Source organism: Mucilaginibacter galii (genome assembly GCF_014635825.1).
GTDB lineage: Bacteria > Bacteroidota > Bacteroidia > Sphingobacteriales > Sphingobacteriaceae > Mucilaginibacter > Mucilaginibacter galii.
This window is the reverse complement of the sequence record NZ_BMDO01000005.1, coordinates 57,672-173,014: the sequence shown is the minus strand read 5'-3', so window position 1 is coordinate 173,014 and position 115,343 is coordinate 57,672. Positions and strand designations below refer to the sequence as shown.

Here is a 115,343-nt window from a genome sequence, read left to right as displayed (position 1 = left end):
GCCTAAAAATTTATCAGTCGAAGACTCATAAAAGTAAGAAAGCTTGGTTATACATCAGTGTGATAATTAACTTAAGCTTTTTAGCCACTTTCAAATATTTCAATTTTTTTGCATTGTCTTTAGAGACGGCGCTCTCCTCAGCCGGTGTACATATAAATGCATGGACGCTAGAGATTGTGTTACCAGTTGGTATTTCCTTTTATACTTTTCACGGTCTTTCTTATGTGTTTGATATTTATCACCAAAGGGCACGGCCAACATCTAACTTTATCAATTATTCTTTATTCGTTAGTTTCTTCCCGCTCTTAGTTGCCGGACCTATTGAGCGGGCCACACATTTGTTACCACAAATTGAAGTGGGACGTAAATTCGATTATCGTAAAGTAACTGATGGCCTGCGACAGATTTTGTGGGGCCTATTCAAGAAAGTAGTTATTGCTGATCAATGTGCGTCAATCGTTAATACAATATTCAACAATCCTGCTGGATACCACGGAAGCACCTTACTATTTGGCGCTATTCTTTTCAGTTTCCAAATATATTGTGATTTCTCGGGATATTCCGATATTGCTTTGGGAACTGCCCGGTTATTCGGCATCGAACTTGTTCGTAATTTCTCTTATCCATACTTTTCAAGAAGTATTGCCGAATTTTGGAGGCGCTGGCATATATCATTATCTAGTTGGTTTCGCGATTATGTTTATATACCTATGGGAGGTAGCCGTGGAAGCAAATGGCAAAAGGTTCGTAATACGTTGGCAATGTTTCTTATAAGTGGTTTTTGGCATGGTGCTAATTGGACATTTTTGGCATGGGGACTTTTCAACGGAATACTATTTCTTCCATTGTTACTTACTGGCCAAAACAGGAAGCATACAACTATAGTTGCCGAAGGTAGCAGATTGCCTTCTTTGACAGAAGGTGCGCAAATGATCGGAACTTTCTTGCTCATAACGATCGGATGGATCTTCTTTAGAGCTAACAGCATTGCACAAGCTATAACTTATATTACACGTATATTTTCGGTATCTCTATTTACTCAGCCGGAACTTTTTAGCAACATGCTGTTCAAATTTATTGTACTGCTGATATTCATAGAATGGATACAGCGACGTAAACTACACGGACTGGCTATAGACAGATTGAGATTTCAAGTGGTGAGGTGGGCTATCTACATATTATTAATTTACTTTATATGTTACTTTGCCGGAGCAAAGCAAGGTTTTATTTATTTTCAATTTTAGTTTAAAGTATGTCTTTAAATCACTTTCTAAAACGGTTGCTGATCTTTAGCCTGATCGCATTTCCACTGGTATCGGCACAAAGCCTTCTTTCTTATTATACCCATGGATATGAAAAAGAGGTTAACGGCCGAGAAGTATATGTTTCTCTAAAGAAAAGTAAGATTAGAAAAAAAGTGAGGGTTTTGATAATTGGCGATAGTGTAGGCAAACAGCTTTATGACAATGACACTTATAACGATGACATTTTTTCTTTGACTACTAACCAAGCGATCTCAATGGCTGGTCAATATATTCTGGTAAAAAATTTCATAGAACGCAATATTGATCAGTTACCAAAGACTATCATCTTAATAATCACGCCAGGGTCTTTTGGTAATAATCTTGATCAGGTTTTCACATTCCAATATTTTTTAAAACCTTTTTATAAGAAGAACTATATAATTAATTACAATCAAGCCACTTTATCGCAAATTCATAAGGTGCCTTTCTACTACCTTAGCCAGCTTCCATGTATTTTAAACACCAACTGGTCACCGGAATATCCGAAAAATAATGGTCAACATGCTTATAAATTACTGTCACCAATCTCAAATGATTATCTTTTTAAAATCAAAGAATTATGTGCTCGATATTCTATAGTATTGGATATCAAATGCCCTCCCATAAAAAAAGCTAACACAAAAGAGATACAGAATTACAAACGGGCATTGTTTGAATTTAGGAAAGTAGGACTTGAAGCTCAAATGAAAATATATTTTAACGGTATCGTTTTCAAGCCCGATAGTTTATATCAGGACCCTATTCACTTTAAAAAACAATTTATACCTAAAGATTACTTAAACTTGTTATGATGGATGGTTTCATGTCAATATGCAACTTATAAGAATACAAGTTAGAATTTATACACACTCATTTCATCCAAAACTTATATCTCTCCCTATAAAGGGGAAGTCTTAACTTTCTTGGATGTCCTAAGTTTACCTGTCCAATAATTGAACGAAGTTTGTACTATTCTATATAAAACAGCAATCAAAGACCTTTTTGGAATTTGGATGTTAGATTAAATTAGAATAGGAGGAAACTGCATTGCTACGAATTCAGTTTAAATTTGCATTACAGTTCATTAAATTATTAACAAAGTTGCTCTGTTTGCATATAGTCTGCACAGACATCTATATTTAACTTAAAAGGTTTATAGTTGAGTCCATTCGAAAGAATGACTTACAGCTTATACAATCGGTAATCATCGTGAAAGTACGCCTGAATATATTTAACGATAGAATACTAACCGCGCTATTTATTAATATATGCAGATAAAATGTTATCCCGGCTACTCGCATAACCGGGATAACATTTGCTATTACAAGTCTATACAGCAAACATTCCTTAAAATACTATTGAACGCTTAGTTTTTTAATGGACTAACCCGATACAATCCACCGCCGTGCTGAGCTATTTCGCGGCTGAACCTTCCATTGAAGGTGCCTAAATCTTTACTTGTCCACAGGTCGCGCACCTTGGCTTTGCCTTTTATGCCAATGGCACTCAGGTCAACGCTCACCTCTGCTTTATCGGCGAGCTGAATAACGCCCTTATCTACAAGCACACCAAAAACCACAGAACCCTTGGCTTGGGTTACCATGCCGGTGGTAGAAAAAGTGTCGTAACCTTCGGGCAAATCATAAATTATCGTAGACTCGGCGTAAGTGCCAATACCGTCAGCCTGTTTACCGTCTATTAAAAGCGGACGGTTATCACTGGTTTTGTTAACCCTGACTTCGCCCCGGCCGGCATTGGCTGTAATCCATTTCATTTCCGTTAGCTTCAGGGTTCCTTTTGGGCCCTTTATTTCGGGGTTTAGCCAAGCAGCCTGATCTCCGTTAATACCATTACCTCCATCTTTTACAAATAAGATGAGCCGTTTTGCATTTTTTATAGATACCTCCACTTTCTGCGAGCTGCCTTCACCTGCAATTACCGGGCTTATGTAATCGGCATTGCTAAAATCAATGTTGTCTCCTTTACTTTGTGCATTGAATAATGCTACATATTTATCCTTACTTCCGGGTACATCTGCCGTCCACACAACCAGGTTTTTATCACGGTATACCTGCCTGTTATTCGTGCTTAGCTGGTTAACTTTCAGTACTTCGGCATTAGTTAACATAGCTTTGGTAAAGGCATCGAGCTTGGTCATGTCACCTCCGAAAATGAGAGGTGAACGGCCAATAGACCACAAGCTCATCAGCGTGTATTGCTCATCTTTAGTAAACTTGGTAGCCTGATTAAAATTGATGATCCCTATGGGCAGCATATCAGCATCAGGAAAATGTCCGTTCCCACGGTAAGGTGTCCAGGCATTCAATCGTTCAAACATTGCCTGTAGCAAGCCCCATCTGTCCCAAAAATCATCGGTAATGCGCCACATATTTGCATGCCAGCTTACATGCTGACCTGCCGAAACCGGTGTAGCCCCCGGCGATAAGCTTAAAACTATAGAACGGCCGGTTTTATCAATAGCCTGACGGATAGCCTCAATTTCTGCCTGCTGTATCTTATCATAAGGACGCGAAATATCATCTACTTTGATAAAGTCTACACCCCAGTCGGCATACATTTTTATAATTGATTGGTAGTAAGCGGCACCATCTGGTTTAGTGGCATCCACCCCATACATATCAGGGTTCCATGGGCATTTTGAATTGACAAGGGCCACATCTTGTGCTTTAGATTGTGTGCCATAAACCGGAAGGTTCTTTTGAACAGCCTGGCGTGGAATTCCGCGCATAATGTGAATACCAAATTTAAGGCCCTTAGCATGTACATAATCTGCAAGTGGCTTAAACCCCTTGCCGTTGGCGGCAGAAGGAAACTTTTTAAGCCCCGGTGTTAAACGACCGTATTCATCCATCGTAAGCACTGCGTTGGGGTCATATGAGTGCCCTTTAGACTCGGGCTCATACCACTGAATGTCAACCGTCAGGTATTTGTAGCCGCTCGGCAGTAAGTTAACCGCCATAGCATCGGCTTGTTCTTTAATTTGCTGTTCGGTTACTGTGGTACCAAATACGTCCCAACTGTTCCAGCCTAAAACCGGCTTAGAGGCAAGTTTCCAATAACCAGGCTCAGTTTGTGCTTTCACCTGGCCAGCACCTAACACGATAGCAACAACTAAAAAAGTAAGTTTTTTGAAGTTCAATTTCATTTGCATCAATTATATATTCAAATCTGGTTTTTATAGGTTTCTAGGTAGTTAACCTGGATGTTGCAAGTTTACGTTATATACCTTAAGTATTACTATCACCTTAGCTTTGCACCAGGCACTTTATCTAATAAGATGTTTATAACCACAAAACTATCTTTCTCTAAAAAATTATCACTGCTATTAGAAACGCCGAATGCCTAAAGAACGACAATATACCGATCTGTTTATTTGAACACCAGGAATCTACCGATAGCCAACACATCCATTTCTGTATTATTAAAACAGCGAATAGCATCCTGTGGAGAGCAAACCACGGGTTCATTCATCACGTTGAAAGAGGTATTGATAAGCACGGGGCGCCCTGTAAGATCATAAAAAGCTTTAATTACCCGGTAAAAATCGGGATGCTGCTCCTCGTTGACCGTTTGTACCCGGGCAGATCCATCTACGTGAATAACCGCAGGCAACAACGCGTTTACTTTTTCTTTTGCCTGAAATGTAAACAGCATGTAAGGGCTTACTGCCGCATCTTCAAAATAATCGTCCGCAAACTCCTGTAGTATTGCCGGTGCAAATGGGCGAAAGCTTTCCCGCAGCTTTATTTTTTGATTTAATACGGTTTGCATTTCCCCAATGCGCGGATCGGCCAAAATACTGCGGCTGCCTAAGGCCCGGGGGCCAAATTCGGCCCTACCATTAAAGTAGCCTACCACTTTACCATTAGCCAGGCACTGTGCTAATTGTCTATAGAAATCATCAGCCGTTAGTGAATCACAAGAATATCCTTCGTTGGCCAAAGCATGCTGTATTTGCTGTGTACCATAGCACGGACCTAATAACGACTGCTGCATCTTATCTTTACCCGGCACAATTGACCTTTCTTGAGCCAAATATTCGTAATACACACTAAAAGCTGCACCAAGCGCACCACCGGCATCGCCGGCTGCGGGCTGAACCCAAACGTTTTTAAAGCCCGATTGCTTGCGTATAGCTGCGTTACAGACACAATTTAAAGCCACACCACCGGCCAGGCATAAACTATCTATACCATATTCCTGGTGAAGATGCCTGGTGATTTTCACCATCACCTCCTCTATAACCTGCTGAATGGAACTGGCTATGTTTTGATGAAAAGCCTCTACTTCTTCTTGGGGCAACCGGGGCTTTGCGCCAAATAGCTTACTGAACCGATGATTGGTCATGGTTAAGCCCGTACCGTAATTGAAGTAGTCCATATTCAGCCAGAAAGATCCATCGGGCTGCACTTTTAGCAAATGCTCGTAAATGAGATTGACATATAAGGGCTTACCGTATGGCGCAAGCCCCATTACCTTATACTCGTCAGAATTTACTTTGAAGCCAAGGTAATAGGTAAAAGCCGAATATAACAGACCTAAAGAATGCGGGAACCTAATTTCCTTTTCAAGCTTTATGTGATTTTCTTTGCCTGTAGAAACGGTTGTTGTTGCCCACTCACCTACACCGTCTACAGTTAATATGACAGCTTCGTTAAACGGTGATGGAAAAAATGCAGACACTGCATGTGCATGATGATGGTCGGTAAATAGAATTGGATTCGAACGCTTCCATTCGGGGTCTATACCATTTAGCTTTTTACTTATTTTGCTTTTAAGAAAGAGCTTGTCTTTTAACCACAAGGGCATTGCTTTTAAAAACGACCCCATGCCACGGGGTACAAAGCTGATATAGGTTTCCAGTAAGCGTTCAAATTTGAGGAACGGCTTTTCGTAAAACACCACGTACTGTACATCGGTCAATTTTATTTGGGCGTGCTGCAGGCAAAACTTAACGGCTTGTTCGGGGAACGAATCATCGTTTTTTTTGCGGGTAAAACGCTCTTCCTGTGCGGCGGCAATCAGCTCATCGTTCAAGAGCAGGCAGGCAGCGCTATCATGATAAAAAGCCGAGATCCCTAATATATACATAACCTTATGTAAGCTATTTAGAACAGGCTGTAAATGAAGGGAGCCAGTGCCGAGCCCTGAGCCAGTACCATGAGTAAGCTAAGCGCTATGAGGATAATAAACAGCGGCCACAGCCAATATTTTTTACGCTGCTTTAGAAACAAAAAAAATTCAAGTAGTGTACTCATGGTTTAGTATTTAAAATTGCCGCTCCATTGAACTATTTGTTTCTACCGGTGCCTGCTCCCAGTAAGACGATTGTGGCTTTTGAGGCTTTAGTTTAAGGGCGTCTTTGCCAAGCAAACGCATTATTAACCCAATGGGGGTAATAATTAAAAAGTAGATCAAAAAAAGCAGTATATAAGTGTTAACAGTCCCTAGTACCAACCCAACATTATCCCAAAACCATTTTACGGGGGCCAAAGCTTTTGGGTGCACCAGCGTTAGGGCAAGCAAGATCACCGCTACTGCACCTAATTCAGGTACAAGCCTGTGCCTGTATGCTGTATAAACAGTTATCAATAAGAAAGCAAAGCCCAGTATAAAACCGAACTTGCGAAGTTCGCTTACTTTACTTTCCATTGTTATCTGATGTATGCTGATAGATTGATGCGGCTTCATCGGCATTTAACCGGTGATAATAAGCGGCGATCTGTTGATTCAAGCTGGAATTTAAAGGCTCGTTCTTGAGTTGCTGCTTCAGGTTAATAAGCTGATTAATTTGTGCTTCAATTTCATCCAGTTGTGCAGCGGGGATGTCGTAACTGCGCATTAATGCTAAATAAGTCAGTGCCTTTTCGGGTTCATCTACCTTTAAACACAGCAAATAATTGTTTTGCGCATTTTTTAGGGATGGTTGGAGTTGATAGGCTTTTGCGAAATACAGGAATGCTTCCGGCTTATTACCCAGTTCAAAATTGAGTCGACCGGCATAAATGTAATAATTAACGTTATCAGGATTTTCGAGCAACATGGCTTCAGTGGCTTTGAGGGCACCAGTTTTGTTGTTGCTTTTCAGATCATATTTAAACAACTGATCCACGGCATCGGCCCAGGTAATACGATCTACTGATAGTGCGCCTGCTATTTTTTCTTCTTCGGTGTCTCCCCGTTTAAAGTTATTAGGTATAGGTGTGTTAAAAGGCCAGCCAACTTTAAGCATCATAATTTGGTATGCACCATAAAGGGAGTCTACGCGGGTAACAGGCATTTGCTTTAGAAGTAGTTTGAACGACATTTCATTTTCAGGCTTTGGCCTGATAATCTTGCTGCTATGCATGGCCTGATAAAATGCCTCGCTCATAAGCGCGTACCCGTAAATATTAGGGTGTACATGCTCCAATAAGGTTTCGCTACCTAAAATGCCGTGAGGCGAATGCTCCTCAAAAATCTTGCGAGTATTGGCTATGTAAACACCCGGATATTGACGGCCTAATTGTTCAATAATAGCATTGAGTTTGCCTGGCGCTCTAAACCGTAACAGGTCATAATCGCTTGCTTTTTTGAATGATGTTTTTGCTAACGGATAGTTGCCAGTGCCGTAAACATTGCTTGCGGCTTGGTAAGCCGTATTAGCCGACAATTGTCCTGCACCGCTGATAAAAGGCTTTAAATCCTTTTCGTTACTCACCAGGTTGCTGATCAAAAGCGGTATTTTCTTGTCTGAATACAACTGACATAGCTCATCCATATTTTGCCTGAACTGATCGATACCCTTATGGTATTCTACAGATCCATACTTGATTTCCTGGGTGGCCGCCATGCGTTTCATAAGATTCTCCCGCGTATCGGTAGGTTTATTCCCCAGCTGCTGAATGTTATAAATTAGCCTGGTTAATGCCTGCACCAGTTTTAATTCGCGTAGTTTCAATACGGTTTGTACCCAAAACCGGCTGCCACTAATTCCGCTGGTAGAACCTATGCCCAATGCACCATAATATTCGTTGTGACCTGTATATACCAGTACAGCATCAGGTTTAAAGTTAATGACCTGCTTTCCAAAATCGAGCACGGTATAAGAATTTACAGCCGTTAACGAAACGTTGATGATCTCAAACTTTCGTTCAGGAAAAGTATGCATCAACCGGTATTGTAACCAGCGGTGAAATGAACCGTTGTGCATATAAGGGTAACCGGCCGTTGTTGATTCGCCCAAAACAAACACCCTGAAAGTATTCGGCTCTTTTTGAATCTTAAATCTTTCGTGATTACCCTTGGTCGCATTTATTGGATTGGAAAAAAACTTGGCTGAGGCATCGGGGTTCATTACCCAGCTGGTTTGGTCGTCGGGGTCTTTTACAAACAACGCCGTATTGTAGCCATAGTTACACAGCCTCAATACCGCTTCTATAACAAGCAGCAGCACAACAGGCAAAGCCATTGCTATGAATTTGAATGCTGTTTGCCTGCGCTTGTTCAAGGTTGTTATATGTCGTTAATATATGCTATTGGCCACTACCTGTCTTCACCTCAGGAAACCAAACCATCATTTCGCCTTTGCCGCGGTTTGCCCACGAGTAGTATGGAATAAACGTTGCGTTGCCTGTTTTTATGGCTGCGCTGGCACTGTCTTTTTTCAAGGCGGCACCATTTAAAACCATTACGCCATGAAGTAAATCGGGCTTGTATGCCGGGACCCATGCAGTTTTTGATGACAGTTCAATATTGCTTACCCGGCCATTATTGTCGGCCCATTCGGCACAATACACAATGGGCCCACGTTGCAGTGCTACTTTGCCTTTGTCATCTTTTAATTTTTGACTGGCTGCTATTTGCTGCACTTCCATGGGCAGGTTCAACGTTACCTCATCTTGAGGCAACCAGCTACGAGTAATAACCGCATACCCATTTCTTAGCGTGTATTTTACAGGCTTACCATTTAGAGTTATCCTATAAGAAGGCGCTTTTGTATTAGCAAAATGATACAGATCGGATGGTATGGCTTGATCCTGTGCCCATCCCGGGATGCGGAACCTTAGCGTAAACTGTTGTTTGCTTTTTGGCTGGATGTTAAATTTGAGTGCACCGTTCCATGGATAGCTATTTTGCTGAACAATGGTTACCGGTTTACCATCAATCGTTAAAGCGGCGCTGCCATTGATGTATAAATTAATATAAGTATCGGTACCACGCTGTGCATATACATAACCCGGCAACGAGGGTAAGAACCGCGCCATATTGGTGGGGCAGCAAGAGCACTCAAACCACCCCGAGCGCTGGGGCTCTAATTCTTTATGGGTAAAGCCATTGGTTATCTGCAAGGCATTGGTGTAAAAGAAGGACTTACCATCCAAACCCACCCCAGATATTAACCCGTTGTACAATACCTTCTCTAACAAGTCAATATATTTTGACTCGCCATGTAGCAGGAACATGCGCTGGTTCCAGTAAACGTTGCCAATGGCCGCGCAGGTTTCGTTATAGGCTGTGGCATTTGGCAAGTCATAATTGTCGCCAAAGCGTTCGCCGTTAGGGATGGCACCAATACCGCCTTGCACATATATCTTTTTGCTTACCATATTGCTCCATATCTGGTCAATGGCGGCCAGGTACTCCTTGTCGCCGGTAAGTGCGGCAACATCGGCCATGCCCGAGTACAGGTACATTGCGCGTACGGCATGTCCTTCGGCTTCGTCCTGGGCTGTAACAGGTATGTCGTCCTGCCAGTACTTGCCATTTTTCCATACGTCGGTGCTGGCTTTATCGTATTTGCGCTTGCCGCGTTCGTCAATAAAAAACTTAGCCAGTTGCAGATAATCCTGTTTGCCCGTAATGCGGTAAAGGCGCACCAACCCCATCTCCACAATTTCGTGACCGGGCGCCACACCACGTTTACCGGGGCCAAAGGTGGCAAGCAGCAAGTTGGCATTTTTAAGAGCAATGTTTAAAAAATTACGTTTGCCAGTAGCCTGAAAATGCGCTGCTGCCGCCTCAAACATATGCCCCGAATTGTAAAGTTCATGGCTCAGTTCATTTTCTTTAACCCAACGTTCTGGTCCGGCCCATGCCTGCGGGTGCAGCGGATCAATAGTGCGCGCAGTGTACAAGTAACCATCGGGTTCCTGTGCGTTTCCTACAATGTTTATCATTGAGTCTACATATTTGTCCAGCTTGGCATCATTACTTAGCGCCAGTGAGTAAGAGGCCCCTTCAATGGTCTTATAAATATCGGTGTCATCGAATGGGAAGGTGGTGCAAAACTTACCGCTTCGGGCTGCCGCCATTTGAAAGTTTTTTACCCTCCCGGTATTTTCGCAACGCGAAAACGATGCTGGTATGGTTACCGTAGCATTGGTTCGTATTCGTGGTAGCCAAAATTTATCGGTAAGCTTTACACTCGTGAATGATACCGGCTTAATAGGGTAATCTTTTTGCTGGGCAAAGCTTAACGTAGCGCTGCACAACAAAACTACCATTATGCAATTACCCCATGAACGATGAGTTGGTTTTTTCAGGATCATAGTTTTACAACTTGTTGTTTGCCCTTGTAAGTAATTACTTTAGCGGCCTTGCTTAATTGGTTACCCGCACCGTTTTTAGTTTTCACCAATACGAGGTTGAATTTACGGCCTCCTATCATACCTTTAAAGCTACCTTTTTTATCCAATATAGTTAAACTGCGTTGAGCATCATCCCACTTAAAGGTAGTTTCGGTGTAAGCGCCTTTTTCGTAATTGTAATTATCGCCTTCATCTTCGTAAAGGGTAAATTCGCCATTTGCACCTGCATAAATGCGTATTTCCAAGTTATCCCATTTCTTTTCGGCAGCATACTGCACCTCAGGACCCCATGGAATTATAGATCCTGCTTTTACATACAATGGTACAATTTCTATAGGCGTTTCCTGATTGATGCTTTTACCACCCTCATATTTTTCACCCGTCCAGAAATTAAACCAGGTAGCGCCGGCCGGCAAATAAACCGATTGGGTTTTGGATCCTTTTTCTGTTACCGGCGAAACCAGGAACGATGGGCCAAACATAAATTCGGTGTTGTTTTCATATCCTTGCTTATCGGCGCCAAATGAAGAATACAACGAGCGGATGATAGAACCAGCATTATGAGTTACATTCCATGCTGTTGAATACAGGTAAGGCAGCAAATGGTAACGCATATTAATAAACTTTTCCTGTACATCAAATGCCCAATCGCCGCGGGTACCGAACTGGTAGATCTCACGTGGAATATCGGTACCGTGTGAGCGCATCATTGGAGTAAAGGTTGCAAACTGCATCCAGCGTACGTATAGCTCCTGAAAGTCGGGATTTTTAGCGCCGCCGCCCTTAACAAAGCTGCCTGCAAAAAATCCGCCTATATCGGCATTCCAATAAGGCAAGCCGGTAAGCGAAAAGTTAACCGCCGCAGGTATTTGCCTCTTAAAGGTAGGCCAGTTAGAAGATACATCGCCGCTCCAGGTATTAGCGCTGTAGCGCTGCTGACCGGCAAATGCCGAACGGGTGAGTAAAATAACACGCTTGGCCGAAGAAGTAGCACGTTGATGGTCATACACACCCTTGGTATGCATTAGCGGGAAGGCATTATGTACGCTGCGATAAGTGCCTAAAAAGGTAGGCTGGTCATAATCTCTTTCCTTGATATTAATATGATCGGGCTCAGTTGAATCGAGCCACCAGGCATCAATGCCTAAAGAAAATACACCTTTGTTTAAATAGCTCCAGTAAATATCCCTGGCTTGCGGGTTATAAACATCATACGGCTTTGTGTTGGCATTAGGTGGCCAGGTATCAAAGTTAATAAGCATGTTTTTGCTTTTAAACTCCTGGTATTGCTTGGTTTGAGGTGCAAAACCAGGCCATGACACAATAAACAAGTGGGCCTTTAAATTATGCACACTATCTACCATGTTTTGAGGCCTTGGAAAAGTGGTTGAGTCGAAACTCATGGCGTTCCAGTTATTATCCTTTCCCCAATATTGCCAGTCTTGTACAATACCATCAAGCGGTATTTTAAGCGCCCTGTACTTTTTAACCACATCCATTAACTCAAACTGGGTTTTGTAACGCTCGCGCGACTGGCTGAAACCATATACCCACATCGGCATCATAGGTGCCTGGCCGGTAAGATCGCGCATTTGCGCAACTACCCCATCGGCACTTCCACCATACATGAAGTAATAATCGAGACAGGTGCCTACTTCCGAATCAAAAGATGTTTCCTGTACATTATCGCTAAATGTAGTGGGTGAGTAATTATCCCAAAAAATACCGTATCCTTTAACCGACTGAAAGAAAGGAATACATACGCGGGTGTTTTCCTGCTTTAGGTATACTTTTTGGCCACGCTGGTTAAGCTTGCCGTTTTGTTGTTGCCCCAAGCCGTATATCACTTCATCCTTATTGAGCAAAAATGCTTGCCTTACTGCATAAGTTGCGTTATCGGCATCTTTAATCGGGGTAAACTGCGCCCCGTAATCCTTTTCGGTAAATAGCGGTGATGCGCTTAGATCTGCAAAGGCAACTTTTCCTGTAGAAAGGTTTAACTGCACCACCGATAATTCACTTTTTAAGGTAACTATGTTATTTTGCTCGCTAACGGTCAATGGTACTTGCTGCGGCAATTTAATTACCGATAAGCTTTCCCTTTTTACAGCAACCCCTTCCGGTGATTTTAATACCCGTACAATACGAGGCGAATAAAACTGCACCTCCACGTTCATAGATTGAATAGTGGCCTTTACACCTAAAGATGTACGCTGGTATGATTGAGCAAACGCCTGCAGGCTGAATAAGAAGAAGGTGCCTAACAATAGGCGATGCTTTAGATACATATGTATATTATTTAAATCAACCGGTAAACTACTTTACCGGTTGATTGATGGTTAGATGTTCAGCTATATTTAATAACCTGTATTCTGTTTTATATTAGGGTTTTTGGCAATTTCGGCCCGCGGTATAGCTAACAGCGTACGGTAATCGCCGTTAGGGCTGTGCGACAACCAAGATTTTTTGGTAAACACCCCAAACCTGATCATATCTTGCCGACGGCGGCCCTCAGTATTGAACTCCCAACCCAGTTCATCCAAAAAGCGACCATACTGAATATCGGCTCCGCCTTCGGTTGTAGAGGTGAGGTGGTTGCGTAAACCATAATTGTAAACACTGCCTTGCTGTAATTGGGCGCCGGTAACCGTGGCCTTAGCCGGATTGTTGGCAAACGACCGCTGCCTTACTTGCGTAACGATAGTTGCTGCGCCGGTGGCATCACCTGTACGCAATAAGCATTCGGCCTTCATCATCAGTATATCGGCGTAGCGTAGCATCGGAAAATCGTTGCTCATGCCTACCAATGCACCGGTTTGAAACTCATACTTACCCAAGCGGTAACCATGCACCTCGTCGGATTGATCGACACCTGGAAGCTCGTTGATGTAAATCAGTGGCTTGCCGTTGCTTGCACCTATGGTACCCACCAATATACCACCGGCGGCAGTATATTGTTGCCCCTGAACATAGTTTTCTTTCAGGCGGGTATCTTCCGTATCAAACGTACTGATGAATTGCGGTATGGCACAAATACCTCCCCATGGCGAATTTTTAAAGTTATAAGTGGCCTGATTTTCGGGCTGCAGGGTTTCCATGTGCAGGGTGAAAGCATCGGCATCATTGGGTGTAAACTTATCGTCGAAAGGTATTGCAAATATGATTTCTTTCGATCCTTCATTATTGGCTAAGAACACGCTTTTTTGGTTAGCCTCTAAACTGTATAAATTGCTGTTTATAATTTCATTACAAACCGTTATACATTGTGTATAAGCTGCGTTACCGGTGTAAACCTGTGCATTTAAATACATTTTTGCAAGTAATGCTGAGGCTGCCCAGTAGTTAAACTTTCCATAGGTTGCCACACTTTTATCTTTACTTAAATTGGGCAGGCTTTCGGTAAGCTCTTTTACTATAAAAGCATATACCTGTGCGCGGGTGCTTTGAGCCGGCAAGAAACCAGCCGGGACATCAAATTTGTCAACAATAGGTACACTTCCAAAAATATCGCAAAGCTCGTAGTAATAAGAGGCACGCAATGCTCTAAGTTCAGCTACAACAGCATCTTTACCTGTGGTTATCGGTATTAATCCCGATTGTATTTGATATAAAACCCGGTTACACGAGGTTATACCACCATATGCGTTGTTCCAGATCTGGTAAGAATTATCTTCGTCCGAAGTCCATTTATGTTCGTGCATGCGACGGTAAATACCATTATCTACCCAACCATTAGGGCGGGCCGGTATAACGGCTTCATCGCTCGATATTTCATTGGTACGAAATACAGAGTTATTGCTGCGGCCCAGCATTAAAGGCCGCCAGTAAATGTACCCAGCACCTACCAGTGCCGCCACATCTGACGTGGTTGGCGTAAACTGGCTTTGAATGAATGCAGTATAATTTTTATCATCTAACTTAGTACAGGAAGCTATTATTGTCATAAAGACAATAATTAAAAAGCTACCGGATAAAATATGTTTTGTTCTCATAACTAAATCAATTAAAGATTTACAGAAAAGCCTACGGTAAATGTGCGGGCAGTTGGATATTTATCGCGGCTGTCGTTACCAGGCGCCAAGCCACTCCAGTTCACTTCAGGGTCTATACCTTTATAGCCTGTTATGGTAAATGTGTTAAGTGTGGAAACAAATAAACGGGCACCTTTAAAATATTTGCTTTTCAAATGATCGAAGGTGTAGCCTAAAACGATATTGTCTATTTTCCAGAAAGTGCCATTCTCTACATAGTAGCTATTGAACTCTACCGGCATGTTGGCGTTAAGCACAGCTGTACCAAACACCGGATCGTAAGCCGATTTTAAGCGGTTATAATTCTGGATGCCTGTGTTTTCATAATACATGCGCTGAAAGTTGAGTATCTGGTAATCAAAAGCACCTCGCATGGTTACCGCTAAGTCTATAGCCTTGTAGCGGAAGTTATTATTCCAGCCACCGGTCATTTTAGGTATACCATTGCCCAAAACCTTTTTATCTTCAAAAGCATGGTTAAACTGGTCATATTGAACAGCCTCGCCATTACGGCCTTCATAGATCCAACGGCCGTCGGCGGTTACGCCTGTAACTTTAAAACCGTAAAAGTTACCAATATTTTCGCCTACACGTACAATGTTGGTAAATGTGGTGGCCGGCGGCCCGGTGTTGCCTGTTGTAAAATAATTGCTGGTTGCCTTGTAGAGGTCATTTGAAAGGCTTATCAATTTATTGGTATTGGTAGAAAAGTTGAAGCTGGTGGTCCACTCAAAGTTTTTGGTTTTTACAGGAACAACATTGACTAATACCTCTAAGCCCTTATTTTCCATGGTACCGACATTGGCACGCGTACTCGGGAACAAGTTGGGCGGACTTGGCACCTGGTAATCATATAACAAGCCGTTATAGCTACGTTTGTACACATCAACCGTACCGCTAACTACCCCTTTAAACATACTGAAATCTAAACCCAGGTTAGTTTCACGCTTTTCTTCCCAACGCAATGCAGGGTTAGGGTTTTGTGTAGGAATTAGTGTTTGTATCCAATTTCCGTTCGAGTAAACATTGGCACCATAACCCAGTAAGGCAACCGCCCTAAAACCGCCATTTGGCTGGTTACCGGTAACACCATATCCGGCACGTAATTTCAGATCATCAAACAAGGTCTGGTTCTTCATGAAATCTTCCTTGGTAATGCGCCATCCTACCGATACGGAAGGAAAATTACCGTAGGGTCTTTTTGCACCATATAGCTGACTGGCGCCCTCGCGTACAATACTGGCTAATAACAGGTATTTATCTTTATAATTATAAGTTAAGCGGCTAAATAAGCCAATAAGGTTATTTTCACTGTAACCACTGCTTAGTAAGTCAGCGAGTGCACGACCAGCGCCACGACCCTGCTGAATTTGGTAATAACTAAACTGATCCGTAGGAAAATCATAATTACGTTCAGAAAAACTGAATGAGTTATTATCCTGGTAACGGTAACCGCCTAATAATGTAAAGCTATGATCGCCCAACTTTTTAGAATACTGTGCAGTTAGTTCAACCAGGCGGTCAATATTTTGCAAGCTTCCTACGGCTGCATAGCCGTTTAGCTTATCACGGATGTTGGAGATATGATACTTAGATTCTGCATACCCGCCGTTAGAGGTGAATTTAGTGTAGGATGCCAGCGCATTCAAACGTAAATCGGGAATTGGATTATACGTGATAGATCCGTTAAGCCTTTGCGTAGTATTTTGGTTTAAGCCGCTACTTTCATATAAACGTCCTACGGGGTTATCATATTCAAAGTTGTTGGGTTCTTCAAAATAATGACCGTTGGCATCATACAAAGGCGAAGTTGGATTACGGATTAGCGCCTGGCGGTAAACATACCCGTTGTAACTAATACCATCGCCGGTTTGGGTGTACCGGTTGTTCTGCTGTAAAATGCCAATATTTACCTTCACCTTGTCATCAAACATCATGTGATTGATGTCGGCCCGGGCGGTAAGCGTTGAGTTATTAGACTTTTGGAAGATACCATTCAAGTACCTGTAGTTTACTGTTGCCAGGTAATTGGTTTTGCTGCTACCTCCTCTAAAGGTGAGGTTATGTACATTGGTAATAGGGAACTTGTTAGAAATCTCTTTGAGCCAATCTGTATTTGCTCCCAAATCATAAGATGCCAGGCGGGTACCGGCGGCTATTTGATCGCGGTAATCTTGTGCGGTTAGTATATCCAGTTTACGGGCAATAGCCTGTGTGCTTACCGATCCGCTATATTCAACTACATTAGTAACGCGGCCCGATGCACGTTTGGTGGTTATAATAATTACACCGTTAGTACCCCTAACGCCGTAAATGGCGGCGGCCGAACCGTCTTTTAAAACATCTATAGATTCAATATCTTCGGGAGCTACTAATTTTAAACTGCTGGGTACACCGTCAATAATAACCAAAGGGTCGGCATTGGCACCAAATAGGGTATTATTGCCGCGCAGCCTGATCTGGCTACCCGATGTTGGGTCGCCACTGGGCGTAGCTACCGTTAAACCTGCAACCTTACCCTGTATAAGCTGACCGGCATCTAACACAGGCGCCTTTACAAAGTTTTCGGCTTTAACGCTGGCTACCGAACTGGTTACGTCGCCTTTGCGCTGTTGTCCGTAGCCTATAACTACTACATCGCTTAATGACTTCAGTTCGGCTTTCATTTGCACGTTAACCTGCGTGCGGTCGGCAACTACTACTTCGAGAGTAACGTAACCTAAAGATGAAAACACCAGGGTTTGATTACCGTTAGGTATTTTGAGCGAATAACGCCCGTCTACCGATGTTTGCGTCCCCCCTTCGGCTCCTTTAATCTTAACGCTTACAGCAGGCAGCGGCTGGTTGGTTTCGTCGGTCACCAGGCCGGTTACTGTTATATCCTGCAGCACAGGTGCGTTCACATTTGCAGCGAGCACTTTACGTTGTATGATGATGATCTTTTCGTCTATTTTAAAAGTAATAGGCTGATCCTTGATACAAAGTTCTAATACATCTTTAAGCGGCATATTATTCAATACCACGTCTACCGGGTGGGTGTCTTCCAGCATTTGCCGGGTATATAAAAACTGGTAGCCAGACTGGCGCTCAATCTCCTTAAATACTTTTTCTATAGGAGCTTTCTTCATTTTCATGGTCACATTTTGGCCATTGCTTGCTAAAGAAAACTGAAGCAGCGCCGTTACCAAAAAGAGAACAATGAGTTTCATAACCAGCAGAGGTTTATAAATATACGCGCGAAGCCTATACCCGTTTAGAGCATAAAAATTCATATCTTTGAAAGTTTGGTTTATAAATTGGTTTATAATAATCAGTAGGTCAATTGCAGCCAAATTAAGGTCAGGGTGTTCTCAGCACTCTGGCTTTTTCTTTAGGTGATGGCGCAACTTTTTGGTAAAGTTTATCGCATTACAATCACCCTCCTCTCTTTAACTTTAAAGTGTAATAAGCCTGTTAGTTCTAGTTTGTGCAGAACTTCGCCCAGGTTTTTTGAACGTGGTATGGTGCCCACAAAATCTTCCTGCGTTATATTACCCTGGTAGTCGATATCGATATCGTACCAACGGGCAATTTTATTCATTACGGTATTTATTTTTTCGTGAGCAAAAGTAAAGTTCCCATTTTTCCACCCAACCACTTGTGTAGTATCAACATAAGCAACTTTTATATTTTCGCCTACCGCAGCCTGCTGGCCCGGTACAATAGTTTGGCTATTTTTACCTTTAGTTATATTAACCGAACCTTCCAGCAGGGTGGTATGCGTTTGCGCCTCATCGTTATAGCTCATCACGTTAAAATGAGTACCCAGCACTCTAACTTCGGTATTATTAAAGCTTACAATAAATGGCTTTAATTTATTTTTGGCCACTTCAAAATACGCTTCGCCGTTTAACATCACACGTCTTTGCTTACCGGCAAATGTGGCTTGGTATTTAAGACTTGAGGCTGCGTTAAGCCAAACCCGTGTACCATCGGGAAGAGTTATTTGATATTGCCCACCGCGTGGCGTGGTAATGGTATTAAAGCCCTCCTGCATAACTTTCTTTTCGTTTGAGGCAAGTGGTTTGTAAGCTAACTGGCCTTCTTTCAGCTTAACGATGCTATAATTATTTTGTACAGCCAGCCTTCCGTTGGCAGCACTGTTAAGCTCTATGGCTTGCCCGTTTGCCAGCGTTAATACCGCCTTATTCGTTCCGGGTACAATAGGTTTTCTTTTGACTACGACTTTTGGCGCCTGGCGCAATTCCGGACTATTCATGTTGAAATATACAGCCAGCCCAGCTGCAATAAGCAATACAGCGGCTGCCGATATGGTACGGAGCTTACGCGCCCACATGGTGTGGTAGTTTGAGCTATTCTTATCCTCTTCAATGCTATCAAGCTCTGATTCAATTCTGTTGAAAACAGCGTTATAATCAGCCGGATCATTTTCATGGCTGTTTTGGAAATGACGCCCGGCCTTAGCCAAAGCTTCTTTCACCTCATCTTCAGGTGCCGTATTTAACCAGTTAACAAACTGCTGGTGTTCCTGCTCTGTGAGCTGGTTAGCGGAATATTTAGCTAATAATTGGTTAAGGGCCTGATCGTCCATATGCATTAAGACGAACAAGAGAGGCTAAGGAACCCCTCAACGATAAAATATTATTTTTAATATTTTATCGGCTATAAAAGTGCAGTAAAATAAGCAAAAGAACCAGTTCGTCGAAGTGGTGAATATAGTTGCGCACGAAAGACATGCCGGCATATAACTGCTTCTTGACTACTGATTTAGAGATCCGCAACCGTTCAGCTATCTCATCTAACGATAAACCATCTTCTGTGCGGAGCTCTACGATTATTTTACGTTTTGCGGGTAGATGGTTTATGGCCTGACGGGTTAACTGTATAAAGTCGTTGCAAATGATGGCACTATCAGAGGGTAATGCACTTTCTGTTTCGGCGGTTAGCATACGTTCCATGGCCTTATGTTCCAGCTTTACACGACGTAAATGATCGGTTAACTGATTTTGGGCAGAACGATACAGATATGATTTAAAGAATTGAATATTGGGTAAATTGGAACGGTTAACCCATAATTTGACAAAAATTTCTTGAACAACCTCCTCGGTTACCGGGGTTGACTTACAAACGAAATATACATAGCGATACAGGTTATGCATGTAATGCTTGTAAAGTTCGTTGAAGGCTCTACGGTCATCATTTGCAATGCTTACTAATAAATTCCTTTCATTTAAAACTTTATCCATATGTATTGAACAAGAATTAATAAGCAATTAAAAAAATAACTTGCAACAGTTAACCGCCGGAAAATTAGTTACACAAATTTACCACGAAGGTTATTGCACCCGAAAAAAAACCCGGTTAATTTTAGGACGTTATTAAATAATTGGTGGGCTAATGTACCTACACTTTTATAAATAACAACAAATATTTTACAATATAACTTGCCTATGTGATTCCCCATCGCACAAATAAGCCCTGTTAAATATTGCTTAATGCAGGTAAATGAGGTCTTTATTATTTGAGTTATTGAAGCTTCTTATGTTCGACCACCTTTAGTAAGCAATTCTATTTAGGTATTAAAATGTTTTTGCTCCAATCCGTAGTTCAAATACGGATTTCTTTACCTGCTCAAACGTTCACAAGAAAGCCCAAAGTTTAGCAGTATCTCGATTTGAGCACTTCAATACGTTTATAAGGTGCCTCTATTGAGCTTTAGCTGGGCGCTTGATGATAGCAGACAATTCACTAATTGCTATATTTTGTGACGGTTTAAAATCGGTTTTTGCAGCGTAATACATTAAGCTATTTTTGAGCTGCCTGGCTGAAGGGCGGACATTGAGATCATGTTGGATATCCATTGTACAAAGGATAAGCTTTCCGGTTCCAACTTTAAACTCCATTAAAACGCCGAGGTTCCTGTTCTTAAAAAAGTTATCAATCACCCGTATGATTGGTGTTCTTGGGTTATTAAATCCATCTAACTGCACCGACCGGGAACGGGTAACCAAGTCCCACCATTGCCAATCGCTATAGGCGCTGGTGGGAAAATCTGCTAATGCCGGGTGCTTATTATCAATTAACAGCCCCATACTACCCGGCTGATCCGGGAAATGAACAGGACTCCAAAAAACGGGTGCAAATCTGCCGTCAATGCCTTTAACCTCGGAAGTATCCGGATTAAAAACAACAGTGTTACCTGCATTTAAGTAGCGTATAGTACTATCAATGGCGGTTGTAAAATGTACGCCCGGTATGGTAGTTTCCGGCTCGTTAGGATATACCCATACTTTCCATTGATTTGTATAATTGCTTTTTGCCAAGCTGAGAGAAATGGTAAGCTGCTGTGCTTTTGTAAAGCCAGTTAAGGGGACAGAAAGTTTACCCAGCACTTCTGCATTACCTATCGGTATCCTTTGTTTTCCTAAACTACCTTTGAACAGAATTTTGTTATCTGTAGAAGAAACCGTCCATAGCAACTCATCATTGATAGTTTTATCCGAATAATTGGCAATCTCGGCAGTCGCTTCAAATGTTTCTTTATTTACGTAAGCGGCCTTTTCAAAGCGCAATAACGGAACCACCGGGCCACAGAAACGGCGGAAGGCTTCGGGTTCAATGATTCCTTTACTATCCCAAAAAGCATTTAATATACCCACCAACGCCGTGCCTTGCCCCGGAAAATCGTGCAGATCGAGCAATTGAAATCCTCCAACACCACGGGTTTTGAGTGCCCGCTCAATTTCTTCCTTGTATAAGATGGCAGAAAGCATACCACTGGCTTTGAGGTATGGAGAAGCAAGGCCCAGCATTCCTTTTTTCTTTAGATCATTGCGTACTGCAGAAAAATTACTTGGCGTAAGCACCCCTGTATATTTAGCTATTTCAGTAAGATCAGGGTACACCGAATATTGGCCAACCTCATGAATAATGAGGGGCACGGTGGTGCCTTTTACCGCCTTGCTGTAATCTGTTTTAAAATCAGGCGTATTGGTGTTAAAAACCCCCTGGCCACGCACCCAGCCTTTATTGGTATATTGGGTAATAAAGTAATCATCGGCAGGCTCGGGTACTTTACCATGACCTTTTTGAAAACTAAATGTGGTAGTGGTATAAAGGTGTCGGTTATCTTGCTTCTTTAACTTTCTTACCAGGTTCTCCAACCAGGCAAAGTCACCTTCCAACTCATTCCCCATACTCCAGAAACAGAAGGATGGATGGTTGCCATAATTGCTTATAATTTGCTGCGCCTCGTTTTCCAGGTAACCTAGCGTTTTATGGTCTTTGCCTACGGTAAGTGCCCAAAGAGGCAGTTCTACATGCAAATAAAACCCTAACGAATCTGCTACCCTGAAAGCGGCTTCGGGCGGACACCAGGAATGAAACCGTAAATGGTTAAGCCCGTATTGCTTGGCCGTGGCAAATACCTTTAGCCATCCGGAAGTACCCATTGGCGGATGTCCTTCTAACGGGAAAATATTACACTCAAGTGTACCCCTCAAAAACAACGGACGTCCGTTGATCTGTAAACTATTGCCTTGTGCGGTAAGGCTTCTGAACCCAAAGTGCTCAATCCTGCTGGCAAGTATCTTTCCATTTGTATCGGTAAGATCAAACTCCCAACCGTATACATTTGGATGGAACTCATCCCAAGGTTTAGCTTGCGGTAGAAATACTTTAGCCTGCTGTGCAGAACCTGTTTGTAACAGCACTCTTTTTGTTTGCTTAATAAGCTTACCGTCCAGCAAAATACGGGTTTGGAGGTAGACTTTACCTTGCTCTTGCGGCTCAAGAAGGATATTTGCAACAGCTTCTTTTTTGATAAGTGATGGACTAATGAAAACCTGGGCAAAGGCAGCAACTGAATGATCATTGATTTCCATACGGCCAATAACACCGTTCCAAATAATTTGGGTTCCGTCGGTGTAAGCATGCGCAAAATCGTTGACGCTAATTTCGTAAAGCTTCCTATTGTCGATACGAAGGGTTATTGTATGATTGCCGGGCTTAATTTTACCTAAAGAAAAAGTTTGAGGGGCTATAAGACTTTCCTGCGATCCAACCATCCGTCCGTCTATCCAACAATCTGTTTTCCAAAGAACACGCTCCAGCAACAACTGCGCATCACCCATTTCGTTATTGACCTTAATGGTTTTCTGATACCAAACCGGCCCAACGTACTTAACCCGGCGTGCAAGATGCAGCATCACATTTTTCGACAGCACAGAGGTGTCTTCATGTACCGGCGATCCTATTCCGGCATCATCCAGTGTGCCCGGAAGTTTAATGGTTTGTTCGAAACGCTGGTTATACCACTTGCCGGCAACTCCACGGTCGGCAGAGTCAAGCTTCATATGCCATGTACCCGCCAGCGAAATTGGACTTCGCTGGGCAACAGCATAAAAAGCGATAGCCATAAACGCACCAAAAAGAAAGATTCTCTTCATCATAAAAATTATTGATGCAATGTGAGTGTTCAATATTCCTTAACTAGATCAGCTCTAAAGCAATTTAAGAAACGCTCTGTCCTTCATTTTTAAAAATCAGTTTCAGGAGTGTATCTTGTTCAATCAATCTCAGGTGCGTGGTGGCGCCCAAATGTGCAGCGTCAGCCTTTAAAACTTCACGCAGGTAAAAAGCACTTTCAACACGGTTATTTAACCCAATGTTACCCAAGCCCATTAAATACAGGCAATGGATCCTGTTCTTTTCATTAAGGTTGATATCAAACACCATCAAATCCGGAAGAGATACTGCAAAATAGTCAAGCTTAATATCATCGTTCATATGCTGCTGACCATAAGCTATCAGTTTATTAAAAATGCCGGCGGCACGTTGCCCATCGCCGTTTTGAAGAAAGCAAAGCCCTTGGTAAAAAATCTTGTCGGGTGGCGAATCATTGTAAAACACGGCAGCACTTGGCTCTTCATTACCTATGGCACCAATATTCCAGGCTTCTGTTGCCTCTTGCTCGTTGCCTGAGCCTGCATAGGCGCGACCCAGCCAAAAATAAATGTCATTATCTCTTGTTCCCGGTAATTTGCCTTCACCAAGGCTTTCGGGGTAACTAAGGCTTTGCTTCAGTAATTGAATAGCTGATGAGAAATCTCGTGCAACAATGAGCTTTTTAGCCATTTCTACTAAACAACTGATATATTGAGCAGAAACTTTCCCTTCCCCACCTTCCCAGGGATGAAACTTACGTTCCGATATTAACTTGTACGCTTGCTCGATATTGCCTGATAAATTATGCAGCGTAATCATCTCAAGGTATAGGTCATCTCTTTGAATGGCCGTTTGATGGTTTTCACTCAAAAAATTTAGCCGAAACTCAGGGGTGCGATTAATTACTTTATATAACTGATCAAGTTCCAGCAGCACCCGGGCATCAGATTTATTCAGAGAAAAAGCTTTTTCGAAATGAACCAGCGCAGCCTCTGGATTTCCGGCTTTATTAAACAAGGCGATACCCAAGTTTCGGTTAACGGTCGCAAAACTATCATCCAACGAATAAGATTTAGACCAATGCTCCAAAGCCTCAGTATACTGACGCTTGTCATAATAAAGATTACCTAAATAATAGTGAGCTTTAGCGTCCTCATGGTTACGGTCAAGGGCATGGTTAAGTATGATGATGTCATGCAGCCGGTTTGGGAAACAGTAATCCGGCGAAGACTCCCTGGCATTCATCAGGTACTTATCGCTTAACTCCATGTCATGCATTTGGTTAAAGATGTAAGCCAGGTAGTAATTAATGAGTGGTTCATTTAGCGCTTGTTTGTTGGCCAGTTCAAGAATGGCAGCGGCATCTGCATAAGCATGCATGTCAAGGTAGTCTATTGCACTTTCAATCAAATTATGGCTTGTTTCACGGCTGCGCTCCGTTAGTATGGCCATCGTATTGGCAGCCTTTTCTACATCGCCCAGCTTTTTTAAGTTAGTAGCAAGTGCGTACAGTGCGCCATAATTAAAGCGATCCCTTTGTATAGCCTGCTCTGCAGTAGCTATTGCATCTTTAAATTGGCCCAATAAATACTGCGCCTGAACTTTTATGATATAAGCCTTGCCGTTACGGGCATTACGGTCTATTGACCAGTTAATGTGCTCTAATGCCTTGAGGTAATCGCCTCGTTGCATATCTATTTTAGCCACATAATAGTATGCCGCATCCTGCCAGGCGCTGTTCCAGGTTGCTTTAAAAAATGCATCGTAAGCTTTATGCATCTTGTTTTGAAAGAAGTAACTTAATCCCAGGTTGAAGTAAGGTTCTCCATCATACGGGTTAGGATTTCTGGCAGTTAAAGACTCTACCGCTTTAAGAAAATAGGCTTCGCTTTTTGCAAACCTGCCCCTGCGCAGATACCATGCACCTAAAGCGTTGTTATTCCTGATATCATTAGGGTCCAGTTCCAATGCTCTTTCATAATACGGTACCGGGCTAAAAGTGGCATGCCTGTATTGTTCTAAATGCTGTCCTGTTAAAAACAGTTGTTCGGGCGTATAAATTTCTTCTGGCAATAGTGCTGGGGCTGCAGCTTTTGGAATTTCTTTTTCTTCTTGTTTAAAATAATGGCTTAGAATTTCCTTACCGCTTTTATCCGCTATAATTACGTTAATATCTTCGTTATCAATCTCTTCTTCTAACGACCACACGTGCTTATAAACTTCGCTTGCATCAATAGCAACAATAACCTCAAAAAGAGCGGTAGTTCCGTTATTGACGGTTACTTTTAAATGAGGCAAAGCAGTAGTCGCGAAAAGCTTGATCTCAAGTTCCTGCTTCTGTACCTCCACCCGAAGCAACAAGTCTTTATTGGCATTGCTAATTAGCCCCAACTCGCGGTAAGGCAAAAAGTATTGTGTAAAGGTTTTTTCTTCAAAGGGCATTATCCAGGTAAAATCGGGCTGATTATCTGTGTAAACCCCGGTCATTAACTCAATGTAAGGCCCGTCTTCATCGGTGAGGTTGCGGTCCCATGCTATACCGAAGTCTCCGTTGCCCCAAGTCCATTGCTTTTTACCCGGAGAAACGTGATGGTCGGCAACATGCAGCATTCCCGCTTGGGCATCATGCTCATACCCCCCCACAAAGTCGAACGACGAATTTACTGCCATATACGAGGTAGGAACAGGAATGTTCTTGTACATGGAGATATCGGTACCTGGGCTGTAATCTACTTTGTAATAAGTGCCGGTAGCGATAGGAAAAGAAGATACATCCCTCTTGCCATGATCAAATACAGCATGAACATCTGGCGGAAACACAGACTGGTAATAATCATTAACCTTAACCGCCGGGTTTGCCCACCACAAAAACGTTTGTGGCAAGGCCGTTGCGTTATATAATTTGGCCTTTATTTCCAGATATGCATAGTTGGGGTGCAGGGTAAAACCAGCCATCCCTTTGGTATGAAACATTTTCTCCAACTCACTTACCCAAACGGTAATGCTGCCATCCTCATTCTCTTCAATATCAAAATCAACCGGATCAAAAGTACTTGGACGATGGTGCTGCGGCCAGTTAAATTCTATCCCTCCCGATATCCATGGTCCGCAAAGTCCTACCAAGGCCGGCTTGATCACCTGGTTATAATAAATAAAGTGCCTCTCTCTCACCTTATCGTAAGCCATTTGCACGCGGCCGCCAATTTCGGGCAGTATCATGATCTTTAGGTAAGCATTTTCAAGGTATACGGCCGTGTATTCGCGGTCTTCTTTATCATCAAAAATTTTCTCAATTACCGGGTTAGGGTATACTACGCCGCTACTACCCTGATAAACTCTTTTTTCGAAGAACATCGGGTTTTTATCGGGCGTACCTACAGCGTAGGTTGGGATAGTTACTTTTTCTGTCCAAGCTTTAACTTGCATATATAAACTTATTAATGTGCTGAAAAATTTGATTCCAGTTGTTCAAGACTTTGTCCTTTAGTTTCTTTTACATTGTAGCGAATGAACAGAAACCCAAGAAGGCAAATACCCGAATACAGATAGAATGGACCATACGTCCCTAATGATTTAGCTAATAGCGGAAAAGTAAAAACCAGTATAAAATAGGCACCCCATAAACACAGGATGGCAAAGGCAGATGCCTTACCCCGGATATGATTAGGAAATATTTCGGATATAATTACCCAGGTAACCGGTGCTAATGAAGTTGCATAAACGGCAATGGCTAACAATACAAAAACCGATATCCATGCCGCCGGGGCCTGGTTGCGCAACAATACAGCTAATATCAGGTAACTAACACTCAACACAATTGAGCCGTACATAATAAGCGGTTTACGTCCCAGTTTATCAACCTGCCACATGGCAAGTAAGGTAAATAGTGTATTTACTATCCCTATAATTACGGTTTCCCATAGCTGGCGATCGAGCGTTGCGCCTACCGAACTAAAAATGGTAGATGTATAGTTGAATACCACATTGATACCGCAAAGTTGTTGAAACACAGCAAGCGTAACACCTATGAGCAAGGCAGGGCGTACAGCTTTAGAGAATAAACCATTGTTACCCGATTGATTAATTTGTTGCGGATGATGGTCAACTCCTGCTATCAGCTTCATGGCAGTTTCCTTGCCACCAATCTTATTAAAAGTTTTCATGGCGTTATCCAGCTGCCCCTTGCTCATCTGCCATCGTGGGCTTTCGGGTAAAAAGAACACGCCTAATAAAAACAGCGCCGATGGAACAACGCCTAAACCAAACATCCAACGCCAGGCATCCGGACCATTATCTGCCAGCGAATAATTCACAAGGTTTGTGATTAGGATCCCCAAAACTACCGTTAGTTGATTAATGGCCACATTTCTACCGCGAACAGCGGCCGGTGAGATCTCTGAAATGTACAACGGACTCAACATTGATGACATGCCTACGCCAATACCCGCAGCAAAACGAAAGACAATGAATATAGTAAGGTTGCCAGAAAGCGCCATAGCTATGGATGACATGGCAAAAATTGCGGCAGCAATGAGTAATGCTGGTTTTCGGCCGTATTGGTCTGCCAACCTGCCTGCAACAACGCTTCCGGCCATACATCCCAGCGCTAATGATCCTGTAAGAAAGCCTTCACCGAGTGCCGTTAACTCAAATTGTGTTTTGAGAAACGGCAAAGCACCAGATATAACGGCAAAATCGAACCCGAAAAGGTAGCCACCAAGTGCAGAGATAAAGGAAATGAAAATGATGTATTTATGATTATATTTTTCAGAGACGATCTGCATATTCTTTTTTTATAAGTGATGATTGTAAGAAATTAAGCAAATATTCTATTTAAAAATATCGAATACCGGCGACGAAGCCCTTGAAATGAAACGCGGTATGGAAAAAATCTTTCTGTGAAAACATCAAAAATGTCATAATTATAGCTTTGGAGGTTAATAATGGTTTTGTAATATTCGTGTATTCTGGCTATCCAGCAAATGGAGAAAATTCGCTTTTATATGGATTATTTTATTATTTTTCAGCGTTAGCTTATTTGAACTTAATTACCTCATCAATTTCTATTTAACAGGTAAAACGAGATGCATTTTAAAAAAGATGGATTTGACGGCCAACGTGCAATCGTAATTCCGCGCATTATACTTAACAAACTTTGCAGCAATGATGAGGGTATTGGAAATGCCTATTTAACCGATATAGGTTATTACCCCAAGGCGAAACTACATAAGCGTAAAAGAGCGCAGGGAGCTGAACAAAATATACTGATCTATTGTGTGGAGGGGAAGGGCTCGGCAACCATTAATGGCGTTAAGTTAAAAGTGTCAGCAGGCGATTTTCTTACGATACCCCATGGCGTTACTCATTCTTATGAAGCAAGCAAAGAAAGTCCATGGACTATTTACTGGTGCCATTTTAAAGGAAAACAGACGGATGCTTTATTGAAATTACTCCTTTTAAGAACTGATAGTTATAAATCCAGCGTTAAACTGTTACCTGAGCGGATTGAACTCTTTGACCGCTTATATTATTCATTGGAGCAAGGGTATAGTGTTGAAAATCTTACCTACATCAATCTGTTGTTGTTGCAGTATTTGGGTTCTTTTATTTTTAGCGAACGCTTAACCACTGGCATGCCCGACAAGTATGGAGATCTGTTTGAAAAGTCTATTGCCTATATGCAAGATAACGTTGACCAGGGCTTAACTCTGGCAGAACTTGCAGGCTCTGTAAATCTATCTGTCAGCCACTATTCGGCGGTTTTCAAGAAAAAAACCGGCTTTTCGCCTATCGAATATTTTAATCATCTTAAAATACAAAAAGCATGTCAATACCTGCAATTTACCCAAATGCGCATAGCCGAAATTGCCCTCACCGTTGGCATTGAAGACCAATTTTATTTTTCACGTTTATTTACTAAAACCATGGGTTATGGCCCAAGAGAATACCGCGAGAACCGTTACTCTTTAGACAAACCCACCCAGTAGTGCCGGTTAGCTATTATTAGATGAAATAGCCAAAAAACTACATATTTTTACGTTTTTATAGGTATTACTTGCATTCAGCTACTTCCCCGAACTTTTTCCTTAATTTAACATAGGTTTTCCTGATAAACCTCCCCGACTTCAATTATTATATTTATGTGTTAACTTAGTTGAAAATCTAGAGTTAATGGCAAGTATTCTTTTGGTAGAAGATGAAGAAAAGGTATCATCCTTTATAAAGAAAGGGCTTAACGAGCACCAGTACCAGGTGCAAGTGGCAAAAGATGGCATTAGCGGTTTAACCAATGTAATCCAAAACAATTATGACTTAATTATTTTGGATGTTATGTTGCCTTTGATTAATGGTATTGATCTTTGCGGACAAATACGTCAGAAGCAGCCTCAAGTACCTATTCTCATGCTGAGTGCCCTTGGCACCATTGATGATAAAGTGAAAGGACTGCATGCCGGTGCCGATGATTACCTGCTCAAACCCTTTCATTTTAACGAGTTGCTGGCCCGCATTGAGGCTTTATTACGCCGGAATAAAAGTGCTGAAGCAATTAGCCATGTGTTGACTTTTAGTGATCTTAAACTGGATACCTGGGATAAAACCGCCGAACGCGCCGGCACTAAAATAGCGCTTACAGCCAAAGAGTATGTATTACTTGAGCTCTTCATTAAAAACCCTAACAAGCTGCTTTCGCGCGAATACATTATGGAAAAGGTTTGGGGTCTTAATTTTGATACGGGCACCAATATGGTTGATGTGTATGTGAACTATCTGCGCAACAAAGTACAAAAGGGATTTGATACCAAACTTATTCATACCGTAATTGGCATGGGGTATATTATGAAAGAACAGCGGTAAGGTTTGGTATGAAAATAAAAACCAGGCTATCATTATATTTTACGCTAATAAGCTCAGGCGCCTTATTGCTGGTATTACTTTGCGTGTATATCACCGTTTTTACTTTTTCGAAAGATGATTTCACCAACCGGCTTTATGACCGCGTTAGGGTAGCCTCCAAGCTATATTTAAAGGCCGATGAAATTGGAGAAGACTCACTTTTGCAGGTGCAGCAGCAATACCTTGAAAAATTGCCCGATGAGGTGATCAGGGTGTATGACGAGTCGAACAGAACGGCATTTAACGCTACCAATGGCATTTACTGGCGCGATACCATTATTGAGCAGGTACGCAAAGAAGGGCATATAGAGTATGAGGAAGGAAAGAGGCAGGTAGTAGGCCGTTATTATAAAGACAACCAGGGAAACTTTGTAATTATGGCTTCGGCGGTCGACCGTAACTTTAGCAAGCGTATTATCAGGCTGGGCAAATTTGCCATCTTAATATTTATCATTTTTAGCGCCATACTGTTTTTTGCAGGCCAGTGGCTGGCAAAAAACACGCTGGCGCCCATACAGCGTATTATTAGCCAAATGAAGCAAATACGCTCGAGCAACTTACACTTACGCATAGGCGATGTAAAAAACAAGGATGAAATAGCCGAACTCATCAGCAATTTTAACAGCCTGCTGGTAAGGCTCGAAAATGCGTTTGAGCTACAGCAAAGTTTTGTAAGTAATGCCTCGCACGAGTTGCGCACACCTTTAACCAGTATTTTGGGCGAGGCAGATGTAGCCTTGAAAAAGCAGCGTACGGTTGAGGAGTATGAACGAGTACTGCAGTCTATATCGAGCGATGCTATGCATTTGCAGGAAACTATTACCAGCTTAATGGAACTGGCCCAGGTTGATTTTAACTACACCCAGGCCGTACTAACTCCCGTGCGTATGGATGAGCTGATGTGGGAGCTGCAGGACTACTGGCTTAACCGCAAAGGCCCCGGCATGGTTAACCTCACGTTTGCCGATTTCCCGGAAGATGAAAATGCGCTCATCATAAGCGCTAACAAGCCCTTGCTTAATATTGCCATCAACAACATTATTGATAACGCTTTCAAATACTCGGCGGGCCAGCCGGTGAGCATTCATTTTAATGCACAACATGAAAGCATACAGGTTACCGTAACCGATAAAGGCCCCGGCATTAAATTGGCCGATATTGATAATATCTTTAAATCTTTTTACCGGGCCGATAGTACCCGTAATATTCCGGGGAGTGGTGTAGGCTTATACATAGCTGGTAAAATTATCCACTTATGCAACGGAACTATCAAAGTAGAATCTGACGGTGTTTCAGGTAGTTCGTTCGTTATTAATTTCATGAAGCTGGCTTAGTTAAATTTAGCCTGATCAACGGTTCTAAATAGCCCTTAGCCCCCTTTTCCTACTTCCCCTTAATTCTAATCTCATTCTAATGTAGGTTTAATGCCGGTCTAATTTGGTGGTAATAGCTTTGAATATAATAATTCAAAGCACATGGCTCCTATAAAAAGAGGGTTTCAAATACTCGTTATACTCATAATTACCACAGCCGCATCCAAAGCTTTCAGCCAAACTGATACTCTTCGGTTGAACTTTAAGGATGCCGAAAAGTTATTCCTGGAGAATAACCTTAACCTACTTGCTCAAAAATATAATGTAAATGCCACCCAGGCTTTAGAGCAGCAAGCCGGCCTTTGGGATAACCCCGTATTGTCCACCGATCAAAACATAACCGATGCCAGCCATCAATATTTTCAGCACAGTGCTACTACAGGCCAGGTGTTTGTTCAGCTAAGTCAGCTTATTCGTACGGCCGGCAAACGGGGCAAGCAAATACGTGTAGCCGAAGACGGTACTCAAATACAACAAGCTGCATTTAACGATTTATTGCGCAACCTGCGTTATAACTTGCAGCTCGATTTTGCACAGGCCGCTAACCTTATAGCGCAGCGCCAGGTTTATGCCACCGAAATTCAATCGGCCACCAGCCTGGTTAACGCCACCGATAAAGCTTACCAAGCGGGCAACACCTCATTAAAAGATCTGGTTCGTTTAAAAGCATTGCTGTTTAACCTGCAAAATGAACTGGTTGAGAACGAGCGCCAGCTGAACGATTTACAAACCGAACTCAAAACCTTACTGGTGGTAAAAGAAACACAATTTGTAATACCACAGATTTCGGCGCCAATAACTGAAACGGTTTTAGACCCTGCTGCACTGGCCCAACAAGCCAAAAACTCACGGGCCGATTACTTAGTAAACCAGTATACCCTTGCCCAAAATAATGATAACCTGATTTTGCAAAAAGCCTTGGCCAAACCCGATGTTACCGTTGGAGCCAGCTATGACCAAAACAGCAGTTATGCACGGCACTATGTAGGCTTGCAAATAAGCGTACCGTTGCCATTTTTTAACCGCAACCAGGGTAATATCAAATCGGCACAACTCTTAGCCCAAAGCCAGGAGTTCGTATTACAGAACAACGAGCTGCAGGTTAAAAACGATGTGTATACAGCCGTACAGCAATACCGCTTAAGCCAGCAGCTGCTCAGTAAAAATGAAACTGATTTTTACGAACGGTACGACCAGATTTTTAATGCCATGCTCAAAAGCTTTCAGCAAAGGCAAATTAGCCTGCCCGAGTTTATCGACTTTTTTGACTCTTACAAGGAAACCAAAATTAAGATACTCCAGCTGCAGCTTAACCTGCAAAAATCCATTGCCGACTTAAATTATGCAGTAGGCACCAATGTAATTGCTGTACAATAACTCAAACAAACACATCTCAATATACAACAATGAAAACAAGCAAATTATATATAGTTATTGCCGCCGCTTTGGCCGGCTTAACCTCGTGCGAAGAAAAGAAAACCGGCACAATGGAAACCAAGCAGCAAGTTTGCGTAAGCGACTCGCTGGCCAAAATGATAACCATAGATACAGCCAGAGAGTCATCCATGAAAAATGAATTAAAGCTTACCGGCGAGGTATCATTCGATGAAAACAAAGTAGTTAAGGTATTTCCGTTTGCCAGCGGTCAGGTAATGAAAGTTAATGTATCACTTGGTGATAAAGTTACCCAGGGACAGGTGCTGGCCGTAATACGCAGCGCCGATGTAGCCGGTAACTATTCCGACCTTACCTCTGCCAAGGCCGATTTGGCCATCAGCAAACGTCAGCTGGAGCAAGCCGAATACTTGTTTAAGAACGGTATTTCGAGCGAACGCGATTATACCGAGGCTAAAGAAAATTACAATAAAGCCGTTGCCGCCGATAGCAAAGTTCGCGAGCAAATATCCATTAACGGCGGTGGTAATACCAATGCAGCCGGTACCTTAATTGTAAAAGCACCACGCAGTGGTTTTATTGTGGAACAAAACATTACATCAGGCAACTTTATTCGCCCCGATAACAGCAGCAGCTTGTTTACCATCTCCGACATGAAAGATGTATGGATAAAAGCTAACGTGTTTGAAACCGATATTTCCAAAGTAAAAGTGGGTTACGCCGCTAAAATAACTACGCTGGCCTACCCCGATAAGGTATTTACCGGCAAGGTAAACAACGTAGGCTCCGTGCTCGACCCTGATAGCAAAGTGATGACGGTGCGCATATCCTTAGCTAACCCCGATATGCTTTTAAAACCCGAAATGTTTACCAACGTAACCATCAGCAACAGCGAGGCAGCCCAGGCCGTGGCCATACCTGCGGCAGCCGTAGTATTCGACAGCGGAAAGAACTATGTAGTGATTTACAAAAGCAAGTGCAATTTGCAGGTTCGCGAGGTAAACGTTATTAAATCGGTAGAAGACACTACTTACTTGTCGTCTGGCGTAAAACCGGGAGATAAACTGGTATCTAAAAACCAGTTGCTCCTCTACAATGCCTTGGTTCAGGACTAACACCAATTGCACACTCTATTATTCACAACACAGGAAAACATTCCTGTAACTACAACATGCAATGAACAAGCTCATTAAAAATATAATATACTTCTCGCTGCGCAACAGGGCCATGGTGTTTTTCATGACCGCAGTGCTGGCTGTTTTAGGTGTGTGGAGCTATTTAAATACGCCCATAGAAACCTTTCCTGATGTTACCAACACCCAGATCATCATTATTGCGCAGTGGCAGGGCCACAGTGCCGAAGAAATGGAGAAACTGGTGACCATCCCTATGGAAACTGTGCTTAATTCAGTTCAAAAAAAGGCCAACCTGCGTACAACTTCTTCTTTTGGCCTATCTTACATCCGCATTATTTTTGATGATGATGTAGATGATGCTTTTGCACGCCAACAGGTAATGAGCCGCATTATAAATGCTGAGCTCCCCGATGGTGTAAAGCCCGAAATTGAGCCACCTTACGGCCCTACAGGAGAAATTTTCAGATACACCCTGAAAAGCAATACCAAATCTATCCACGAATTAACGGCTATACAGGACTGGGTTTTAGACCGCCAGTTTAAAGCTATACCCGGCGTAGCCGATGTAAACAGCTTTGGCGGCGAAGAAAAAACCTTCGAGGTAAGCGTTAACCCGGCGCTATTGCAAAAGTATGGCTTAACCTCTTTAGATGTTTATAATGCCATTAACCGCAGTAACGTAAACGTAGGCGGCGATGTAATTGAGAAGAACGACCAAGCCTTTGTTGTGCGTGGTATAGGCCTCATCAATAACATAAACGAGATAGAGAACATCATTATTAAAAACGTAAACAATGTGCCTATACTGGCCCGTAACGTTGCCGAAGTTAAAGAAAGCGGCATGCCGCGCCTGGGCCAGGTAGGCCGCGATAAACACAATGACGTAATTGAGGGTATTGTGGTAATGCGCAAGGGCGAAAATCCTGCCGATGTATTGCAAAAAATACGCGCCAAGGTAACCGACCTTAACGAAAACGTATTACCCAAAGATGTAAAGATCTCCACCTTTTACGACCGTACCAACCTTATTGATTTTTGTACCGAAACAGTAATTCACAACTTGGTTGAAGGTATTATACTGGTAACCGTTATTGTGTTCTTGTTTATGGCCGATTGGCGTACAACGCTTACCGTTGCCATTATTATTCCGCTGGCCTTACTGTTTGCCTTTATATGCTTGCGCCTTAAAGGCATGAGCGCCAACTTGCTTTCTATGGGCGCGGTAGATTTTGGTATCATTATAGACGGGGCCGTGGTGATGGTAGAGGGGATCTTTGTTGCCCTCGACCATAAGGCAAAAGAGGTTGGCATGGAGCGCTTTAATAAGCTGGCCAAACTGGGCTTGTTTAAAAACGTAGGTGCCGAAATGGGCAAGGCTATCTTCTTTTCCAAGCTTATTATCTTAACCTGCTTAATTCCAATTTTTGCTTTTCAAAAGGTAGAAGGTAAAATGTTTTCGCCGCTGGCTTATACCTTGGGGTTTGCCTTGCTGGGTGCCTTATTGTTCACCTTAACACTGGTTCCGGCCTTATCAAGCATATTGCTGCGCAAAAACGTTAAAGAAAAACACAACCCGGTAGTTATATTCTTCGAAAATGGCATACGCCGTATGTTTAGCTTTACCTATCGCAACCAAAAGCTAAGCCTTATAGTATCGGTAGCATTTATGTCGCTCACATTTATATCGGCCAAGTTTTTAGGCACCGAGTTTTTACCGCAGTTGAACGAGGGCGCCTTATGGGTTACCGCGCAATTGCCTATGAGTACCTCGTTAGAAAGCTCGGTTAATGTAACCAATAAAATGCGCGATATTTTGCTCACCTTCCCCGAAGTAAAACAAACGCTGTCGCAAGTGGGCCGTACTAATGATGGTACCGACCCTAAAGGTTTCTTTAACGTACAAATACAGGTTGATTTGCTGCCTAAAAAACAATGGAAACGCCACATTACCCAAGAAGAGCTAATTGCCCAGATGGATAAAAAGCTGAGCCAGTTCCCAGGTATTATTTACAATTATTCGCAGCCTATTATTGATAACGTGGCCGAAGCGGTTGCCGGTGTACCTGCCTCCATGGCCGTAAAAATATTTGGTTCCGATTTTGAAGTGCTCGACCACAAGGCCGATGCCGTAATGGGTGTACTGAAACATATTCAAGGTGTGGAAGATTTAGGCGTACTGCGCAACTTAGGTCAGCCCGAGTTCAGAATTGAGCTCGATCAGCAAAAAATGGCCCGCTATGGCGTAGCTACTGCCGATGCCAATGCTGTAATTGAAATGGCCATAGGCGGTAAGGCAGCCTCAGAGTTGTATGAAGGAGAGCGCAAGTTCGATATCAGGATACGCTATCAAAAACCATTCAGGGATACCCAGGAAAAAATCGAGAACCTGATGGTGCCTACTTTAAACGGATCAAAGATATCCATCAAAGAAATATCGACCATAAGAGAAACCACCGGTCCTGCATTTATCTTCAGGGATAATAACACCCGCTATATTGCCGTAAAATTCTCGGTACGTGGCCGCGATTTGGGCAGCACCATAGCCGAAGCTCAGCAAAAGGTAGATAAAGCTGTAAAGCTCGACCATGGCTACACCTTTACCTGGAACGGTGAGTTTGAGAACCAGATCCGTGCCTCTAATACTTTAGCGCATGTGGTACCCATTTGTCTGGTGGTTATCTTCCTTATCTTGTTTGTAACCTTCGGGAATGCTAAAGATGCCATCCTGGTTTTAATGAATGTGCCTTTCGCTTTAATTGGTGGCATATTAGCCTTGCACATAACCCATACCAACTTCAGTATATCGGCAGGTATCGGTTTTATTGCTTTGTTTGGCGTGTGTATACAGAACGGGGTTATCCTCATCTCGGTATTTCGTAAAAACATTGAGGCCGGCATGCATTTAGACGAAGCCCTGCTTGGCGGTGTGGTATCGCGCGTTCGCCCGGTTGTTATGACCGCCCTAATGGCTGCCATTGGGTTAATGCCTGCCGCCATATCAACCGGTATAGGTTCCGAAACCCAAAAACCACTGGCCATTGTAGTTATAGGCGGTTTGGTAACTTCTACCATATTAACCTTGCTTATACTGCCGGTAATATATGCCATAGTTTACAGATTGATCCATCGCCGCGAAAACAGGAAGCTGTTGAAAAAGCTCGGCGCTATACGTTCTTAGCCATGAAAGTGGTTAGTTTAGTTGAGTGTGTTTGTTTATGCGTAGTTCCTGTAAAAAGGGACTGCGCTATTTTTCCTTAAGCTTTCTCCGGTACTACAAAACATAAAAAAACCGTTACATAAAACCAGCAACACACAGCAATGAATTTTAAATGCAACAATGACTTCATATTACTTATGCTACTATACAACAAGAATTGCCCGGTTTTGTACTTCAGCGGTAACAACGAGGCTGCCCGGTTTTTTACGTATAAACAAAATATACTATCTTAGTGATAAGTTTGCTTTTTACTGATAATGCTCGATCCTACTATTACCATAAGCGATGAACTGCTTCTCCAAGTGCTGGCACAATCTAAGGATGCCACAGCTATATACGACTCTGAAAATTTAAACATAAGGTTTGCAAACGATGCTATGCTTTCACTTTGGGGTAAAAACCGCAGCGTAGTTGGAAAAACCATCGAAGAGGCTATACCTGAAATTAAAGATCAATCTTTTATCGGGCTGCTTAAAAACGTTTGGCACACGGGCAAAACTTATACTGCAATAGATACCCCGGCCAGCCTTATAATCAATGGCTTACTCACAACTTCCTATTTTGATTTTGAGTATCGTGCCATAACCGATGCCAGCGGAAATACCTATTGCCTGTTGCACACCGCTGCCGATGTAACCCAGCGGTTTAAAGATCAGGAAGAAATTACGGAAAGAAGCGCTAAAGAGCAGCAGTTAATTGAGGAATTGGCAGCAGGCAATGAAGAGCTTACTGCCCTTAACGAGGAGTATTTAAGCACAAACGAAGAACTCTCTATTATAAGCGCCGAAAACCGTAAAGCGCTTGAACAACTGGCTATGGCCAAGCAGGCTGCGGGCATAGGTGTATTTGACTTAGATGTAGTAAACGATTGTTTGGTATGGGATGAACGGTGTAAACAACTCTTTGGCGTATCTGCCCAAAAAGAGGTAACCTATACGTCCGATTTTGTGGAAGGTCTGCACCCTGATGATCGCGAGCTCACATTAAAGGCCGTTGCCAATGCATACAACAAAGCCCTTACAGCTGGCCGCTACAATGTAAAGTACCGTACCGTTGGCACCGATGATAAGCAAATTCGTTGGGTACACGCCGTGGGCCAGGTTCATTTTAATGAGCAAGACAAGCCTCAGCGCTTCATCGGTACCGTAATGGATATTACTACTGAAGTTGATGCACGTTTAAAACTTGAACAAAGTGAAAGCCAGTTACAGGATGCCAATGAAGAACTTTTTGCCATAAATGAAGAGCAATCTTCTATTAACGAAGAATTGCGCGCCACCAACGAAGAACTGGCCGATACCCAAACAGAATTATTATTAGCGAATATTAAATTACTTGAAAGCCAAACCCGCTTGCGCGATGTGTTGGAGCAAGCGCCCATAGGCATGTGTGTTTTGCGTGGTCCTGAGCACGTTATTGAAATAGCCAACAATGCTATCCTGAACATTTGGGGCAGAACACGCGCCGAAGTTATGGATAAACCACATCGCAATGCTCGTCCGGAGTTGGAGGGGCAGCCTGTATTTGATTGGATCGATAATGTTTACCGCACTGGTAAAAGGCAGGTAAACCAAGAGTTTAAGGTAATGTTGCGTAATGGTGATGGCCTGCGAGAAGCCATTGTTAACTCTATTTATGAGCCTTTAAGAGATTCGGAAGGAAATATAAACGGCGTATTGATTGTACTGGAAGACATTACCGCGGCCGTTAAAGAACGCCGTGAAGCAGCGCATATTCAGGAAATGTTTAACCTGGCTATCGAGGCTGGCGAGTTAGGTGCATTCTATTACGACCCCACGTCCAACTTGTTTAAAGGTAATGAAACGCTGAAGAGGTGGTTTGGGTTGGGCAAAGATGAATACCTGGATCTGCAATTAGCCATTGAGGTTATTGCCGATGAAGACCGCAGTCGTGTGGCAGAGGCTATTACCTTCGCGCTCGACACAGCATCAGGGGGCAACTATGATGTAGAATACACTATCCTGAATCCGCAAACCAATACAACGCGTATAGTTAAAGCAAAAGGCAAAACTCAATTTGATACCTATGGCTTAGCTATGAGCCTTAACGGAATGCTTTTGGACATAACCGAGCGCAAGAAAGACGAGCAACGTAAAAACGACTTTATAGCCATGGTTAGCCATGAACTTAAAACGCCTTTAACATCCATTAAAGGTTTTACGCAAATGCTGCAAAGCAAAGCCGTTAAGCGTGAAGATGATTTTAGCCTTAAAGCGCTGGACAAGACGAATATCCAAATCAATAAAATGACCACATTGATCAATGGGTTCCTCAATGTATCGCGGCTTGAATCGGGCAAGATCCATATCAACAGTCAGGTGTTTGATATGGCAGAACTGGTTAAAGAAACCGAAGAAGAATCAACGGCTATAATATCCAGCCACAATGTTGTTTTTGCACCGGTAGTAAAAACCATGGTAAATGCCGACCGCGATAAAATAGGCCAGGTTATTAACAACTTTATAAGTAATGCAGTAAAATACTCGCCCGGTGGCAGTACCATTTACATAACTTGTGTAATTAGCAACGGCATGGCTTTGATCAGCGTTAAAGACGAAGGCATGGGCATTGCAGCCAAGGATATTGACCGGCTGTTTGAACGCTACTATCGTGTGGAAAGCAAAAGTATGGGCACTATATCGGGCTTTGGCATAGGTTTATACCTGTGCTCAGAAATTATACAGCGGCACAATGGTAATATTGGTGTCGAGAGTGTTTTAGGAGAAGGCAGTACGTTTTGGTTTACGTTACCGGTTTGCCCGGCATAGCATCTGGTAGGATATCAGACACGCCTTGTTGTAAACTATTTTTTTTAACATTTAGTGTAGTAGCCAGTAAATACCGCCCGCAATAAGCACAAAAACAAACAGTCCGAATGTAATGATCAAGCTCCAAAGGGAGCTTTTCACGCGAACACCTTCCAACTGTTCGGCAGGTACTGAACCGTTGGATCCGCTAAAATCTTGCGGAGATTCGATGTTCTCCATTGGTGTTTTATCGTTAGTGTCCATTGTAAATATTTGTGCTTTAAGCGCCAATCTCATCATGCAGAGTTATTTCCATCCGGGCTTCCACTCCAAAACCGATACCATTTGTGCAGGCACATCCTTGGTGGTTTCGGCATCGCCTTGCTCTACCTTTTGTACAAACAATTGCAAAACACCTTTACTGCTCCATAAATTAGTATCATAAGCGGGCTCCCACAGGCCAACGCTGGTAGTGGTTATATTTTGGGTGGTCCATTTGCCTTGCTGCACATTGTTACATAAAGCAATGCTCACTTTATCACCCTGTTCAATATCACGATAGATCATGGCAGCTTTAATAATGCCTTTACTTGAATGGATTACCAGTTGCGGACGCGAAATAGGTATGCGCTTAGTACCACCGCCAGATAAAGTAAAAGGAGTTTTACGGTTAGTTATTTGCTGGGTTATCCACTCTCCGTTCTTTTTATAAACCAAACGGTATTGCGGCACTTCGCTACCTGCTGCACGCCAGTAAGTTACCGTGTATGGCCTCCCCTCGTCATCTGCGGCAATAGCAGTGGTATTAATAAGTTCGCTTTTTTGAGGAATACGAGCCGCATATTCGGCCGATGCCTGTGTAATAGGCAAGCTGTATTTTTCGCCGGTACTTTTTTCCCAAGTTTGCCCACCATCTTTAGAGCAGGCATATGCCATATCATGATTGCTGGCCACATCGGGCGATTCGCGCCATACCCATGAAATATGAATCGTTCCTTTTTTATCTACTACCATTTGCCAGTACGGGCTGCGCTGCCCTTCGCCGTTTATCCATCCATTTTGCAATTGCTCCCATTTTTTCTGCTTAACGTTATAACAGTTCAGTACCATACTGCCATTACCCGATGCTCCATCGCGGTACACAAAAAGCAGATTGCCATTGGGCAGGCTGTAAAATTCGGGGTAAGTAACTTTTTGTTCCTGCAGGCCGGTCATGGGTATTTCGGCGGTTAGCAGTAACGAACCGGGTTTAACATTCTTGCAATAACGCAGCTTATTGCCATGATGGTCCCATGATACATGCAGATAACCCTCTCCGTCAACAGCTATACTTATAGTACGGTGAGCATCTGTAGCATTGCCTTTATACGGGGTAACCACTACCTCCCATTGGCTGCTGTTGAGCATGCGTTTAGCTACAATAAGGTTCTGATCGTTATCGTAATACGCAGTATATTGCACGTTTTGATAGCTGGCCAGTGCACTATGCCGTAATATGTTGGCATTCACCGAATTTTTAGCCCAGCCCGGGCCTACATTCACCATATGCTGTGCGCGGCAATTGATAGTTAAAAAACATATAGCAACTATCAGGAGATGTTTGGTCATAAATTTAATATTGGTAAAAAGATGATTGGCCCATCTGTAAGGCCTGCATAAATAGCTTTAAACAGGCTAATTCAAACTTACATAATCTTTTTATAAAACAATGTTGCAAGCTTGTTTAATGGATAATTTTGCAACTCCTACTTTAATTTCAAGGCAAAATAATTGTATAATTGTATAATAAGATTGATCAGAAATAGTGTTAGAAATTCAGTCAGACGTTGAAGCTATAAATAACATTTCTATCGTACCCAAGTTGTTAGAAGTTATTTGCCGTACCACAGGTATGGGCTTTGCTGCTGTTGCCCGTGTAACCGATGAAAAGTGGATTGCCTGTAGCGTTAGAGATGAAATAGCGTTTGGCCTGGAACCCGGCGGTGAACTACAGCTCGAAACCACCATTTGCAACGAGATCAGGCAAAACGGTAATGCAGTCATTATAGATCATGTTACTGAGGATGAACGCTTTGCCTGCCACCATACCCCGGCTATGTATGGCTTTCAAAGCTATATTTCCATGCCTATTGTCCGTAAAGACGGCACCTTTTTCGGTACCCTTTGTGCCATTGACCCTAAACCGGCCAAGCTTAACACGCCTGAAGTCATCGGCATGTTTACCCTCTTTGCCGATTTAATTTCCTTCCATTTACAGGCCGTAAGCTCCTTATCTGAAACCAAAACCAAGCTATATGCAGAACGCGAAACGGTAAACCGGCAGGGTCAGTCAAATTATGAACTTACGAAGGTAAATAACCAACTGGCCGATACGCAGCTTGATCTGGAGAATACCATAAACAAACTTACCGAAAGCGAGGCTAAGCTGCGACAGGCTATTGAAACCGGCAAAATGGGTACCTGGAGCATTAATTTGGTTGCCATGAAGCTAACCATGTCCGACTTTGTTAAAGACCTGTTTGGCTTTAGCAAAAATCGAGAAGTTTCACTTGATGAAGTTATGGCAGTGGTTGATGACGATTACCGGCATATGGTGCAAACTACTTTAAACGATAATATTCAAAATCGTAAACCGAGTGATATGGAGTACTCCATTACTAACCCCATTACTCACGAGCAAAAATGGGTGCGTGCCACCGGCAGGATATTTTTGAATGCCGATGGGGAGCCTGCTGAATATTCGGGCATGCTGATGGATATTACCGAACGCAAACTCGACGATATACGCAAGAACGACTTTATAGGCATGGTAAGTCACGAACTTAAAACCCCGCTTACCACACTTACTGCTTACATGCAAATATTGCATGCAAAAGCGGTTAAAGGTACCGATAGCTTTTTAACCTCCTCATTAGAAAAGGCCAATACGCAAATTAAAAAAATGAGCAGCATGATCAACGGCTTTCTAAACGTTTCGCGCTTAGAATCGGGGAAGATACTGTTGCACAAGCAACCTTTTAATTTGAATGAACTACTGAAAAACATGGTTGCTGAAATGGCACCGCTTGTTCCGGGATATAGTATAATACTGGAAAGCCATGACCCTATTTTCGTTAACGCCGATAGCGATAAGGTAGCCAATGTGGTAACTAACCTGTTAAGCAACGCCATAAAATACTCGCCTAAAGGCAAACTGGTTATTGTAAAAAGCTCCGTTGTAAACAATACGGTAGAAGTAAGTGTAAAAGATGAAGGTATGGGTATTAAAGAAAAAGACATTGACCGGCTTTTCGATCGCTTTTACCGGGTAGATAATAAACATACCGAATACATATCGGGCTTTGGTATAGGGTTGTACCTAAGCGCCGAAATTGTAAAGAGCCATGGCGGTAAAATATGGGCCGAGAGTCAATCGGGCGTAGGATCCACTTTCTATTTTACCTTACCGCTGGAGTAATTACTTGTTTAACTACTCCTGTTCCATTTGCTAAGTATCACTTTTAGCAGCCATTTAAACTATCGGTAAGCTCCTGTATCATAATTCATTAATCCACTTATAACACCTTTACCATTTTTTGTGTTATAGTATACAGATGAAAGTATTATTAGCCGGAGCTAACGGATATATAGGCACACGCTTAATTCCCGTTTTACTTGAAAAAGGCCATACTGTAGTATGCCTCGTACGCGATAAACGCCGGTTTCGCGAGAACAGCGATTTTAGTAACCGGGTAACCGTAATTACAGGCGATCTGCTGCAGCCGGAGAGCATCCAGGAAATGCCGCATGATATTGATGCGGCCTACTATCTGGTGCATTCTATGGCGCAATCAAGCAGCTTTGCTGATATGGAAGAAACATCGGCACGCAACTTCAGCAACGCATTAAAAAACACACTATGCAGGCAAATCATTTACCTTAGTGGCATCAGTAACGATAGCCAGCTATCTGAGCACTTAACATCACGAAGGCGCGTAGAAGATGTTTTAACTGAAGGTAACGCCGCTTTAACCGTTTTAAGGGCTGCTATTATTATTGGCTCGGGTAGTGCATCATTTGAAATAATCAGGGACTTGACCGAAAAGCTGCCTGTCATGACCGTACCCCGCTGGGTTAATACCCGCAGCCAGCCCATTGCTATCAGAGATGTTCTTTTCTATCTTGAGGCTGTTTTGCTCAACGAAAAATCTTACGATCAAACTTTTGATATTGGCGGGCCAAATATTCTTTCGTTCAAGCAAATGATGCTCACTTATGCCAAGGTGCGAAAGCTTAATCGGTATATCATTACCATCCCCTTTTTGTCGCCCAAAATATCATCTTACTGGCTATACTTTGTTACCTCTACCAGTTATTCGCTGGCGCAAAGCTTGGTGAACAGTATGAAGAACGAAACGGTATGCCAGGACGATAAAATAAACCAGCTCATTCCGCATGAGTGCCTAAGCTACCGGGAGGCTCTGGAGCTGGCCTTTAGTAAAATAGACCAAAACTCTATTGTATCCAGCTGGAAAGATGCTTTAAATACCGGCTACCTGCATACCGGGTTTATGGATCAAATTAAAGTGCCACAAAACGGCACCAGTGAGTACAAGGTTAAAATGCCTATTACCACCAATAGCGACATGGTATTTAACAACATTTGGGCCATTGGCGGCAACCGGGGCTGGTATTATTGGGACTGGATATGGCACATGCGCGGTTTTATTGACAAGCTTTTTGGCGGCGTAGGCCTGCGCCGTGGCCGCACCAGCAGCAACCGAATTTCTGCCGGCGATGTAATAGATTTTTGGCGGGTATTACTGGCCGATAAAGCCAACAAGCGTCTGCTGCTCTACGCCGAAATGAAATTGCCCGGTGAGGCCTGGCTCGAATTTAAGATCGTGGAACGTGGAAATGAAAAGTTCTTGAGCCAGGTAGCCACTTTCAGGCCTAATGGCTTGCTTGGCAGATTATATTGGGCCTCCATGTTCCCTTTCCACATTTTTATATTTAAAGGGATGGCCAAAAAGCTGGTTAACTATAATTCTGAGGCAATATGATAAACACAAAGAACCGGCACTATGGCCGGCTTTTGTGTTTATCATATTATTTATAAAATGCTTCGGGTACCTAAGTGCTGGCCAAAACGGTAGCTCAGGGTTACCTCGTGCGTAGCATTGCTTAAACGGCCGCCCAAATTGTTAGCTGCGGTACCAAACTGATAGCTATAACCTAACTTCAAAATATCTGACGTAATAGAAATGATGCCCGACATCTCGTTATTGCTGCGGTAGTTTGCACCTATACCTAATAATTCTTTAAAATATATGGTTGTCGAAAAATCCATAATGAATCGAACGCCCTTGGTATAAGTGGCCAGCGCAGCCGGCTTTGCCCTTACATCGTCACCTTCTTTACCAAAAAGGTAAGCACCTGCAAAATTAAAGTGGTTACGGAAATAGTTATTGTTTTGTGCCGAGGCATTACCCAAATCCCGAATGCTTAATTCAGGCACCGATACGCCTAAATAGTGATGATCGGAATAATAAAGAATGCCAAACCCAATATTAGGCTTGTTTTCGCGTACATCATTCCTGAACTGCGGATCGGTTGAGCTTAATGATGAATAGTTAGCCACATAGCGGCGTATACCCGCGTTTATTGATACGCCCAAGAACTGGTTTTGACTCAACTGAATACCTTTCGCAAAAAAACCGTTGATCTCGGTTAAGTGCTCTACAAAAAACTGGTCGTTCATTACTGTTATACCTGCGGCTCCATTTATAGATTCAATAGGTAAATTTCCGTTGAATATAAAGGTGGACGGTGCATTCTCAATACCGGTCCACTGTTTGCGTACCAAGGCATTGAGCGAGCCATTCTTATCCAAAAGCGAGTAAGCCGAATTCAGGGGCGTTAAGTTGTTCATGTATTGGCTGTAGCTAAAAAACTGCTGCGCTTTAGCATAATTGCTGCTCATTATTAACAGCAACATTACCGTCAACTTATATAGGTGCTTTATCATGTATCTAAGTAATAGGTTGTGATTAATATTTGATTACAAAGGCTCCGGTAAGTCGCTTGCCTTCGCCATTTACATGGTATTGAATTAGGTAGAAATATGTGCCGGGTTGCTGTAAGGCCCCGGTAATGTTAGAGTGGCCGTCAAATACTTTAGAGGTGTTATCGTAGCCTTTGATCTCATAAATTTTTACCCCATTACGGTTTACCACAGTTACCTGGTTATCCGGATGATCTTTGATGCCTTCAATAACGAACACATCATTTTCACCATCACCGTTGGGCGACAAGGCGAGGTGCACCTGAAGATCGGCTTTACCGGCATTGTTTATAACCTGTATGGTTTGCACCACGGTAGTGGCTGCATTATAATTGTCGTTGCCCGGTTGAAAAGCCCTGATGGTTGTGGTACCTACCTGCAAGCCGTTAATCACTAATCCGCGTACCGATGCAACGGTGGCGTCTTTCACCTCCAAAATTACCGGCAAGCCTGAGCTTGAAGTAGCAGCTGGTATGGTGTAGCTCTCGCCGCGGGTAATTGCCGGTATAGCGTTAAACGTAATTACCTGCGATGCTTTGTTCACTACAAATAACTGGCTAACCGGCGCATTTTGGTTGTAGTTACTGCCTGCCGGGAAGGCCGCGGTAATTACGGTTGTGCCTGCACCCACGATGTGTATATTTCCATTTACAATGGTGGCAACGGCCTGGTTGCTTGATGTATACGCCAGGGGTTCGTTTACACTGTTGGTAGCTCCCGGTGCAAAGTCGGCATCGCCAACGGTTTTAGCCGGTAGCAGGGCAAAGTTGATGGTAGCGGTGGTTGATGTAACAGTAAGCGTACCATTAACATAAGTAAAGCTATAGTTTGCCGAAACTCCGCCCCCAGGCACAATAGGATACGTTCCTGCCGGAGATGCCGTGGTAGCGGTGGTAGAAGCACTTGGCTGCGTGGTTAAATTTGCGGCACCATCACCGTTTACAAATCCAACATAAGTTAACGTGAATGCCGGGTTAGCCTGACCAAATGTCCTGGTTTGATTGTTGGCTGTAATGGTCAATACGGCCGGTGTCACGGTTAAGGTTGCCGGTGTATAGCTTAACGCATAATTGGCAGCAGTAGCACCTGCAAAATTGATAGGATATGTACCAACCCCCGAATTTGTTGTTGCGCTGGTTGTTCCTACCGGCGGTGTTGTTATAACGGTCGCATTATCGCCATTTACAAATCCATTTATTGTATAGCTCAACGCCGGGTTGGTTGTGCCGTAAACTTTCGTTTTATTTTCGGCAATAACATTAAGCTGTGCTCTACTAACAGAGAGCACCCCATTGGCATAAATAAAGTTATAATTTGACGCCGCCGCACCCGCGGGCACAATAGCATAAGTGCCCACCCCACTTGCTGCGTTAGCCGAGGTAGTAGCTGTAGCCGCCGTACTCAATACAGCAGGCATTTCGCCGTTTACAAAGCCATTGTACCTCACAGTTAAAGATGGATTGACGGCACCGTATATTTTACTTTGATTATCGGCAGTAACGGTTAACTGTGCTTTATCAACAGTAAGAGTTCCGTTATTATATACGATAGTATAGTTATTACTAACCGCCCCCGAAGGTATAATGGCGTAATTGCCAACAGCACTGGTTGTGGTAGCAGGGGTAGTTGCGGCAGGTGCCGTAGTTAAATTAGCCTGACTATCGCCCGCTGCGAAGCCGCTGTAAGTAAATTCGAACACAGGATTTGCTGCACCGTACATGCGAGTTTTATTGTTTGCAGTAATTGTTAATGTGCCCCGGGTTATGGTTAAGGTTGCCGGCGTATAGCTAATGTTATAATTAGCAGCAGTGGCACCCGAAAAATTGACGGGATAACTACCCACAGAAGAATTGGTAGTTGCCGTGGTATTTGCCACCGGCTGAGCAATTAGTACAACTGAAGTTTCACTGTTCACAAAGCCTGTATATACTGGTGCAAACACAGGGTTTGCTGCGCCGTATACGCGCGATGCGTTTTGTGCAGCTATATTTAATGGCGCTTTAGTAATAGTTAAAGTACCTGTTTGATATACGAGATCATAACTATTATTTAAGGTACTACCACCGGATGGTGTAATGGTATAGTTACCTGCACCCGAACCCGCATTGGCATTAACATTGGCTACCGGGGCCGTGGTAATAACCGATTGGTTGTCGCCATTTAAAAAGCCTGAATAGCTTAACGTTAATGCAGGATTAGCATCGCCATAGGTTTTTGTTTTGTCGTCGGCCTTAACAAAAAGTTGTGCTTTGGTTATAGTAAGTGTGCCTGGCACGTAAGTAAGCGTGTAATTACTGCTTACTGCACCCGATGCTGTTACTGGATAAGTACCTTGCTGTGATGTGATGGTTGCCGAAGTTGTAATGGTTGGTGCTGTAGTAAAAGCGGTGCTTGCATCATCACCGTTTACCAATCCGTTGTAGGCTAAGCTAAACGGAGGATTAGCCACGCCGTAGCCTCGTGTAGCATCATTAACTGTTATGTTAAGACTGGCCCGGGTAATAGTCAGCGTAGAATTTACAATACGGAAAGTGTAATTGTTGGCTACGCCACCGGTTCCAGTAATAGCGTAAGTACCTACAGGCGAATTAGCATCAACCGTGGTAAATGTTGGTTCGGTAGTTATACTTGCCGGAGCATCACCATTTACGAAGCCTGTATACGTTGCGGTTAAGGCCGGGTTTGGCTGTCCGTATACCTTTGTTTTAGCATTTATGTTAGCCGTTAGCGTAACCTTGTTTATGGTAAGTCGGCCGGCAATGTACTGGAAAGTATAATTATCCGCTGTACCCCCGGTTACAGTTATAGGATAAAAGCCAGCCGGCGATGATGCATTGGCGGTGGTTACCGGTGTTTCAGGCTCATTGGTAAGGGCTGAAGCATTATCTCCGTTCACAAAGCCACTATACGTATAAGTAAATGCCGGGTTGGGCTGACCGTAGGCCTTATTTTTACTGACTGCCGTAACACGCAATATGGCTTTTTGTACAGCAATCTCGCCATTGACATATACAATAGCATAATTATCGGCAGTTACGTTACCGCTTACTTCAATGGCATAAGTTCCGGGTAGTGAAGCCGTGGAGGCCTGGGTGGTTACATCAGGCGTTCCGGTTAAAATAGCCGGAGCACGGTCGCCGTTAACTAAGCCCGAATAGGTCAAAGTAAATGCAGGGTTTGCAGCACCATAGGTTTTTGTTTTATTAACTGCAGTAACGGTTAACGTACGCTTCTCAATGGTGAGCGTACCGGTTTGATATATGATGTTATAATTTGGACTTGCTGCACCTGATGGTGTAATGGTATATGTACCCGCTTCAGAACGTGCAGTTACACTGGCAGAGGCTGTTGGTTTGCGCTGTAAATTTGCCTCTGTTTCGTTATTAACAAAACCGGTATAAGTAAAACTGAAAGCAGGGATGGTAGTACCGTAAGACCTGGTAATATCATTAGCTTTGATGATCAAGTCTGCTTTAGCAACGGTTAGGGCACTGTTTACATAGGTTATTGTGTAATTGGTAGCGGTAGCACTTTTTACGGTGATAGGATAAACACCCGGAAGTGAAGTGGTGGTGGCGGTAGTGGCAATTATCGGCGCGGTTGTCAGGCTGCTTTCTGTATCGTTGTTAACAAAACCATCATAAGTATATGTAAGCGCCGGATTTGCAGATTTATAGGTTTTTGTTTTTGCATCGGCTATAATGCGCAGCGGCGCCTTGTTAATGGTTAACCTGCCAGCTATATATATAATGGTATAATTGTTTGAGCTTGCGCCGTTAATGGTAATGGGATAATTTCCTACAGGAGAATTGGTCTGAGCCGTTGTAGTTATTACCGGAGGTGCCGTTAAATCTGCCTCGGTGTCATTTAACACAAATCCTGTATAAGTGTAGGTAAGTGCCGAATTAGCTTCACCGTAAAGTTTACTCATGCTGGCTGCTGCTATTTTGAGCTGGGCCTTATTGATATTTAAGGCGCCTGGTACGTAAATAATGTTGTAATTATCAGCGCTTCCTCCGGTGGCATCAATAGGATAGGTCCCTACCGGCGATGCTGCTGTAGCCGTTGTAGAAATAGTAACCGGACTGGTAAACACACTGCTGGTTTGCCCTAACACATAACCGGTAACTGTATATGTCAATTCCGGCGAACCCGCACCGTAAACCTTGGTTTTAGTGGCTGCGGCTACTCTTAATGTACCCCGGCTAACGGTGAATACACCATCAATAAAGCTAATGCTATAGTTGCTTGCTGTGGCACCACTTACACTAATGGCATAGGTTCCGGGTGCTGTATTTACATCCACAGGTGTACTTAAAGTAGCCTGTGTAGTTAATACCGCAGCTGTTTCATTATTTTTAAAGCCGCTATAAGTAAGTGTTAAAGCCGGATTAGCAGCACCATAAGCTTTGATTTTATTGCCTGCCGTTATAGTAAGCGGGGCAGGTGTTACTGTAACGGTACCTGCGTCGTAAATAAAATTATAGAAATTTGATGAAGCTGCTGATATAGTAATAGGATAAGTACCCACATCTGAACGGACATTAGCAGTTGTGCTGACCGTAGGCCTTACCGTAAGTTTTGTTTGAGTATCATTGTTTTTGAAACCACTGTAAATTATGGTAAAAGCAATATTATTTACCCCATAAGAGCGGGTTTGGCTATTTACATTAACGGTAAGATCGGCTTTATTAATGGTAACCAGCTGGCTTACACGGTTGGCTGCATTATAATTAGCATCACCAGGCTGCGATGCCGTAATGGCAAATGTTCCGGTGGAGATGATGTGTACAAGACCGGTGTTGGTATTAACGGTAGCAATGGCCATATTGCTGCTTCGGTATTCTACAGGCAGGCCAGAAGAAGCAGTTGCCGTTACGGTGAAATCTGCATCGCCATAAGTATGGGGTGCTACCGGATTAAATGTAATGGTTTGATCGGCAGCGTAAACGCTGCTCCGCGCTGTTTTATCTATATGTTTTGCGGCGCTTACATGAGTTGCCGTAGCCAGCAATGCAACAATTATAGATATCGTACAACAATAGAAAAACAAATGCGTAAAAGCTTTTTTCATATATAAATTATGATAAGATTGCTGTACTTTTAAAGCACAGGCGTTAAACTAAATCGATTGTATAACTGGCAATTTTTGAATTAATATTTGGCGGGATATGCCTAATTAATTTTTAGTATAATTATTGGTAACATTTCACTTTAATTATTTAATAGCTGGTTGCTACTGTATCTCAAATAATTATATAAAATTAGTACAGATAATAACGTTGATCTGAGTCGTAAACACCCATCTTCAACCGTTAAAACACGGTATTTAACCCAACAGCAAATACTAAAGCAAAGCGCTGTATTCTTGAGAAAGTTATGCACGCTGTAACGCATTGTACTTAAAGCACTTACAAGAGTCTAATAAGAGGTTATACTTCTATATAAAGTATTAAAAAGATAAGCTCAAATCTTATTTAACTATCTATAATTGGTCGGGATGGCAGGATTTGAACCTACGACCTCCAGCACCCCATGCTGGCGCGATACCGGGCTACGCTACATCCCGAAATTAAGCTTTTAAGACTTCATCTCTTTTTGCTTAATGACTTATTAATTACTTAATAATTAGAAATTAGGCAGCAAATATAAATAATTGGTTTAAAAGTTAAAATATTGACACACTAGTTAAGTACGCATACTCCTCTGGGTTGTAATTATTATTGTATATTTAATAAATTATCATTAAAGTTTCCTCTCATGTAAAAATCTCATGAGTGAAAGTATTCGACCTGGTAAATTTTCGTTTAAATTATATTAGCTACATTAGTGTTCAGGAATGCAGGCATCAGACAATTATACAGTACTGATTGACAGGGTAAATGCTTTTATTAGAAAGTATTACCTTAACAATTTATTACGTGGTCTTATTTTTTTAGGGGCCGGTTTATTTTCTGCCTACATCACTATAGCGCTTTTAGAGTACTTTGGTAACTTTAATACCCTGCTGCGTACGCTGCTGTTTTATGGCTTCATCTTGCTTAATTTCACCTTATTAGTATGGCTGGTTATTCCATCGTTATTTGCTTATTTTAATTTAGGCAAAACGTTAACGCATGATGAGGCTGCCGAAATTATTGGCCAGCACTTTGGCGAGGTAAGAGACAAGCTGTTAAACACATTACAACTTAAAAAGCAGGCTCAGCAAAACGAACGGCATAGGCAATTAATTGAGGCCAGCATTAATCAAAAGATAGATACATTAAATCCGGTCAGCTTTCCTTCAGCTATTAATTTAAAGCATAATAAACGTTATTTGAAGTGGGTGGCAGTACCGGTTGCATTAATCTTAATTATTGCTTTTGCAGCGCCCGGTGTTCTAACTGAAAGCACTAAACGGCTTATTCATCACAACCAACATTTTGCCCCGGTGGCACCATTTAAGTTTATAGTGCTTAACCCCGTTTTAGCTGCCGTACAGGGTAACGATTTAAAGTTAGAGCTAAAGATTGAAGGCAACAACCTGCCAGCTGATGTATACATCGAAACCGGCAGCAATATCTTTAAGCTCGATAAGGAAAATCTGTCGCGCTTTCACTATCTGTTTACTAACTTACAGCAAAATACGGCGTTTCGTTTCACGGCTAATGGTTACACTTCACCCTTGTATCAGATCAAGGTTAACTTAAAACCATCGTTACTGCACTTTGATGTTGAACTGGTTTACCCCACCTACCTGCATAAGCCAGCCGAAAAGCTGAACAATGCCGGAGACTTAACCGTTCCGGCCGGAACCACCGTAAAGTGGCTATTGCAAACTCAAAATGCCAGCAAGCTGCAATTCTCTATAGATCAGCGGACTCAGGAACTAACGTTGGCACAAAGCGGTTTATTTACACACAGCGAAAAAGTATATAAAAACACGCTATATAGTTTACTGCCTTTAACCAGTAATACTCAACCGGGCGAAGCGGCCAGCTATCATATCAACATTATTGCCGATGAAATGCCTGCCATTAACGTGCAGGAAAAACAGGATTCGGTAAGCAGTAAAGCGCTGTATTTTACCGGCGATGTTAAAGATGATCATGGCTTTTCATCGTTAACATTCCATTACAGCACCAACAAATCGGGTGCAGGTCCTAAAGCTGTAACAAAGGCTGTTAAAGCTGATCTTGCTAATACACAGGCTTCATTCTTTTATTATTGGGATTTGAAAGATCTGGGTATTAAGCCGGGCGACCAAGTAAGCTATTACTTCGAAGTAGCTGATAATGACGCCGTAACGGGGCCTAAAAGGGTTAGGTCTGCCGAGCGTACACTACAAATGCCAACCGAAAAAGAATTAAACGAGCAGCTTAATGCCAACACTCAGGCCGTAAAACAAAAAATGCTATCGGCCATAAAGCTGGCTGCACAGGTGGAACGCGATGCCCAAAAGCTTAACCAGTTGTTGTTGAACAAGAATAACTTAAGCTTCGAAGAAAAGAAACAGGTAGAAGACCTGCTGCGCAAAAAAGCAGAGTTAAACGAATTAGTTAAAGAGGTGCAGGCCCAAAACAAAAAGGACCAGTTTGAGCGCAAGGAAAACCAGCCTCAAACGCCCGAGTTACAGGAAAAACAGAAAGAAATGGAAAATCTGTTTAACCAAGTTCTTGACGAAAAAACCCAGGAAATGCTCAAAAAACTTCAGGAAATGCTCGAAAAACAGCAAAAAGATGGAGCACAAAACGAACTGTCTAAAATGCAGAACGATAACAAGTCCTTAAAAAAGGAACTTGACCGTATGCTCGAATTATACAAGCAATTAGATTTCGAACAAAAATTAAATCAGAATATTAATCAGCTTAATAAACTGGCCCAGCAGCAGCAAAAACTGGCCGAACAAACCAAGCAGCCCGGTGCAGATAAACTGCAATTGCAAAAAGAGCAGCAACAACTAAAGCAGGACTTTCAGGAGGTAAAAAAAACAATGCAGGAGTTGGATAAAACCAACCAGCAATTAGAGCAAAAAAACAATTTTACCAAGCAAGAAAAAGAAACCCAGGCTGTAGAACAGCAAATGGAGAACAGCAGCCAGCAGTTGCAAAAGAACGATAGAGCAAAGGCCTCACAAGCGCAAGATCAGGCGGCCAAAGCCATGCAACAAATGGCACAAAAAATGCAGCAAGATGAACAGGAGGGCGAGCAGGAGGAGAACATGGTAAATGCGCAACAGTTACGAGAGTTACTGAAGGTACTGGTAACCAGTTCATTTGAGCAGGAAAAAGTGATGCAGGCATTTAGGGGAATGAGTGGCAATGATCCGGCTTATGTGGCAACCGCGCAAAAGCAGAAGGATATTAAGGATAATTTAAAAACAGCAGAAGATACCCTGTATGCGCTCAGCCGCCGCATTCCGCAAATACAGGCTACCGTAAACCAGGAAGTAGCCAGCATTAACGATCATATTGATAAGGCGCTTGAAAACCTGGGCGACCGCCGCACTCCCGAGGCTAACCGCAACCAGCAATACGCCATGACCTCTATGAATAATCTGGCGTTAATGTTGAACGAGGCTTTAGACCATTTGCAGGATGCCATGAATAAAGGCAGCGGTAAAGGTGGAAAAAAACAGCAGCAATCGGTATCGCAGTTAAGCCAGATGCAGCAGCAACTGAATAAAAACATGCAAAAAATGCGTGAGCAGATGCAGCAGGGCAACCAGGGCCAAAGTGCTAAAAAGCCGGGAGGCGAGCAAAGCGGCCAGGGTAATAGTATAAGTGAGCAAATGGCCCGGATGGCCCGCCAACAGCAGGCTATACGGCAACAATTGCAGCAATTAAGCCGCCAGCAAAACAAAGATGGCACCGGTAAGTTGGGTAATCTCGATAAAATATCTAAAGAAATGGAACAAACCGAGACTGATCTCGTAAACAAGAAAATCACGGAGGAATCGTTAAAGAGACAGCAGCAAATACAAACCCGGTTATTGGAGGCAGAGAAAGCAGAGCAGGAACGGGAACAGGATAAGCAGCGGGAGAGCCAGGCAGGGAAAAACAAGCCGCCGGGGTATATTAAAGCTTTGCAAAATTTTGAGCAGTTAAAGGCAAAGCAGGTTGAACAGATACATACAGTACCATCTGCTCTCAATTTATACTATAAACAAAAAATTAAACGTTACTTTGACCAACTTAATGCAAAATAATATCCAACCCAACAGTGTTTCAACAGGGGAACTGTATACACTGCAACTTCCGTCAACGTATGAGAGCATTACCTTGCTTGAGAACTTGATTGAAGATATTGCTGACAAGTTTAAGATAAGCGATGATACTTTTGCCAATATGATGACCTGCCTTAACGAGGCTGCAATAAACGCTATTGTGCATGGCAATAAGCTTGATGCTAACAAAAAGGTAATTGTTAATGCGGATGTTGATCCTAAACGTTCTATCTGGACAATAACCGACGAAGGCGAAGGATTTGATTATAACCAACTCCCCGACCCTACTGCAGAAGAAAACCTGGAAAAACTGACAGGCCGCGGCGTTTTTATTTTAAAGCACCTGGCCGACCAGTGTATTTTTAATACCCGTGGCAATGAGGTAGAATTGCACTTTAAATTTTAAATGGCAGCTATTCATTTTTTTACCGAAGATACCGGCTACAAACTCAAAAACAAACTACAGCTTAAGCGCTGGATCAAAGACACTATTACCGCCGAAGGCTATCGCCTTAGTGAGCTTAATTATATTTTATGCTCCGATGCTTATTTGCTGCAAATTAACCAGCAATACCTTAACCACGATACCTATACCGATATTGTAACTTTCGATAATTCGGAAAAGCCGGGCTTCATAACCGGCGATATTTTTATTTCGGTAGACCGCACGCAGGAGAACGCGCAAAAATTTAATGTTGATGCCGATACCGAACTGCACCGGGTTATAATTCATGGTGCATTGCATCTGCTTGGCTATAAAGACAAGAAACCTGCTGATAAAAAGCTGATGACCCAAAAGGAAAATGAATACCTGGCTATAAAAAGTTTCTGATTAGTAAACCATTAGCTACCTTTACTTCGTAATCATTTAAAAACATTTAATTATGAAAATATTAGCGCTCATGTTAACACTGCTGTTTACTACACCCAGTACAGTTTATGATTTTAAAGTAAAGGATATTGACGGTAAAAACTTTAATCTGTCTAAATACAAAGGCAAAAAATTGCTAATTGTAAACACGGCCTCAAAATGCGGTTATACCAAGCAATATGCCGAATTACAAAAGCTGGCCGATCAGTATAAAGATAAGGTTGTGGTAGTAGGCTTTCCGGCTAATAACTTTAACGGACAGGAGCCGGGCTCAAATACTGAGATCAAAGAGTTTTGCTCTAAAAACTTTGGCGTAACTTTTCCACTAAGCGAGAAAGTTAGTGTTAAAGGTTTAGACATTGCCCCTATCTTCCAGTATTTAACCACCCAGGAAAACCCTGATTTTACAGGCGAAATTAAATGGAACTTTGAGAAATTTCTGATCGATGAAAATGGTAAATTAATACACCGTTACCGTTCGGCCGTTACCCCATTATCTCCGGAGATCACCAGTAAATTATAATTAAGACATTATACTTAAAAAGGGTGCTGCAGATAATGTGCAGCGCCCTTTTTCTATTACTTTATATTACTGTTTCTCAGCGTCTTCTTTTGCTTTTTTAGCTGCTTTATCCTGTGCCTTCTTAAGCTTTTCCTGATCTTCCTTGATCTTCTCCTGCGCCTTACGGGCCGAATCTATTTTCTTTTGTTTAGCTTTCTCTTTGCCCTTAAAAAAACCTCTCAGTAGGAAATTGCTTTGCGCTGCCTTGAGATCTTCGTTCAGGGTTACGGTTGTTTTATTGGCGTTACCAATGGTTGTTTTAGCTGAGGATACCGTGGTAGCCAGATCATTGGCAATCTTATCATTCTTCAACAATTTACCCAACGAACCTTTCCCATGGTTAATATCGCGCACTATAGCTGTTAAATTACTGGTAAGCTCTTCGGCATTATCTGCTACCTTGGTCAGTTTATTAATTATTTTATCTACATCCAGTGGGTTTACGGCAGTTAGTTTATCACCACCCTCCACCTCTTCACGACTGGTAGAGCCGCCCGAACTTATGACCACCAGTTTATCGCCCATTAAGCCATCGCTGCCTATGCTTACTTTGGCATCCTTTTTTATAAACTTTCTGACGTTCTCGTTCAACGTAAGGTCTACACGCACCGAGCTGTCAGACACAATATTGATGCCCTCTACCACACCAACGTTAATACCGGCAAACCTTACATTATTACCAACCATAAGGCCGTTAACGTTCTTAAAAACGCCATGTACGCTAAACGTAGAATTGAACATGCTTTTTTGGCTGCCAATTAAGAATATACCTAAAAATATGACTACCAATCCCACTAAAACAAATACGCCTATTTTTATTTTTTGTCCTGATGTTGTTTTCATAACGTATCTAAAAAGAATGATTTTACAAATTCGTCTTCTGAGTGCTGCAGTTCCTCAAAAGTTCCTTGTGCTATGTACTCACCGTCGTTCATAATTAATACCCGGTCTCCTGTAATGCGTGCGCATTCCATATCATGGGTAATAATGATAGAAGAGGTTTTGTATTTCTTCTGCATTTTCAATATCAGCTCGCTTATTTCTCTTGAGGTGATAGGATCTAAGCCGGTAGTAGGCTCATCATAAAGCATAATTTCGGGCTTTACAATCAATGTACGCGCCAGCCCTACCCTTTTACGCATCCCGCCCGACAGATCTGATGGCATTTTATCAATTGCTTCGGGTAAACCAATGCCTTCCAGTACCTCTTTTACCCGCTGGTCAAGTTCCTGCTGATCTTTTATTTTCAAAACACGGGTAAGTGCAAACTCCAGGTTTTCCTTTACGGTCATGGAGTCGTACAGGGCTCCGCTTTGAAATAAGAAACCCACCCTGGTGCGCAATTCTTTTAGCTCATCATTGCTAAGTTCTGCTACTTCTTGCCCAAACACTTTAACCGAGCCTTTATCGGGTGTTAAAAGCCCTACAATACATTGTATAGTAACTGATTTACCCTGTCCCGATCGCCCCAACACAATGAGGTTCTCGCCTTTGTGTAAGGTTAAATTAATATCCTTTAATACTTCTTTACTGCCAAAGCACTTTCTTAGGTGCTCAATTTTAACCATTACCTCATCTGTTTTGGCAGAGGGCTGTTCGGCACCTTCTTTATGCTGGTTTACCTCGTCCATATTAATAAAATAACAGGTTAGTAATTTGAACAGCAAGCATATCTATAAAGAAAACCCATAATGAAGCAGTTACAACTGCCGAGTTAGCGGCTAAACCAACACTTTCGGTCCCTTTGTTAGAGTTAAAGCCTTTATAGCAACCTACAAAGCCAATAGCAAAACCAAAGAATACAGTTTTTACCAGTGCCGGTAAATAGTCGGTAAAATCGAGCGATGCAAAACACTTGGTAAAATACAGCGTAAAGCTTACATCATCTGTAAAGTTGAGGGCGAAATAACCGCCGAATAGAGAAATAACATCGCCTATCATGGTAAGCAACGGAATCATTAAGGTGGTGGCCAATATACGGGTAACAACCAGGTATTGTACAGGGTTAGCACCCGACACCTCCATGGCATCAATTTGCTCGGTCACCTTCATGCTGCCCAGTTCGGCTCCTATGCTTGAAGCAATTTTGCCGGCACAAATAATAGCAGTAATAATAGGGCCCATCTCCCGTATAATAGAAACAGCCAACGTTTGCGGCAGCATACTTGCTGCACCAAAATCAACCAGTGTGGGCCTTAACTGAAGTATAAGCACCAAACCCATTATAAAAGAGGTAATGCTTACCAATGTGAGCGATTTGTAGCCAATTTCATAACTCTGGCGCACAAACTCCGACCATTCAAATCCACCAGAAAACACATTGCGAAAAAAGCTGGTTAAAAACACGGTTTGGTCGCCTACGCTTTCCATCCATCTTCGCCAGCCCGAATTCATAATTTGTTCTGCCATAATATTTACGTAGCTAAGTAATTGCTGTTAACTTTTAGTATAATGTTATATGGGTTCAGGATCAGAGATACAGCAAGCACTTGCAGAACGCCGGCTACTTACACATAAGCAACGCTGTTAATTGGTGATGAACTTAGCGTATAAACATGCATACTCCGATTTTGTTTAATGTTAATAGAGTTTTTATAAGCGCGAAAAATACACTATGCCATTATAAGCAGCTACCCCTTCACCAATAAGTTTAGTACCTTTGCAAATAATTAACTTATGGGATATAAAGCAGTTATAGCAGGCGCAAGTGGATTGGTGGGCAACGAACTGCTTCACATACTATTGCAGGAAAGCACCTACGATGAAGTGCTGATTTTAGTGCGTAAGCACTTACCTATCCAACATAAAAAGCTGGTGCAATTACAGGTTAGTTTTGACGAACTGGAACAACATCAAAGTGCCATTAACGGTCATGCGCTGTTTTGCTGCTTAGGTTCCACCAAAAGTAAGACGCCTGACTTGAATGTTTACCGCAAGATAGATCACGACTATCCGGTTAAGCTTGCACAAATTGCGTTGAAGAATAAGATGCCGCATTACCACTTGGTATCGGCCATTGGTGCTAACAGCACCTCGTCTAACTTTTACACAAAAATGAAAGGCGAAACAGAGCGGGATATACAAGCAGTTGATATTAGGTCGTTACATATCTATCAGCCATCGCTTTTAACCGGCAACCGTAAGGAGCACCGTTTAACCGAACGTATTGCAACAGGTGTTATGAAAATAATTGATCCGCTTTTAATTGGTGGATTAAAAAAGTATCAGAGCATTGCTGCTGCTACGGTGGCCAGAGCCATGTACAAACAATCATTAAATCAAGAAGAGGGTGTGTTTGTACATCCTTCAGATCATATAAAACAATTAGCGTGAGCACTTATTTATCAGCAGAAAATTTAGGTCATTCTTTTCATGACCACTGGTTATTCCGTAATTTAACTTTAGGCATTAACCGCGGCAGGCGGGTTGCTTTAGTTGGAGTTAACGGTGCCGGTAAATCAACATTATTAAAATTATTATCCGGCAAAATAAACCCTACCGAAGGCAAAGTAGTTACCGCCCGCGATTTACGCCCGGGTTACCTGGAGCAAGACCCGCTTTTTGAAAAAGGCCATACTATTAGCGATTATATTTTTCATAAAGATAACGTACAGCAACAGCTCATCTTAAAATATGAGCAGTTACTGGAGAACGATCCTGATAATGAAAAAGCGATAGAACAAATTACCGAAGAGCTTAGCGCAGTTAATGCCTGGGAATATGAATACCAAATTAAAAACATTTTAGGCCGGTTAGATATCCATCATTTAGATCAGCGGATAGATACGCTCTCGGGTGGACAGAAAAAACGTCTAGCATTAGCCAAATTATTAATTGAAGACCCGGATGTTTATGTACTGGACGAGCCTACCAATCACCTGGATATTGACACCATTGAGTGGTTAGAGAAATTAATGACCGAGGGTAATAAGACCATACTGATGGTTACGCACGATAGGTACTTTTTAGATAATGTGTGTAACGAGATCATTGAAATTGAACGTGGCAAAATTTTTAATTACAATGGCAACTACCAGTACTACCTGGAAAAGAAAGCCGAGCGAGAATCTACTAACGAACTGCAATTCCAAAAGAACTCTAACCTTTTGAAAAAGGAGTTGGAATGGATGCGCCGTCAACCCCAGGCTCGTGGTACCAAATCAAAGGCACGTATAGATGCCTATTACGAACTGGAAGATAAAACAAAGAACCATAATCCTAACGGAAAAGTTGAGTTAAGCACAAAGACGGCTCGCCAAGGCGGTAAGATTATGGAAGTTTACCACATCACTAAAACGTTTAGAGACCGTAAGGTGATAGACGACTTTAGCTATGTATTTAAGAAGGGTGACCGTGTAGGTATTGCGGGTAAAAACGGAGCTGGTAAATCTACCTTACTTAATATGTTCACTGGGATATTACAACCCGATAGTGGCCACATTGAAAAAGGTGAAACCACCGTTGTTGGTTATTTTAACCAGGCCGGCATGAACTTTAAGGATGATGAGCGGGTAATAGATGTTGTGAAAAACGTAGCCGAATTTATTACCATGGCCGATGGTAAAACCATTTCGGCTTCGCAATTATTAACGCTGTTCCTCTTCCCTCCTGCCCGTCAGTTTGGCTTTATTTCATTATTGAGTGGTGGCGAAAAGAAACGCTTATACCTGCTTAACATCTTAATGAAGAATCCAAACTTCTTGATATTGGATGAGCCGACGAACGATCTGGATATTGATACCCTGAACGTATTGGAAGAATTTTTAACCGGTTATACCGGCATTTTGTTAATGGTATCGCACGATAGGTATTTGTTAGATAAGCTAACCGACCAACTTTTTGTAGTAGAAGGAACTGGTAAAGTAGACTTGTATAATGGCAATTATTCGTCGTACCGTTTAGAGCAGGAAGAAGCTAAACAAGCGCTAAAAAACAAACCTGCGCCGGCTCCTGCACCTGTAGCTGCCACTCCTAAAAAGAACAAGCTTTCTTACAAGGAACAAAAAGAACTGGAAACTACAGAAGCAGAAGTGAGCACTATTGAAACTAAAATTGCTGCATTAACAGAGAAGTTGAATACGCTTACGGATCATCAGCAGGCTATGGATATGTCTAAAGACATTGAAAAACTCAATGCAGATTTAGACCAAAAAACGATGCGTTGGTTAGAGTTAACCGAACTAAAAGAAAGCTAAAATGAAGGTATCAGATATCATAGCATCGGTTGGTGTGATCATTTTATTGATAGGTTTTATGCTTAATCTGTTCAAGAAAATATCGCCCGAAAGCAAGGCGTATGGTTTGATGAATTTTATAGGTGCAGGCTTATGCGGGTACTCATCATACTTAATTAGCTTTTGGCCCTTCGTAATATTAGAGAGCATATGGGCGTTTGTAGCCTTATTATCATTATTCAAAGTTCCACGTGGAACAGGCAGTAATGAGTTGTAGTTTTGTAAATGTTCCACGTGGAACACTGGAGGATTAGATGTTTAAAAAATACGATGTAATAGTAGCCGGAGCTGGCCATGCAGGTTGTGAAGCCGCTGCTGCTGCCGCTAATTTAGGTTCGTCGGTTTTGCTCATAACCATGAATATGGGCACCATAGCACAGATGAGTTGCAACCCTGCGATGGGTGGTGTAGCCAAAGGACAGATAGTGCGTGAGGTGGATGCGTTGGGTGGTTACTCTGGTATTATAGCCGATAAAACCACTATCCAATTTCGCATGCTCAACCTATCAAAAGGCCCCGCTATGTGGAGCCCCCGTGCCCAAAATGACCGTATGCGCTTTGCCGAAGAATGGCGTTTAGCCTTGGAGCGTACCGAAAATTTAGACATGTGGCAAGACACTGTTACGTCACTTATTGTAAAGAATGATACAGTATGTGGAGTGCGTACAACGCTTGGAGTGGAGATAGAGTGTAACGCTGTAGTGTTAACCAATGGTACCTTTTTAAACGGTATAATTCACATAGGCGAAAAGCGTTTTGGCGGTGGCCGTACGGGCGAAAAATCGGCTACGGGCTTAACCGAGCAACTGGTTGAGTTAGGCTTTGAAGCCGGCCGTATGAAAACAGGAACTCCTCCTCGTATAGATGGACGAAGCTTAAATTACAGCGTAATGGAAGAACAGTGGGGCGATGAAAATCCGGGCCGTTTTTCTTTCACTGACGTAGAGCGCCCAACCGAAAAACGTTGCTGCTGGATCACCTATACTAACAACAATGTACACGAAACTTTAAAAGAAGGCTTCGAAAAATCGCCTATGTTTACCGGGCGAATTAAAGGTTTAGGCCCACGTTATTGCCCATCTATTGAAGATAAGATTAACCGTTTTGCAGAGCGCGACAGGCACCAGATATTTGTAGAACCTGAAGGATTCAACACCGTTGAAATTTATGTCAATGGTTTCTCTACCTCATTACCTGAGGATGTGCAGTACCGCGCATTAACCCAAATACCGGGTTTTGAAAAAGCTAAAATGTTCCGTCCGGGTTATGCTATTGAGTACGATTACTTCCCTCCTACCCAATTAGATTTGACCTTGGAAACAAAAAAGATTGCTAATCTCTTTTTGGCAGGTCAAATAAACGGCACTACCGGTTACGAAGAAGCGGCATCACAGGGTCTAATTGCAGGTATCAATGCACATCAAAAAGTACACGATTTGCATGAGTTGATCATGAAGCGTTCGGAGTCTTACATTGGTGTGTTGATAGACGATTTGGTAACCAAAGGTACCGAAGAGCCATACCGCATGTTTACCTCAAGAGCCGAGCACCGCTTGTTGTTACGTCAGGATAATGCGGATATCCGCCTCTCTCCTATTGGACATGAGTTAGGTTTGATTAGTGATGAACGTTTAGATAAGGTGAAACAGAAGGTAAAAAACTCTGATGATATTGTTTCTTATACCCGTACCAAATCTGTTGATGCAGCAAAATTAAATCCGCTGCTTGAAGAATTAGGCACGAGTACTTTGAATCAAAACGTAAAAATGTTTGCGCTACTTGGTCGTCCTCAAGTAGCCTTCGATGATCTGCGCAAGGCCGATGCCTCGTTAGAAGTATTGCTTTCTACGTATGATAAAGAAACCGTTGAGCAGGCTGAAATAAAAATCAAATACGAGAGTTATTTTGATAAGGAATTAGAGATCGTAGAGCGGATGAGAAAAATGGAGGATAAAGAAATTAATCCCGAATTTAATTATCATCAATTGCAATCTCTTTCTAAAGAAGCCCGCGAAAAATTGATGCGCATTAAACCAAGAACGCTGGGGCAAGCCTCACGGATCTCCGGTGTATCGCCCTCAGATATCTCGGTGCTCATGGTTCACATCTCCAGGTAGGAAATATTGGATCAATTTTATCGTTTTCACTGAAATAATGGCTTTAATAAATATATGTTAAAGCCATTATTTTTAAATTTTAATATCATAGCTCAAAAAACATCTAAAATCGCTTATATCGCTTTAAAATGCTTTTAAATTTAAGGTCCTTTTTTACTTTATCAATTATTGCCCTTTTTTCGGCTTTTATGCTTTGGGGCTGCGCAAGCATACAAAGACCACAGGGTGGCCCGCGCGACCGCACTCCGCCGAAACTTTTGAAAGCCTTACCGGCTAATAAAACGCGAAGGTTTGCGGCCAAGCAAATTCAGCTCGATTTTGATGAGTACTTTAAATTAAGCAGTCCCTATACCGAAATAAGTGTAAGCCCTGCTTTTGAAAAAGCACCGGAGTATATTACAAAAGGGCGAAGCTTAGTTATAAAACTAAACGATACCCTTGCTAAAAATACGACCTACGTATTCAACTTCGGTAAAGCATTAGCCGATGTCAATGAATCGAACATATTGAAGAACTTTACCTACGTTTTTTCTACAGGCGATCAAATAGATTCTTTAAGTATTACCGGCAAGGTGAACAATACCCTAACTGCATTGCCGGAGAAAGAAGCTACGGTAATGATTTTCCCGGCCAGTAGAGACACAGCATTCTTTGGTAAAAAGAAACCTGCGATATATACAACTACAGATTCGTCTGGTAATTTTGCCTTGAATAACTTACATGAAGGTGAGTACACCATATATGCCTTGAAGGAAACATCGCCCGATAAAATTTATAACAGTGATGTAGAACTTATCGCTTTCCTGAAAAACACAATCAATGTTAAAAGCGATGTAACCGGCATTGAACTAAACTTGTTTAAACAAGTACCAGACAAATTCAGAGTAAGCTCTAAGAGGTTTGATAACGATGGAAAGGTTTCTTTGATTTTTAACAAGCCTTTGATGAATCCTTCTATCAAAGTGAACTCTCCTGCTGATTTCGATACTCAGAAAATCGTAGAGTTTAGCAAGACCCGCGACTCCTCTACAATATTTTTCCGTAAAATGGATTTTGATGAGTTGAAACTGCAAATTAACGATGACGGTAAATTTGTAGATACTATTACTTTAAGAAAGGGCCGCAACGAGAGCTTTAAACGTAACCTGAGCGTAGCATACAATATCAATATAGATAATAAATTAAGGCCTGGGAGTGACTTAATCATGACTGCCAATTTTCCCTTAGAAACTTATGATATAAGCAAAATTAAGCTCCTTGAAGACTCTGTGCCGGTTAATAATCTGGCTATTACCAAAGATCCAAATAGTTCCAGAAAACTCATATTAAAGCATCGCTGGAAACAAGCTACCCGGTATGAACTATCTTTTGCAGATGAAGCTTTGACTGATATTTATGGAGACAAAAATAAGGAGAGTAACAAGCGTTTCCTGATAGATAAGCCGGAAAACTATGGTACGCTTACGCTCAAAGTTACTGTGCCCGACACCAGTAAATTCTATATCGTTGAGGTGTTAGACACTAAAAAAGTTGTATTGCAAACTGATGTTATTTCTAAAAACTCATCTATTGTTTATAAAAACTTTTTTACTGGTAAATACATGGTGCGCGTTACTTACGATAATAACAAGAACCGTAAAGCCGATAGTGGAAATGTAAGAACTAAATCTTACGCCGAAAAACTTTGGTACAATGACAAAGAATTCACATTGCGCCCCAACTGGGAAATGGAAGAAGCATTGGTTATTCCAAAAGAAGAATCTACACCGTAAACCAACTGGCATACAAATTATAATTATGGGGCAGCTTTTGCAGTAGCGCAAGCTGCTCCTCGGTTAAAGGTTTTATTTTTTTGGCAGGCGTACCTGCGTATAAATAACCACTCTCACACACCGTTCTCTCCAATACTACTGACCCCGCGGCGATAATTACATTTGTTTGTACCACCGCATCATCCATCACAATGGCTCCCATACCAATTAGTACATAATCATCTAATATACAGCCATGTACAATAGCATTATGACCTATTGATACATAGTTACCAATGGTAGTAGATGCCTTTAAATAAGTAGCATGCACGCATACCCCATCCTGTATATTGGTATGATGGCCAATGGTAATGCTGTTTACATCCCCCCTGATCACTGCATTAAACCATACCGAACAATTATTGCCCATAGTAACATCGCCCACAATGGTACAATTGGGAGCAATAAAGCAGCTATTACCCCAGGCAGGAGATTTATCGTTTACAGGAAGAATGAGTGGCATTGGTAAAATTTAAGTAGAATACTAAATTAGTTAATTGATGGATAATTAGTTACTGCGATTTGCTTAGAAAGTCAACCGTTTTACTTAAGTGCATGGTTACCATAATGATATTTATCAAGTCATATTAAATATTGTTATTATTTGTTCAACATTTATCATTTTACTACGTAGACAGCCATTAGCGTTTTTGATAGCTTGTTCTGCTGTAAACCTTTAGATGATGTGTGCAAATTATAAACTAAAAATGTTTTGTTTTAAAAGCATATTAACCATACTTATTTGTATTACATCAACCACGCTTTTTGCTCAGCAAAAAACAATTAAGGAGTTACTGGCAGATTTAAAGAAATCAAAACCAGACACCTCTCAGTTGTCTATTTTATCTGATTTAAGTTCGGCCTACATGTCTTTAGACCCAAAGCTAACCTTTAAATATGCTAATGAACTTAAATTTAAAGCTGCAGAACTTCAAAACTTTAAAAAAGTAGCTGATGCGGATATTTTGATAGGAATATCCTGGGGTATACGCAGCCATTATGATAGTGCTCTCCATTACTTTAAGATATCACTAAAAGAATCGGCTGATATAAATTATGAGATAGGTATTGCGGATGCCTACATTAACATAGGAGAAGTTTACAGGCGCCTGGGTGACGATGTTCAGGCAGCCAATTACTATTTAAAGGCTCTCCCACTATTTGAACACAACAAATACAACCATGGTATTAACTTGTGCCTCAACAATTTAGGAGAAATTTATCAGACAAAGAAATCTTATCAACTTGCGCTGAATTACTTTAATACTGCATTAAAAAATTATCAGCAAAGTAATGATATTAGTGGTCAAGGCTTTATGCTGAATAGCATTGGGGCCTGTTACTTTAAGATGGGTAATTATGAACGATCATTACCATACTTAGAGCACAGCTTAGCCATCCGGAAAAAATTAGGTGAACAAACAGGTATAGCAAATTTGTTTGCAGACATAGCAGCCATAAAAACTGCCACAAAAAGTTATGACCAAGCCGATAAGTATTTAAACCAAGCGTTTACCCTATCTAAAAAAATTGATGATAATGAGTTTTTGGCTCAGGTATATGAGCAATATGCTGATAACTATCTCCAGCAAAACAAATTAGCGCTTGCAAAAATTTATTCCATAAAAAGTATGGTTATTGCGCGTGAGATAAAATCGCAGAGTAAAATAGCCGACGCTTTAAAAACACTATCTACAGTTTACGCAGCCATGGGCGATAGTTCAAAGGCTTATAAGTACCAAACTGAATTTTTAAGTTATCGTGATTCAATGTATAATGAAGATAAATTGAAAATTATAGCGTTATCATCATTAGAGAAAACCCAGGCCGACAATATTATACTTCACAAGCAAAACCTATTAAACACAACTCAAATATCAAAAAACAAGCTAAAAATTAAATTTTATGGTATTGTGTTCGCCTTAAGCATGGTAATCATACTGCTTACCACCCGGCAAATTATTGTACTTCGCCGATCTAATAGTCATAAAAAATTAACGAACGAACTTTTAAAAAAGCAAAAGAACGAGATCTTAGAAATTAATAGCGAACTGCACAGTTTAAACGAAGAACTTACCACGCAAATGGAAGTGATTAGTTTGCAAAATGAAGAATTGGAAAAACTAAATGCAGTTAAAAACAAACTATACTCCGTAATATCACATGATTTTAGAAGCCCGTTAAGTACGCTTAAAAACTTAATGGACCTGAATAAGTCAGGCTACATATCTGCTGACGACTTGCAGCAATATTTTAATGATGTATCGCTAACCGTAGATCACACTTTTATATTTTTGGATAATTTACTCAATTGGGCAAAAAATCAAATGGATGGCCTATCTATTCATCCGCAAGCATTTAACATAGAAACAGTTATAGAAGAAAATATTGCTCTTTTTAATACACAGGCAAGCCTTAAAAATATAAGCATAATTAACAAGGCTACCTGTACAGTTTGCGCTTATGCTGACCCCGACATGATTAAACTCATTGTAAGAAACTTATTAGCAAATGCCATAAAATTTTCGCGAGATAATGACAGCGTTGAAATAAGTGCAGAAACTGCTGACAAAGAAATAACTATAGCTATTAAAGATACAGGGATAGGTATGGATCAAAAAGATGCAAACCAAATATTTGGTAGTGGCCACACCACATTAGGTACAGCCAACGAAAAAGGTACGGGCCTCGGGCTTATTATGTGCCACGAGTTTGTGACCTTTAATAAGGGTAAAATTTGGGTTGAGAGTAAAAAAAATGAAGGAACTACTTTCTATTTTACCGTGCCTTTAGCCAATAAAATAGAAAACGTTCCTTCTTGTAATTAATTTAAAACACGGTATCCTCCAATACATTTGCGTGCTGCGGATAATCAGTAGTATAATGCAAGCCCCTGCTCTCTTTACGTGTCGATGCCGATTTTACGACGAGATATGATACCTGTATTAAATTACGCAACTCACATAACTTCACCGATAGCTTGGTTTTTTTATAAAAATCTTCGGTTTCTTCATACAATAGCTTTAACCGGCGCATAGCCCGTTCTAAACGGAAATCAGAGCGGACAATGCCCACATAATCATTCATCAGCTTTTGCATTTCGCGGATGTTGTGAGTTACTAAAATATCTTCATTGGAGAGTTGTACACCTTTTTCATCCCAATCGGGTATGTTTGCGGGTACGGTATGATTTTCAAACCTGGTAATAGCATCTTCATATATACGGTGTGCAAATACCAAAGCCTCTAATAAAGAATTTGAGGCCAAACGGTTTGCGCCATGCAAGCCTGTAGAAGCACATTCGCCGCAGGCATATAATTGATTAATAGATGATTGCCCCACATGATTAACAAGCACACCTCCGCACATATAATGACATGCCGGCGATACCGGGATCATATCCTTGGTCATATCCAGCCCAATGTCTAAACACTTAGCATAAATGTTAGGGAAATGCTGTAAAATATCGGCTTTGCTTTTATGGCGCACATCCAGGTAAACGTAATCCTCACCCGATTTTTTGATCTCGGCATCAATGGCACGGGCTACAATATCTCGTGGTGCCAAAGATTTACGCGGATCATACTCCTGCATAAACTCTTCGCCATTGGTGCGCTTTAAAATACCTCCAAAACCACGTACCGCTTCAGATATTAAGAAAGATGGATATTCGCCAGGGTTATATAATGCGGTAGGGTGAAATTGTATAAATTCCATGTTTCGTACTTTGCCTTTAGCACGGTAAACCATGGCCACACCATCGCCCGTGGCAATAACCGGGTTGGTAGTAATAGCATAAATATGGCCTGCACCACCCGATGCCATTACCGTTACCTTAGAACGTATGGTATCTACCACCTTGGTATCGGTATTAAAGGCATATATGCCGTAGCAGGTAATATCCTGGCTCTGTTTATCCACAAATTCACCTAAATGGTGTTGGGTTATCAAGTCAACCGCAAAGTAATGCGTAATAATTTCGATGTTTGGGTTTTGATGGATCTGCTCTAATAGCGAACGCTCCATTTCAAAACCGGTAATATCTTTATAATGCAGTACCCGGTACTCAGAGTGTCCACCCTCTTTGGCCAGGTCGTATACGCCTTCGTTGGTTTTGTCGAAGTTGGTACCGTAGTCTATAATTTCCCTTATCCTTTCCGGCCCTTCTTCCACTACAATACGCACTACTTCTTCGTCGCATAATCCGTCGCCGGCTATCAAAGTATCTTCAATATGCTTTTCAAACGAATCTTCTTTTTTATCCACAACTACAGCCACGCCGCCCTGCGCATATTTGGTGTTCGATTCGTCTTCGCTGGCTTTGGTAACTATCAGTACCTTACCGTGTTTGGCGGCCTTAAGTGCAAAACTTAATCCGGCAATGCCCGACCCTACAACCAGGAAATCCACATCTCTTGTCATAAAAACTATCTAATATGTGTAAAAGTAATACTTGTGTTAATAACCGCATCAAAAGATGTTAATTTTGCGTAAGTAAAAAGCTAACAACTTTTGGGTTTGTGCAAAAGTGGGTTAAAAACTAAAGTTACTACCAATTGCTGGTATAGTTTTAGTACGAAACCACACGTTAATCCACATGCACAAAACAAGCATTTAATTAACACAATTGTTTATTAACATTGATGTGAATAAAAACGTATTACTGTAAATCAGTTGTTTAGTATTGCTGAGTTGTGGATAACATGTGGAAACAAGTAGAACAAGTTTGTTTAGCAATAAAAACGCAATTCACTTACTCACACAATTCACATCTTAATAACAATAGGTTTATATATTTAAATTAAATTAATTGTATTTATTGTAATGTTAGAAATGGACATTTTAGAAGAAATCAATATAAAAGGTTTTGCAGAAGAGGATATAGACCCCACGCTTGACCTCTATGCCGAGATAGAAAAGCTAAAGCAGCAAAAGAATGCGGTGATACTGGCGCACTACTACCAGGAAGGCGAGATACAGGATATTGCTGACTATATTGGCGACAGCCTGGGCCTATCGCAGCAAGCTGCCAAAACCGATGCTGATATTATTGTATTTGCCGGTGTGCACTTCATGGCCGAAACTGCCAAGATACTCTCTCCTACCAAAAAGGTACTGCTGCCCGATTTAAAGGCTGGCTGTTCTTTAGCAGACAGTTGTCCACCTCACTTGTTTAAAAAGTTTAAAGAATCATACCCCGATCACCTGGTGATCACTTACGTGAACTGTACTGCCGAACTGAAAGCCATGAGCGATATTGTTTGTACCTCCAGCAATGCCGTACAAATTGTAGAAAGCCTGCCGGCCGATCAGCAGATCATCTTCGGGCCCGACCGTAACCTTGGCGCTTACGTAGCCAAAAAAACAGGTCGCGATTTAGTATTATGGAATGGCGCCTGTATGGTGCACGAGATATTTAGCCGTGAAAAGATCACTAAGCTGAAAGAACGCCATACTAATGCTAAGATATTAGCTCACCCCGAATGCGAAGAGCATATACTGCAACTGGCCGATTATATTGGTTCTACCACCGGGATATTGAAATATGCCACCAATGATGCCGCAACAGAGTTCATCGTAGCTACCGAAGCAGGTATTATTCACCAGATGGAGAAAGATAACCCTACAAAGACCTTTATCCCCGCTCCACCGAATAATACTTGTGCGTGCAACGATTGTCCTCACATGAAAAGAAATACGCTGGAGAAGCTTTATTTGTGCCTTAAAAACGAGATGCCAGAAATTACTTTACCGGCCGATATTATTGCCAAAGCCGTAAAGCCAATTGAACGGATGCTGGATATATCGGCACAGCTTGGATTATAGAATTAGACTTAATGAAGAAGGACTTGTAAAGCAAAGACTTGTATTAAAAAAAAAGAGTGACCGGTTATGGTCACTCTTTTTTTGTTGGTAGCATAGAGTCTTTATCTTTGCTTTTTGAGTCTAAATGTCTACCAGTCTGACTAAATTCCTGCGTCAGCTTTAGTTTCTAATACATCTTGTACAGATTGTGGTAAGGCCGATAAAAGGTTAAAACCTCCTCCAACAGCTGTTTCGATTGAACGTACAGTGGTTAAATATTTTTTCCAGTCGGCATCGATACTGTTGGTGTTAGGTGTATTAACTGCAATAACACGTACAGCGCTGGTATTACCGGCCCTGATTAAATCGCCGTTGCCTGCCGGTATAATTACAGCCACTTTCCAAACATTGCTTGGTACGGTTACGTTACCACTTGCAATAGTATTTATAGGGGTTGCGCTTAAACTTCCAACACCTCCCGTACCGTAGCTTCCCATAATGATGTAAACTTCGTTACCACCATTCACTTGAGCACGTAAATAATTTTCTAAATCTGCCCAAGCTTTTTGATTATTGTTAGGTGCTTGTGGTATCATATTAGTCATCAGGAAGGTAGCAGAGTTAGCAGCAGTTGAACTTGTACGATCGGCAGATGGGCAGTTATGACCCCTGTCAAATCCTGAACCTGAGTAACTGTTGCTTTGTACAGCAAAAAAGTCTGTTGGTAAACCGCTATAGGCCGCAAAGTTATCTAAACGGCCGGTGGCATTAGTGGTATTGGTACCATCTAAGTGCCAGCTCACCCAATTTGGAGTACCACGTGTTTTGCTATATGATTCTACGTAATAGCCTAAATCTAACAAAAAATTTTCTGAAGATACTGCTGCTGCACTTGATGGATTACCAAAAAGTATATTACTATTATCACCAGTAGCTGGTGGAGCATCAGCACCAATAGTAACGCCTCTTGGGGTATTAGCTGTGCCCGTACTACCGCCTGTACTGCCGGTACCACTATCATCAGGTGATGTATCAGAAAGCGTAATGCCGGAATCTCCTACGCCAGCAAAGGTAATATCGTCTATACTTATTCTTACACGATTACTACCGTTAAGTTCTGAAGTGTTAACTATTCTAAACCTTTGTGTAGCAGTATCAGTAATCTGAAAAGTAGTGGTTATTAACATTGCCGTGTCTGTTGGGTTAACAGTTTCTCCCACTTTAATATAAGTTTTACCGCCATCTTTTGATGACTGTAGTTCCCAATATCCTTTTAAAACCTGAGTTACGTTTGGTCCGGGCTTCTGTTTATCTGAAAAGTTTGTAAGTGCAGATTTAATAGTGATCGACTTTAAGTGTTTCACATTAAAATTCATGCTTAGCATGCCATTTCTTTTGGTATTACTTGGTGTACCCTGAATACGGACACCTTTGCTACCATTTTTTACATCACTTTTATCTGTACCTGTTAATGCGCCGTCATAGTTCCACGACCCGGTGTATAAGCTTACATCACCAGCGTCGTATCCAATACTGGAAACTTTTCCACCATTTTCAAAATCTTCTGTAATGCTATATGGCTGAGGTACAACCGGCACCACTACTGGTGGCGGTATAACTTCAGGATCTTCATTCATATCTTTCTTACATCCGGCCAGTAAAAGAGGAACAGAAAGATAAATTAGTAAATGTTTAATTTTCATATCATGTATTTTGTGTTTACAAATTTGTGGTTTTAATATTAATTGAATGTTAATTTTTATGAGTGTAATAAAAATATCACCTTTAATTGGTTAATATATTTTCGTAAGACACTTATTTCTAATGTTTTTGGAGAAAGATTATTAAAAAGTAAGGTGGGCTTTTATAAACAGTTGATTATACTCACCTATTAAAACAGCTTTCGTATTTTTGCATCTTAAATCATTGTGCTGCCATGGATATGTTCGACAACGTAGATAGAACCAATATAGAAGAGTTAGGGGAGTTTGGCCTGATCAAACACTTAACTAAAAATATACAGCTTAACCACCCCAGCACTATAAAAGGTGTTGGTGACGATGCTGCGGTGTTAAACTACGATGGTAAAAAGGTATTGGTGTCTACCGATATGTTGTTAGAAGGCATTCATTTCGATTTGGCTTACACTCCTCTTAAACATTTAGGTTACAAAAGCATCCAGGTAAACCTGAGCGATATTTGCGCCATGAATGCCACCCCTACCCAGGTAACGGTGTCTATAGGCATGTCGAGCAAGTACACCTTAGAGGCTATTGAAGAACTGTACGAAGGCATTTACCTGGCCTGCGAAAAATATAATGTAGATATTATTGGTGGCGATACCAGTTCGTCTAAACAAGGGCTGGTTATTAGCATTACGGTGTTAGGCGTAGCTAACGAAGAAGATATAGTATACCGCAACGGCGCCGAAGAAGGTGATCTGCTTTGCGTATCCGGCGATTTAGGCGGTGCTTATATGGGTTTACAGTTATTGGAGCGCGAGAAGTTGATCTACCTCGAAAACCCAAAAATTCAGCCCGACCTGGAAGGTAAAGATTACATTATTGAGCGCCAGTTGAAACCTGAAGCCCGTCAGGATATTATTGCTTTGCTGCGCGATATTAAGGTAAAACCAACGGCCATGATCGATGTATCGGACGGATTAGCTTCAGAAGTATTACATATTTGTAAGCAAAGCAATAAAGGCTGCCAGTTATACGAAGAGAAGATCCCTATCGACCCCATGACTTATCAAACCGCCCGCGATTTTAACCTCGACCCAACCGTTTGCGCCCTGAGTGGTGGTGAAGATTATGAATTGCTGTTCACCATTAAACAAGCCGATTACGATAAGATTAAGAATGATGTGGACGTAAGTATTATTGGCTACATCACTGAGGCAGCAGCCGGTTGTAACTTGATCTCGAAAGCCGGTGCCGTACATGAGCTGAAAGCACAAGGATGGAATGCTTTCGGAAATGTTAAAAACGGATAAAAAAGATAAAATATACGAGCATAAAAAAACCCGGGTAATCCGGGTTTTTTTATGCTCGTATTAAAATGTTAATTATTAACCTGCCAAACCATCTTTTTTAGCCTTTTCAAGTACTTTAGCTGCACGTTCGGCACTATCCGGATGCGAGCTCATCATTTTTTCTGATTTGCTTCTGGTTGCGCCTTTTTCCATATCGGCCAGCTTAGTAAAAGCACTGGCTAATGCTGTAACCTTATAATTATACTTTTTCATAAAGTCGTAAGAGTAATCGTCTGCCTGGCTTTCTTGTTTACGGCTATATTTGCTATCCAATAAAGCCCCAGCAAAAGCGCCTAACTGGCTTTCTGAAAGCGCATTAACCACACCTGACTGTGATGACGCGGCATCTGTTAATGCTTCTCTTTTATATACACTTCTCACCGCATCACGGCTATCTTTATTGGCAACATGGCCAATTTCGTGTCCTATAATACCTAACAATTCATCATCGGTCATGATATCCATTAACGATGAAAACACACGTACGCTACCATCTGCGCAGGCAAAGGCGTTAATATCTTTTACTTTGTAAACTTTATAGTTGAGTTTCAATCCACCTTCATTTTGATGTTTGGCAAATATTTTGTTCAGTCTTACCGTGTACGGGTCTGTCGCAGAGGCTACCGGATTGTGAGCATCCATCCAGGTTACAGCTTCTGAGGCCAATTTGGCCGCGTCGGCATCAGAAAAAGTAGCGGCTTTAAATCCTTTTTCCGCTGCACTAACACTTTTAGTGTTAATTTTTATTTGTGCCGATGTATGTACGCTAATAAACGTGCCAACAGCAATTAGTGTTAACGATAAGGTGTTGTTTTTCATGTTGTATATTTTTACAAATATTTAGTAATAATTAAATCATAACACGATTACAACCATTATGTTTATCCTAATATTTAGGTAACGGAGTTTTATATCATATCATTATATATCAGCATCTTCAGTTTCAGGTAGTAAAGATGTGTACTTTCCATCTATTTGCTTATTAGCCTTGGCACCCAGGTTTTTAATTTTTTGAGCGGTAGTGGTCAAATTTCCACGCCCATCGCTTAGTTTATTAATGGCTTTATCATATGCATCCTGGCTGCTTTTCAGGTTGCGGCCAATGCTATCCATATCGGTTAAGAAGCCTACAAACTTATCGTACATATCGCCGCTCAGGCGGGCAATTTCCAACACGTTTCGGTTTTGGCGCTCCTGTTTCCACATACTGGCAATGGTGCGTAGGGTAGCTAACAAGGTACTCGGGCTCACTATGACCACCCGCTTATCCCAGGCATCATTAAACAGATCGGCATCTAATTGTACCGCAAAGCTAAACGACGACTCGATAGGCACAAACAGCATTACAAAATCGGGCGAATTAATTTTTTGCAGATCATGATAGTTTTTGGCCGATAAGCCGTGCACATGGTTACGCAACGACTCTACATGCGCCTTGGCAAACAGCTTCCTATCTTCTTCATTTTCAGCATTAACCAGCCTGTCATACGCTACAAGCGATACTTTAGAGTCGATGATCAAATGCTTATCATCAGGCAGATCTATCACCGCATCGGGTTGGTAGCGGGTACCATCGTTAGCCTGGTGACTGGCCTGCAGGCGGTACTCCCGGTCTTTCACCAAACCCGAACGTTCCAATACCTTTTCGAGGATAAACTCACCCCAGTTCCCTTGCTTTTTATTGTCGCCTTTTAGTGCTTTAGTGAGGTTTTGTGCTTCGCTGCTAATTTGCTGATTAAGCTCCATCAGCTGGGTAATTACACCTTTAAGTGTATTACGCTCAGCGGCTTCCATATTGTAAACCTTTTCTACTTTATCCTCAAAAGCCTTGATATTTTCTTTGAGCGGGGTTAAAATATGGTCGAGATGGGTTTTATTGACATCCAAAAATTCGCGCGATTTTTCTTTCAGCAACTTCTCGGCAACGTTCTCAAATTCTTTTTGAAAATGTTGGCGGGTATGCTCTAATTCAGCTTTTTGCTCTCTTAATTTCTCTTGTTGCGCCTGGTAATAAGAGCGGCTGCTTTCTAAAGCCTGGTTGGCCTGCGCCAATTCGAGTCTTATGGTTTGGAGCTGTTGAGCCAGCTTATGGTTCTCTTCTTTAAGGAGTTGGGTAATGCTCTCCTTTTCGGCAGAGGCGTTGTTGTTCCTATCTTCAGCAATGCCTAATTTTATTCTTAACTGCTCATTTTCAGTCTTTAATGAATCAAAATCAGCTAATGATATGCTGCCTCCCGCACCCTTAGAACGGCTTACAAATAAGAAAACAGCAATGATTAATATAACAACGGCAATAGCCAAAATACCTGCTTCCATCTGATAAAAATTTTAGCAAATGAAAGCAGATATTTTGAAAAATGCTAATTAAAACGCGTTTATGGCCTTTTTTGACCAGTGGTATCGGTAACAGGGTTGGCTACGCCGCTATTACTGCCGGTTGTGCTGGTATCTGAGCCGCCGGTAGATACACCCACCGGTGCGCCCGAGCCCGCTGCCATACTGGTATCTGCCGGACCCGAACTACCTGCAGCTCCAGAATCGGCCATGGCGCCGCCGGTAGTACCGGTAGATTTGCTGTTGCAAGCCGTAAATATGATGGTTAGTGATGCTAAGAATGTAAATGCCAACTTTTTCATGATGATAAATTTATTTAATCAACGCGAAAAAACGGGAAGGGTTTGTGAATCTGATAAATAGTTTATGTTAGCTAAACCCACCAAAAAGTGTTATAAAAGTACAAAAAAATACATTTTTCCACTTTTGTGATATTCAAGGTCAGTACCCGCAGTTTATAAGTATTCCTGGAGGTAAGATTTTAGAATTTCTATAAGTTCGGGGTCGTTATAAATGTAGTTATCTTCGATATTTAATATGACCACTTGCTTATGATTTATATGATCCGCAAAGCGTAGCCGGAGCAGTTGCTGATGTTTGCGTTCCATCACAAAAATATGGTCTGCCCAATCAAGGAGTTTTTCGTTCACTTTAATGCGTGCCTTGTCGCTGGTACCCGCCGACCGCACCTGGTGTTCGGGGTGATTTTTAAACAATGCTTCAGCAGTGGGGCTACGCCACTGGTTTTTGCTGCAAATGAAGAGGAGGTTAGCCACTGTTAATTACTTATAACTTTTTTAGGTGCAGACATGGCGCATCTAAAACCAACAAACTCATTACTATCTGTTTTGCTAATGCTTCGGCGTGATGTTGTACGCAAATCTACGGCAGGGCTTTGCCAACTGCCACCTCTCAACACAGCCTTGTCCTTATCAGAAGTAGAGTATTGATACGTTAGCTTTTTATAATCAGCCAATTCAGCATATTTATCCTGTCGCCAGGTATCAAGGCAAAACTCGGCTGCGTTACCTGCCATATCGTAAATGCCTAAAGGATTAGGTTTATACTTACCCACAGTTACCACACCATTATAGCCTGATGCAAGATAGTTTGCTTTGCCTGCATCTGCAGAAGTATTGCCCCACGGAAACTCAGCCACTTGTTGCGCGCCATTAGCTGCATAGTCCCATTCAGCTTCCGTAGGCAAACGTTTACCTTTCCAGGCGGCGTAGGCATTAGCGGCATACCAACTTACATAAACTACCGGGCAGTTTTTTAATTTCTTTGGATAGGTGTTGTGATCCCAGTGTTTGAGGTAATTGCCATTGTGTAAACTATCAGGAATATTATCTTTTGACCACTGCGGGTTAGCATCAATAAACTCTTTAAACTGGGCATTGGTTACTTCATACTTGTCCATATAGCAAGAAGCAACAGTTACCCTCATGGCAGGTCTTTCCTGCGAAAAGTAGGAAGCAGGCAAAACGTAATTAAGCATGGCACGCCTTACACCGGCACTATCTAAACCTGTAAAATAAGTGCCTGTATTAACCAGTACCATGTTTTTGGTAGAAGCAGGCGTATTTTGACCTTTGGTAGCAACAGATAAGACCACTAACAGGCAGCAGGCTACACAAAACAGCTTTCTGCTCATCTGTAAACTTATTTAGCCATCCCCGCCTCGGCCAGCAAAAGCAACAACGCCCGTTGTGTAGCCTCGTACCCTTTATCATCTAAAAACCATTCGCCCAGGGCATGTGCCCCGCCCGATTTGCCGCCGCTGCCTATGGTTACTGCCGGTACGCCTTTAGAAATAGGAATATTGGCATTGGTAGAGCCTACACTCATGATAGGCTGCGTTTTGAAATAACTGGTGGCAGCAATGGCCCGCTGCACAAAAGGCAAATTGGTGTCTTCCACACCCGACGGACGATCGCCCACCATTTTTACTTCCACGATCAAATTAGGGCCTGCCATTTTCATCTGGTTCTCTTCGGCCAAAGCTTTTTGCACGGCGGCTTGCAGCAGCTTGTCTATACCGGCTACGCGCTCAGGGCTTTCCGACCGCATATCCACCTCCATCCACGATTCGAAAGGGATAGAATTAACCGAGGTACCGCCGCCAATTACGCCCACATTATACGTGGTGCGCATACCCGGCTGGCGCACAAATTTATCGGCATCCAGCACCCAGTAATGAATGGCTCTGGCCAGCGCATTGTGCGGATTAGCCAAGCCGAAGGCGCCCGAAGAATGCCCGCCTAAGCCTTTAAATGTAATGCGGTACCGGTGCGACCCTAAGCCACGGTGCACAATGCGGTCCATACCCGTGCCATCTACGGCAATATAAGAGTCTATTTTGCCCGGACCTTGCGGGCTGAACAAATTCTTCACGCCGCGCAGATCGCCCGGGCCTTCTTCGCCTACGGCACCTACAAAAAGTACATCGTCATCGGTTTCTATACCGGTTTTCTCTACCGTTTTCAACACCGTTAATACTACCGCCAGGGCACGGGTATCATCGGCAATGCCGGGTGCATAAAGAGTATCGCCTTTATGCTTGATCTTCACATCGGTACCCTCAGGAAAAACGGTATCCAGGTGACCTTCGAGCACAACGGTTCTTTTACCGGTTTTGCCTTTACGTTTGGCTATCACGTTGCCCACATTATCAATCCATACGCTATCGGCCCCGGCAGCCTTCAACATTTCGGCATACTTCTGAGCCCGTACCATTTCCTTATAGGGCGGTGCCGGTATTTCGGTAAGCAGCATGTGGTCTTGCAGGGTTTGCGGCTGCAGATCTACGATGGTTTGAAATGCTTTTTTCACCGCCGGCTTGTTGGCCAAGGTACTAATTTGCTGGGTATAGGTTTTACCAGCTACGCCCGTTTTATTATCGCCGGGTGCTTCTTCCTGAGCATGGAGTTGGTAGCTTGCGCCGGTTAAGGTGAAGATTAAAGCGGTTTTGAGTAGGTGTTTTTTCATGCTATTTCTTTTTGTCGCCCATTCAGGCGTCCACGCCTGAATGCTTTTGGTGCAAGCGTCTACGCTTGCGTAATAGTATTTAATCGTAAGCGTGGACGCTTACACCATTATTACGTTCAGGCGTAGACGCCTGAACGTGCGTTGGGGTGTTTATCCATAATGTTCTTTAAAGGTCACTTATTGCAGTTGTTGTCATATTGAGCTTGTCGAAACATTCGCCGCTTTTCCAGGTGTTCAGTAGGTTCGTGCATACCAACAGTCCAAATTACTTCCCTTTCCCCGCCATATAATCCAACGTCAAATTACATAATGCTTTAACCCCCAAGCTAAAACCGCTTTCGTCAATATAAAAATCTGGCGTATGGTGGGCGGCGGTTTTGAGCGGGTCTTGTCCTTTGGGCATGCCGCCTAAAAAGAAGAACAGGCCGGGTACTTTTTCCTGGTAAAAGCTAAAATCTTCGGCGCCGGTAACGGGTGGTTTCAGCACCAAGTTGGCGGCACCTGCGGTGGCTTGCAAGGTGGGCAGCATTTTTTCGGTAAGTGTGGGGTCGTTATAGGTAACCGGGTAGTGCACGCTTAAGGGTATCTTAACTTCAGCAGTGGCGCCGGCAGCTTCGGCCGTTTTAGTGGCAATGATTTTTACGCGCTCTATCATCATTTTTTCGTCGGCCGCACTCAAGGCACGGATGGTACCCAGCATGACCACCTGCTCGGGGATAATGTTGGAGCGATTGCCGCCGTTAATGGCGCCTATGGTTACTACACCGGCATTTTCGGTCACGTTTAAATTGCGGCTCACAATGGTTTGCAGGTTATTGATGATCTGTGCCGATACCACCACCGGGTCTATACTGCTCCAGGGATAAGCGCCGTGTGCCTGCCTTCCTTTTACGGTAATTTGCAAATCGTTCACGGCAGCCATGGTACCGCCGGGGCGGTAGGTAATTTTACCAACCTCGGTTTGGGCGTTAATGTGCAGGCCAAAAATGGCATCAACCTTAGGGTTTTGCAGTACACCTTCTTTCACCATGAGTTCGGCACCGCCCTCCTCGCCAAAGGGAGCTCCCTCTTCGGCCGGTTGAAAGATAAACTTTACAGTGCCATGCAAATCGGCTTTCATGGATGATAAAACTTCGGCCACACCCATGAGCATGGCTACGTGGGTATCGTGTCCGCAGGCGTGCATTACGCCAACTTCGGCATTATTGTAGGTGGTTTTAACTTTAGATGCAAAGGGAACGTCTACCCGCTCGGTAACAGGCAAGCCATCCATATCGGCACGCAGGGCTACTACCGGGCCTGGCTTGCCACCTTTGAGCAAACCCACTACGCCAGTTTTGGCTACGCCTGTTTTTACTTCCAGCCCCAGGGCTTTTAAGTGCGCGGCAATAATGCCTGCGGTGCGGGTTTCCTGGTTGCCAAGCTCGGGGTGCTCATGCAAATCGCGCCTCCAGGTAACCAGTTTGGGCTGCATGGCATCGGCTTTTTTGGCTACCAGCGCCTTTAGGGCATCTGTTTGTGCAAAGGCGGTAGTAGCGTATAGGGAAAGGGCGAAAAAGTAAAGTTTTTTCATACCGAAAGGATTAGGCCTTTAAGGTAGGAAAAAAGGATAAATGTTGATCAGGTTAAGGCCAAACTTGATAAATATCTTTTCGGTGCAAACATCTGATTAACGTAATATTATCATCAGTATAACGAATCCCTATACGGTAATTTCCAATTCGCACACGGTAAAATTCTTTATAACCAGTTAACTTTTTGATATTGTTTATTTGCGTTAATAAATCGGCTTGCTGTAAATTTAGGATAAGTGATTTAATGCCTGCCCTTAAAGCTTTGTTATTAATTTTACTTACGTCTTTTTCAAACGTTTTATCAATTAATACGATCATTTATAACAACTCCAAAAAAGAGGTGGTATCTACATAAGTTTTGGTTTCACCGGCTTCAATAGCCTTACCCAAATGGTAATCCTCAAGCTCTTCTTTAGACAATATTTTGGCTTTGATACCAAGCTTTTCGGCTAAAGCAATTAATAATTGAAGATCCTTTTTAGAATTTCCGAACAATATTGCTGATTCCATGATGTAAAGATAATTAATAGCTGGTCTAAGTACAAACGCCTTAATCGCTCTCTTTATTTCTTATACATCTTCTCCAACGCTTTCAAATACTGAATAACCACCTCACTAAATACAGGCGGATGGCCGGCATCTTTTTTAGCGGCTTCGTTGTACAGGTAAATGAACTGGAAAGGGTTAGCGGCTGTTTTGATCATTTGTTTTTCGTAGCCGTGGCGTACCATAATGCGTGCCATGTAAAAGCCCGGCATGTGCCCGGCCGATGAACGCAGCAGCTTACGGTAAGGCTTGTCGTTTTGAAAAATGGTACCATTTGATTTTGCGGTTACCGAAAAGGCCGAATCTACCGACCTGATGCTGGCCGGTGCCGGGTCAATTAACCACTCGCGGATGCTTACCGAATCGAACGAAGCCAGCATAGGCGTTTTGTCGATCATATCGGCAATGCCTTCGTTTTGTATACTGCGGATGGCATACATTAAACCTTTATGCTCTTCTTTAAGTGGCTTTAATTCCATTTGCGAGCGCAGTTGGTGGTGCAGTTCGTGCGCTTCTAAAATGCCGTTCTTGATCTTCACGTTATTATCGCAAGCCATCAGGCTCATAAAAATACCGTTAGGGTACGATACCGCGTCCATACCTATGGCGTTGTAATAAAACTTCAGATCTTTAACCGGGTGACGGTCTTTTTTAGGCAAATATTCATACACGTATTTATACATCACCTCTTTATAAGCCGGGCTTTGCAGCGTTTCTTTCAGGTAGGTTTTCAGCGAATCTTCTTTGTCTTTATAGCGTTTGATGAGGATGGCATACCAGTAATTGGCTTTCAGGTTTTTTTGTAACCAAGCATTGTTTTTGGGCATGTAAACCATTTCGAGCGCCCGGCGGTAGCCCACCAGCGAGGCCGAATCGAATACGGAATGCACATAGGTTTTATTGCCTTCGAGGTTAATAAACGTGTCCCACTGTTTATCGGTAATGGGTTTGTTCTGTTTAAGCGAATCGGTGAGTTCCCAATATTTTACGGCTGCTTCAATGTTAACAGTTTGTGCTTTTAATACGGTGGTGTTGCCCAACAGGGTACCTATAACGGTAATAATGAAAAGGATGGATTTGGTGTTCATGGTATGTTTCGGATTGATGGAACAAAGGTGTAGTAGACCTACCTGCGGGTAAATTGTATTATCCCAACCGCCTGAAAACGTATACCAACCGGCCTAATAGTGTTAGCATAAGAAAATAAGGGTTTGGTGTAAAAAAATAGTTAACCCTGTGCTATTGTGTAGTTTTACAGCATGAAGCAAAAGACCATACTTTATCATGTTACCGGCTGGCTGCTGGTAGTGGCTTATGACCTCATTAGCATTTGGCGTGGCGGTGGGCAAAATGTAAGGGTAACCATGCTCTTGCAATTTTCCTTTTGCTTAAGTATGGCCAGCGTATTTTACTATTGCTTCCTGTTGGTTTATCCCCGGTTTTTGAAAACAGGGAAGTTTTTATGGCTTATACCGGCTTTACTCCTGGTGCCGGTGGTATTTTCAATAATCCGGTACTTATTTGAACAAATGCTTTACCCGGTGCTTTTTAATGTAAGCAACTATTACGGCGATGTTAACCTTTGGTATTATTTATTAGATAACCTGTTCTACGGCGTATCGGTTACGGTGGTGAGTGCTGCCATATGGAGTGCGCAACAGGCATTTAACCAGCAGCAGGAAAATAAATCGCTGCGTGAAGAAATGATACAGGCCGAACTGGCGTTCCTGAAAACACAGATCAATCCGCACTTTTTATATAATACGCTCAACTATATCTACTCGCTGGCCTACCCTGTTTCCGAAAAACTGGGCGATGCCGTCATCAAACTATCGCAGTTAATGCGCTACATGCTTACCGAAAGTGCCGGTAAAGATGTTGAACTGCAAAAGGAGGTTGACTATATAGAGAACTACATCAGCATTTACCAGTTGCGGTTTGAAGACACCTTTTTTGTTGATTTTAAAACCGAAGGTGATATTGCAGGCAAGCGTGTAGCTTCGTTACTGCTGGTGCCCTTTGTTGAAAACGCTTTTAAACATGGCGTGGTGAACGATGCCGACCGGCCCATTCGCATAAGTTTGAAAGTAGTAGGCAACCGGCTGATGTTTACCGTAAGCAATCAAATTAGCCGCGCGCAAAAAGACCATTCTACCGGTGTGGGCCTGCCCAATATTCGCCGCCGCATGGAACTTATTTATCCTGACAGGCATGAGCTCTTGATATCCGATAACGGACAAACCTATAAAACTACGCTGAACATTAATATCTAACCCTTAATTCTATTTCTCACATGAAAAATTTGACCTGCTTAGGTGGGCTGGCTATGCTATGCCTTTTGTTGAACAGTTGTTACACCCTGCGTGCCCTCAAATGGTGGGAACCTGGCCTTGATGATGTGCATAAATTTGGATCAGCCTCTATCAAAGCTTCCGGTAATCCGTTCACTTTTGCATCGGATGTGGACAATCCCCGGCATCAAAAGCTTAAAACCTATTTAGATAATTTTCTAAACCGTACCAATACCGATGCTTTTGTAATTATAAAGCACGACAGTGTTATTTACGAAAATTATGGTCATGGTAATGCTGCCAATTTGCATCCGAGTTTTTCGGTAGCTAAATCATTTATGGGTACTTTGATCGGCATAGCTGTTGATAAGCGCCTGATATCATCTACCAGCAAACCCATTACCGATTACCTTCCTAACCTGGTAAAGAACGATGCACGCATGAGCCGCTTAACTATTCAGCACGTACTGGATATGCGCGCCAGCCTGGCTTTTGACGAGCATAAAGAAACTGCTTTTGGTGAAATTACCAAGCTTTATTACGGTCGCTCGTTACAGCGGCAAATCAATCATTTAAAATTAAAGGCCGAGCCTGGTGGCAAGTTTGAGTATCAAAGTATTTGTACGCAAATTTTAGCCATTGTTTTAGAGAAAGCCACCCACAAAAAAGTTGATGTGCTGCTTAAGGAATGGTTGTGGCAACCCCTGGGCATGCAAAGCGATGCCTTATGGAGCGTTGATGATAAACAAATGGTGAAAGCGTATTGCTGCCTCAATGCCACTGCGCTCGATTTTGCCAAACTGGGCAGGTTGTATTTAAACAAAGGCCGGTGGCAGGATAAGCAAATAATATCATCGGCTTGGGTAAGCACCACTACCCATCCCGATACGCTTTTTAAACGGGGCTATAAAAACCAGTGGTGGGCCGCGGCCGATTATCGCTACTTTGCCGACTCGGCATTGGCCGTAAAGTTTCAGCAGCAAAAAGGCATACAGCAGCCCATTTATAAAAACAGGAATAACCGGTATTACTTTCACAATCCATCGCCCGAGTTTGAAGCCGAAGGCATTTTGCAGCAGATCATCTACGTTAATCCGGCTAATGATGTCATCATTGTCCGTTTAGGTAATTACCCCTACAAGAGTGTGAACTTTCCTGATAATTTTATACCCGGCCTGGGGCGGCAACTTTAAAAAATAACAATTGACCTATATTTACACCCATGATACGTTGCCTTGCGGTTGATGATGAAGCTTATGCAGTAAAAATTATTGCCGATTATATTAACAAAATCCCTTTCCTCGAACTGGTGGGTACCACCACCAGTGCCATTGATGCCTTGGGCCAGGTGCAGCAGGGTGGTATTGATCTTGTGTTTCTGGATATCCAAATGCCCGATTTAACCGGCATCCAGTTCCTGAAACTATGCGGCAGTAAATGTAAGGTAATACTCACCACCGCTTACCCCGAGTATGCCTTAGAGGGCTACGAGCACGATGTGATAGACTACCTGTTGAAGCCCGTTGCGTTCGACAGGTTTTTCAAGGCGGCACAAAAAGCGCAGGTACAATTGCAACCGTCAGCCTCCCCGTTCCGCGCACCAGTAGCTACTACTCCGCTCCCCGCACCAGAAGCTCCCCCGCTCCCCGCTCCTCAAGCCGACTATATGTTCATCAAAGGCGATAGCAAAAACAAGTTTTTAAAGGTGAGCTATGATGATATTTTGTACGTGGAAGGGTTGAAAAATTATGTTTCGGTGTTTATGCCCCAACAGCGCCTGGTTACCTACCAAACCCTGCGCGACCTGGAAACGCAATTACCGCAACCGCCGTTTTACCGGGTGCACAAATCGTATATCATCTCTTTAGATAAAATACGGATGGTAGATGGCCATACAGTTTATATACAGGATCAGGCTATTCCTATTGGCGAAACGTATAGAGATGGGTTTTATAAGATGATAAGGGAGAACCCCTCCTAAATCCTCCCCGAAGGGGAGGACTTTTGTATATTTGCTTTGACACAAATAACACATCATGGGAGGTACGAAGCAATCTCTGCACGAGAGGTTAAACGCCGCAAAGCCCTCGCAGGGATTGCTTCGTACCTCGCAATGACGGATAAACATAAATGAATCAGCGCAACATCATTAAAATAGCCATCGTAGGGCCCGAAAGCACGGGTAAGTCGGCCATGTCGGCTTATTTGGCGCAGCATTACCAAACAGTTTGGGTGCCCGAGTTTGCCCGGGGCTATTGCGAAGCATTAACGGCCGATTGTACGTGGCAGGATGAGATTAACATGTTCTACGGTCAGCTGGAATTGGAGAAAGAGCTGATGCCGCAGGCCAACCAGCTTTTAATTTGCGATACCACCTTCATCACCATTAAAATTTGGAGCGACGAAATGTTTGGCCAGGCTCCGCCCGAAGTATTAGCGCTTTTGCCCAAACACCCTTACGATCTGTATTTGCTCCTGAACATTGACCTGCCCTGGCAAGACGACCCCTTGCGTAACTTTCCAACCAAACGCGAACATTTTATGCAGGTATGGCACCAGGAACTGCAAGCACTAAAGGCTAATTACGTGGTAATATCGGGCATAGGCCAACCCCGCTATGATGCCGCGGTGAAGGCCATTGATGGATTTTTGAAGCAGCAGTAAACATCGGATAACCCAAAACCTTGTCATCCCGAACGATAGTGAGGGATCTTGTTCGAAGCTGCAAAGCATACAACAAACATGGAGTAACAGGATTTCTCACTATCGTTTCGATGACAAAGGTATTTTGGGTCCTTTATTAAATTCTGTAAATTGTGCTTGCCCATCCCTCATCCTCGCCCCTGCGTTCTCCCCGTACCTCGCACCTCTTCTTCCCCCCGCACCTCGCACCTCTTCTTCCCCCCGCACCTCTTCCAAACAAATTATTTAACATATTTTTAGCATACGTGCAACGTTGTAAAATTTGCTGCGTCTATTAACCTGAAAGCTGATCACAACTTGGAAGCCTTATACATAGACAAACATTATCAACTGGTGGTTGAATGCAAGCAGGGAAGTAAAAAAGCCTGTTATGAACTCTATCGCCTTTATTCAAAAGCGATGCTGAACGTAGCGTTCAGGATACTGAATAGCATGGACGAGGCCGAAGACGTGCTTCAGGAATCTTTTTTGGATGCCTTTAAAAAGGTGAAAGATTTTAGGCAGGAAACCACTTTTGGGCTTTGGCTCAAACAAATTGTGGTAAACCGCTCTATAAATTTGCTGCGCAAGCGCAAACTGGATTGGGTGCAAATGGAAAGCGAGCAGCTGGAAAACATTGCCGACGAAGAACCAGCCGATGATGAGGAAATACAGTACAAGGTGGATCAGGTAAAACAGGCCATGCAGTTGTTGCCCGAGGGTTACCGGGTGGTATTATCGTTATACCTGTTAGAAGGGTATGACCACGAAGAAATAGGACAAATATTAAATATTACAGAAAACACCTCTAGAACACAGTTTTTGAGAGCTAAGAGAAAATTAAGCGAAGTGTTAAGAATAAAAGGAGTAGCATAATGAGCAAGCGATTAGAAGATTTTATTAAAGCCAACCGCGAAGAATTTGACGACCTGGAGCCGAGTGCCGGCCTTTGGGACCGTATAGAGCAGCAATTGCCCGCCACCGTGGTTGAGATAAACCCTAAAAAAAAAGAGGATAAAACGTTTTCGTTAGGCTTTGTATTGCGGGTAGCGGCTATGGTAGTAGTGGTTATGGGCGTAGGCTTTGGCTTATACCTTAAAACCAGCAAACCAGCCGGTATTAACCTGGCCTCCATTAACCCCGAGTATGCCAAACAGCAGGTGCAGTATACCTCGCTGATAGAAACCAAACGTACTGAATTAAAAGAACTGACCAAGAGCGATCCGCAGCTTTACGAAGAGTTTAGCGGCGAGATTGTGAAGATGGAAGCATCTTACAAAAAACTTAAAAAAGATTTGGCTACCAGCCCTAACCAGGAACGTGTTTTACGTGCAATGATCCGGAACTTGCAAATACAAACCGAGGTGCTTAATCAGCAATTACAGGTAATAGAACAGTTTAACGATATTAAAAACGGACAAAAAAATGAAACTAAAAATATTTAACCCTAAACTGCTTTTGCTATGTGCCATACTGGCCACCGCACAAGGTAGCTTTGCCCAAAATAATAAAACGCAAGACGAAAAGGAGTTTGACCTGCAAATGCAAAAGCTGCAAACTCAAATGCGCGACCTGCAGAAGCAAATGAGCAAGCTGCAAACCGAAAAGCTGAAAGAAAAATCGGTAGAGTTGAAAAAGATGGCCAAAGAGTTAAGCACCCAGGTCAGGGTTTACACCAATGATTACGATGTATCGGGCCTGAGCAAGGGTTTAGGTATAAACGTTGATCCAAAGTTGTTTGTTAGCTCGCGTTTTAATTCTGAGAGCTTGAAAGGGCTGAATAACTTAAACCTGAATTTTAATACTTCTGACGATAAAAAGCTGCAGGAGCAAATTAAAAGTGGCGATGTTAAAGAGAAAACCAAAACCTACAGCAAAAGCTATTCGGTTGATGGTAATGATAAGTTGGTTATTAGCAACACTTATGGCAGGGTAACTGTAAATACCTGGGCTAAAAATGAAGTTAAGGTAGATGTGCAGATTAAAACCTACGCTAATGAAGATGATGATGCCCAAAAGATGCTGGATAATATTTCAGTAACCGATAGTAAAGAAAATTCGGTCATCTCTTTTAAAACCAATATTGAACGTACAAATAGCAGCAGTGGCAATAACCTTTGGGGTAGCTGGTTTAGCAGTGGTAAAAGTAATACACGCAAAAGCGAAATAAATTATACAGTGTATATGCCGGCTAAGAATCAGCTTCAAATTAGCAACACTTACGGCAATGTTATCCTGCCTGAATTAACAGGTAAAGTGAGTTTAAAAATAACTTATGGTGCATTAACTTCACAACAATTAACTAATCCGGATATAAGGTTAGTGTACGGCGACGCCAGAATTAGTGGCATGACCGACGGCGATGTAAGCATAACCTATGGCAATTTAAATTTAGGTACGGCCGATAAATTAAAAGCTAAAGTTACTTATGGCGGCATTAATATTGACAGGCTAAAATCTTATGGCGAACTGGCCGCAGTTTACGGTGATGGAATTAAAATTACTGAACTTGACAAGAACTGTAAGAATGTGAATGTAAAAGCGGTATACACCACTGTTAACTTAGGTGTAAAAAGTGATTACGACTTTGATGTTACCACCACTTCCGGAAGCTTTAATTATGACAAGAGCGCTGTAAAGGTGTTAACCACAACACCAGCCGAAGGCACACGCAGCTATACCATAACCCGCAACTTTAAAGGACAAGTGAATAAAGGTGATACTGATAAATTGATTACTATAAAATCAACTTATGCGAACGTTAAGTTTGATTAATATTTAATCCTCCTTTAACTGATTTGTAAAACCTTTGCCATAACGGCAAGGGTTTTCTTATTTTAGCCTGAAGAAAAAATTTGTTCACCACATGGAATTATTAACCAGCGCCGAGGCGTGGATATCATTAGCTACCCTAACCCTGCTCGAAATTGTATTAGGTATCGATAATATCATTTTTATATCCATACAAGCAGGCAAATTGCCTGAAAAAGAACAAGGCAAAGCCCGTAAGCTGGGTTTGGCTGGTGCGATGTTAACCCGTATTTTGTTGCTGCTATCCATAAGCTGGATCATGAAGCTTACCAAACCCTTCATTAACCTGGCCGACTTTGTAAATATTACTAACCCCGAATGGGTAGAGCGTTTAGCCTTATCGGGGCGCGATCTTATTTTGCTGGTGGGCGGTTTGTTCCTGATCTATAAAAGCAGCCACGAAATACATGAGAATATTGATCATGATGACGAAGGTGGTGGCGATGCCAAGCCTCATTCTTTTTGGGGAACCATTGTGCAGATCATGATACTGGATATCGTTTTCTCTTTAGATTCGGTAATTACCGCCGTTGGCCTGGCCGACCATGTGGAAGTGATGATAGGTGCCGTAATAATTTCGGTAATTATCATGATGTGGGCTGCCGGCCCTATTGCCAATTTTGTAAATAAGCGCCCAACTGTAAAGATGCTTGCCCTAAGCTTCCTGTTGCTGATCGGTGTATCATTATTAGCCGAATCTTTCAACCAGGAAATTCCTAAAGGATACATTTACTTCTCTATGGCCTTCGCCATCCTGGTAGAGCTATTAAACTTGAAAATGCGCTCAAAGCGCGAAAAAAAGGTGGTTGTGAATAAGGATGTAGTGAAGTAATACTTTTGATTTTCTAATACTCTCTCGAAAGTTAGGGAGGTATACAATATTTGGTAAACCCCTCCCTGCCCTCCCGAGGGAGGGAATTTAAGAGACGAAGGTTTAGCTAAGATTCCCATCTGCAGCTCTTTCTAACGGCCCCACTCTTTAAATAATTTAAGAGACGAAGATGCAGCTAAAGTTCCCTCCTTGGGGAGGGCAGGGAGGGGTTTAGCCAGCTGCTTAATCCAGCAACGACAAGTCAAAATTAACCGGCAGCTTAATACTATTATCAGCCTTAATCAACTCAATTATAGTAGTTGAAATTGTGCGCAATACATTAAGCATGCCCCGCTTTACCTCTGCCTCGCTAAAGCGGATAAATTGAACGCCTAAGCTTTCCAATCTCAGTTGTCTTATTTCATCTTTTTTAAAGCTCTCATCATGGTGGTGCGATAGTCCATCTATCTCAATGGCCAGCATGAGGTCTTTACAATAAAAATCAACAATGTAATTATCCAGGCAACGCTGACGGTCAAAGTCGAACCCAAAGAATTTGTCTTGTTTAAGTTCATTCCACAATAGTGTTTCCCCAAAAGTCATATTCTGGCGGAGTTTGCGGGCCAATGGCTTGAGTGCAGGATTGTAGGGAATAAACTTAGGCATGTGATTTAAAACTTGCATGGTTTTACCCCTCCCTGCCCTCCCCAGGGAGGGAATTAACTGCACTTGCAAGATGATTTAGTAGTAATTAAAAAAGTTTCCTCCCTGGGGGGCGGCCGGAAGAGCGATGGAAGGGAGGGGTTTAGGCAGCGTTCAAAAGCAGCGTTCCAAAAAGCCCTCCCCAAAAGCTAATAAACCCTGCACAACAAACCCTTCAAGTACTCTCCTTCGGGGAAAGAGGAACGCACAGGGTGGTCTTCGGGCTGGCAAAACTGGTTAATGAACTGTACCTGCTTACCGGCATCTAAAGCGGCCCAGGCCAGTACTTGTTTAAAATTATCTATATCCATAGCGCCCGAGCAGGAAAAGGTAGCCAGCAGGCCGCCTTTATTGAGCAGGAGCATAGCTATACGGTTAAGGTCTTTATAAGCGCGGGAAGCGCGGTCTAAGGCAGAGCGTGATGGTGCATACTTAGGTGGATCGAGCACGATGACATCAAAGGTTTGGCCTTCTTCTTTAAACCTGCGCAATTGCTTGTTAACATCGCTTTGTACCGCGGTGTGCTTGGCGGCATCAAAGCCGTTAAGCTCAATGTTTTGCCGCATGGTTTCAATAGCCAGAGCCGAGCTATCAACACTTACCACCGAGGCAGCGCCTTGTTGCAGGCTGTTGAGCGTAAAGCCACCAGTATAGCTAAAGCAATCGAGCACTTTTTTGTCCTGCACGTAAGCAGCCAGTAAATGGCGGTTATCGCGCTGGTCGCAATAAAAGCCCGACTTTTGTCCCTCGGCTATGTTGATACCGTAGGTAATACCATTCTCTTTCACATAAACCAGTTCTGGAGGCGGACTACCGGCCAATACTTCGTTGGCAGTTTCCAAACCTTCATGCGCACGAGAGGAGGCATCACTTTTATCGTAAATACCCTTAGGTTGCAACAAACGCTGCAATTCGTCAATAATAACGGCTATGTTGTTTTGAATGCCAGACGTTAAGATCTGTACCGAAAGGTAATCGGCGTATTTATCCACAATTAACCCCGGCAGGTAATCGGCCTCGCTAAAGATTAAACGGCAGGTATTAGTAGTTTCAGCGCGTAATACATAGCCGCGGCCTTCTACGGATGTGGCTACCTTTTGGCGAAACCAGTTTTCATCAACAGCTACGGTTTCATCCCACTCTAATAAACGCAGGGCTACGCGCGATTGATCGTTATAGAAACCGTAAGCCATAAAGCGGCTTTGAGCATCCAGTAACTTCACAATATCGCCATTGGCGGGTTTGCCTTTCACACGCTCAATAGCGCCCGAAAACACCCAGGGATGGCGCTGCAGCACCGCTTTTTCTTTACCTTTTTTCAGGAATACCTCAAACATGCAGCAAAGATACGCACTTGCCCATAAACAGCGGTCTTAAAACTAACCGGAAGTTGCGGGGCAATTAACACGGCAAGCGCCGTACGGCATTGGTTGATATCTTCAATATCAGCCGGATCGGTAAGGTAGAACTCAAAGCAGCCTGCCAAAACCTGTACGCCGTTATGATGCTTGTATTGCCACTCAATATCCTGTTCACTGGCCCAACATTGCAGAGCCTCAAAAGTGTACTGCAAGGCGCCGGGTTGCCCGCAATGGGTTAGTGTGGCAAAGGTGCCCTGAGGGATGCAGCCTGTAAGTATGCGTTGATTTCCCTGCACTTCGGTTGCAACGGGATAACCAACTGCAATGCTATGTGGGTGAGCTACACTGCATGAAGTGGTGTAGTAGCGGTAGAACAACGGACCGGCAATTTTGATTCCTTTGAGGGTAAGCCAGTCCTTTAGCTCGCTAATGACCAGTGCAAGATTAATCTCCTGATCGGGGTTTTCAACATATACGGCAACATAGGGCTGCGCACAACCGCTTTGCAATAAAGGCACTATGTTGGCAACCGTTTCCATGTTTAGGTCCAGGATGTTTTTAACGCTCCGGGAGTTGACTGGCCGGTCAATTTTTGATTAATTAAGCTTAATGCGTCGACTTTCAGTTTTTTGTGATAATAGATATAAGAGCCAAAGCCTAATGCAATAAAGAGGATGATGGGTGCCCAGTTTTCTGGCGTTTTACCCGAAGCTGCTATAGCATAAGTGGCACCAAATAAATCAAAAATTAATCCGGCATACGCCCATTCTTTAAGCCGTGGATTGCCTGGTATTAAAATGGCAACCACACCCAGCATTTTGGCAATGCCAACAAACGGAAGTAAATATGCCGGCATTTGGAGTTCTTTGAAGCCCTGCTTGGCCATATCCAACATCAATACATCAGGGATAGCCGAGCCAGACATCACGAAGGCAAACAAGCCGGTAAGAATCCAGTAAACAATATTTATCCGTTTCATAAGTTCAGTGTGTTAACAATAATGTATAGTTTATTTCTATTGAAAGCAATGTTGTCATCAATAGAAACTATTGCTTTTCGGGGCGGTAGTTTAACATCCAGCTTATGCCAAATTTATCAACCAGCATTCCAAAAACATCGCCCCAAAACTCAGTCTTCGGTGGACTAACGGCCTCGCCACTGTCTGCTAATTTAGCGTAAAGTGAATGTACTTCTTCTTCGTTGCTACAACTTAACGATAAGCTGAAATTTCTGCCTTTATCGAGCGGAGCACCCATGCAGTTATCGGAAGCCATGAGTACCACATTGTCGTTAATGAGCTTACCGTGTAAAACATTATCTTTCATTTCAGGTGGCAGCTGTTCGGCCACAGGCGATTCGCCTACGATTGTCAGGTTAAGTTCGCCGCCTAAAACTTGCTGATAGTAAGTCATGGCCTCGCGACAATTGTTTTCGAAAAAGAGGTAAGCGTCAATTCGTTTCATAGTTATAATTTTACTTCAAACTTATAACAAGTTAACAGTTTCAGCAGGTGTCAATTACGGCAATTTGAGGGGTTGTTTACGACAATACTTTAATATAGATTTGAGTATATGAAGCACATATCAATTTTAGTCCCCAAGGGAGCTATTTTGGGTAGTTTGGAGGGGTCAAGGCAGTTACTTACACAAGTGAACCACTTTTTTGCGGCTAAAGGACAGCAGCCTGTTTTTAAAGTGCAACTGGTAGGTTTGGCCGATAAAACGCCCATCAGCGGTGGCCTGTTTACCGTAAATGCCGATCTGGTGTTAGAACAGGTAGATAAAACCGATCTGATCATTATTCCGGCCCTTGACGGTGAAATCACCATGGCAGTAAAGAACAACGAAGAATTTATTCCTTGGATCATTGATCAGCACCGTAATGGGGCCGAGGTAGCCAGTTTGTGCATGGGCGCTTTCCTGTTAGCTTCTACAGGATTATTGAAAGGAAAAAAGTGTGCTACCCACTGGATGGCCGCGGGACAATTCAGGCAAATGTTCCCGGAGGTTGAACTGGTGACCGAAAAGATTATTACCGATGAGCAGGGTATTTACTCAAGCGGGGGTGCTTTTTCTTACCTTAACCTTATTTTGTATTTAATAGAAAAATATACCGGACGCGAAATGGCGGTGCTTAGCTCTAAGGTTTTTGCCATTGAAATGGAACGCAGCAGCCAATCGCCATTCATTATTTTCCAGGGACAAAAAGATCATGCTGATGACCCGATCAAAAAAGCCCAGGATTTTATTGAAAAGAACTACCAGGAGAAAATTACGGTAGAACAAATAGCTTCGATGTTTGCCCTGGGCCGCCGCAATTTAGAGCGTCGCTTTAAAAAGGCAACAGCCAATACCGTGGTAGAATACATACAGCGTGTAAAAATTGAAGCCGCCAAAATGAGTCTCGAAAACTCGCGCGAAAACGTAAACGAGGTAATGTATAACGTTGGTTACACCGATACCAAAGCCTTCCGAAGCACCTTTAAGCGTATAACCGGTTTATCGCCTATGGAGTACCGGAATAAATACCAGCGAGAGTTGGTGAATTGATTAAAACAGTCATGCCGATGCATATCGGCATCTCATATGCTAAGTAAACGACAAATTAATCGCTCTGCTTCTAATGAGATGCCGATATGCATCGGCATGACGGGGAGTTTAATTAACCTTAATTATATCGTTGGCGAACCACCCGTTACCTGTATGGTAGAACCGGTCATGTAACTCGAATCTTCTGAAGCAAGCATTACATAAGCAGCGGCAAGTTCGGCTGGCTGACCGGCACGGCCCAGGGGTACATCCTGTCCAAAGGTTTTTACCTCTTCGGCACTCATGGTAGATGGGATCAGTGGCGTCCAGATAGGGCCCGGTGCCACACAGTTTACACGGATGCCTTTTTCGGCCCATAGCTGGGCCAGGTTAGAGGTAAAGTTTTGAATAGCGCCCTTGGTAGCAGCATAAGCAATCAGCGTTGGGCGTGGCTTATACGCGTTTACCGAGGTGGTGTTGATGATAGTGCTGCCCGGCTTCAGGTATTCTTCGGCTGCTTTGCACAAGTAAAACATGGGATAAATGTTGGTTTTAAACGTGCGGTCCCACTCCTCGCTCGATACTTCCTGCAACGACTGGCGCGACATCTGAAATGCAGCATTATTCACCAGAATATCTATACCGCCAAGTTCTAAAACGGCTTTGTTAATCATGAGCTGGCAATGCTCTTCCTCCCTTATATCGCCTGCAACTAATATGGCTTTGCGGCCGGCTTCTTCTACCAAGCGGGCAGTTTCTTGTGCATCTTCATGCTCGTTTAAGTAAGCAATTAATACATCGGCGCCTTCGCGTGCGTAGGCAATAGCTACTGCCCGGCCAATGCCCGAATCGCCCCCGGTAATAATGGCTTTACGGCCCTGCAACTTGCCGGTACCTTTATAAGAAGTTTCGCCATGATCGACTTTAGGTGTCATTTCAGTTTCGGTACCCGGTATGTCCTGATCTTGCTCAGGCATAGGGTTGCTTTCATACTTTTGGGTAGGGTCCTGGTTGGTGTTTTGTGTATTTTCCATAACAAATAATGTTGATTACGCTAAGGTATAACACCTGAAAAGATAATAGTTTTCCTAAAAAGAAAATTGGACGCTATTCTAAACCATCACTGTGGGACGAAAGCTATATTCAGTCGTTAATGAATTATCTTTTTTATATAAGACAAGCTGATGCATAAAGCTGCAGATACCTGTGCAGGGTTGGCGTTGGGCAGGCTTAGAGCAATAAGGTGCGATAGTAAGTTCATGATGCTGATGTTTAACACCACAAATATGAGGATAACGGCATTCCTGCTAAATGACAGATGTCAAAATAACACCTTGATATTTGTCAAGCGTTTAAACCTCTTCGTGGGCAATAGCTACCCTTAAGGCCTTTAAGCCGGTAATACTTTGCAGGTCTTCTACTTCCATCATTTCTATCGGGCCGGTGAGTATGCCTTTGGTTTGCAACAGCGTTATGTAGCCCTTGTATTCCTGCTCCTCGTTAGGGTTGGCGTATACTATAGTAATTTTTCCGCTTTGCGTAATACGTTCCTGGCTGCCTTTAATGTAGGCCTTATCTATACGCTTTTTAACAATTTCAAAACGGGCATTGTAAGTTCCGTCTACATCAAATCGTTTTTCATCCATCCGGAAACGGATAGACAGGAAAGTACTGTAAGCCAGGATAAGGGTGGTTACCTCCAGCGGGTAAGGCAGCAATAATTTAAAGCGGTGATGCTTTTGCTCCATTTCGCAGAGCACCTGTAACTGCCACAAGCGCAACTCATGAAAATGCTTGAGCAAAAACGTTTGTTTTGGGGCTATAGATGCACCAATGTACAGGTTGTGCTCTACACCATCGCTTTTAAAGCGCTCATAGTAATGCGGAAATATTTGCTGGGCTGCTGCCTGGCGTTCATCCAGCAGGGCAGCCATTTTTTTGTTAATGGTTGATACGGTGGTATCGTATTTACGGCGGTATTTATAAAAGGTACCCGATTCGCGGTTAAGCTCATTAAAATACATGTTAATGTGTTCGGGAGCGCTAATTACCGACGATTCTTTTTTCAGGAAGGGATGTACCGTTTCTTCAATATAATGCTGAATATACTGCTCCATATCGGCACGTACCGGCAGGGTGGTATCTTCTGTAAACACTTTAAACTCGGCCATTTTTTCCAGCATATCGGCAGCCGTATCTTCATCAAGATTTTTTAACAGGAACATCACAGCCTCAATCTGGTTATCCAGATCTTTTTGAATGCTGATGTTACGAGATTCGGAAGAACCCTTGATATCTATTTGACCGTACAGCGGGTATACGTTTTCAAACACGATCTCTTTGAGGTCATACTCCTGGTGGTTATTATGAAGTTCTATTGCCTTCCGGGCTTCTTTCTTAAATTTCCATTGCACACTGGGGTGTAATGCCGTGTACTCGTTTTGTATTATGGCCTGTATTTGGTTTTGAGTAGCCGTAATTTGCCGGTCAATGGTATTTACCAAAAACGGCATCACCACTTCCAATTTATGTGCATTTACGCTATTAAGTTCGCCCGCCCGGGTAGAAACCAGTTCCATGACGCCCAGCAAAGCACCATCCTTAACAACAGGGGCCAATATAAAACTGTGTATGCCCTGCATCAGGAAAATATGAGCCAGTTCGCTGTCGGGATGTTCTAAAAAAAACTGCTTGGTATCTGATATGGCAAAGAAACCGCTTTTACCCATAATGGCCTTGTGCGATTTCGGGCCTAAAATATCGGTACATACCGCTTCAAGGCTGTTGTTGAGCATAAAGCTTTTGATTTTACGCAGCGGGGCCACGCTAACAAAGCGGTTCTCTTCCTCATCAAAACCGGTAAAGCCAATATTAATGTCGGGAATTTTATAGATGGAGCGGAAAATGGATTCAAAGTCGTTGTCCATATCCATATCGTTAAGGCCGGTAATCAGTGTGCCTTTCAGCGCCGACACTGCATTTTCTACCGTGGAATCGAACATGTTTAATATGGCAAACCCCTTCAAAATATAACTTCCCTGCGGAAACTTCTTTTTCCAGAGTTCCAGGTCATCATAATTGTTGATAAGCAGGTTGATATCTTCGGGGGTTAACTTCGGGGCTTTATCTGTAGGGATGATATCTAAGAAATCGGCATTGTATAAAATGCGGTAATGCCTCATAACGCCCGATGCGGTGGGGATATCATAAAACATGGGCTTACCAAAATCGAGATTAGTGTTATAAAACTCATTCAGTACCAGGCAACAGCTCATCACATAAAACTGGTGATTGTCAAAATCCCGGATGGTCATATCGAAAGCCGGCCCTGCAGCCTGTAACAGGTTTTTTAGCCGCTGGGTTTGGTTAATAACGATGCTGTGAAAAGGGACCGTTACAGCCTTGATCTCGTTATTGCCTAGTGAGGGCGGAAATAAATCGGCCAGTAAGTGCTGTATAACCGGTAAGTTATCGTGTATCTGCGATTTTTCGGTAATGCCGGTGCGTAATTCGGGATAAGGCTCGACCTCTTTCAGCAGCGCACGCGCACGCTCGGCAGCATAGCCTGTTTCCTGAAGGGCTACTTCTTCCAGGTGTTGAATAAATAAATGGAAAGAAATCTGGATCTCGAAAGGATTATCCGCAAACTGCTCAATACTCATGTTATAAGGAAAAGTAAGTGCAAAATTACTGATAAATGTAGGTAACCTATGCGCTGCTGTGTTTTCCTATTGTAAAGGGTGCAAAAGTTTACATTAAAATTTAAATTTTGGCTGAATAACGCCTCCCTGACAATGCTCCAGCCTGCCGAACCTCTCCCCAAGTAGGGATTAATCGATGTTCAAAACTCTCTTGGGCTTGGAGGTATTTAACCACCTAACTACTATCATAATCTCACATTAAACGAAATGTACGGGTACCAGCCATCTTTAGAATGCCCTGCCAATACCTGTATTACTGCCAGGCTTGCCGGTGCAAAATACAATCCGCCGCCGGTACCAGTATGCCACTGATCGGAGCTCTCACCTTTGATCCATACACGGCCGGCATCATAAAAGCCGCTTAAGCCTAACTGACCGGGTAAAATGTAGCTGGCTACATCAAAAAGTTTTATGCGGGCTTGCAGGTTGTTATATAGCATATGATCGCCGGCAAAGCGGTTTTGCAGGTAGCCCAACAAATTGCCTTGCCCACCTAAAAACATAGATTGGTAAAACGCCGTACGGCCAATGCTCACCCCGCCGCCTACCCTATCGGTTATAACGATAGTGCCCTTGGCATTTAACTTTTGATAATAAGTAAATTCAGGTTTTATTTGCAGGTACGATTTACTGTAACTGTTTAAACCTGTATAGCCTTGCACGCTCACGTTAAGATAGTAACCTTTGTAAGGCAAAATGTTATTATTACGCTGGTTGCTATTAAAGTTAAGTGCTATACCCGCATGGGCTTTGTCTTGCGCCACGGTAAGGCTATCGTACGATTTAATGAGCCTGCTTTGTGTAATTAAGCGACCGGCGTTATCGCTCATGTCCAGGTGATAGTATTGAAAAGACGGACCCACACTAATGGTGCTGTTTTTACCAGTATGCCAGCGCAAGGCGGGGTCAAACTGGTAGGTATCAAAACGGGTGCGGTAAAACCTGCGGTAACCATCAAATTTATTGAGTACGGTTTGGTTGCCCCGGCCAAAAAAGTTAAGCGTATTATCGGGTGCTTGTATAAAGGCGTTCAAGGTAAGGTCGGCTTTGCCAATGGCTTGTATCCACTCGCCGCTGTAACGTATACGGAAGGCACTGGTAGCAAACGAGTGCGTAACCATTAACTGCTGCACCGTAGCATACGGCAATTTACGAAAGCCCTGCATACCGGTATATTTAAAACCCAGCCCCAGCAAAAAGCCATCATCGGCATTAATGGCTGCCGTGGCCAGCGGCATCCAAACGTTGTATGGGTTATTGGCTACATAATGGGTGTTGCTGGTATCGCTGTTTAAATGGGAATTAAAGCGCGAGGTGTTACCGGTAATGTTCACGCTATCGGCCTTACTGTAAAGCTGCACTTTCTTAAAGGCATTCTTCACTTCGTAGATCTTTTGACCATTGGCGCCTATTACCCGCAATTTTATGGGCGATGTTGTGTTGTTGATCACTACTTGATCATCACCATCCTGTGTATACAGCCTTATTTCTTTGGTGACCTCCGGGTTGTATACAAGGTTCATGAGCTCTTCTTTAGTCTGGCCGCGTTTATCCAGTTTGTTAATTTGTACACGCAGGCTTTTATCGGGTGCATCGGTTATGGTGACCAACTCGCTCTTGTTGCTGGTGCGTATATCGGCCGTTTTGTAAATGAAGCGGTAGTATTCACCCATAGCCGCCGGAATTTGATCGCGGCGCTTTTTTAGCTTGGCTAAAAGTTCGTTATAATGTACGTTGTAAAACTCGGGTGGCAGGCGTTTAAGGCCGGCTTGCAGCACCTCGTCGGTTTCGGCTTTTACAAATGTATTGGCTTCCGCCATCCATTCGGCATAGCTTAATTGCGCATCGGGGTAGGCATTCATAAAACGGGTTTTATAAATGGCATATTGCACACTGTTAATATCGGCATCGAAACTTTGCAGGGTAGGCATAATGTAAGGCAACGCCGAAAGCTTAGGCAAAACACCATCATTAATGTGGAAAACCTGGTCGCGGTCGCGGGGAACAGGTATGTACAATTTATCGCTTCCGGTTTTGGTGTCTATCCAGCGCCATTGGTCCTCGTGGCGGTCCCAGTCGCCCAGCAACAGATCGAGCATACGGGCACGCAAGAACATTCTGGCATCAAAATGATTGCTGTTATCTTTTTGCAGGTTAGCCTCCATTTTCAGCGTATTGTCTGATCCGCCCTCGGGTTCACGTTCTTCCAGCAACACTACCAGCCCCGAAAACATCTTGCTGTACTCGCCCAAAGCAGCATCGGGTGCTAACACGCCAATAACCGGACTTGAATGCGGCACACCTGCGGCTTTAGCTATGGATGGTACCACCAGGGCGGCAAACGGGTGCTGACTGCTCATGGCATCGTCTATCCAATCTACCGCAAATGTGCCTTTCAGGTTTGGTGGCAGCAACTTTTCCGGCATTTTTTCCACACTGCGAATCACCCACTCCTTGCCCTCCTTATCCTTTAACCTTAACGATTTGGATTGCATGCCACCACCCTGCCGCAGAGGCACTAAGCCGCCATTAACCTGGCTTAATTTAATGAGCGGCAGTTTAACCGGTGTGCCCCACTCCTTGCGGTAGCCCTTGCCAAAAAGCCAGCGGTGAAAACCGCTCACGCTATCATAAGAGGGGTGCACTTTAACGGTTACGCTATCGGTAAGAATAGGTGCAGAACTGTTGCCTTTACGCTGCGCCTGTACCAATGCGGCAAGGCCTAACAACCATATGGTGAGAGTGAGATTTTTGAACATGTAGATAAAGGTTGAAAGGAGAGAACAGAAAATTAGTGTTTAACGTTAAGCACCGATACTACGAAAAAAGCAATAACCGAGGCAATAAGGCCAAACATGAAAATATTGTAAGATATGCGTAGCAGGCGGTACTTTTTACCCAATACAATACCCTGTGCATAGCCATCCATAATAAGGTTACCGTAAAGCAGCTCGCTGTCTTCCATGGTTTTTTGCATGGCTGTTTTAAAATCTGGCAGGCTCATTTTATAAAAGTTGCCGAAGAAAAGGAGGTTGACCTTTTGCTGCTCTATATCCTGCATAGAGAAGGAACCATCGGGGATGCTTGGCCGGGTAGAAAGTATGGCAAATATCATAGCCACCAGGCTTATGGCAATGAGCATAAAGGTGGGAATAGCCAGGTAAGGCTGATCTTCTAACCGGCGCAGCAGTAAACTCAGCACGGCCGATAAGATGATGGAGTTCACGGTGATCATGATGCTGGCTTTGTTATCGGCCATATCGCTCAGGCGCTGGTGATTGGCCGAACTTACCCTGAACATGGTTTCGATACCTTTTTCGGGGCGCTCTTTGCTGCTTTTTTCTTTACCAGCTTTGTCTTTATTCTTGCCTGATGCCATGAGTTAATGATTTATGTAGATTTGAAGCAGTTCATAATTCAATAATACGCCACAAAGATGAATGTTTATAGCTTGCCTTTACATGATGTATAATAATTAATGAGCTTGACATTTATCAAGCATGCTCATTTACTGTTGTGAATATAGCTAATTATTAACCCATTAAGGTTATATAGCTTTCTTACTCATCATGCTATGCTTACGTATGCGGCTCAGTGTTTCGGGCGATATACCCAGGTAAGAGGCGATCATATTTTGCGGAAACCGCTGTAAGAAAGCCGGGTATGTTTCCTGTAAATTTTGATAGCGCTCTTCGGCTGTTAAGCTTATGGCGGCGTGTACACGGTTTTGTACGGCAATATTGCTGCGCCGGTCTAACAATTTGATCATGGCATTTACTGCCGGTATCTTAGCCATCAGTTCCTGCATTTGGTGTCCCGATATGGCAAGCAACTCCGAATCTTCAACCGCGTCAATGTTATAGCGCGATGGTGTGTTCATGTTGTAGCTTTCATAATCACCCATCCACCAGTTTTCTACCCCAAAGCGTATGATGTGCTCATGGCCCTTGTGATCTACCGAGTACATGCGCATAGCACCTTTAATTAAAAAGCCTATATACTTGCTTATGTCTCCTTCCTGTAAGTAATACTGTTTTTTACGCAGCCTTTTTAATTTAAAGGTATGGCTTATCAGTTCCTTCTCCGGCTGTGTAAGGGTTAATGACGAATAATTTTCAATATACAAATAGAGTGGCTCAAACATAAAGTAATTATAGGCAAAGGTATGAGGCTTCCCAAATCATATGGCAAATTCGCAAAAAAATACCGTAATCATTAACATATATAAGGGTATTTGTAAGCAAATTGTAATAGAATTATAATCGGATTGTAATTCCGCATAAAACGGGTTGCCAAAGCTAATTGACTGATGCAACTTTGCTGCGTTCAACTTAAACAGAATGTTTTCTCCTGTTCGTTAATCACAATCATAGCTGCCAGCTAAGTTTCAAGAGAGCGGTAACTCATGACATATATCAACAGCATTTCTTAACTTATGTTAATGAGCAGGTTTTAAGCATGGTTTAGCTTTGCTTTTACGATAAATCCTATCCGGGTCATGAAATTTTATACTAAAACACTATTAATACTGCTCCTGCTCACAGGTGCTGCGCATACCTTACACGCGCAAAGCACAGTAGTTAAAGGTACAGTTACCGATGCCAAAACCAAAGAGCCCTTATCTTTTGTTACCATAGGCTTTGCAGGCAGCACTCAAGGTGCCGCTACAGACGTTAACGGACGTTATACGTTGAAAACCAATGATAAGTTCGACCAGATTCGTATTACTTACTTGGGTTACAAAACCGTTCTTAAGAACATTGAAGCCGGTAAGGAACAAGAAATTAACATTGCGCTTGTACCCGATAGCCGCCAGTTAGGCGATGTGGTGGTAAAATCGGCCAAGAAAAAGAAATACACCAACAAGGGCAACCCTGCGGTGGAGTTGATACGCCAGGTAATTGCGCACAAAGAGCAAAACCAAGTACAAAACTATAACTACGCCGAGTACAAGCAGTATGAGCGCATGGTGTTCTCGCTGAGTAACCTTAGCGAGAAGTTTACTCAAAAGAAGATTTTTAAGAACTATCAATTCATGTTCCGCCAGCAAGACTCTACCGCCATTGGGGGTAAAACATTGCTGCCATTGTACATGGAAGAAAAGCTTTCGCAAAATTACTACCGCAAGGTTCCATACACGCAAAAGCAGGTAATTGAGGCTAACAAGCAGGTAAAGTATGATGAAAACTTTGTGGATAACCAGGGTTTAACCACCTACTTTAACCGCATGTATCAGGATATTAACATTTATGATAACAATGTATCGCTATTAAGTAATCAGCTGTTAAGCCCTATTGCCGATCATTCGCCTGAGTTTTATAAGTTCTTTATTACCGATACCATCAAGGATGCGCAGCCTAAGTTAATTGAGCTGAGCTTTACCCCACGCAACACGGTTACTAAGCTGTTCGAGGGCCGTATCTATATTACTATGGATGGCAACTATGCTGTTCAAAATGCAGTGTTAACGGTTAATAAAAATATAGACCTGAACTTTGTGCGCCAGATGGAAGCTACGCTGTCATTTGAAAAAAATGACGATGGACGTTACCATTTAAGCCAAAGCGATTTGAAGATAGAATTTGGCTTGAACAAAAATAAAGGTGGTGGTGTATTTGGGGAGCGTTTGGTGAAGATCAACAATTTTCTCATCAACTCTCCGCGTCCTAAAACTATATATGACGGCCCTGCACAGGTGATAGCCAATAACGCCGATCAGCGTGATGACAGCTACTGGATCAAAAGCCGCCCCGATACTTTGGATGCCATTGTCGCCAGTGTTTATAAGAATGTGGATAGCCTGCAAACCATCCCATCATTTAAACGCACTATGGATATTGCTACCCTGTTTCTGGCCGGTTATAAAAACTTTGGTCCGTTTGAAATGGGACCTGTAAATACTTTTTATAGCTTTAACCCGGTAGAAGGTTTCCGTGCACGTTTAGGTGGCCGTACCACTACCGCATTGAGCAAACGCTACTATTTTGAAACTTATGGAGCTTACGGCACCAAAGACCAAAAATTTAAATACTTTTTAAGCTCCACCTATTCGTTAAACAACAAATCTATTTACTCATTCCCGCAAAGTTATATCCGTGCAAGTTTTCAGCACGATACCAAGGTGCCGGGGCAAGAATTGGAGTTTGTACAAGAAAGCAATTTCTTATTATCCTTTAAACGTGGCGCAAACGACCAATGGTTATATAACGACATCTTTAAACTGGATTACGTACACGAGTTCCAGAGCCACTTCTCATATGCTTTAGGCTTTAAAACCTGGAACCAGAGTCCGGCAGGCGCCCTGCAGTTTCAAAACCTGCTGCCAAACGGTTTACTGAACAACGTTAATTTGATCAAAACCACCGAACTCTCTCTGCAATTGCGTTATGCGCCTAAAGAAAAATTTTACCAGGGCAAGTTATACCGTACGCCAATACCTGACAAGTACCCTGTTTACACCCTACGTTATACACAAGGTGTTAAAGGCTTAATTGGTGGAAATTACAATTACCAAAATGTGGTAGGTAACATCAGCAAGCGTTTTTACTTGTCGCAATTAGGCTTTACCGATGTAAGTACCGAAGGTGGTTACCTGTTTGGCAAAGTTCCGTTCCCATTGTTGGATATCCACCGGGCTAACCAGAGTTATGCATTCCAGTTTCAGTCGTTCAACTTAATGAATTTCCAGGAGTTTGTAAGTGATCATTACGCCAGTATAACTGTCGATCATAATTTTAACGGCTTCCTGTTTAACCGTGTGCCATTGCTCAAAAAATTAAAACTGCGCGAAGTCGTGAACTTTAAAAGCCTTTGGGGCGCTGTACGCAGCGAGAATAACCCAACTAACGATGCTTCGCTGTTGCGCTTTCCAACCAATAGCTTAGGTCAGGCTACTACGTACTCGTTAAGCAACGGGCCGTACATGGAGGGCAGTGTGGGTGTAGGCAATATATTCAAAGTATTAAGGGTCGACCTGGTTAGGCGCTTTAGCTACCTGGATAACCCTAATGCGCCGAAAATGGGTATCCGTACCTTTGTTAAATTTGATTTCTAATACCGGGACGATAGTGGATAACAGCGGATTGGCCGGCAACGGTCTTCCGCCTTATACACACTAACAACCAACAGATTACATTACAAACATTTACAAATGACAATTAAATGGAACGGTGTAACTAAATAGTTGCTACATTTGCTTAACAGTGTTAAATGATTTAATGCTTACAGCAAAATGGCCAGCAAAGACAGAATATTAAGATTAAAAGAAGAAACCAGGGTCAACATCCTGGATGCTGCGCTGCATATTGGAAAAACAGAAGGTTGGCAAGCATTAAGCATGCGTAAAATTGCCGACATTATAGAATATACCGCTCCAATCATCTATGAGTACTTTGCCAACAAAGAAGCCATTATGATGGAGCTGACCAAAAAAGGCTATCGCATTTTAGCGAAAGACATGCAGGCTGCAAGAGATGCACACGAACTGCCCGAAAAACAACTGGAAGCCATGTGGCTTACCTACTGGAACTTTGCCTTTGCCGAAAAGGAATTGTACCAGTTGATGTTTGGTATAGAAGTGAACTGTTGCGTTTTTGATAACAAGATACCGGAGGCTGAAGTACCGGCCGACATGATCTATGATGTTATTGAGAAACTAATGGGTGTTGAAAACCCGCCGGAAGATTTAGTATGCAAGCGCTACTACACCTTTTGGTCAATAGTGCACGGACTAATCTCTATTAACCTGGTTAGGCAAGCGGTACCAGATGGTATTAGCGAGCAGGTTTTAAGAGATGCCATCAGCGGCATAATTCGCTCTATAAAGGACTAAGTCCTTTTTTTAAAAGCGGTTACTTAACAGTGTTAAATAAATAAACATCAAATAGTGATAGAATACATTAAAATACGCGTTTCCTCATTTACATAGCTTAACACTGTTAAATAAATTATCAATGTTAAGTAAGTGATAATTTTACATGAAGCATCACTAAAAATTATAAAGCAAAACTTCTACAACAACTATAATCACCCAATTCTATTAAAATCATGAAATCATTAGCACTCATATTATCCCTTGCAGTTTTGTACGGATGTGCCTCTAAACCTGCTGCGCCACCGGCACCTGCACCACAAGCGTTACCCGTAGCCGAAGTACATATTGATACCGCAACCACTTACCAGGAATACCCCGCCTCTATTGAAGGCACTATTAATGTGGAGATACGCCCGCAGGTAAGCGGTACTTTAGATCGCGTATATGCCGATGAAGGCGCCTATGTATCCAAAGGACAACCCTTATTCAAGATCAACGAAAATCCTTACCGCCAAGCATTAAATAATGCCAAAGCCAGCTTACATGCTGCACAAGGCGCTTTATCAAATGCCAGGCTGGAAGTAGAAAAACTTACGCCGCTGGTACAAAACAAAGTAGTGAGCGATTACCAGTTAAAAGCAGCCAAAGCCGCACAAGAAATTGCCCAGGGCAATGTAGAGCAAGCGCAAGCCCAGGTAGGTATCGCACAAATTAATATAGGCTATACCACCATTAAAGCCCCGGTTAGCGGTTACATAGGTCGCCTGCTTAAAAAGCAAGGTAGCTTGGTTACGCCAGCCGACGCTGAAGCGTTAACTCAACTATCAGATGTACACCAGGTACATGTATACTTCTCGCTGGGCGAAACCGATTTTATCAACTTTAAATCGCAGTATGCCGGTGGCACTTTGCAGGATAAAATTAAACACCTGCCGCCGGTTAGCTTGGTACTGTCAGACAATAGTACTTACAGCATCCCCGGCCATATTGATGTAATAGATGGTCAGTTCGATAAAACTACAGGTGCTATTACCGTAAGGGCCAGCTTTCCTAATGCTTCGGGTTTGTTACGCTCGGGCAATACTGGTAAAGTACGTTTAAGCCTTCAACACAGCAATGTGGCCATTGTACCACAAGATGCTACCATTGAAATGCAAGATAAAGTGTTTGTATATGCCGTTGGCGATAGCAATAAAGTGGCCAAACAGCCCATTACCATTGCCGGCAAAAGCGGAACCAACTACCTGGTTAAAGACGGATTAAAAGCCGGACAGCAAATTGTATTGAGTGGCGTAGATCACCTGCAAGACGGTATGAAGATCAGCCCGCAAAAAGCTCCTGAAAAAGCAGTAGCTATCGCTAAAAATTAATTCTAACGCTCAAACATTAAAGTCATGTTTCAGAAATTTATAGAAAGGCCGGTACTCTCCACCGTGATCTCCATCTTATTGGTGATCGTGGGTGTGCTTGGCTTAACCAAACTGCCCTTACAACAGTTTCCTGATATTGCGCCTCCGGCCGTATTGGTTACTGCGGTATACCCCGGCGCTAACGCCGAAACGGTGTTACGTTCCGTAGCCCCATCGCTCGAAGAATCTATCAACGGTGTGGAAGATATGAGCTACATGAGCTCTACCGCCAGTAACGATGGATCGTTAGCCATTACGGTTTACTTTAAACAAGGTACCGATCCCGACAGGGCTGCCGTAAACGTGCAAAACCGGGTGGCCCAGGCACAAAGCCAGTTACCGGCAGAAGTAATTCAGCAAGGTATTACCACTACCAAACAACAAAACAGTTTAATTGGAGCCGTTGGTTTGTATACCGAAGACCCTTCTAAATACGATCAAACTTTTGTGGCCAACTATGCGCAAATCAACATCATCCCCGAAATAAAACGGATACCGGGTGTTGGTTCGGCAACCATATTTGGTGGTGTTAAAGATTACTCCATGCGTGTTTGGCTTAGCCCCGGCCAAATGGCTGCTTACAAAATTACCCCGGCCGAGGTTATGGCCGCCATACAGGATAAAAATATTGAAGCAGCTCCGGGTAAATTAGGCGAAAGAAGTAAAGAGGTATTTGAGTATGTAATTAAATACAAAGGTAAGCTTACCAAACCCGAGGAATACGGAAACATAGCCCTGCGCTCTAACGCCGATGGATCGGTATTGCACTTAAAAGATGTGGCCCGTGTTGAATTGGGTGCCTATTCTTACACCAGTGTAACCCACTTAAATGGTAAAGATGGTGTAGCTGTTGGTATTATACAATTAGCCGGTTCAAATGCTAACGAAATACAGATAGCCATTGACGAACTGATGGAAAAGGTATCTAAAGATTTTCCGGAAGGTATCAAATACAACCAGTTTTACCGTACTAAAACCGCGTTGGATGAATCGATAAGCCAGGTAGAGCATACTTTGATCGAGGCCTTTATATTGGTGTTTATTGTGGTATTCTTATTTTTGCAAGATTTCAGGTCTACTTTAATTCCTGCCATTGCAGTGCCCGTAGCCATTTTAGGTACGTTCTTTTTCATGAACCTGTTTGGGTTCTCTATTAACCTGCTAACCCTGTTTGCCCTGGTATTAGCCATTGGTATTGTGGTGGATGATGCCATTGTGGTAGTAGAGGCGGTGCACGCCAAAATGGAAAATGAGCATTTAGGCCCTAAAGAAGCGACTACCTCGGCCATGCATGAAATTACCGGTGCTATTATCTCTATTACACTTGTTATGGCGGCGGTATTTTTACCGGTAGGTTTCATGACCGGTTCAACAGGTATATTTTACAGGCAGTTTGCCTTTACCATGTCTATAGCCATTGTAATATCGGCTGTAAACGCCTTAACATTGAGCCCGGCATTGGCAGCGCTGTTTTTAAAGAGCAACCACACCAACCATGATGGTACTGTAGTTAAAACCAGCTTTGTTCAAAGATTTTACGCTGGCTTTAACCGGAGCTTTAACTCCATGACCGACCGTTACGTTGGCAGCCTTAAATTCCTGATCCGTAATAAATGGTTGAGCATGGGCGGACTGGCTGTAATTATAATAGCCACCGTATACATGATGCAAACCACCAAATCGGGTTTTATTCCTACAGAAGATCAAGGCTTTGTGGCCATTGCGGTTTCATCACCATCGGGTACATCGTTAGATGCCACCACCAAAATGCTGAACCAGGCCGAAGGTGAACTAAGAGCATTACCTTCTGCAAGGTTTGTTACCGCAATATCGGGTTTTAACCTGTTAACTAACTCCAATAGCCCGTCGTCGGCCGTAGTATTCGTATTATTGAAAGACAATAAGGAGCGTGGTGAAGTCAAAGACATCAATGCTATACAAGATATTATCCGTGGTAAATTAGGAGCAATATCAAGAGGCAGTTTCTTTGTGTTCAGTTTCCCAACCGTACCGGGCTTTAGTAACGTAGAAGCGTTAGACCTGGTACTGCAAGATAAAACCGGCGGCAAGCTGGATAAATTTAGCGGTATAGCAAATAACTTTATTGGTAAGCTGATGCAAAAACCAGCTATTGCCTATGCGTTTACCTCTTTCAAGGCCGATTATCCACAGCTTCAATTAGAAGTTAACGATGAAAAGGCCAACCAGTTAGGTGTAAACGTAAAAGACGTTTTGCAAACAATGCAGGCTTACTTTGGTAGTGCACAAGCGTCTGATTTTAACCGCTTTGGTAAATACTATCGTGTTATTGTTCAGGCCGATGTAGCCGATAAAACCGATCCGGCTTCTATTGACCGTGTATTTGTAAAAAACAAAACAGGTGAAATGGTGCCTATCAATACCCTGGTAAAGCTTACCCGGGTGTATGGTTCAGAAACTGCATCGCGTTATAACCTGTTCAACTCAATACAAGTTAATGCTATTCCTAAACCGGGCTTTAGTTCGGGCGATGCCATTAAGGCCATACAAGAAGTAGCCAAAGATGAATTACCTGCTGGTTTTGCGTTCCAGTTCTCTGGTCAAACCCGTGAAGAAATTTCATCAGGTGGACAATCGACCGTGGTGTTCATCCTGTGTTTGGTATTCGTATACTTCCTGCTGGCTGCCCAGTACGAAAGTTATATCCTGCCGTTCGCCATTATTCTGTCAATCCCTACCGGTATATTCGGTGTGTTTGTTGCTATTGGCTTTGCCGGTATCGAAAACAACATTTACGTACAGGTAGCCTTGATCATGCTCATCGGCTTGCTGGCTAAGAATGCGATTTTGATCGTAGAGTTTGCCCTGCAACGCCGCCGTAACCGCGAAGGTTTGATTGCCGCAGCCTTAGATGGTGCAAAATCGCGTCTTCGCCCTATTATCATGACCTCGTTGGCCTTTATTGCCGGTATGATCCCGATGATGAGCGCCACCGGTCCGTCTGCACAAGGTAACCACTCTATTAGTATTGGTGCTGCAGGTGGTATGCTTTCAGGTGTACTGTTAGGTTTATTCATTATCCCGGTACTGTTCGTCATCTTCCAGCATTTGCAGGAACGCATTAGCGGTGTACCGGTGGTAGTTAAACACAAAGATAATCACGGTCAGCCGGTTAATGCCCATCATGAAGTAGAAGCGCATTAAGCCTAATGTGTCATCTCGAACGATAGTGAGAGATCTTGTTAGAAGCAGCATTGTAGCATACTTTGCATCATGGAACAAGATTCTCGTTAGCACTCGAAATGACAGAATTTGAAAAATTTATCATAAATAAACATACCTTCTAAAGCCCTCCCCCTCGGGGAGGGTTGGGAGGGGTTAAACATATCATCATGAAAAATTACCTTTTTTTCGCAGTACTCTTAGTACTGAGCGCCTGCAAGGTATCTAAAGACGTACAGGTACCCGATCAGCATTTGCCGGTAGCTTACCGCTCGGCTACGGTGACCGATACCACATCCATAGCGCGCTTGCCCTGGAAAAGTTTCTTTACCGAAACCACCCTGCAAAATCTCATCGATAGCGCCATAACCCGCAATAACGATTTGCAGATAGCGGTTAAAAACATACAATCGGCACGGTTAACGTTAAGCCAAGCTAAGTTAGGAAACATTCCTACCGTTGGCTTAAACGTTACAGCAACCACTAACCGCCCAAGCGATAACAGTTTGAACGGCTTAAGCCTCAACCAGTTTTTGGGCAGCAAGCATATTGAGGATTATACCGCAGCGGCCAACGTTTCGTGGGAAGCCGATATTTGGGGCAAGATCCGTAGTCGTAAGGCATCGGCCCTGGCTTCGTACCTGCAAACCGAAGAAGCCCGTAAAGCCGTACAAACGCAAATTGTAGCCGATGTATCTTCGGGTTACTATAACCTGCTGATGCTGGATGCCCAGTTAGGCATTGCCCGCAAAAACTTAAAACTGAACGATAGTACGCTGCGTATTATCCGCCTGCAATTTGATGCCGGGCAGGTAACCTCCTTAGCTGTACAGCAAGCCGAAGCACAACAATTGGCCGCGGCCCGCCTCATCCCACAATTTGAGCAGGATATTACCATACAGGAAAATGCCATTAGCATACTGGCCGGTAAACTGCCGGATGCCGTGGTGCGTAACATCACCTTAGATAATGTGCCGGTGTCGGCAACCTTATCGGCCGGATTGCCTTCTACCCTGCTAAGCCTGCGTCCTGATGTGCGCAGCGCCGAACTGGCCGTAGAACGTGCCAATGCCGATGTAGGCGTAACTAAAGCCAGTATGTATCCTACGTTAACTATTACGGCGCAAGGCGGTGTAAACTCGTTCAGGGCAAGTAACTGGTTTAACATTCCTGCTTCCTTATTTGGAACTGTGGCTGGTGGTTTAACCCAGCCATTGTTTCAACGGGGCCAGCTAAAAACTCAATACAACCTGGCCAAAGTAGAACGCGAAAGAACCGTTATTCAATTTCGTCAGCAAGTATTAGTAGCAGTTGGCGAAGTATCTGACGCGCTGGTGCGTATAGATAAACTAAGCCAGCAACAGAGCATTGCAGCCAATCGTGCCAAAACGCTACGCCAGGCTACCGGTAATGCAGGCCTGTTATTTAAAAATGGTTTAGCTAACTATTTAGAAGTAATTACCGCACAAAGCAACGTATTGCAAAGCGAACTGGAATTAGCCAGTATTAAAAAAGCACAGTTAGATGCCACTGTAGAGCTTTACCGCTCAGTTGGCGGCGGCTGGAGATAATAGGTGATTGTGATTGTAGGATGAGGGGCTCCGGGAAACCGGAGTCCCTTTTTTGTTGAGCAAGTTTTAAAAAGTGGTGACTAATTTGGTAGGCTAGCTGTTTACATTTGCTATCTAAAAGATACCAACATCCGGATCGGATACTTAAAACATATTCATAATGATTAATCAAGACAGACATAAACACAACAGCCAAGTGTGCATGGCCAGCGTTACGGCCGTGCGCGATGCCTTGTATGTATTAAACGGTAAATGGAAATTACCGCTGATACTTACGCTCTCTGAAGGGCCGTTACGGTTTAAGGATGTTCAGCGTGCGCTGGGCAATATTACGCCAAAGGTCTTATCGAAAGAATTAAAAGATTTGGAGCTGAATGAGTTTGTAAAGCGCAATGTTTTTAACACTACGCCAGTAACTATTACATACGAATTAATGCCTTACAGCCTATCGCTCGACCCGGTTTTGCAAGAACTACGCAATTGGGGCATGCAGCATCGGGAGCGCATTGTGAACAGTCGAAAGCAGCCGGTTGAGGCATAAGGTCCGTTTCCAACAAGATTAAACGCTTAATTCATCATAAGCGGCGGTAAGGCTGCGTACAATGCCATCGCCCTGCCATTCGGTTACGCCGGGTATGCTGGTGGCGGTTAAAACGTCGGCTTTGGTTTTACCGGCTTTAATTTGAGAAGTCACAAAATCAACCAGGCGTTCCATGTAGTTCTGCATGGCTTTCAAATCGTCCATGGTACCCACTACCTTTTCCGGGTCAAAGGCATGGCCGAAAACAAACTGGGTATCTTTGTTAAACTGCTTTTGTGCCTTTTGCAACGTAGTTATCCACTCTTTTACCGATGCTCCCCCAGCGCGGTCTACAAAGGGATAGCGGCGGTTGAAAACCAGATCGCCAGTGTGTACCACATTAGCATGCTCAAAATGGATCATGCTATCGCCATTGGTATGGCCTGCGCCAAAATAGTAAGCTTTAATATTTTCGTCGCCTACTTTAGTTTTCCAATCGGTAGTAAAAGTGATATCGGGGAATAAATTTTTTTCAACGCTATTTTGCGCTTGCGCCACTTTTTGCTGGTTAGCCAGCGAGTTAGCATGTGCGGCTACGTGTTTAGCTATGCCTTTAAACGAGATATTACCACCGGTATGATCGCCGTGGTGGTGAGTATTAATTAACCACTCGAAAGGCTTGTCCGACTGTTTTTTTAACTCGGCTATCAAATGCTCGGCCGGTGCCGGGAACTCGGCATCTACCACCGCAATGCCTTCTTTATTAACCAGCCAGGCTATGGTGCCACCCTGCTCGGCAAATATGCCTACATTGTTTCGCAGCGGTTTAAACTTAAAAGATGGCTGTGCCATCCAGGCGGCGAAACTTTTGTTGCCCGTAAGCGCCAATGCGCTGGCTGATAATAAACTGTTGGTAATAAATTTGCGGCGTTGCATAATGCAGGGTTTATGCCAGCAATTTATTAAAAACTAAATAAGAAAACGATAGCCTGTTATTAATAATAATAGGCGTTGGTTTGTATACCTGCTGTAAGCTTGTTAGCATCGGTAGCGGTGGTAACTCCACGCAGCCATACGGTGTAAACAGAGTCATTCTTCAGGTTTACATTGGTAATGGAAGTAAGCACAGTGCTTGTTCCGGCCTGCACAATATCAAGCGTGTAAGTAGTGTTACCCGCTACAGCCACAAAGCCCGAAACGCCTTTATAAGCTTTTGATGTAGCCAGGGTTGCGCCACCACGTATTACCAGGTTTACCGCAGGCGTACCGGCGCTTACATTAACCAGCCTGATAGATGCTTTGCCGGTAGCAGGCCTTACCAGGGTATCTTTAACCACCAGTATTTCGGGCTGTGCCGTTGTGCCGGTTAAATAAGTGGTGTAAAACTTATCGGCTGCCAATGTAGCTGTATCCGATTTTATTTGCTGGCGTGTACCCGAAGTGTAATAGGTAAATGTCCTTTTACCGGTGTAAGCCCTTGCGTAATCCTGCCCGTTACCGTAGTTGATGGAGTAAGTATTGGCTATGTTCTGATCAAAATACACATCTACCGGCTGCGAGCCGGGTAAGGCATTTACAATAGATACTAACGCTGCTGGCGGTGCTACGTAAGTATCGTTGTTGTCTTTTAAACAGGAGGAAAATGACAGGGCTATCAGGCAGGCAAGCCCTAAAATACCGGCTTTG

84 protein-coding genes and 1 tRNA gene (2 of these 85 cut by a window edge) are annotated in these 115,343 nt (G+C 42.8%); 38 read left to right on the top strand and 47 right to left on the bottom strand.

Features of this window, described 5'->3' with window-relative positions; all coding sequences use genetic code 11:
• A protein-coding gene (locus IEV61_RS10770; protein ID WP_188416492.1) for an MBOAT family O-acyltransferase crosses the window boundary here: on the top strand, positions 1 to 1,244 show its 3' portion. Its footprint begins 187 nt before the window's first position; only the last 1,244 of its 1,431 coding nucleotides appear in the window; the start codon falls outside the window, past its left edge; it ends in the stop codon at positions 1,242 to 1,244.
• An 8-nt stretch (positions 1,245 to 1,252) separates the two neighbouring features.
• Entirely contained in the window at positions 1,253 to 2,095 is an 843-nt protein-coding gene (locus tag IEV61_RS10765; protein WP_188416490.1) for a hypothetical protein, read from the top strand.
• A 554-nt stretch (positions 2,096 to 2,649) separates the two neighbouring features.
• Here the strand turns inward: IEV61_RS10765 and IEV61_RS10760 are convergent.
• The 14 genes from IEV61_RS10760 to IEV61_RS10695 form a co-directional block, all read right to left on the bottom strand.
• Positions 2,650 to 4,449, bottom strand: a complete 1,800-nt coding sequence (locus IEV61_RS10760; protein WP_188416489.1) for an NPCBM/NEW2 domain-containing protein — start codon at positions 4,447 to 4,449, stop codon at positions 2,650 to 2,652.
• 224 nt (positions 4,450 to 4,673) lie between these two features.
• On the bottom strand, positions 4,674 to 6,395 hold the full coding sequence (locus IEV61_RS10755; protein ID WP_188416487.1) for a carbamoyltransferase family protein: 1,722 nt from the start codon (positions 6,393 to 6,395) through the stop codon (positions 4,674 to 4,676).
• Between the two features lie 17 nt (positions 6,396 to 6,412).
• Positions 6,413 to 6,562, bottom strand: a complete 150-nt coding sequence (locus IEV61_RS10750; RefSeq protein ID WP_188416485.1) for a DUF5989 family protein — start codon at positions 6,560 to 6,562, stop codon at positions 6,413 to 6,415.
• Positions 6,563 to 6,572: 10 nt separating this feature from the next.
• On the bottom strand, positions 6,573 to 6,956 hold the full coding sequence (locus IEV61_RS10745) for an SxtJ family membrane protein (RefSeq protein ID WP_188416484.1): 384 nt from the start codon (positions 6,954 to 6,956) through the stop codon (positions 6,573 to 6,575).
• Positions 6,946 to 8,754 carry an SGNH/GDSL hydrolase family protein gene (locus IEV61_RS10740; protein ID WP_188416482.1) on the bottom strand — a complete coding sequence of 603 codons (1,809 nt, stop codon included), beginning with the start codon at positions 8,752 to 8,754 and terminating at the stop codon, positions 6,946 to 6,948. The genes IEV61_RS10745 and IEV61_RS10740 overlap by 11 nt, the downstream gene beginning before the upstream one ends.
• A gap of 64 nt (positions 8,755 to 8,818) precedes the next feature.
• Positions 8,819 to 10,834 (bottom strand): glycoside hydrolase family 127 protein, encoded by a 2,016-nt coding sequence (locus IEV61_RS10735; RefSeq protein ID WP_229747100.1) that lies wholly within the window; start codon positions 10,832 to 10,834, stop codon positions 8,819 to 8,821.
• Positions 10,831 to 13,161 carry a TIM-barrel domain-containing protein gene (locus IEV61_RS10730; RefSeq protein WP_188416480.1) on the bottom strand — a complete coding sequence of 777 codons (2,331 nt, stop codon included), beginning with the start codon at positions 13,159 to 13,161 and terminating at the stop codon, positions 10,831 to 10,833. The genes IEV61_RS10735 and IEV61_RS10730 overlap by 4 nt, the downstream gene beginning before the upstream one ends.
• A 69-nt stretch (positions 13,162 to 13,230) precedes the next feature.
• The gene (locus tag IEV61_RS10725) at positions 13,231 to 14,817 is read right to left on the bottom strand and encodes a RagB/SusD family nutrient uptake outer membrane protein (protein WP_229747099.1); all 1,587 of its coding nucleotides are present in this window, start codon (positions 14,815 to 14,817) and stop codon (positions 13,231 to 13,233) included.
• Positions 14,818 to 14,876: 59 nt separating this feature from the next.
• Complete coding sequence (locus IEV61_RS10720) at positions 14,877 to 18,113, bottom strand: SusC/RagA family TonB-linked outer membrane protein (RefSeq protein ID WP_188416476.1); 3,237 nt, start codon at positions 18,111 to 18,113, stop codon at positions 14,877 to 14,879.
• A 191-nt stretch (positions 18,114 to 18,304) separates the two neighbouring features.
• A complete protein-coding gene (locus tag IEV61_RS10715) occupies positions 18,305 to 19,495 on the bottom strand; it encodes a FecR family protein (RefSeq protein WP_188416475.1) in 1,191 nt (396 codons plus the stop codon).
• A gap of 64 nt (positions 19,496 to 19,559) precedes the next feature.
• Positions 19,560 to 20,150 (bottom strand): RNA polymerase sigma factor, encoded by a 591-nt coding sequence (locus IEV61_RS10710; RefSeq protein ID WP_188416473.1) that lies wholly within the window; start codon positions 20,148 to 20,150, stop codon positions 19,560 to 19,562.
• Positions 20,151 to 20,609: 459 nt separating this feature from the next.
• Positions 20,610 to 23,354 (bottom strand): DUF8487 domain-containing protein, encoded by a 2,745-nt coding sequence (locus IEV61_RS10705; protein WP_188416471.1) that lies wholly within the window; start codon positions 23,352 to 23,354, stop codon positions 20,610 to 20,612.
• Positions 23,355 to 23,415: 61 nt separating this feature from the next.
• Positions 23,416 to 26,775, bottom strand: coding sequence for a DUF5107 domain-containing protein (locus IEV61_RS10700; protein WP_188416469.1), 3,360 nt, complete (start codon positions 26,773 to 26,775; stop codon positions 23,416 to 23,418).
• A gap of 11 nt (positions 26,776 to 26,786) precedes the next feature.
• The gene (locus tag IEV61_RS10695) at positions 26,787 to 28,133 is read right to left on the bottom strand and encodes a sugar porter family MFS transporter (RefSeq protein ID WP_188416467.1); all 1,347 of its coding nucleotides are present in this window, start codon (positions 28,131 to 28,133) and stop codon (positions 26,787 to 26,789) included.
• Between the two features lie 300 nt (positions 28,134 to 28,433).
• Between IEV61_RS10695 and IEV61_RS10690 the strand changes: the two genes are divergently transcribed.
• The 7 genes from IEV61_RS10690 to IEV61_RS10660 all read left to right on the top strand — a co-directional run bounded on the left by IEV61_RS10690 (position 28,434) and on the right by IEV61_RS10660 (position 40,153).
• Positions 28,434 to 29,336 (top strand): AraC family transcriptional regulator, encoded by a 903-nt coding sequence (locus IEV61_RS10690; protein ID WP_188416465.1) that lies wholly within the window; start codon positions 28,434 to 28,436, stop codon positions 29,334 to 29,336.
• Between the two features lie 184 nt (positions 29,337 to 29,520).
• Positions 29,521 to 30,204 carry a response regulator transcription factor gene (locus IEV61_RS10685; RefSeq protein ID WP_188416463.1) on the top strand — a complete coding sequence of 228 codons (684 nt, stop codon included), beginning with the start codon at positions 29,521 to 29,523 and terminating at the stop codon, positions 30,202 to 30,204.
• A gap of 8 nt (positions 30,205 to 30,212) precedes the next feature.
• Complete coding sequence (locus IEV61_RS10680) at positions 30,213 to 31,577, top strand: sensor histidine kinase (RefSeq protein WP_188416461.1); 1,365 nt, start codon at positions 30,213 to 30,215, stop codon at positions 31,575 to 31,577.
• A 141-nt stretch (positions 31,578 to 31,718) separates the two neighbouring features.
• Positions 31,719 to 32,993, top strand: a complete 1,275-nt coding sequence (locus IEV61_RS10675) for a TolC family protein (RefSeq protein ID WP_188416459.1) — start codon at positions 31,719 to 31,721, stop codon at positions 32,991 to 32,993.
• A gap of 29 nt (positions 32,994 to 33,022) precedes the next feature.
• Positions 33,023 to 34,126: an efflux RND transporter periplasmic adaptor subunit gene (locus IEV61_RS10670; RefSeq protein WP_188416457.1), complete on the top strand. Its 1,104-nt coding sequence runs from the start codon at positions 33,023 to 33,025 to the stop codon at positions 34,124 to 34,126.
• 61 nt (positions 34,127 to 34,187) lie between these two features.
• Positions 34,188 to 37,325, top strand: a complete 3,138-nt coding sequence (locus IEV61_RS10665; RefSeq protein ID WP_188416455.1) for an efflux RND transporter permease subunit — start codon at positions 34,188 to 34,190, stop codon at positions 37,323 to 37,325.
• A 296-nt stretch (positions 37,326 to 37,621) separates the two neighbouring features.
• A complete protein-coding gene (locus tag IEV61_RS10660; protein WP_188416453.1) occupies positions 37,622 to 40,153 on the top strand; it encodes a PAS domain-containing sensor histidine kinase in 2,532 nt (843 codons plus the stop codon).
• Positions 40,154 to 40,204: 51 nt separating this feature from the next.
• On the opposite strand, the gene IEV61_RS10655 is transcribed toward IEV61_RS10660, so the two are convergent.
• A complete protein-coding gene (locus IEV61_RS10655) occupies positions 40,205 to 40,432 on the bottom strand; it encodes a hypothetical protein (protein WP_229747098.1) in 228 nt (75 codons plus the stop codon).
• A 6-nt stretch (positions 40,433 to 40,438) separates the two neighbouring features.
• Positions 40,439 to 41,740, bottom strand: coding sequence for a BNR repeat-containing protein (locus tag IEV61_RS10650; protein WP_188416449.1), 1,302 nt, complete (start codon positions 41,738 to 41,740; stop codon positions 40,439 to 40,441).
• Positions 41,741 to 41,936: 196 nt separating this feature from the next.
• Between IEV61_RS10650 and IEV61_RS10645 the strand changes: the two genes are divergently transcribed.
• Both IEV61_RS10645 and IEV61_RS10640 read left to right on the top strand, forming a co-directional pair.
• Entirely contained in the window at positions 41,937 to 43,589 is a 1,653-nt protein-coding gene (locus IEV61_RS10645) for a GAF domain-containing sensor histidine kinase (protein ID WP_188416448.1), read from the top strand.
• 136 nt (positions 43,590 to 43,725) lie between these two features.
• Positions 43,726 to 45,174 (top strand): SDR family oxidoreductase, encoded by a 1,449-nt coding sequence (locus IEV61_RS10640; RefSeq protein ID WP_188416447.1) that lies wholly within the window; start codon positions 43,726 to 43,728, stop codon positions 45,172 to 45,174.
• Between the two features lie 50 nt (positions 45,175 to 45,224).
• On the opposite strand, the gene IEV61_RS10635 is transcribed toward IEV61_RS10640, so the two are convergent.
• From IEV61_RS10635 to IEV61_RS10625, 3 genes are all read right to left on the bottom strand, one after another.
• Positions 45,225 to 46,109 (bottom strand): PorP/SprF family type IX secretion system membrane protein, encoded by an 885-nt coding sequence (locus IEV61_RS10635; RefSeq protein WP_262890601.1) that lies wholly within the window; start codon positions 46,107 to 46,109, stop codon positions 45,225 to 45,227.
• Between the two features lie 52 nt (positions 46,110 to 46,161).
• Entirely contained in the window at positions 46,162 to 51,249 is a 5,088-nt protein-coding gene (locus IEV61_RS10630; protein ID WP_188416443.1) for an MBG domain-containing protein, read from the bottom strand.
• Positions 51,250 to 51,667: 418 nt separating this feature from the next.
• Positions 51,668 to 51,744: transfer RNA gene (locus IEV61_RS10625), tRNA-Pro, on the bottom strand.
• Positions 51,745 to 52,014: 270 nt separating this feature from the next.
• Here IEV61_RS10625 and IEV61_RS10620 point away from each other — a divergent pair.
• From IEV61_RS10620 to IEV61_RS10605, 4 genes are read left to right on the top strand one after another with little or no spacing between them, the layout of a single operon-like run.
• The gene (locus IEV61_RS10620; protein WP_188416441.1) at positions 52,015 to 55,362 is read left to right on the top strand and encodes a DUF4175 family protein; all 3,348 of its coding nucleotides are present in this window, start codon (positions 52,015 to 52,017) and stop codon (positions 55,360 to 55,362) included.
• A complete protein-coding gene (locus IEV61_RS10615; RefSeq protein WP_229747096.1) occupies positions 55,352 to 55,786 on the top strand; it encodes an ATP-binding protein in 435 nt (144 codons plus the stop codon). Before IEV61_RS10620 ends, IEV61_RS10615 begins: the two co-directional genes overlap by 11 nt.
• Complete coding sequence (gene ybeY / locus IEV61_RS10610) at positions 55,787 to 56,212, top strand: rRNA maturation RNase YbeY (protein WP_188416439.1); 426 nt, start codon at positions 55,787 to 55,789, stop codon at positions 56,210 to 56,212.
• 52 nt (positions 56,213 to 56,264) lie between these two features.
• A complete protein-coding gene (locus IEV61_RS10605) occupies positions 56,265 to 56,774 on the top strand; it encodes a glutathione peroxidase (protein ID WP_188416433.1) in 510 nt (169 codons plus the stop codon).
• Positions 56,775 to 56,840: 66 nt separating this feature from the next.
• Here IEV61_RS10605 and IEV61_RS10600 read toward each other — a convergent pair whose 3' ends face one another.
• From IEV61_RS10600 to IEV61_RS10590, 3 genes are read right to left on the bottom strand one after another with little or no spacing between them, the layout of a single operon-like run.
• Entirely contained in the window at positions 56,841 to 57,656 is an 816-nt protein-coding gene (locus IEV61_RS10600; RefSeq protein WP_188416431.1) for an MlaD family protein, read from the bottom strand.
• Complete coding sequence (locus tag IEV61_RS10595) at positions 57,653 to 58,444, bottom strand: ABC transporter ATP-binding protein (RefSeq protein ID WP_188416429.1); 792 nt, start codon at positions 58,442 to 58,444, stop codon at positions 57,653 to 57,655. Before IEV61_RS10595 ends, IEV61_RS10600 begins: the two co-directional genes overlap by 4 nt.
• A gap of 1 nt (position 58,445) precedes the next feature.
• Entirely contained in the window at positions 58,446 to 59,222 is a 777-nt protein-coding gene (locus IEV61_RS10590; RefSeq protein ID WP_188416427.1) for an MlaE family ABC transporter permease, read from the bottom strand.
• Between the two features lie 267 nt (positions 59,223 to 59,489).
• Here IEV61_RS10590 and IEV61_RS10585 point away from each other — a divergent pair, with 267 nt between their 5' ends.
• The 5 genes from IEV61_RS10585 to IEV61_RS10565 all read left to right on the top strand — a co-directional run bounded on the left by IEV61_RS10585 (position 59,490) and on the right by IEV61_RS10565 (position 65,936).
• Entirely contained in the window at positions 59,490 to 60,146 is a 657-nt protein-coding gene (locus IEV61_RS10585) for an NAD(P)H-binding protein (RefSeq protein ID WP_188416425.1), read from the top strand.
• Positions 60,143 to 62,008, top strand: coding sequence for an ABC-F family ATP-binding cassette domain-containing protein (locus tag IEV61_RS10580; protein WP_188416424.1), 1,866 nt, complete (start codon positions 60,143 to 60,145; stop codon positions 62,006 to 62,008). The genes IEV61_RS10585 and IEV61_RS10580 overlap by 4 nt, the downstream gene beginning before the upstream one ends.
• 1 nt (position 62,009) lies before the next feature.
• Entirely contained in the window at positions 62,010 to 62,264 is a 255-nt protein-coding gene (locus IEV61_RS10575; protein ID WP_229747095.1) for a CBU_0592 family membrane protein, read from the top strand.
• A 37-nt stretch (positions 62,265 to 62,301) separates the two neighbouring features.
• On the top strand, positions 62,302 to 64,164 hold the full coding sequence (mnmG, locus tag IEV61_RS10570) for a tRNA uridine-5-carboxymethylaminomethyl(34) synthesis enzyme MnmG (protein ID WP_188416422.1): 1,863 nt from the start codon (positions 62,302 to 62,304) through the stop codon (positions 64,162 to 64,164).
• Positions 64,165 to 64,292: 128 nt separating this feature from the next.
• Positions 64,293 to 65,936 (top strand): Ig-like domain-containing protein, encoded by a 1,644-nt coding sequence (locus IEV61_RS10565; protein ID WP_188416420.1) that lies wholly within the window; start codon positions 64,293 to 64,295, stop codon positions 65,934 to 65,936.
• Here IEV61_RS10565 and IEV61_RS10560 read toward each other — a convergent pair.
• Entirely contained in the window at positions 65,926 to 66,438 is a 513-nt protein-coding gene (locus IEV61_RS10560; protein WP_188416418.1) for a gamma carbonic anhydrase family protein, read from the bottom strand. The genes IEV61_RS10565 and IEV61_RS10560 overlap by 11 nt on opposite strands.
• A 217-nt stretch (positions 66,439 to 66,655) precedes the next feature.
• Between IEV61_RS10560 and IEV61_RS10555 the strand changes: the two genes are divergently transcribed.
• The gene (locus tag IEV61_RS10555; RefSeq protein WP_188416417.1) at positions 66,656 to 68,803 is read left to right on the top strand and encodes a tetratricopeptide repeat-containing sensor histidine kinase; all 2,148 of its coding nucleotides are present in this window, start codon (positions 66,656 to 66,658) and stop codon (positions 68,801 to 68,803) included.
• 1 nt (position 68,804) lies between these two features.
• On the opposite strand, the gene nadB is transcribed toward IEV61_RS10555, so the two are convergent.
• Entirely contained in the window at positions 68,805 to 70,397 is a 1,593-nt protein-coding gene (gene nadB, locus IEV61_RS10550) for an L-aspartate oxidase (protein ID WP_188416416.1), read from the bottom strand.
• Positions 70,398 to 70,808: 411 nt separating this feature from the next.
• On the opposite strand from nadB, the gene nadA reads away from it, so the two are divergent.
• Positions 70,809 to 71,801, top strand: coding sequence for a quinolinate synthase NadA (gene nadA, locus IEV61_RS10545; protein WP_188416415.1), 993 nt, complete (start codon positions 70,809 to 70,811; stop codon positions 71,799 to 71,801).
• Positions 71,802 to 71,941: 140 nt separating this feature from the next.
• Here nadA and IEV61_RS10540 read toward each other — a convergent pair whose 3' ends face one another.
• On the bottom strand, positions 71,942 to 73,483 hold the full coding sequence (locus IEV61_RS10540) for a DNA/RNA non-specific endonuclease (protein ID WP_188416414.1): 1,542 nt from the start codon (positions 73,481 to 73,483) through the stop codon (positions 71,942 to 71,944).
• A 239-nt stretch (positions 73,484 to 73,722) separates the two neighbouring features.
• Between IEV61_RS10540 and thiL the strand changes: the two genes are divergently transcribed.
• On the top strand, positions 73,723 to 74,775 hold the full coding sequence (gene thiL / locus IEV61_RS10535) for a thiamine-phosphate kinase (RefSeq protein WP_188416733.1): 1,053 nt from the start codon (positions 73,723 to 73,725) through the stop codon (positions 74,773 to 74,775).
• A gap of 75 nt (positions 74,776 to 74,850) precedes the next feature.
• On the opposite strand, the gene IEV61_RS10530 is transcribed toward thiL, so the two are convergent.
• The 10 genes from IEV61_RS10530 to IEV61_RS10485 all read right to left on the bottom strand — a co-directional run bounded on the left by IEV61_RS10530 (position 74,851) and on the right by IEV61_RS10485 (position 83,344).
• Positions 74,851 to 75,633 (bottom strand): M48 family metallopeptidase, encoded by a 783-nt coding sequence (locus tag IEV61_RS10530; RefSeq protein WP_188416413.1) that lies wholly within the window; start codon positions 75,631 to 75,633, stop codon positions 74,851 to 74,853.
• Positions 75,634 to 75,735: 102 nt separating this feature from the next.
• The gene (locus IEV61_RS10525) at positions 75,736 to 77,130 is read right to left on the bottom strand and encodes a DNA recombination protein RmuC (RefSeq protein WP_188416412.1); all 1,395 of its coding nucleotides are present in this window, start codon (positions 77,128 to 77,130) and stop codon (positions 75,736 to 75,738) included.
• A gap of 59 nt (positions 77,131 to 77,189) precedes the next feature.
• The gene (locus IEV61_RS10520; protein ID WP_188416410.1) at positions 77,190 to 77,450 is read right to left on the bottom strand and encodes a hypothetical protein; all 261 of its coding nucleotides are present in this window, start codon (positions 77,448 to 77,450) and stop codon (positions 77,190 to 77,192) included.
• 153 nt (positions 77,451 to 77,603) lie between these two features.
• The gene (locus IEV61_RS10515; RefSeq protein WP_188416409.1) at positions 77,604 to 77,924 is read right to left on the bottom strand and encodes a low molecular weight protein tyrosine phosphatase family protein; all 321 of its coding nucleotides are present in this window, start codon (positions 77,922 to 77,924) and stop codon (positions 77,604 to 77,606) included.
• A 2-nt stretch (positions 77,925 to 77,926) separates the two neighbouring features.
• Positions 77,927 to 78,802, bottom strand: coding sequence for a formylglycine-generating enzyme family protein (locus IEV61_RS10510; protein WP_188416407.1), 876 nt, complete (start codon positions 78,800 to 78,802; stop codon positions 77,927 to 77,929).
• An 8-nt stretch (positions 78,803 to 78,810) separates the two neighbouring features.
• On the bottom strand, positions 78,811 to 80,136 hold the full coding sequence (locus IEV61_RS10505; protein ID WP_188416405.1) for a M20/M25/M40 family metallo-hydrolase: 1,326 nt from the start codon (positions 80,134 to 80,136) through the stop codon (positions 78,811 to 78,813).
• A 265-nt stretch (positions 80,137 to 80,401) separates the two neighbouring features.
• Complete coding sequence (locus IEV61_RS10500; protein WP_188416403.1) at positions 80,402 to 81,709, bottom strand: amidohydrolase; 1,308 nt, start codon at positions 81,707 to 81,709, stop codon at positions 80,402 to 80,404.
• A gap of 52 nt (positions 81,710 to 81,761) precedes the next feature.
• A complete protein-coding gene (locus tag IEV61_RS10495) occupies positions 81,762 to 82,028 on the bottom strand; it encodes a type II toxin-antitoxin system RelE family toxin (protein WP_188416401.1) in 267 nt (88 codons plus the stop codon).
• Positions 82,029 to 82,220 carry a hypothetical protein gene (locus IEV61_RS10490; protein ID WP_188416393.1) on the bottom strand — a complete coding sequence of 64 codons (192 nt, stop codon included), beginning with the start codon at positions 82,218 to 82,220 and terminating at the stop codon, positions 82,029 to 82,031.
• Between the two features lie 53 nt (positions 82,221 to 82,273).
• Entirely contained in the window at positions 82,274 to 83,344 is a 1,071-nt protein-coding gene (locus IEV61_RS10485; protein WP_188416391.1) for a DUF5700 domain-containing putative Zn-dependent protease, read from the bottom strand.
• A gap of 171 nt (positions 83,345 to 83,515) precedes the next feature.
• Between IEV61_RS10485 and IEV61_RS10480 the strand changes: the two genes are divergently transcribed.
• The 8 genes from IEV61_RS10480 to IEV61_RS10445 all read left to right on the top strand — a co-directional run bounded on the left by IEV61_RS10480 (position 83,516) and on the right by IEV61_RS10445 (position 90,872).
• Positions 83,516 to 84,529 carry a sensor histidine kinase gene (locus tag IEV61_RS10480; RefSeq protein WP_188416390.1) on the top strand — a complete coding sequence of 338 codons (1,014 nt, stop codon included), beginning with the start codon at positions 83,516 to 83,518 and terminating at the stop codon, positions 84,527 to 84,529.
• A gap of 20 nt (positions 84,530 to 84,549) precedes the next feature.
• The gene (locus tag IEV61_RS10475) at positions 84,550 to 85,740 is read left to right on the top strand and encodes a serine hydrolase domain-containing protein (protein WP_188416388.1); all 1,191 of its coding nucleotides are present in this window, start codon (positions 84,550 to 84,552) and stop codon (positions 85,738 to 85,740) included.
• A 29-nt stretch (positions 85,741 to 85,769) separates the two neighbouring features.
• On the top strand, positions 85,770 to 86,528 hold the full coding sequence (locus tag IEV61_RS10470; RefSeq protein WP_188416386.1) for a LytR/AlgR family response regulator transcription factor: 759 nt from the start codon (positions 85,770 to 85,772) through the stop codon (positions 86,526 to 86,528).
• A 149-nt stretch (positions 86,529 to 86,677) separates the two neighbouring features.
• On the top strand, positions 86,678 to 87,211 hold the full coding sequence (locus IEV61_RS10465; RefSeq protein WP_188416384.1) for an AAA family ATPase: 534 nt from the start codon (positions 86,678 to 86,680) through the stop codon (positions 87,209 to 87,211).
• Between the two features lie 336 nt (positions 87,212 to 87,547).
• Complete coding sequence (locus IEV61_RS10460) at positions 87,548 to 88,105, top strand: RNA polymerase sigma factor (RefSeq protein WP_188416382.1); 558 nt, start codon at positions 87,548 to 87,550, stop codon at positions 88,103 to 88,105.
• A complete protein-coding gene (locus IEV61_RS10455; RefSeq protein WP_188416380.1) occupies positions 88,105 to 88,674 on the top strand; it encodes a hypothetical protein in 570 nt (189 codons plus the stop codon). The genes IEV61_RS10460 and IEV61_RS10455 overlap by 1 nt, the downstream gene beginning before the upstream one ends.
• On the top strand, positions 88,655 to 90,004 hold the full coding sequence (locus IEV61_RS10450; RefSeq protein ID WP_188416378.1) for a hypothetical protein: 1,350 nt from the start codon (positions 88,655 to 88,657) through the stop codon (positions 90,002 to 90,004). Before IEV61_RS10455 ends, IEV61_RS10450 begins: the two co-directional genes overlap by 20 nt.
• Positions 90,005 to 90,095: 91 nt before the next feature.
• Positions 90,096 to 90,872 carry a TerC family protein gene (locus IEV61_RS10445; RefSeq protein ID WP_188416376.1) on the top strand — a complete coding sequence of 259 codons (777 nt, stop codon included), beginning with the start codon at positions 90,096 to 90,098 and terminating at the stop codon, positions 90,870 to 90,872.
• 222 nt (positions 90,873 to 91,094) lie between these two features.
• Here the strand turns inward: IEV61_RS10445 and IEV61_RS10440 are convergent, their stop codons facing one another.
• The 5 genes from IEV61_RS10440 to IEV61_RS10420 form a co-directional block, all read right to left on the bottom strand.
• Complete coding sequence (locus IEV61_RS10440; protein ID WP_188416374.1) at positions 91,095 to 91,517, bottom strand: endonuclease domain-containing protein; 423 nt, start codon at positions 91,515 to 91,517, stop codon at positions 91,095 to 91,097.
• A 185-nt stretch (positions 91,518 to 91,702) separates the two neighbouring features.
• Positions 91,703 to 92,890 carry a class I SAM-dependent rRNA methyltransferase gene (locus tag IEV61_RS10435; RefSeq protein WP_188416372.1) on the bottom strand — a complete coding sequence of 396 codons (1,188 nt, stop codon included), beginning with the start codon at positions 92,888 to 92,890 and terminating at the stop codon, positions 91,703 to 91,705.
• The gene (locus IEV61_RS10430; RefSeq protein ID WP_188416370.1) at positions 92,872 to 93,453 is read right to left on the bottom strand and encodes a GyrI-like domain-containing protein; all 582 of its coding nucleotides are present in this window, start codon (positions 93,451 to 93,453) and stop codon (positions 92,872 to 92,874) included. Before IEV61_RS10430 ends, IEV61_RS10435 begins: the two co-directional genes overlap by 19 nt.
• A 2-nt stretch (positions 93,454 to 93,455) precedes the next feature.
• Positions 93,456 to 93,893 carry a DoxX family protein gene (locus IEV61_RS10425; RefSeq protein ID WP_188416368.1) on the bottom strand — a complete coding sequence of 146 codons (438 nt, stop codon included), beginning with the start codon at positions 93,891 to 93,893 and terminating at the stop codon, positions 93,456 to 93,458.
• Between the two features lie 67 nt (positions 93,894 to 93,960).
• Complete coding sequence (locus IEV61_RS10420; RefSeq protein WP_188416366.1) at positions 93,961 to 94,377, bottom strand: VOC family protein; 417 nt, start codon at positions 94,375 to 94,377, stop codon at positions 93,961 to 93,963.
• A 108-nt stretch (positions 94,378 to 94,485) separates the two neighbouring features.
• Between IEV61_RS10420 and IEV61_RS10415 the strand changes: the two genes are divergently transcribed.
• Positions 94,486 to 95,463: a GlxA family transcriptional regulator gene (locus tag IEV61_RS10415; RefSeq protein WP_188416364.1), complete on the top strand. Its 978-nt coding sequence runs from the start codon at positions 94,486 to 94,488 to the stop codon at positions 95,461 to 95,463.
• Between the two features lie 122 nt (positions 95,464 to 95,585).
• On the opposite strand, the gene IEV61_RS10410 is transcribed toward IEV61_RS10415, so the two are convergent.
• From IEV61_RS10410 to IEV61_RS10390, 5 genes are all read right to left on the bottom strand, one after another.
• Entirely contained in the window at positions 95,586 to 96,476 is an 891-nt protein-coding gene (locus IEV61_RS10410; RefSeq protein WP_188416362.1) for an SDR family oxidoreductase, read from the bottom strand.
• Between the two features lie 318 nt (positions 96,477 to 96,794).
• The gene (locus IEV61_RS10405; RefSeq protein WP_188416360.1) at positions 96,795 to 99,104 is read right to left on the bottom strand and encodes a GAF domain-containing protein; all 2,310 of its coding nucleotides are present in this window, start codon (positions 99,102 to 99,104) and stop codon (positions 96,795 to 96,797) included.
• Positions 99,105 to 99,328: 224 nt separating this feature from the next.
• Complete coding sequence (locus IEV61_RS10400; protein WP_188416358.1) at positions 99,329 to 101,902, bottom strand: BamA/TamA family outer membrane protein; 2,574 nt, start codon at positions 101,900 to 101,902, stop codon at positions 99,329 to 99,331.
• 32 nt (positions 101,903 to 101,934) lie between these two features.
• Positions 101,935 to 102,522 (bottom strand): Pycsar system effector family protein, encoded by a 588-nt coding sequence (locus tag IEV61_RS10395; RefSeq protein ID WP_188416356.1) that lies wholly within the window; start codon positions 102,520 to 102,522, stop codon positions 101,935 to 101,937.
• Positions 102,523 to 102,690: 168 nt separating this feature from the next.
• Positions 102,691 to 103,287, bottom strand: coding sequence for a Crp/Fnr family transcriptional regulator (locus tag IEV61_RS10390; protein ID WP_188416354.1), 597 nt, complete (start codon positions 103,285 to 103,287; stop codon positions 102,691 to 102,693).
• 354 nt (positions 103,288 to 103,641) lie between these two features.
• Between IEV61_RS10390 and IEV61_RS10385 the strand changes: the two genes are divergently transcribed.
• The 6 genes from IEV61_RS10385 to IEV61_RS10360 all read left to right on the top strand — a co-directional run bounded on the left by IEV61_RS10385 (position 103,642) and on the right by IEV61_RS10360 (position 113,678).
• Positions 103,642 to 106,197, top strand: coding sequence for a DUF5686 and carboxypeptidase-like regulatory domain-containing protein (locus tag IEV61_RS10385; RefSeq protein WP_188416351.1), 2,556 nt, complete (start codon positions 103,642 to 103,644; stop codon positions 106,195 to 106,197).
• A gap of 177 nt (positions 106,198 to 106,374) precedes the next feature.
• Complete coding sequence (locus IEV61_RS10380) at positions 106,375 to 106,974, top strand: TetR/AcrR family transcriptional regulator (protein WP_188416349.1); 600 nt, start codon at positions 106,375 to 106,377, stop codon at positions 106,972 to 106,974.
• Between the two features lie 215 nt (positions 106,975 to 107,189).
• Positions 107,190 to 108,326, top strand: a complete 1,137-nt coding sequence (locus IEV61_RS10375; protein ID WP_188416347.1) for an efflux RND transporter periplasmic adaptor subunit — start codon at positions 107,190 to 107,192, stop codon at positions 108,324 to 108,326.
• A 24-nt stretch (positions 108,327 to 108,350) separates the two neighbouring features.
• Positions 108,351 to 111,548 carry an efflux RND transporter permease subunit gene (locus IEV61_RS10370; RefSeq protein ID WP_188416345.1) on the top strand — a complete coding sequence of 1,066 codons (3,198 nt, stop codon included), beginning with the start codon at positions 108,351 to 108,353 and terminating at the stop codon, positions 111,546 to 111,548.
• 188 nt (positions 111,549 to 111,736) lie between these two features.
• The gene (locus IEV61_RS10365) at positions 111,737 to 113,137 is read left to right on the top strand and encodes a TolC family protein (RefSeq protein ID WP_188416343.1); all 1,401 of its coding nucleotides are present in this window, start codon (positions 111,737 to 111,739) and stop codon (positions 113,135 to 113,137) included.
• Positions 113,138 to 113,297: 160 nt separating this feature from the next.
• Positions 113,298 to 113,678, top strand: a complete 381-nt coding sequence (locus IEV61_RS10360) for a winged helix-turn-helix transcriptional regulator (RefSeq protein WP_188416341.1) — start codon at positions 113,298 to 113,300, stop codon at positions 113,676 to 113,678.
• Positions 113,679 to 113,696: 18 nt separating this feature from the next.
• On the opposite strand, the gene IEV61_RS10355 is transcribed toward IEV61_RS10360, so the two are convergent.
• Together IEV61_RS10355 and IEV61_RS10350 are read right to left on the bottom strand one after the other, a co-directional pair.
• Positions 113,697 to 114,593: an MBL fold metallo-hydrolase gene (locus IEV61_RS10355; protein WP_188416339.1), complete on the bottom strand. Its 897-nt coding sequence runs from the start codon at positions 114,591 to 114,593 to the stop codon at positions 113,697 to 113,699.
• A 59-nt stretch (positions 114,594 to 114,652) separates the two neighbouring features.
• Positions 114,653 to 115,343, bottom strand: partial view of a DUF4397 domain-containing protein gene (locus IEV61_RS10350; protein WP_188416337.1) — the 3' portion only. Its footprint extends 29 nt past the window's final position; the window shows 691 of its 720 coding nt (coding positions 30-720); its start codon lies beyond the right edge, outside the window; it ends in the stop codon at positions 114,653 to 114,655.

Excerpts from the sequence above, each read along its gene's own strand:
- IEV61_RS10595 (WP_188416429.1), bottom strand. The coding sequence starts at position 58,444 with ATGGACGAGGTAAACCAGCATAAAGAAGGTGCCGAACAGCCCTCTGCC.
- IEV61_RS10760 (WP_188416489.1), bottom strand. The coding sequence starts at position 4,449 with ATGAAATTGAACTTCAAAAAACTTACTTTTTTAGTTGTTGCTATCGTG.
- thiL (WP_188416733.1), top strand. The coding sequence starts at position 73,723 with ATGTTCGACAACGTAGATAGAACCAATATAGAAGAGTTAGGGGAGTTT.
- IEV61_RS10560 (WP_188416418.1), bottom strand. The coding sequence starts at position 66,438 with ATGCCACTCATTCTTCCTGTAAACGATAAATCTCCTGCCTGGGGTAAT.
- ybeY (WP_188416439.1), top strand. The coding sequence starts at position 55,787 with ATGGCAGCTATTCATTTTTTTACCGAAGATACCGGCTACAAACTCAAA.
- IEV61_RS10400 (WP_188416358.1), bottom strand. The coding sequence starts at position 101,902 with ATGTTCAAAAATCTCACTCTCACCATATGGTTGTTAGGCCTTGCCGCA.
- IEV61_RS10375 (WP_188416347.1), top strand. The coding sequence starts at position 107,190 with ATGAAATCATTAGCACTCATATTATCCCTTGCAGTTTTGTACGGATGT.
- IEV61_RS10365 (WP_188416343.1), top strand. The coding sequence starts at position 111,737 with ATGAAAAATTACCTTTTTTTCGCAGTACTCTTAGTACTGAGCGCCTGC.
- IEV61_RS10380 (WP_188416349.1), top strand. The coding sequence starts at position 106,375 with ATGGCCAGCAAAGACAGAATATTAAGATTAAAAGAAGAAACCAGGGTC.
- IEV61_RS10615 (WP_229747096.1), top strand. The coding sequence starts at position 55,352 with ATGCAAAATAATATCCAACCCAACAGTGTTTCAACAGGGGAACTGTAT.
- IEV61_RS10740 (WP_188416482.1), bottom strand. The coding sequence starts at position 8,754 with ATGGCTTTGCCTGTTGTGCTGCTGCTTGTTATAGAAGCGGTATTGAGG.
- IEV61_RS10370 (WP_188416345.1), top strand. The coding sequence starts at position 108,351 with ATGTTTCAGAAATTTATAGAAAGGCCGGTACTCTCCACCGTGATCTCC.
- IEV61_RS10475 (WP_188416388.1), top strand. The coding sequence starts at position 84,550 with ATGAAAAATTTGACCTGCTTAGGTGGGCTGGCTATGCTATGCCTTTTG.
- IEV61_RS10355 (WP_188416339.1), bottom strand. The coding sequence starts at position 114,593 with ATGCAACGCCGCAAATTTATTACCAACAGTTTATTATCAGCCAGCGCA.
- IEV61_RS10585 (WP_188416425.1), top strand. The coding sequence starts at position 59,490 with ATGGGATATAAAGCAGTTATAGCAGGCGCAAGTGGATTGGTGGGCAAC.
- IEV61_RS10670 (WP_188416457.1), top strand. The coding sequence starts at position 33,023 with ATGAAAACAAGCAAATTATATATAGTTATTGCCGCCGCTTTGGCCGGC.
- IEV61_RS10715 (WP_188416475.1), bottom strand. The coding sequence starts at position 19,495 with ATGGACGATCAGGCCCTTAACCAATTATTAGCTAAATATTCCGCTAAC.
- IEV61_RS10695 (WP_188416467.1), bottom strand. The coding sequence starts at position 28,133 with ATGCAGATCGTCTCTGAAAAATATAATCATAAATACATCATTTTCATT.
- IEV61_RS10500 (WP_188416403.1), bottom strand. The coding sequence starts at position 81,709 with ATGAAAAAACTTTACTTTTTCGCCCTTTCCCTATACGCTACTACCGCC.
- IEV61_RS10755 (WP_188416487.1), bottom strand. The coding sequence starts at position 6,395 with ATGTATATATTAGGGATCTCGGCTTTTTATCATGATAGCGCTGCCTGC.
- IEV61_RS10450 (WP_188416378.1), top strand. The coding sequence starts at position 88,655 with ATGAAACTAAAAATATTTAACCCTAAACTGCTTTTGCTATGTGCCATA.
- IEV61_RS10600 (WP_188416431.1), bottom strand. The coding sequence starts at position 57,656 with ATGAAAACAACATCAGGACAAAAAATAAAAATAGGCGTATTTGTTTTA.
- IEV61_RS10745 (WP_188416484.1), bottom strand. The coding sequence starts at position 6,956 with ATGGAAAGTAAAGTAAGCGAACTTCGCAAGTTCGGTTTTATACTGGGC.
- IEV61_RS10590 (WP_188416427.1), bottom strand. The coding sequence starts at position 59,222 with ATGGCAGAACAAATTATGAATTCGGGCTGGCGAAGATGGATGGAAAGC.
- IEV61_RS10485 (WP_188416391.1), bottom strand. The coding sequence starts at position 83,344 with ATGAACACCAAATCCATCCTTTTCATTATTACCGTTATAGGTACCCTG.
- IEV61_RS10510 (WP_188416407.1), bottom strand. The coding sequence starts at position 78,802 with ATGAGCAGAAAGCTGTTTTGTGTAGCCTGCTGCCTGTTAGTGGTCTTA.
- IEV61_RS10430 (WP_188416370.1), bottom strand. The coding sequence starts at position 93,453 with ATGGAAACGGTTGCCAACATAGTGCCTTTATTGCAAAGCGGTTGTGCG.
- IEV61_RS10410 (WP_188416362.1), bottom strand. The coding sequence starts at position 96,476 with ATGGAAAATACACAAAACACCAACCAGGACCCTACCCAAAAGTATGAA.
- IEV61_RS10650 (WP_188416449.1), bottom strand. The coding sequence starts at position 41,740 with ATGACCAAACATCTCCTGATAGTTGCTATATGTTTTTTAACTATCAAT.
- IEV61_RS10505 (WP_188416405.1), bottom strand. The coding sequence starts at position 80,136 with ATGAAAAAACACCTACTCAAAACCGCTTTAATCTTCACCTTAACCGGC.
- IEV61_RS10750 (WP_188416485.1), bottom strand. The coding sequence starts at position 6,562 with ATGAGTACACTACTTGAATTTTTTTTGTTTCTAAAGCAGCGTAAAAAA.
- nadB (WP_188416416.1), bottom strand. The coding sequence starts at position 70,397 with ATGACAAGAGATGTGGATTTCCTGGTTGTAGGGTCGGGCATTGCCGGA.
- IEV61_RS10435 (WP_188416372.1), bottom strand. The coding sequence starts at position 92,890 with ATGTTTGAGGTATTCCTGAAAAAAGGTAAAGAAAAAGCGGTGCTGCAG.
- IEV61_RS10390 (WP_188416354.1), bottom strand. The coding sequence starts at position 103,287 with ATGTTTGAGCCACTCTATTTGTATATTGAAAATTATTCGTCATTAACC.
- IEV61_RS10675 (WP_188416459.1), top strand. The coding sequence starts at position 31,719 with ATGGCTCCTATAAAAAGAGGGTTTCAAATACTCGTTATACTCATAATT.
- IEV61_RS10690 (WP_188416465.1), top strand. The coding sequence starts at position 28,434 with ATGCATTTTAAAAAAGATGGATTTGACGGCCAACGTGCAATCGTAATT.
- IEV61_RS10710 (WP_188416473.1), bottom strand. The coding sequence starts at position 20,150 with ATGGATAAAGTTTTAAATGAAAGGAATTTATTAGTAAGCATTGCAAAT.
- IEV61_RS10655 (WP_229747098.1), bottom strand. The coding sequence starts at position 40,432 with ATGATGAGATTGGCGCTTAAAGCACAAATATTTACAATGGACACTAAC.
- IEV61_RS10530 (WP_188416413.1), bottom strand. The coding sequence starts at position 75,633 with ATGAAAAACAACACCTTATCGTTAACACTAATTGCTGTTGGCACGTTT.
- IEV61_RS10455 (WP_188416380.1), top strand. The coding sequence starts at position 88,105 with ATGAGCAAGCGATTAGAAGATTTTATTAAAGCCAACCGCGAAGAATTT.
- IEV61_RS10725 (WP_229747099.1), bottom strand. The coding sequence starts at position 14,817 with ATGACAATAATAGCTTCCTGTACTAAGTTAGATGATAAAAATTATACT.
- IEV61_RS10490 (WP_188416393.1), bottom strand. The coding sequence starts at position 82,220 with ATGGAATCAGCAATATTGTTCGGAAATTCTAAAAAGGATCTTCAATTA.
- IEV61_RS10555 (WP_188416417.1), top strand. The coding sequence starts at position 66,656 with ATGATGTGTGCAAATTATAAACTAAAAATGTTTTGTTTTAAAAGCATA.
- IEV61_RS10405 (WP_188416360.1), bottom strand. The coding sequence starts at position 99,104 with ATGAGTATTGAGCAGTTTGCGGATAATCCTTTCGAGATCCAGATTTCT.
- IEV61_RS10480 (WP_188416390.1), top strand. The coding sequence starts at position 83,516 with ATGAAGCAAAAGACCATACTTTATCATGTTACCGGCTGGCTGCTGGTA.
- IEV61_RS10635 (WP_262890601.1), bottom strand. The coding sequence starts at position 46,109 with ATGTTGCTGTTAATAATGAGCAGCAATTATGCTAAAGCGCAGCAGTTT.
- IEV61_RS10445 (WP_188416376.1), top strand. The coding sequence starts at position 90,096 with ATGGAATTATTAACCAGCGCCGAGGCGTGGATATCATTAGCTACCCTA.
- IEV61_RS10735 (WP_229747100.1), bottom strand. The coding sequence starts at position 10,834 with ATGATCCTGAAAAAACCAACTCATCGTTCATGGGGTAATTGCATAATG.
- IEV61_RS10620 (WP_188416441.1), top strand. The coding sequence starts at position 52,015 with ATGCAGGCATCAGACAATTATACAGTACTGATTGACAGGGTAAATGCT.
- IEV61_RS10605 (WP_188416433.1), top strand. The coding sequence starts at position 56,265 with ATGAAAATATTAGCGCTCATGTTAACACTGCTGTTTACTACACCCAGT.
- IEV61_RS10575 (WP_229747095.1), top strand. The coding sequence starts at position 62,010 with ATGAAGGTATCAGATATCATAGCATCGGTTGGTGTGATCATTTTATTG.
- IEV61_RS10765 (WP_188416490.1), top strand. The coding sequence starts at position 1,253 with ATGTCTTTAAATCACTTTCTAAAACGGTTGCTGATCTTTAGCCTGATC.
- IEV61_RS10525 (WP_188416412.1), bottom strand. The coding sequence starts at position 77,130 with ATGGAAGCAGGTATTTTGGCTATTGCCGTTGTTATATTAATCATTGCT.
- IEV61_RS10520 (WP_188416410.1), bottom strand. The coding sequence starts at position 77,450 with ATGAAAAAGTTGGCATTTACATTCTTAGCATCACTAACCATCATATTT.
- IEV61_RS10440 (WP_188416374.1), bottom strand. The coding sequence starts at position 91,517 with ATGCCTAAGTTTATTCCCTACAATCCTGCACTCAAGCCATTGGCCCGC.
- IEV61_RS10700 (WP_188416469.1), bottom strand. The coding sequence starts at position 26,775 with ATGCAAGTTAAAGCTTGGACAGAAAAAGTAACTATCCCAACCTACGCT.
- IEV61_RS10630 (WP_188416443.1), bottom strand. The coding sequence starts at position 51,249 with ATGAAAAAAGCTTTTACGCATTTGTTTTTCTATTGTTGTACGATATCT.
- IEV61_RS10360 (WP_188416341.1), top strand. The coding sequence starts at position 113,298 with ATGATTAATCAAGACAGACATAAACACAACAGCCAAGTGTGCATGGCC.
- IEV61_RS10665 (WP_188416455.1), top strand. The coding sequence starts at position 34,188 with ATGAACAAGCTCATTAAAAATATAATATACTTCTCGCTGCGCAACAGG.
- IEV61_RS10720 (WP_188416476.1), bottom strand. The coding sequence starts at position 18,113 with ATGAAACTCATTGTTCTCTTTTTGGTAACGGCGCTGCTTCAGTTTTCT.
- IEV61_RS10470 (WP_188416386.1), top strand. The coding sequence starts at position 85,770 with ATGATACGTTGCCTTGCGGTTGATGATGAAGCTTATGCAGTAAAAATT.
- IEV61_RS10415 (WP_188416364.1), top strand. The coding sequence starts at position 94,486 with ATGAAGCACATATCAATTTTAGTCCCCAAGGGAGCTATTTTGGGTAGT.
- IEV61_RS10540 (WP_188416414.1), bottom strand. The coding sequence starts at position 73,483 with ATGAAAATTAAACATTTACTAATTTATCTTTCTGTTCCTCTTTTACTG.
- nadA (WP_188416415.1), top strand. The coding sequence starts at position 70,809 with ATGGACATTTTAGAAGAAATCAATATAAAAGGTTTTGCAGAAGAGGAT.
- mnmG (WP_188416422.1), top strand. The coding sequence starts at position 62,302 with ATGTTTAAAAAATACGATGTAATAGTAGCCGGAGCTGGCCATGCAGGT.
- IEV61_RS10705 (WP_188416471.1), bottom strand. The coding sequence starts at position 23,354 with ATGATGAAGAGAATCTTTCTTTTTGGTGCGTTTATGGCTATCGCTTTT.
- IEV61_RS10680 (WP_188416461.1), top strand. The coding sequence starts at position 30,213 with ATGAAAATAAAAACCAGGCTATCATTATATTTTACGCTAATAAGCTCA.
- IEV61_RS10660 (WP_188416453.1), top strand. The coding sequence starts at position 37,622 with ATGCTCGATCCTACTATTACCATAAGCGATGAACTGCTTCTCCAAGTG.
- IEV61_RS10640 (WP_188416447.1), top strand. The coding sequence starts at position 43,726 with ATGAAAGTATTATTAGCCGGAGCTAACGGATATATAGGCACACGCTTA.
- IEV61_RS10685 (WP_188416463.1), top strand. The coding sequence starts at position 29,521 with ATGGCAAGTATTCTTTTGGTAGAAGATGAAGAAAAGGTATCATCCTTT.
- IEV61_RS10420 (WP_188416366.1), bottom strand. The coding sequence starts at position 94,377 with ATGAAACGAATTGACGCTTACCTCTTTTTCGAAAACAATTGTCGCGAG.
- IEV61_RS10465 (WP_188416384.1), top strand. The coding sequence starts at position 86,678 with ATGAATCAGCGCAACATCATTAAAATAGCCATCGTAGGGCCCGAAAGC.
- IEV61_RS10495 (WP_188416401.1), bottom strand. The coding sequence starts at position 82,028 with ATGATCGTATTAATTGATAAAACGTTTGAAAAAGACGTAAGTAAAATT.
- IEV61_RS10425 (WP_188416368.1), bottom strand. The coding sequence starts at position 93,893 with ATGAAACGGATAAATATTGTTTACTGGATTCTTACCGGCTTGTTTGCC.
- IEV61_RS10395 (WP_188416356.1), bottom strand. The coding sequence starts at position 102,522 with ATGGCATCAGGCAAGAATAAAGACAAAGCTGGTAAAGAAAAAAGCAGC.
- IEV61_RS10565 (WP_188416420.1), top strand. The coding sequence starts at position 64,293 with ATGCTTTTAAATTTAAGGTCCTTTTTTACTTTATCAATTATTGCCCTT.
- IEV61_RS10730 (WP_188416480.1), bottom strand. The coding sequence starts at position 13,161 with ATGTATCTAAAGCATCGCCTATTGTTAGGCACCTTCTTCTTATTCAGC.
- IEV61_RS10385 (WP_188416351.1), top strand. The coding sequence starts at position 103,642 with ATGAAATTTTATACTAAAACACTATTAATACTGCTCCTGCTCACAGGT.